Origin of the sequence: Streptomyces rubellus (assembly GCF_036323805.1) — a bacterium.
Taxonomy (GTDB): Bacteria; Actinomycetota; Actinomycetes; order Streptomycetales; family Streptomycetaceae; genus Streptomyces.
Genome location: NZ_JAZDCX010000006.1, coordinates 170,093 through 282,531, shown reverse-complemented (window position 1 = coordinate 282,531; position 112,439 = coordinate 170,093). Strand labels below are relative to the sequence as shown.

Below are 112,439 nucleotides of genomic sequence, written 5' to 3'. Positions count from 1 at the left end.
ATGGCGGGGAACGCGAACTGTCCCAGAAACTCCCGCTCGCGGCCGGCCAGGAGCATCTCGGGGATGCCGGGTGCGGCGAGGAGACCGATGTGCCAGGTGCCACCGCGGGTGACGTCGGCCAGCGCTTCGAGGCCGAATCCGGGCAGGCCCATCTCGATCGCGGTGAGACTGCGTACGTCCTGCGGGTGGGTGGCCGCCAGGCGGAAGACGGTCGCTCCGCTGATGTCCTGCCCGGTCAGGTGGACCGGGCCGACGTCGAGCTGCTCGATGAGAAAGTGCAGGTCCTCGGCCGAGGTCCTGCTGTCGTACTCGCCCGGCCCGTTGCCGGAGTCCCCGAAGCCGCGCAGGTCGACGGCGAAGACTCGGTGGCTCTCCGCGAGGAGCGGGATGATCTTGTGAAAAGTCCACCAGCTCTCGGGAAACCCGTGGACCAGGAGGACTGGCGATCCACTGGTTCCCGCCGCTGCGTAGTGCAATTGAGTCCCGTTGACCTCCGCGAGGTGGCGGGAGGTGCCCGCAAGCGTGGGACCCGGAAGTGCGGCGTCCATCATTCTCCTCAATCAGACAACCTAGTTGTCCAATAAGATAGACAACAAGGTTGTCGATGTCCAGTCCGAGGCCGCCGTAGTCTTCTTCCATGTCACGATCCGGCGCTGATCTCGCACTGCTCCTGCTCGGAGGCTTTCGCTCGCTGGTGGACGCCGTGACCGCCGAGCTGGCCCGCCGCGGCTACGAGGACGTGCGTCCTGTCCATGACTTCGCCATGCGAGCCATCGCCGCCGGCGCGGACAACGCTTCAGAACTCGGGCGGCGCCTGTCGGTCTCCAAGCAGGCGGCGGCGAAGACCATCACGGTGCTGCAGGAGCGCGGATACGTGGCACGGGACACCGACCCCCTCGACGCCCGTCGCAAGCGCCTGCACGTCACCCCACTCGGCCACGAAGTGCTGCGACAAGGCGAGTCGGTCTTTGACGAGTTGCGCGACCAGTGGAAACAGCGGATCGGTGCCGACGAGCTCGCGAGCCTCGAGAAGCACCTGGCGGACCTGGTCGGCGCTCAGCCGGTGCGCCTCGACGCGCCGGGCTGGATCGCGCGGGACCTCGGCGAGCCGGTCTGACACTCGTCCCGCCCGTGCGGCGCCTGGCCTGGAGTGCCAGTGCCGTCGGGGATTCCGTCCCTCCGACCGGAGAACCGCTGTCACGGTCGGTCCGCCGCGGGACCCGCCGACGGCCGCGCCCACGACCCGCCGCCGGCCGTCCCCGGTGCCCGCCGCCGTCTTGCAGATGACGTGACGGCATGTGCTGTCGTGGGGGCAGCGAACGAAAGGCAGTGTCCCGATGACCTTCGATCCCCCCGTGCCCCGCCGCACCGTCAAGATCGGGGAGGCCGCCGGCCTGGTCGGCACCACACCCCGCGCCATCAGGCACTACCACCAGATCGGCCTGCTGCCGGAGCCCGGGCGCGGCACCGACGACCGGCGCCGGTACGGCTACGAGGACATCGTGCGCCTGCTGTGGATCCGGCGCATGACGGAGGCCGGGCTGAGTCTGGACGACATCCGGACCGTGCTCACGGCGGACGGCCACCGGCCCCGGCAGGCGGTACTCGAAGCCCTCGACCACGGTCTCGCGGAGAAGGAGGCGGCCGTCCGCGCACAGCGCGAGGTGCTCCGCCGCCTGCGCAGCGCCGACAGTGACGTCGGGCTGCTCTCCCCCGCCGTGGGGGAGGTGCTCGAACGGCTCGGCGCGGGTCCGCTGCGGCCGGACCAGCTCGACGACCTGCTGGTCACGGAGCGGATCTTCGGCCCCGAACGGGCCGCTCTCCAGGCCGCCGACTTCGGCCTCCTCGCCACCGACGAGAAGCTGCGCGCCGAGCAGGACCGCCTGGACCGGGCCGCAGAGGCGCTCACGGGCCCGGAGGACCCGGAGGTCGGGGAACTCGCCGCCCGGTACTTCGCCCACTACCAGGCCATGGAGGAGGCCAGGCGCGCGGCCGGCATCGAGCACGACGGCTACGACCCCCCGGTCGAGGTCGACCCGGAGACGGGCCGGGCGCGCTGGCCGGGCCTGGAGGAGGCCAGGCGCCTCCCGTCGGACGTGACACCGGCGCAGCTGCGGATCGCGGAACTGGTCGGCACCATGCTCGGCGCGTGGCTCGCCGGGGAGGACGGCGGTCCCGGCGGTGAGCACCGGCTCCCGGAGCGTTCCGCCGGGTCCTCCGGGTGAACGCGCGCCCGGTCCCGGTTCCGGTGGCTCCGGGCTCCTTCGCACCCGCGCCCGTGCCCGTGCCCGCACACCGTGGTCCGGCGAGTCCGCGGCCGCCGTATCCGCCACCGGCCGGGCGTCCGTGAGTCCGTGACCGCCTCCGGACCCCGGCCGCCACATCCCCCGCCGTACGGGGTGTCCGCGGGCACCGCCGGCGAGTGCCGCGGAAGCCTCTCCCGGCTCCGGCACTCCTCGTCCGCCGCGCGCGGGAGGACCCGTGGAAGGACCGCGCGTGCGGATCCGGCAGGCCCTCCCGCGGGGGTTCGGCCTGTCGGCGGCTCAGCCCCCGCACAGGCGTACCCCGTTCGCACGGAGCGGTGTGTTTCCCGCGCCCGGTGGCGGCTGTTCCCGCCGGGGCGGGACCGTCACGGCGCACCGCCCGCGGCGGCGGGGGCCTGAAGCGACGGTTCCCGGACGACATGAACCGGGTGGAACAGGAAGCCGGAGCCGGTGATCCCGATGATCCGGGCGATGGCCGGTGGCGGATAGTGCAGTCGCAGGATCACTCCGGCATCGGTGGCGAGCTGGGACGCCGCGAGGAAGGCGTTGAGTCCGCTGCCGTCGCAGAAGGTGACCGCCGTGAGATCGACGTCGACGGTACGGACGCCGTCGCGCAGGCACTCGGCCAGTGCGGTACGCACCAGCGGGGCCGTGACCAGGTCTATCTCTCCTGCCAGGGTGATCAGTGCACGGGTGCCGTGGTCGTGCCGGTAGACGCTCAGCTGGGGAAGGGACATGGCTCCTCGGTTCGGACGGCCCGCCGCGGAGCGCCGCGCGGCAGGACCGGGCAGGCCCTCGTGGCGTACCGCCGATACGGGGTGTGCGTGATGACGGAGTAACCGGCCGGTCCGGCAGCCCGGGTCCCCGGGCGCGGTGGCCGGCTCGGTCGTACGGGATGGGGGACGCGCCCGGGCCCGGACGAGAGGTCCGATCCCCGCGGGCCCCGTGTCCATGTGCCGGTGTGCCGCCGGGGACCGGGACCTCCTGCCGGGACACGGTCTGTGGCCCGGGGCGGCGGGACGGCCGGAAGCCCGGCGGGGAGCACGAGGCTCACCCCACTGCCTTCCGGGTGCGGGGCCGGTGCCGGAGCCGTTCCCCCTCGTGACGGTCACGACGGTCACGGGTGCCGCTCGCTCCGGCCCTGCCGCGCGCCTTCCGCGGAACCGGCGGCACCGGTCCCGGACCGGCCGAGGTGGAGGGCGGCGACGCGTTCACTGTGCCGCGAGTCGGGCGGGTGGGCGGGGGACACGCTCGGAGCGGACATCGCCGGGACCACGGCCACGGTCGCGTGAGGTCCCCGCGGTCCTCACACCGCCTCCGGCTGATCCGGCGTCACGGCGGTGACCGCCGGGATCCGCGGACGTGAGGCCGGACCGCGGGCCTCGTACCCCCCTTCGGAGTCCCAGACCGCTTCCACGGCCCGGTCCGCCTCGGCCGCCGTCCGCAGACACGCCGCCTTCTCCATCAACTCGCTCGCGGTCGACGTGCCCAGTGGGTCGCTCGCGGCGTGCATCAGCCAGGCGGCCGGAGCGGGGGCCGTCCGCGGCGGGACCACCAGCAGGTTCCAGCGGCCCACGCGGTACGAGAGCAGCACCAGCTCGTGCGGGTCCTGCTCGGCCAGGAACCAGCCCGCCTTCACCACGTGCCCGGCGACGGGCACCCTGCGCGGGACGGCCGGCCAGTGGGTGGGGTTCACCGTGACCCGGGTGATCCGCCCCCACAGCGGATCGAGCACGGCTGTCAGTGCGGGAAGTTCCGCACCGAGATCACGGGAGCGCGGCCACCAGGCGCCGTCCAGCGGAGCCGGTACGGAACCGGCCGGAGCCAGCGACAGGCGCGGAGAAGGGGGCCGGTCTTCGAGTGTCGGCGGGTGATGAACGGTCGCAGTCATGACGCGAACCCTGCCCCGGACCGGTCGGGACCGGCCCGGCGTATTCGATCGCCGAAAACGACATGGGCTTGGAGGCCGATGCGCGAAGTATCCTCGGTTTCTCCAGGGTACTCCCCGGACGGGCCGAACGGACCGTGCGGGCGGCGGGCGAACCGGTTCCCGTGCCCCTTTCCGGGACCCGTCGCCGCCCAAGTCCAGGTCAGGGCACGCGGGTCCGGGGACACGCGTGCTCCGGTACCGCCCGGGCCCGGCCCGCCGGGGCGGACGGGTCCAGTTCCGCGGCCAGTTCCGCCAGTGCGGCCTCGTGCCGGTGGTCCAGGGCGAGCGCGGCACCGCCGTCCGTCAGCCTCCGGCACGCCCGCTCCCGGGCCGAGGCGGGGTCCAGATAGCAGAACGCCATCCGGTCCCCGTGGGCCGTGATCCGGTGCCGCACCCGGGCCGCCACCAGCGCGGTGCGGACGGTACGGGGAGCGCCGTCGGCCGGCCGGACCGTGAACGGCCCGTCGACGCCCACCGCCAGACAGCTCACCGAACCGGAGTGGACGTCCAGTGCCAGGGACGGGCCGACGTACAGCGCCTGACCGGGCCACAGCCACAGCACGGCCCGGTCACGGCACGTTTCTGAAAGCGGCACCGGCCGCGCGGCGGACATGCTGACCGGCATCCGAACCATCCTCATCCGCTCTCCGGAAGGACCGACATGTGGCTGGACCGTGCCGCGACCGCCCTCCTCCTCGCCGTCGGGGCCGTGAATCTCCTCCCCGGTCTCGTCGCGTTCGCGCCGTCCCGGATCGCCACCGCGTACGGGGTGCCGGTGGACGGTCCCGGCTCCGCCGATCTGACGGTACTCCTGCGGCACCGGGCCGTCCTGCTGGGACCGGTCGGACTGGCCCTGGTCGGCGCGGCGTTCCTCCCGCCGCTGACCGTCCCCGCCGTGGTGGCGGGGACGGCCAGCATGGGGTCCTTCCTGCTGTTCGCGTACCTCACCCCGGGGCTGGGCGGCGCGACGGCGCGGGTGACGCGGATCGACGCGGCGGCGCTGACGCTGCTGGCCGTCGCCGCCGTGCTGCTCTGGCGGCGGGACGGCGGCTGAGCGGCGGCCGGACGGCCCGGCCCGCGCTCACAGCAGGAGCAGGACGGCGGCCGCCCACAGCGCGGACAGGGCGACGACGACCGGGCCGAGCGGCATGCCCTGCTCGGCCGGGGCGGCGTCCCCGGCCGGACGCAGCCCGGGCCGGTGCAGCAGGACGCGTATCTCCTCCGCCGCCCGGGCGGCGGACGTACGGCCTCCGGTCCGCCGTCCGAGCAGGCCCGCGCCCACGGGCGAGAGGTCCAGCGTCTCGTCACCGGACAGCCGGAAGCGGAGCCGGTCCGCGGTGTGCTGGACGGCGCCGAGCCGCTCCCACGGGACGCGGCGCACCCGCCAGGCGCCGGTCACCCACAGGCCCCCGCGGTCCGCCGTGACCCGCCAGCCGAACGCGGTGGAGACCGAGCCGATCAGCCAGCGCAGGCCCAGCACCAGCATCAGCGTCTGCCAGGAGATCCACGAGGGGCCGTCACCGAGAACGGCCCAGGTGAAGCCGCCCTCCAGCACCAGCAGGAACAGCCCGAGGGCCCGGGAGCCGGAGTCCGCCGACCAGGTCCGCGGACCGTCCGCCGGTGCCATGGCGGCGGCGACCTCCTCCACCGGGCGGCGGACGTTCGCGCGTTTGCGGGGCCCGGTCCGGGACCGGGAGCCGGTGCCCAGGAGGTCGCGGAGGCCGGAACCGGCCGGTTTCGCGGGGGTGACGCTGCACTCCACGGTCGGCTCACCGCCGTCCGCGGAGAGGAAGGCGAGCTCGGCGCCCGGGTACGGGGCACCGAACAGCAGCGCCTCGCGCAGCGGCGGCGCGGGGCCGGTGCCCCGGCACGCGTCGGCGATCTCCCGCAGTTCCCGGCCGAGTTCCCGCTTCGCCTCCGCCAGGTCCTCGGCCGCGAGGTTCAGCCCGTCCGCGCCGTCCGCGCCGGTCTCGTCGTCGCCGTCCCCGTGTTCCCCGTCGTCCTCCCCGTCGTCGTCCTCGAAGGAGTGCAGGGAGTGGAAGTGCAGCACGGGCGCGGAGGCGGTGAGGTCGTCCGCCGCGTACACCCAGGTCCTCGCGTCCTCCTGCCCCTCGCGGACGAGCACCCGCAGCACCGGCACCCGCCCCCGGCGCAGCCGGACCGAACGCCGCCGCCCCACCGCCCCGTTGACCGCGAACGCCACCCCCGGCACACCGGCCGCCAGCACCAGCAGCTCCCAGCCGAAGACGTCGTACGGCTCCGAGGCCAGGAGCAGCCGTCCGCCGCCGGACAGGAGCTCCACGGCGGTGCCGGGCGGATAGTCCCCGGGGTAGCCGGTCTCCACGCGGTAGGTGCGGCTCCCGGCGTCGGCCGTCAGGACGGAGGCGCCCCCGTCGTCCTCGTCCACCCCGGTGACCGTGGCGGTGATCCGCTCCGCGCCGGCCGCCCACCTCTCGTACGCGCCGATCTCCCCATCCGCCTGCCAGAGGCCGAACCCGGCCGCCGCCAGCAGCGGCGCGGCGATCCCGAAGGAGAACCGGCCGCGCCGGAAGGTGCGGGCCGCGGCCGGCAGCGGGTGGCCGGCGGGACCCGCGGCCCCCTCGGCGTACCGCCGCCGCCGTTCCGCGGCGGACAGCCGGTGGAGCAGCGCCGCCGCCGTCCAGGCGGCGGCGGCCGACAGCGCGAGCCCCGGCGGATCCAGCAGGCCGGCGAGGCCCTCCTCCACCGCGGTGCCCGCGAGGATCGCGCCGAGCCCGGCGAGGGCCCACCGCGGCTGCCGCCAGATCCAGTACAGGGTCAGCGGGACAACGGCCGTGAACGCCAGGCCCCACCAGTCGGCGCCGCAGGGCTCGGCCGCGGTGCACCGCGGCAGGGGCGCCGCCGCCGTGCACCACACGGCGGCGGCGAACAGCGCGAGGAAGGACCACAGGGGATGCGCCCAGCGCGCCGGGGCGGCGGCCAGCCAGCGCCCGGTGTCCGCCGACCGCCAGGGACGGGCGCCGGACGGTGTCCACTCGGACGGCAGGGGAACGACGGGTGTGCTCACCCGCGCATTATCGGCGGCCCGGCGAAGGAGCCGGTGCGAAGGGTGAGGAGCGAGCGAAAACCGGCCGTCCGGACGGGAGTTGGCGCCGACGGGCCGGCGGTGGAGCCGGGGAACCGCCGGAGACGCGGAGCGCGCCGCGGCCGGCCGTACGGGACGGCCGGCCGCGGCGGTGCGGTGCGGTGCGGATGAGGCTCAGGCGGCCACCGCCGCCGCCCGCACCGCCGGGACGCCCAGCGTCCGGCGGGCCGTGCTCAGGCCGGTGACCAGCGTGGCCACCGCGGCTACCGCCACGATGACCAGCCAGATTCCCGGGCCCTGCGCGGTGGGCAGGGTCGAGTCGGTGAGGACAGAGTTGAAGGCCGTGACCCCGGCGAGCCCCGCGGCCGTGCCGAGGAAAACCCCGGTCACCGTCAGCACCAGCGTCTCCACACCGACCATTCCCATCACCTGTCCGGGGGTGGCCCCCGCCAGCCGCTGCCGGCCGAACTCGGAACGGCGGTGGGTGGTGGCCGCGTACAGGCTGTTGATCAGCATGAGGCAGGCGAAGACCACGATGATGCCGACCAACATCGTGTTCAGCGTCTCCATGTTCTCGTCCTCGGCCGTCACGGTGACGCCGGACGGCGTCAGCACGTCGTTCTGGATGGCCCGCATGTAGAGCGTCGCCGTCGCCAGCCCGACGAAGATGGTCATCGGCATCAGCACTCCGGACAGCCGCTCGGCGCCCTTGCGCATGTTGTGCACGGCCAGTTGTCCGCTCGCGCCGGTGAGCGCCGCGACCGGCCTGCCCGCCATGGCCAGCAGACCGCGCAGCAGCACCGGGGAGAGCAGCGCGAAGCCGACGGACAGCACGATCGCGCCGTATCCCGGGGCCGCCATCAGCGCGGGCTCCTCGGCGTCCATCCCGAAGGTGGCGAGCACTCCCGCCGTACCGGCCGCGACAATGAGGCAGCCCACGACGGTCCGAACCCGGCCGGAGCGCCCGCGCTTCCCGGCGGCCTCCCTGGTCGCCCGGCGCACCGCGAGGAACGCGGCGCCCACCGAGGCCAGCAGGGTGACACCGATGCCCGAGAGCAGCGCCACGGGCCCCAAGGCGTGGTCCACGCCCTGGGCGACCTGCCCGCTGTCCTTGAACATCTCCAGCAGCAGCCGGCCTCCGAACACCGCGGGCACCACGGCCGCCAGCACCCCCGCGAGGGCAAGCACGGCCGCCTCGCCGACGACCATCCGCCGGATCTGCCCCGGGGTGGCACCGATGCTGCGCAGCAGTGCGAGCTCGGCGGCGCGCTGCCGGACGTTCACGGTCAGGGTGGAGGCGACGGAGAAGAACACCAGCAGCGCTCCGTAGCCGCCGACCATGGTCCCGACGGTGCCGAGCGTCTCCGCGCCGGCGCCGACGGCGGCGGCGTCCGCCGTATCCCGCAGCGAACCGAAGGTCATGATGAGCGTGGCACCCAGGGAGGTGGCCAGCAGGGTGGCGAAGAAGCGTCCGGGACGTTTCCGGACGGAGCGTACGGCCAGTGCGAACATCGCTCACACCCCCAGCGGCGCGTCGTAGGCGGAGGCGACGGTACCGGCAGCATGGCCGTCGTCGCCCAGGTGGGCCAGCCGCTCGGCGACGGCGTCCACGGTGGGCCGCACCAGCTCACCGGCCAGCCGGCCGTCGGCGAGGAACCGCACCGAGTCGGCGTACGAGGCGGCCACGGGGTCGTGCGTCACCATCACCACCGTCCGGCCGTGGATGTGGGCGGTGTCCCGCAGCAGCGCCAGGACGTCCCGCGCGCTGCGGGAGTCCAGCGCGCCGGTCGGCTCGTCCGCGAAGATCACGGCGGGCTCGGTGACCAGCGCCCGGGCGATGGCGACCCGCTGACGCTGGCCGCCCGAGAGCTCGTCGGGCAGATGGGCCAGGCGGTCCCCGAGGCCGACCCGGCCGAGGATCTCCCGCGCCCGCCCCCGGTCCACGCGCCGTCCGGCGAGCTTCAGCGGCAGGACGGTGTTCTGCTCGACGGTGAGGGTGGGCAGCAGGTTGTACTGCTGGAAGACGAAGCCGATCCGGGTGCGGCGGAAGCGCGTCAGCTCGGCCTCGCCGCGGCCCGTCATCTCCGCGCCGTCCACCACGACCAGCCCGCGGTCCGGGCGGTCGAGCCCGGCCGCGCACTGCAGCAGGGTGGACTTCCCCGATCCGGAGGGGCCCATGACGGCGGTGAAGCTCCCGGCCCGCAGGCTCAGCGACACATCGTCCAGCGCCCGCACCCCGCCGCCGGCGCCGACGGCCCCGTAGGTCCGGGTGATCCCCACCAGCCGCAGTGCCTCGCCCGCCCCGGCACCCGTCCCGGCGGCGGACGCCCGCCCTCTGCCCTTGCGACTCCGGTTCCACATGGTCGTTCCTCCCGCTCACCGGCGCTCCCTGCGCCACACCGAAGACGCTACGGCCGGCGGCGGGCGGCCACACTGGGCGTACGCACCGGAGCGGGGGTGTCGCCAGGTACACCATTCCTCATCGGTGAGTGGGGACGAGTCCCGGACCCGTACCCGGTCACCGCGGGCGCCCCGGACGGTTGTGGACGTCCTGGCCGCCCGTGTACCCGCCGCGTCCGGCGGCACGGACCGTGTCCGTGGTCCGGCGACGCCACCCGCCCGTGCACACATGGTCACGGACCGACAGGTGGAGACCTCCGTTCCCGCCTCCGCCCCGGTGTGCGAGTCTTTGCCCGCTTGGACGCCGAACGGTCGGGGGGGGGTGGGCGCCATGGGACCGAGCTTCAGGGTCCACGCGGGGGCGACCCTCCTGCTGGGCGTCGTGCTGTTGGCGGCCTCGGCACTCACCCTGCTGCCGGGCCCCTCGGTGCTCGGGGACGGGAAGGCCGCCCTCGCCGCCCTCGCCGTGCCGCTGCTCCCGCTCCTCGCCGCCGCCGTCCTCCGCGGCGTGTACGCCGGGGTGGGCGCCGGGTACGACCGGCGGCTGCAGTGGCTCGCCCTGCGCTCCCTCCCGCACGCGGTGTGGGCGTTCCTGGCCGTGCTGGTGGCCGCGGGAGCCGCCCTGGCCTTCAGCAGCACGCTCGGCGGAGGCGGCCTGTCCCCCCGGGAGCCCGAGGGCGGGCGCTACTTCGCCACGGACCACGGCGACCGGCGGAAGCGGGTGGAGATCTCCCGGGAGGAGTACGAGGCGCTGCGGAAGTACGACCAGCGCACCATGTTCGCGATCCCGGCGCTGCTGTGCACCGGCGCCACGGTCGTGGTCCTGGTCGCCGGCCGGCTCCGGCAGCCCGCCCCGCCCGGCGGGGACACCGGAGGACCGGCGTGAACGACGACAGCCGCATGACCCTGCGCGTCTCCCGGGACGGCGGCCGTACCCGGGGCCGCCGGTGACCGTGGTACGCGGCGGCGACCGCGTACCGGCGCTGGACACCGTGGCGTACCCGCCGTCCCCTCACCTCCGCAGCAGTTCCTCCACCGACTCCGCCACCTCCGACGCCGCCGCGTCGAAGGGCTCGATGACCAGGTCCGCGCCCGCCGTGCGCAGCTGCTCGGCGGTGCGCGGGGTGTGGGCGGTGAGGGCGACGTACCCCCGGTAGCCGTGGTGCCGCAGCCCGTGCAGCAGGGCCCGGCTGGTGTCCGTCAGGGGGATGGTGCTGATCACGCAGCGGGCCCGGGCCAGCGGCAGGTTCTCCAGGAAGTGCACGTCCTCGGCGCTGCCGAAGACCGCCGTCACGCCCTCCCGCTGGTTCCGCTTCACCCGGTGCGGGTCGAAGTCCACCGCCAGGACCCGGTGCCCGGAGCCGCTGAGCCGGTCGGCCAGGGGGCCGCCGAAACGACCCAGCCCGTAGAGGATGACGTCGACCTCCGGTTCCTCCCGGCCGGCCCGCACCTGGTGGCCCGCGGTTCGGTCGAGCCGCGTCAGCCAGCGCTCCAGGCGCCGGTAGAGCTGGTGGGAGTAGAGGATCAGATAGGTGGAGCCGCCGATGGTGACCAGTCCGACGACGGTGATCAGGCTGACGGCCCCGGCGTCGATGTGCCCGAGGCCGTAGCCGAGGGCGGCGAGGATCAGGGAGAACTCCGAGATCTGGGCGACCGTGAGCCCGGCCAGGAAGCCCACCCGTACCGGATACCGCATGGCGGCCATGATCAGCACGACGATCAGCGGGTTCCCGACCAGCACGAACACCGAGAAGACCAGCGCGTCGACGAGCTGTGAGCCGGCCTCGTCGAACTCCAGCCGGGCGCCCAGTTCGAGGAAGAAGAACAGCAGCAGGAAGTCGCGCAGGCTGACCAGCCGGGCGCCCAGCGCGTCCCGGTAGGGGGTGCTCGCCAGGGAGACCCCGGCCAGGAAGGCCCCGACCTCCGAGCTGAAGCCCAGCCACTCGCTCAGCGCGGCGACCGCCACGGCGTAGGCCACGCCGAAGAGCACCAGCAGCTCCTGGGAACGGGCGATGTGGTGCAGCAGCGGCGGCAGGACGTAGCGCATCAGCAGGGCGATCCCGGCCAGCAGCCCCAGCCCCTTGCCGAGGACCAGCGCCACCTCCAGGGCCATGCCGCCGCCGGTGCCCCCGGCGCGCTGCCCGAACGCGGTCAGCGCGATCATCACCAGCACCACGACGATGTCCTGGACGATCAGGAAGCCCACCGCGATACGGCCGTGGAGCTGCTCCAGCTCGCGCTTGTCGGACAGCAGCTTCACGATGATGATCGTGGAGGAGAAGGTGAGCGCGACCGCGACGTAGAGCGCCGTCACGGCGTCCATGCCCAGCGCCAGCGCGATCAGGAAGCCGAACACCGAGGTGAACAGCACCTGGCCGAGTCCGGTGGCCAGTGCCACGGGGCCGGTGGTGCGCACCAGGTGCAGGTCGAGCCGGAGTCCCACCAGGAACAGCAGCACCGCGATGCCCAGCCGGGCGAGCAGTTCGACGGTGCCGTCGGCCGCCACCCAGCCGGTGCCCGTGGGGCCGGCCAGGATGCCCACCCCGATGAAGGCGACGATCAGCGGCTGCCGCAGCTGGACCGCGACCATCCCCAGCAGGGCGGAGACGCCGAGCACGGCGGCGACGAGGGTGAAGTCGTGCGGGTCCATGGCCTCGGCCTCCGTTCACTCCCGGCCGGTCCCGGCCCTCCTCCTGCCGGTGCCGCGGCGCTGCGGCACCGGCAGGAGGAGGGCCGGAGCCACGGCGGTCACCTCCCGGTTCCGGCCCCGGGGACGACCAGCACGTCACACGGCGCCCAGGCCATCACATGCCGGGCGACGCTGCCGAGGAGGGCGTGTCCCAGACCGGACTGCGTCCCGGTGCCGACCACCACCAGTTGGGCCTCTTCCGTCCCGGCCAGTTCCGCGACGGTGTCCTGCGGACGCCCCGGCACCACCAGGACCCGCACCGGCCGCGGGTCCAGCCCGTCCGCCAGCCGCTCGACCTCGGGGCGGACCTGTTCGGTGACGGCGTTCCGCAGCTGCCGCAGCCCCTCCTCGTCCACTCCCTGGTGGGCGAGGAGGCTCTCACCGGGTACGGGACAGGAGCGCGCCAGGAGGTGACCGGCGCCGGGGAACAGCACGGTGCCGAGCCGGGCCGCGGCACGGGAGGGCTCCGTCCCGTCCACGGCGAGCAGGACCGTGCGGTACGCGGTGGCGGGCGGTTCCCTGACGAGCAGCATCGGGATCCCGCTCGCCCGCACCAGGTTCCACGGGGTGCCGCCGACCGGGACGCCGGCCCGTCCGTCCGCTCCGCGGGCCCCCACGACCAGCAGGTCCGCGTCCGCCTCCGCCACCTCGTCCAGGATCACCGGGGCCGTGTGGCCGGAGCGCACCTCGGTGACGGCCGTCCCGCCGGGTGCCGCCCGGGTGTACCGCTGGAGGTGGGAGCGCAGCTCGGAGCCGGCGAACTCCAGCAGCTCCGGGGCCGTCTGCGGCGGCACGGCGTACACCACGTGCAGATCCGCGCCGCAGTCGGCGGCGAGGGAGGCCGCGCGTTCCACCGCCTTCCCCGCCTCCGCCGAGAGGTCGGTCGCCACCAGCACGCGTCGGGGCGGCACCGAGTACACGGGCATCACTCCCGATCGCGAGGCGGCACACACCAGATTAGCGGTTATGTCCTGGTTTTCCAGTGGCCGCACGCCCCCGGTGCGCTCCGGAGCGGAACCTCCCGCACCGCCCCGCCCGGAAGGTTTCACCCGACCGCCGTACGGACACCCGGGAACATCCTGGGGCTTACAGGTGGATTTCCTGCCGAAAATCCGCGTAACGGGCCCCGCGCCGAGGCAGCCGGCTGCCGAACAGCAGAAGCAAGGCAGAAGCAAGGCAGAACAAGGAGGCACCCGTGAAGGCCGTCGTCTACAAGGAGCCGTACACCGTGGCCGTGGAGGAGGTCTCCGACCCCCGGATCGAGGACCCCACCGATGTGGTCATCAAGGTCACCACGTCCGCGATCTGCGGTTCCGACCTGCACATGTACGAGGGGCGCACCGGCGCGGAGTCGGGCATCGTGTTCGGCCACGAGAACATGGGGGTCGTGGTGGAGACCGGCCCCGGTGTCGCCTCGATACGCGAGGGCGACCGGGTCGTCCTGCCGTTCAACGTGGCCTGCGGCTTCTGCAGGAACTGCCTGGCCGGCAACACCGGTTTCTGCCTGACCGTCAACGAGGGCTTCGCGGGCGGCGCCTACGGCTATGTGTCGATGGGCCCCTACCGCGGCGGGCAGGCGGAGTACCTGCGGGTGCCGTTCGCCGACTTCAACTGCCTGAAGCTGCCCCCGGGCGACGAGCACGAGGACGACTTCGCCCTGCTCGCCGACATCTTCCCCACCGGCTACCACGCCACCGAGCTGGCCCAGGTCTCCCCCGGTGAGACGGTGTGCGTGTACGGTGCCGGGCCGGTGGGCCTCATGGCCGCCTACTCCGCGGTCCTGCGCGGCGCCTCCCGCGTCTTCGTCGTCGACCGCCAGCCGGACCGGCTGCGGCTGGCCGGACGGATCGGCGCCACCCCGATCGACTACAGCGAGGCCGACGCCGTCGAGCAGATCAAGGAGCAGACCGGCGGCGAGGGCACCGACAAGGGCATCGACGCCGTCGGCTACCAGGCCACGGTGGCCGAGGGCGAGGAGCAGCCCGCGATCGTGCTCAACAACCTGGTCGAGTCCGTGCGCCCCACCGGCATGCTCGGTGTGGTCGGGCTGTACGTCCCGGAGGACCCGGGCGGTCCCAGCGAGAGCGCGCAGAAGGGCGAGCTGCTGTTCCGGATCGGCAGGTTCTTCGAGAAGGGCCTGCGCATGGGCACCGGCCAGGCGAACGTCAAGGCGTACAACCGCCAGCTGCGCGACATGATCGTCTCCGGCCGGGCCAATCCCTCCTTCGTGGTCTCCCACCGTGTCCCGCTGGACGAGGCCCCGGACGCCTACCAGCGCTTCGACCGGCGGGAGGACGGCTGGACCAAGGTGCTGCTCAAGCCCTGGGAGAGCGACGGGCAGCGGAAGAAGGAGAAGGCGGCGGCGTAACGGGCCGGGCCCGACCGGGCCCCGCTCAGCCCTCCTGCCACACCTCGGCCACGGCCCGCGCGCACGCGGCGGCCTGGGCGCGTCCCGCCCGCGCGCAGGCCGCCCGGCGGGCCGGGTCGAGGGGGTTGCGGGCCAGCGCGCGGCGGACGGCGGCCCCCGGGGTGACCAGCGCGACCCGCGCCCCGGACACCCGCAGCCGGTCGGCCTGCCGGCCGGCGGTGGCGCCCGGCCCGAACGCCCGGGTCAGCGGGGCGAGCACCACGACCCGGTCGTACCCCCGGGCCAGATGGGCGTTGGCGGTGGACCACACACCGCCGTCGATCCACCGCCGCCCGCCCAGGGCGACCGGCGGCCACAGCCCCGCCAGGGCGCAGCTCGCGGTGACCGCCCGCGGCAGGTCGGCCCCGCCGCCGGAGCGGAAGACGCCCGGCTCGCCGGTTTCCGCGTCCACGGCGGTGACGTGCAGCCGCCCGTCGGGCCAGTCCCGTACCGGCAGCAGCGCGGCGACGGCCGCCACCGTCTCGGCCTCCGGCACGGTACGGGCGGCCAGCGCCATCCGCCCCAGCCGCCGTGCCACCGCCCGCGGGGTGCGCGGGCCGCCGAACTGGGCCCGCAGGAACCGCAGGGCCAGTCCGGGGGTGACGCGCGGCGCGAAGGCGGGCCCGTCCGGCCCGGGCTCCCCATCGACCAGCTCCTCCGGAAGCCGCCCGGCCACCAGCCCGGCACCGACCACCGCCCCCGCCGACGTGCCGATCACCACATCGGCACCGGCGAGGTCCACCCCGGCCTCCACCAGCCCGGCCAGCACCCCGACCTGCCACGCCCCGCCGGCGAACCCGCCGCTGCCCAGCACCAGTGCCCTGTCCGCCACTCCGGCCGACCTCCCTTCCCACCGGCCCTCTCACCGGTCCTTCCCACCGGTCCCGTCTGCCCCCGGCCGCGGCCGGCACGCACCGCGGACCGGCCCGTACGCATGTCGTACGCTCGCACGGCCGGGCGCCGCAGTGCCCGGAGCACGGGGTACGGGGTACGGGGTACGGGAGCACAGGGAGAGCACGATGGCCGCGACGCTGACGAACTGGGCGGGGAACGTCGAGTTCACCACCCGGACCCTGCACCGCCCGGCGTCGCCCGGCCGGCTCCGGGACCTGGTGGCGGACGCGGCCGCGGCGGGCGGCCGACTGAAGGTGCTGGGCTCGGGGCACTCCTTCAACCGGATCGCCGACACCACCGGCGCCCTGCTCGCCCTGGACGCGCTGCCCGGCGCCCGCACCGCCGAGGTGGACACCGCGAGCCGCACCGTCCGGGTCGGCGGCGCGACACGGTTCGGCGAGCTGTGCCCGGTGCTGCGGCGGCACGGGCTGGCCCTGCCGAACCTGCCGTCCACCCCGCACTTCACCCTGGCCGGGGCGTACGCCACCGGCACGCACGGCTCGGGTCACACCGGGGGCACGCTGGCGGCGGCCGTACGGTCCGTGGAGCTGCTCACGGCGGACGGGGAGACGGTCACCGTCACGCGCGGCACCGGCGGTCCGGGCGGCGCCGCCCCCGAGCCCTCCGACGAGTTCTTCGGGAGCGTGGTCTCGCTCGGCGCCCTGGGGGTGGTCACCGCCCTCACCGTGGAGGCGGTCGAGGCGTACGAGATCGAGCAGTACGTGTACGAGGGGCTGCCCTGGCCGGTGCTCACCGAGCACGCCGGACGGATACTGGGCGCCGCGTACAGTGTCAGCGTCTTCACCGACTGGTCGGGCCCGCCGCGCGTGTGGGTCAAGCACCGGGCCGGCGACCCGCGCCCCGACCTGGCCTGGACCGGCGCCCGGCCCGCGGACGGCCCCCGTCACCCGATCGAGGGGATGCCGGTGGAGAACGCCACCGAGCAGGGGGGCGTGCCCGGACCGTGGGACGAGCGGCTGCCGCACTTCCGCGCCGGTTTCGTGCCCAGTGTCGGTGACGAGCTGCAGTCGGAGTACTTCGTGCCCGCCGCCCGGGCCGCCGAGTCCGTCGCCGCGCTGCGGGAGCTCGGGGACCTGCTGGCACCCGTGCTGCAGGTGTCCGAGATACGCACCGTCGCCGCCGACCCCCACTGGCTCAGCCCCGCCCACGGCCGCGACAGCGTCGCCTTCCACTTCACCTGGATCCCCGACACCACCGCCGTCGGGCCCGTGCTGCTCCGGATCGAGGAGGCGCTGGCCCCGTTCGGCGTCCGTCCTCACTGGGGGAAGCTGTCCGGCACGGCACCACAGGCGCTGGCCGCCGCCTACGAGCACTGGACGGACTTCCGCACGCTGCTGGGCCGCCGGGACCCGGCGGGCGTCTTCCGCAACGCGCTGCTCGACCGGTGGTTCCCGCCGGAGCCGGACGGCACCGGCCGGGGCGGGGCGGAGCGGGCCGGAAACCCCTGACGCCCCGGGGACCTCCGGAAGCCCGGAAACCCAGAAACCCGGAAACCCGGAAGGCGGATCGGGAGGCGGGCCCGGAGAACAGTCCGGAGAACACCTCCGGGGGCATCCGGGTGTCCCGGCTCACAAGAACGGGCGGTTTGAACTCCCGGCACCAACAGGGCACTTCGGCCAAAGCGGTCGACTTGCGCGCCACGCATTCCCACGGCGCCGTTCGGTCGCTACCTTCCCTTGCACCGTGTCCGTAACCCGGACACGCAATCCCCCACGCCGAACAACTCTGTCCCCCCTGTACCGCACCGGAAGGATCCTCCCGTGCACGCACCTCCTCACAGAGGCAGAAAGCGCAGGGTCGTCGCGGCCGTCTCGGCCGCGGCCCTCACCGCCCCCCTGCTGATCGCCGCGTCCGCCGGCCCCGCGGCGGCCCGGCCCGCCCCGGCGGAACAGGGCGAGAAGCTGGCGCGGAAGCTGGTCAGGATGGCCGATGGCGACGGCGCCATGCGGCACCTGAAGGCGTTCCAGGCGATAGCGGACCACAACGACGGCAACCGCGCCGCCGGCACCGACGGTCACCTGTGGTCCGCGCGGTACGCGGGCACCCTGCTCAAGGCGGCCGGCTACAAGGTCACGTACCAGAACTTCGACTTCGTCTACCGCGAGACGCTCGCGGAGCGGCTGACCGTCCTCGGGCCCGACGAGCGCGAGGTGCCGGTCAAGCTGATGACGTACACCCCGAGCACCCCCGAGGGCGGCATCGAGGCGGCCCTGGCGGTGGTGCCGGTGGAGGCCGACGGCACCACCGGCTGCGAGCCGGAGGACTACGCGTCCGGCGACTACACCGGGAAGGTCGCGCTGATCCAGCGCGGCGGGTGCACCTTCGCCCAGAAGCAGGCCACCGCCGCCGACGCGGGCGCGGTCGGCGCGGTGATCTACAACAACGCCGAGGGCGAGCTCAACGGCACCCTCGGCGACGCCTCGGCCGGCCGCGTCCCCACCGGCGGCACCACCCAGGAGGAGGGCGAGGCGCTGGCCGCCGCGGCCGCCGCGGGCGAGGTGCGGGTCAACCTGGAGGTCCGTGAGTTCCAGGAGACCCGCAGCACGCCCAACGTCATCGCCGAGACCCGCGGCGGCGACCCGGACAACGTGGTGATGCTCGGCGCCCATCTGGACTCAGTCGCCGACGGCCCCGGCATCAACGACAACGCCTCCGGCTCGGCGGGCATCCTGGAGGTCGCCCTCCAGCTGGCCAAGGCCGAGAAGGGCAAGGGCAAGCACGGCAAGCACCGGGGCCACCCCAACAAGGTGCGCTTCGCGCTGTGGTCCGCCGAGGAGGTCGGCCTGCAGGGCGCCGAGCACTACGTGGCCAACCTGTCCGAGGCCGAGCGCGGGAAGATCGCCCTCTACCTCAACTTCGACATGATCGCCTCGCCGAACTACGGCCTGTTCGTCTACGACGGCGACGACTCCGACGGCGTCGGCGCCGGCCCCGGCCCCGAGGGCTCGGCCCAGCTGGAGCACGCGATCAACGACTTCCTGCGGTCGCGGGGCCACGAGCCGCGCGGCACCGACTTCAGCGGCCGGTCCGACTACGGCCCGTTCATCGAGGTCGGCATCCCCTCCGGCGGCACCTTCACCGGCGCCGAGGGCATCAAGAGCGAGGAGGAGGCCGCCCTGTGGGGCGGCGAGCCCGGGGTCGCGTACGACAAGTGCTACCACCAGGAGTGCGACGACCTGGGCAATGTGAACAGGAAGGCGCTGGACATCAACGTCGACGTGATCGCCGACGCGGTCGGCACCTACGCCTGGGACACGGACTCGCTGCGCGCCGAGGTGCCGTCGGAGCCCACCACGGGCACGGCGGGCAGCGGCGGCGGTCTGCACGACCACAGCCACGAGCTCACCAGCTGACCGGCTGACCGGCTGACCGGTACGGCCGTGCCGCCGGGTGCCCCCCGCGGGGCGGCCCGGCGGCACACCCGTACCGGCGGGTCGTATTCCGGTACGGCGGCGCCGGGCGCGGCGGAAGGCTGCGCCCGGCGCCGCCCTACCGGTAGGCTTTCCGTGTGATCTTCAAGCGAATCGGAAACGGGCGGCCGTACCCCGACCACGGCCGGGAGAGCACCCGTCAGTGGGCGGACGTCGCCCCACGCCCGGTGCGCCTGGACCAGCTCGTCACCACCAAGGGCCAGCTCGACCTGGAGACCCTGCTCGCCGAGGACTCCACGTTCTACGGCGATCTGTTCGCGCACGTCGTGAAGTGGAACGGCGACCTCTATCTGGAGGACGGTCTGCACCGGGCCGTACGGGCGGCCCTCCAGCAACGGCAGGTGCTCCACGCCCGCGTGCTCGAGCTCGACTGACGGCCACCGGCACGCCTCACCCGCACGCACCCGCCGGAACAGGCTTCCGGAACGTGCCCGGGTGCCCGCCGTTGCCCCTTTCGGGGCCGACCGCGCCGATAGCATTGATCATCTGGTAGGCATTGTGGCGTACCCGCACTACGCTGCGCCCATGAGCATGCTCACTCCCCCCGGCATGGGCGGCAGGTACCGCGTCACGGGTAACCGCTACCCGCGCATGCGCCGTCCGCGCAGGCGCGGCAGGATCGTCGTCGCCACCACCGCGGCCGTCACCGCCGTCGGGGTGCTCTCCTGGGGGACGGTCCAGCTCGTCGACGTCTTCACGGACGGCCGCCGCACGGTCCGCACCGCGGCGGCCGGGCAGGGCTGCGTGCCGGGCGGTACGGCGTCCCCGACCGCCGGAAGCACCGGAACGGCGGGGGCAGCCGGGACAGCCGGGACAGCCGGGACAGCCGGGAAGACACAGAACGCCAAGGGTGCCGAGGGGACCGCGCGGCCCGCGCCGACGCCCACCCGCACCGGCGCGCCGCCGAGGCCGGCGGCCGTCACCGTCAACGTCTACAACGCCACCACCCGTGCCGGCCTGGCCAAGAAGACCGCCGACGAGCTGCGCAAACGCGGCTTCAAGATCGGCGAGGTGGCCAACGCGCCCGCTTCCCTCGACAAGAAGGTCAAGGAGACCGGGCTGCTCATGGGCCCGCCGGAGGCGTACCGGAGCGGCGCGTTCGACGTCCTGCTCACCCAGCTCCCCGACGCCGTGGTCAGGCCGGTCGGCCGCGAGGGCGGCGAGGTCGACCTGGTCCTGGGCGACGCCTTCCGCGCCCTGGCGGCGGAGGCGGCCGCCCGGAAGGCCCTGACGGCCCTCGCCAGTCCGTCCCCCTCGCCCTCACCGTCCTGCTGACCGTACCGCCGGACCCCGGACCTCCCTGGAAAACCCTGGAACCCCGAGGCCCGGGGCCCCGCCGGTCCGGCCGCCGGCCTAACCCGCCGTCCCGTACATGCGGTCGCCCGCGTCCCCCAGGCCCGGGACGATGTAGCCGTGCTCGTTGAGCCGCTCGTCCACCGCGGCGGTCACCACCGTCACCGGCGTGCCCGCCAGCTCGCGCTCCATCAGCGCCACGCCCTCGGGAGCCGCCAGCAGGCAGATCGCCGTGACGTCGTCGGCACCGCGCCCGATCAGCTCCCGGATCGCCGCCACCAGCGTGCCGCCGGTGGCCAGCATCGGGTCCAGGACGTACGTCTGGCGCCCGGAGAGGTCCTCGGGCATCCGGGTGGCGTACGTGGACGCCTGGAGGGTCTCCTCGTCGCGGATCATGCCGAGGAAGCCGACCTCGGCGGTCGGCAGCAGCCGGGTCATACCGTCCAGCATGCCCAGTCCGGCCCGCAGGATCGGCACCACCAGCGGACGCGGGTGGGACAGCCGTACGCCCGTCGTCGCCGTCACCGGGGTGGTGAGGTCCACCGGCTCGGTGCGCACGTCCCGGGTCGCCTCGTAGGCGAGCAGGGTCACCAGCTCGTCGGCGAGCCGCCGGAAGGTCGGGGAGTCGGTGCGCCGGTCGCGCAGCGTGGTGAGTTTGTGCGCCACCAGCGGGTGGTCGACGACGTGAATCCGCATACCCACGACAGTAGCCCGGCCGCCGCCGGGCACCGATCCCGGCCCGTACTGGCGTACCCGCGTCTTTTCGGGGGACAGTGAACAGGTACGACCGGAGGTGTGGCCGTATGCACGAGCCGAAGGAACGACGCGAGGACATGCCCGGGGAACGCCGGGCCCTCATACGTCAGGAGCAGCACCAGGGACAGCGCCAGGAGCAGTTCCGGGGCGAGCGCCGCAGGCGCCCGGAGCCCCGGGAACGGCGCGGCGGCCCGGGAGAGGCCGCCGCACCCGACATTCCCGCGGACCTCGCGGGCACGGCGGCGTCCCGGGAGGCCCGGAGCGCCCGGGGCGCCGAGAGCGACGCGGAACGCCGCCGCCGCCGGGCCGTCTTCCTGCGCGAGCTGAACGAGGCGAAGGCACTGCGCGAGCGGGTCCAGCCACGGCGCGCCCGCGCCGCGCGGATGCGACAGGCGATGCGGATGCGGACATTTCGCTGGTAGTCCGCCGCAACACCCACCCGACCCACGGTCGAAGACCTCTCGCCGGGCGCCGGTTTCTGCCACGATTCCGAGTGGGCGGGGCGCGGTCCCGTCAGCACTCGGGCACCTGAAACCAGTGGGAGAGTCACGGTGTATTTCGCCGCACTGCTCGCGCGCACCGAAGACGGGTGGGAAGCGAGCGACACGGAACTCGACGAGGTCGAGACGCTTGCCGACCTCGCCGACCTGGCCCGGGAGGCCTCGGAGGACGACGAGCCGGTTCTGGTCTGCATCGAACAGGAGGGCGCCTGGTTCGGCGTCGTCCGGGTGGAGGGCGAGGAGGATCCCCGCGTCTTCGTCTCGGACGCCGCCGCGGCCACCCGCAGCTCCTACGGGGAGATCCTGCTCACCGACGAGCTTCTCGGCCGGGAGCCGGACGAGGAGGAGGACCTCGACCGCCTCGTGGACCTCGACGGCACGGAGGACGGCGAGCCGGAACCGGACGAGGACGGCCTGGCGGACGACGAGGACGGCACGCCCGCGACCGGGGCCGTTCCGGCGGGACCGGTGGGCGATGTCGACCTGCTGGCCGACTTCGGCGTGGACGCGAAGGCGCTGCTCTCGCTGACCTCGCAGGACGCGCTGAGCGAGATCGCCGACGCGCTCGGCTGCACGGAGACCCTGGAGGCCGTGCGGTAGCGACGGCCCGCCCGTCGGCCCCGCGGGCGGGTCCCGGGCGGGACACTGTCCCGCATGAGCGATCCGAGCCTTCCGCGTGATCCGAACGGTCCGAACGGCTCCCGCGACCCGGCCGATCCGGTGCGGGATCCGTGGCGGCCGGCGATGCGGCATGCCCTCGAGGAGGCCGCCCTGGCCCCCCGGACCGGCGACGTCCCCGTCGGCGCGGTCGTCCTGGCCCCGGACGGCACGGTCCTGGGCCGCGGCCGCAACGAGCGCGAGGCCACCGGCGACCCGACGGCGCACGCGGAGGTCGTCGCGATCCGGGCCGCGGCCCGCGCGGTCGGCGAGTGGCGGCTGTCGGGCTGCACGCTGGCGGTGACCCTGGAGCCGTGCACGATGTGCGCGGGCGCGATCGTGCTGGCCCGGCTGGAGCGGGTGGTCTACGGGGCGGTGGACGACAAGGCGGGCGCCGCCGGCTCCCTGTGGGACGTCGTGCGGGACCGCCGGCTCAACCACCGGCCCGAGGTGGTCTCCGGGGTGCTGGCCGCGGAGTGCGGAAGGCTGCTGACGGACTTCTTCCGCGGGCCGGGCCGGGAGTCCCCGTCCCGGCCCGGCACCCGCCCGGATACCGATTTCGGCACACGCCCGCCCGTGGGCTAAGCTCTCTCCCGGTAGCGTGTCCGAGCGGCCGAAGGAGCTCGCCTCGAAAGCGAGTGTGGGGGCAACTCCACCGTGGGTTCAAATCCCACCGCTACCGCTTGTGAAGTGCAGTGACGCCGAGGGCCGCACCCGAACGGGTGCGGCCCTCGGCGTTGCTCCGTCTCAGTTCCCGTCCCGGTTTCCGGCCCGGTCCCGTCCCGGCTCCCCTCTGGCCAGGTGCCGCCGGCACCGCGTCCTCCGGCGGCGCGGGCCGCCACCCCGGCCCCGCGGTGTCCCCGTGCTCCTGCCGCCGGAGGCGGCTCCGGCGGCAGGCGGCGGCCTCCCCGCGGATTCCTGCTCGGCCAGGACCGGCCCGGGGAGCGGTGCCGGGCCCCTCCGCGCACGCGGCCGCTCCGCCCCCGCGCAGCGCCGTCCACCCGCCGCGGACGTCCTCCGCGACTCCCTGGGACCGCCGCGCCCGCGCCGGATAGACTCTCGCGACCGCACGGGCGGGTCCCGTGCGGCCTTGTGCGAAGTGCTCGGTGACATACGGGGAGAGGCGGGGCTACGTGGACGTCAAGAAGGTCGCGCTGTACCTCCTCCTCGTCTTCGTCCTCTACTCGATCATCACCTCGCCCGAGCGTTCCGCCGAGCTCGTCGGGATCGGCTTCGAGGGCATATCCGGTGCCGCGAAGGGTGTCGGCTCCTTCATGACCGAACTGGTGAACTGAGCCGGATCGTCCGTGCGGAGCGCCCGCCCCGCTCCCGCCGCTCGACGTGGCCCGCCGCGGCGCCCGCCCCCCGTCCGGGCGCTCCCGCCGGGATCCGCCGTGCGCCTGCCCGTAACAACACGTGGCCATACGATGCTTGCGCATGGCGCATATAACTTGTGATGCTATGACCGCTTTGCCGGACCTGTCGCGACCATGAAGGGGTTGGACGAACGGTGGCGGCCACGCGGACCCTTCCCCAGCCCTCTACCGGGGACGAGACCCCCGCCGGGGGGACCCCCAACCGCCGCAGCGCGGAGACCCGGGCCCTGACCCATGCCCTCTTCCAGCGGCTCTCCGGCCTGGAGCGCGGCACCGCCGAGCACGAACGGGTGCGCGGCGCCCTGATCGAGGCCAACATCCCGCTCGTCCGCTATGTCGCCGCCCGCTTCCGCAGCCGCAACGAGCCGATGGAGGACGTCGTCCAGGTCGGCACCATCGGCCTGATCAACGCGATCGACCGCTTCGACCCCGGCCGCGGCGTGCAGTTCCCCACCTTCGCGATGCCCACGATCATCGGCGAGATCCGGCGCTACTTCCGCGACAACGTCCGCACCGTGCACGTACCGCGGCGGCTGCACGAGCTGTGGGTGCAGGTCAGCGGCGCCACCGAGGACCTGACCGTGCTGCACGGCCGCTCGCCCACCACCGCCGAGATCGCCGAGCGGCTGCGGATCGGCGAGGAGGAGGTCCTGGCCTGTCTGGAGGCCGGCCGCGCCTACCGGGCCACCTCCCTGGAGGCCGCCCAGGAGCGGGACGACGGCATGCCCGGGCTCATCGACCGGCTCGGCTACGAGGACCCGGCGCTGGACGGCGTCGAGCACCGCGACCTGGTGCGGCACCTGCTGGTCCAGCTCCCCGAGCGCGAGCAGCACATCCTGCTGCTGCGCTACTACCGCAATCTGACGCAGTCCCAGATCAGCGCGGAGCTGGGAGTCTCCCAGATGCACGTGTCCCGGCTGCTGTCGCGGAGCTTCGCCCGGCTGCGGGCCGCGAACCCCGTCGACGCGTGACCCCCGCCCCGCGGATGACACTCGTTCAGGCGGAATCACCGTCAACTGTGCAGTTTTATCGACATGAACCTACGTCGTGTTGCTGACTTGTGACATTCTGCTGGAACTGCGTTTGCCGCGGCGGCGCCGCCGGTATTGACCGGTAGGTGCTTCCCTCACGCCGAGGGTGCCGCCGCGATCCGTCCGCGACCCAAGGGGGTGGCATGTCCGTAGAACTGGGCAGCGCGAAGGTGCTCGCCGAGCAGCCGACCGACACAGCCGACGACGCTCCGTACGTTCCCGCAGACTGCGACGCCATCGACACCCGGACTCTGTCCCGCTCCCTGTTCCAGCGGCTCGCCACGCTCGACGCGGACAGCCCGGAGCGGGCCTACGTCCGCGACACCCTCATCGAACTGAACCTCCCGCTGGTGCGCTACGCGGCGGCCCGCTTCCGCAGCCGCAACGAGCCCATGGAGGACATCGTCCAGGTCGGCACCATCGGCCTGATCAAGGCCATCGACCGCTTCGACTGCGAGCGCGGCGTGGAGTTCCCCACGTTCGCGATGCCCACGGTCGTCGGCGAGATCAAGCGCTTCTTCCGCGACACCTCCTGGTCGGTGCGCGTCCCGAGACGTCTGCAGGAGCTGCGGCTGGCGCTCACCAAGACCAGCGACGAGCTGTCGCAGAAGCTCGACCGCTCCCCGACGGTCGCCGAGCTGGCGGGCGCGCTGGGCGTGTCCGAGGAGGACGTGGTGGACGGGCTGGCCGTGGGCAACGCCTACACCGCCAGTTCCCTGGACTCCCCCGCCCCGGAGGAGGAGGGCGGCGAGGGCTCCCTCGCGGACCGGCTCGGCTACGAGGACAGCGCGCTGGAGGGAGTGGAGTACCGCGAGTCGCTCAAGCCGCTGCTCGCCAAGCTCCCGCCGCGCGAGCGGCAGATCATCATGCTCCGGTTCTTCGGGAACATGACCCAGTCGCAGATCGGCGAGCAGGTCGGCATCTCACAGATGCACGTCTCCCGGCTGCTGACCCGTACGCTCGCGCAGCTGCGGGAGGGCCTGATCGCGGAGGAGTGAGCACGGCGCGGCGCCCGCCGGGCACCGCGGGAGGACGGTTCCGGAGACAGCCGCCGGGCGGTACACCGCCGCGGCGGCTGTCCCGTGTCCGGATGCCGTGATCGCGGACGTCGTGGTCGTGGGTGTCGTGGCCGACTTGGGTGCTGTGGCCTGTGTGGGCGCCCGTACGCGCCGGCCGGATCAGGAGAGGGCGAACCAGACGACCCCGGCGATCACCAGGACGGCCACCACGATCCCGGCGATCAGACCGACCCGGGGACCGGAGGAAGGAGTCGCCGCGGGCGGACGCGGCCCGCCCTCGTCGACGAAGGCGCGGAACATCTGGGTGCTGCCGGCGGGGTCGTGGCCGCCCTGCGGTGCTTGGGGGTTGTGAGCCATGACCAGGACCCTAGCGAACACCCGGGGAACAGGTCATCCCCCTCTCCCAGCCGGGCACTCCCGTTCGCACCCGCTCCGTCCCCGGCGGGTCGCCCGCCGGGGCTTGGGGAACTTTTTGCCCTCGGCCGTCCGATTTCTTTTGCTTGGGGCAAGCAACGAACATAAGCTTGCTCAAAGCAACAATCTTTCGGGCCCGAGGGAGACACCGGATGACCGCACCCGATCCGCACGCCGCTCCGTACGAGGAACTGGCCCGGCAGATCGGCCTCACCGGAGCCGTCCGGCGCGAGCTGGCCCGCTCCCTGCCGGACGAGTGCCCGCCCGCGTCCGCCGCCGTACTGACACTGCTGAGCAGGCACGGCGAGATGCGGATGAGCAGGCTCACCGATCTGCTCGGCATCGACATGTCCGTCACCAGCCGCCAGGTCGCGTACGCCGTCGACCGGGGCTGGATCGACCGGCGGCCCGACCCCCTCGACGGCCGGGTCCGGCTGCTGCGGCTGACCGAGGACGGCCTGCTGCTGCTGCGCGAGACGCACCGGCGGGCCACCGACGTGCTCGCCGAGGTGCTCGCCGACTGGCCCGAGGAGGATGTCGGCCGCCTCACCGAACTACTGGCCCGGCTGCACGAGAGCTTCGGCGACTGCGGCAGGCGCGGCGCCCGGGGAGCGCACCGCACCGCGTCCCTCCCCGAGGTCCACTCCGAGGCCCGCGTCCCCGGGTCCCGCCCCTGAGACCCGCCCCGCCGGGCCCGCCCCCACACGTACGGCCCGGGGACGCCACGACGTTCCCGGGCCGGGAAGAGAACAGGAACCAAGGAGCGCATGGCCACGTCCACACCCCCGAAGGAGGAGCCGGGAAGCCCCGGCCCCACCGAGCGTGACACCGAAGCGGTGCCCATGACGCACCGCCAGATCATGGAGGCGCTGTCCGGGCTGCTGCTCGGCATGTTCGTCTCGATCCTGTCCTCGACGGTCGTCTCCAACGCCCTGCCCCGGATCATCGCCGACCTGGGCGGCGGGCAGAGCGCGTACACCTGGGTGGTGACGGCGACCCTGCTGACCATGACCGCCTCCACCCCTCTGTGGGGCAAGCTCGCCGACCTCTTCAGCAAGAAGCTGCTGGTGCAGCTCGCCCTGGTCATCTTCGTCCTGGCCTCCGCGGGCGCGGGCCTGGCCCAGGACGCCGGCACCCTGATCGCCTTCCGGGCGGTGCAGGGACTGGGCGCGGGCGGACTGGCGGCGCTGTCCCAGATCATCATCGCCGCGATGATCCCCCCGCGGGAGCGCGGCCGGTACAGCGGCTACCTCGGCGCGACCTTCGCCGTCGGCACGGTCGGCGGTCCGCTCCTGGGCGGCGTGATCACCGACACGTCCTGGCTCGGCTGGCGCTGGTGCTTCTACGTGGGCGTGCCCTTCGCCGTCCTCGCGCTGCTCGTGCTGCAGCGGACGCTGCACCTGCCGGTGATCCGCCGCCAGGGCGTGAAGGTCGACTGGCTCGGCGCCTTCCTCATCACCGCCGCGGTCTCGCTGCTGCTGATCTGGGTGACGCTCGCGGGCGACACCTACGACTGGCTGTCCTGGCAGACGTACACGATGGTCGGCACCTCCGTCGCCCTCGGCTTCGCCTTCGTCGCCACCGAGACGCGCGCCGCCGAGCCGATCGTCCCGCTGCGGCTGTTCCGCAACCGCACGATCACGCTCACCGCGCTGGCCTCGCTCTTCGTCGGCATCGCGATGTTCGGCGCGACCGTCTTCCTCAGCCAGTACTTCCAGCTCGCCCGCGGCGAGTCGCCGACCATGTCCGGCGTGCTGACGATCCCGATGATCGCCGGCCTGTTCCTCTCCACCACCGTCTCCGGGCAGATCATCACCCGCACCGGCCGCTGGAAGGTCTGGCTGGTCACCGGCGGTGTCCTGCTGACGGCCGGGCTGGGACTGCTGGGCACGATGCGGTACGACACCCCGTACTGGCAGCTGGCCGTCCACATGGCGCTGCTGGGCATCGGCGTCGGCATGATGATGCAGAACCTCGTGCTGGCCACCCAGAACCAGGTCGCCCTGAGCGATCTGGGCGCGGCCAGCTCCGTGCTCGCCTTCTTCCGCTCGCTGGGCGGCGCGGTCGGCGTCTCGGTGCTGGGCGCGGTGCTCGCCCACCGCATCACCGACTATGTGAACGAGGGCATGGCCAGGCTGGGCGGCTCCCCCTCCGGTGAGGCGACCGGCGGCAACGGCAGCGCCATCCCGGACCTGGCCACCCTTCCGGGACCGGTCCGCTCGGTCGTCGAGAGCGCGTACGGCCACGGTGTCGCCGACATCTACCTCTACGCCGCGCCGATCGCCCTGGTCGCCCTGGTGCTGGTGGCCCTGGTCAAGGAGGTCCCACTGCGGACCCAGCTCGACACCCCGCAGGATCCCGCGGAGAACGCCGCGGAGGGCACGGCGGGGAACTCCACGGCGAGCGCCCGGATCTGACCCGGCCCCTTCCCCTCCTGCCCCTCCTCTTCTGCCCTTTCCCTCCCCGAAGGCCTCCGGTCGCATCTCCGCACCGGGGGCCTTCGGGGCTGTCAGGCCCGGGGACACCGCGGGAGGACCCGCCCGGTGACCGCCGCCACGCGATGTTTCACGGGAAACATCGCGGTACGACAAAACACTTGTCCAGAGCACCGTTTTCCGTCCGGCGGACCACTTCCGTCTCCCCGGACGGTCCCCGCCGCACCCGCCCTCAGGAGCTTCACGCCCGGCCGCGGCCCCCGGCCCGGGCGCCCGGGCGGCCGCGTGTCCGATCGGCGGTGTGCATGCCGACCGGACCGGGTACCCGCTCAACCCGGGTGCATGTCGGCGCCTTTCCGCCACCGGCCGGCCGCGTACGGCACCACCCGCGAACGTTCCGCTTCATCACGGTCAGTACAGGTTGATAGGGTTTCACGACTCTTCCGCCGATTCCACCCGACTACCGCCGGGGGGCCAATCAGCGCCAACCTCCTCCACGGCCCCTTGCCCCACCGGTCCGCGCCGCCCCTATGGTGCTCGGGTGGCCAGTGGCTCCGGCCGCCCGCCGGAGCGCGATCGGTCACCCGACCGGAAGACACCGTCGTCACGGGGGAAGAGAAGTGAGAATTCCACCAGACGGAAGGCCCGAGCACGGCAGAACAGGGCAGCACTGCTGCGGACTGCTCGACGTACCGCACTGGGTGCGCGAGGCGGACCTCTCCCTTCTGACCACGCGCGAACGCGAAGTCCTCGTCGCGCTGGGCGACTGCCTGCCCAGCACCGCCATAGCCGACAGCTGCTGCATAACGGAACGAACGGTCAAGAAGCACATCGCCGGCATCTTCCTCAAGCTGGAGATCTCCTCGCGAGCGGAAGCGGCCGTCATAGCGACCTGCCGGAAGCATGAACTGTGGACAAAAGGTGGTCTCGCGGACACTGGTTACCTTGGCAGGGACATGACACCTTCGGGTGAGTGAAACCACCCCGAAAGGAGAAGAACATGTCCGTATCCACCCTGGCGCCGGAGACCGCCGCGCACACGCACCGGATCACCTCACGCGCCGTCGAGGCGGCCAGGACGAGGATCGACCGGGGACTGGTCCGCTACGACGGCTGGTTCCTGGTGCTCATCGCGGTCATCCTCGCCCTGGGCGCCACCCTGCTCGCGGGCATGGCCGTCTGGTGCGTGGTCAACCAGGGCAAGACCTTCACCGGCAGCTGGGAGTACCGGGACTTCGGTCTGCGGGTCTACTTCGAGTGCAGGTAGCGCACGCCACCGGATGACCGGCTGACGTTCCGGTACGGTGCCCGGCCGGCCCGGTCCCGACGGACATCCCGGGCCGGCCGGGCACCCCCCGCACGACGGACTCGGCGAAGGAACAAGGTGACCGTGACCCTTCTGGACATCAGGAACGTCAGCTACTCCTACGACGGCGTCGTCAACGTCCTCGCGGACGTGTCCCTCTCGGTCGAGGAGGGGACGATCGTCGGTCTCGTCGGCCCCAACGGCTCCGGCAAGTCCACACTGATCAAGAACATCTTCGACCTGGTGCGCCTCCAGTCCGGTTCCCTCCGCGTCGGCGGCCACGAGCACGCCTCCCCCGAGGCGAAGGCCCAGGGCATGTACCTGTCCAGCAACGACTACCTGCCGGAGTTCCTCACCGCCCGCGAGTACCTCTCCCTGCTGGGGGACCTGTTCCGGACCGAAACGGACCACTCCGCGGCCCTCGAGCTGTTCCGCAGGTTCTCGATGGAGGGGCGGTACGACCACCTCATCGAGGACTACTCGCACGGCATGCGCAAGAAGACCCAGCTCGTCTCCGCACTCGTCATGCGCCGCCCCCTGACCGTGATCGACGAGACCCTCAACGGCATCGACCTCGAAGCGCTCCACCTCAGCGAGCGGGAGTTCCGGCGCCTCCGCGACGAAGGCAGGTCCATCCTGCTGTGCACGCACGACTTCACCGTCCTGGAACGGCTGGCCGACCGCGTCGTCTTCCTCGACCTGGGCCATGTGGTGTCCGACGAGCCCACGCACGAGCTGATCGCCGAGCACGGCTCGGTGGCCACCATGGTGTTCGACCACCTCGGATCGGACGAGCGATGACCCTACGGCTGCGCCACTCCGCCGTCCTGGCCCGGATGCTCCTCGTCTTCTTCCGACGCCGGGTGCTGCGGGTGGGAGTCCTGCGCTCCGCCCCGGTACGGGTGTTCGTGGTGTCTGCTGCCGTCCTGCTGCTGGGCGCCATGTGCGCCTCCGCCTACTTCTTCCTCAGGCCGCTGGCCGGCGACACGGCCGTCTGGCGTCTGCTGTTCGACACCTCGACGGTCTCCCTCGTCCTGTGGGTGCAGATCGCGTTCCTGATGGTGAAGGTGCTCTTCATCAACGCGGAGGGAATGCTCCTGCTGAGCCACCAGCTGCCGGTCACCAACCGGGAACGCTCGACGGCCTTCCTGCTGTACGAGGCGGTGATGACGGGCATCGTGGCCTGCGCGGGCCTGATCGCCCTCGTGGTCAGCGCGGTGCTCCTGCTCGGACCGGGCGCCGTCCCGTACGTCACGGCCTCCGTCGTCCTGCCCGCCGTCCTGACCTACCTCGCCCTGAGCGTCCTCTACCAGTCGCTGACCCGGCTGTGGAACCTGGCAGGGCTCGGGCGGATCTCCGGCATCCTGTCCGTCCTGGTCCTGTTCGCGCTGCTGGCGCTCTACTCCACCCGGATGAAACCGATGATCCAGGACATCAGCCAGGCGTACCTGGACGAGCGGACCCACCACGTGTGGGTCACCTCGGTGTCCTGGGCGTGGCAGCGGTACGGGGCCGTCGCGGCCCTCGCCGCCGCGCTGCTCGCCGCGGCGGCACTCACGGCCCTCACGCTCGCCCTCGCCCCGAACCAGCACATCCGGCAGTCCCGCTACCTGAACATCCGGGCGGGCGGACGGCTGCGCGGTGTGCTGGGCCCGTACGACTGGTGCCTGCTGCGCGGTTCACAGACCGTGGCGGGTGCGGTGATGGCCGTCGCCCTGTTCGGCTGGCTGCTGCTGCGCCCCACGCCGAACCCGATGTGGAGCCTCACCCTCCTGTCCGTGGGCGGCCTGTACCAGTTCACCGCCACCCAGCCGCTGCGGACGCTGCCCGGGGCCTCGGTCTCCGCCTGGCGGGTCTACGGGCGCCTGCTCCGGGCGCAGCTCGTCCTGCTCGCCGTGTTCGCCGTACCCGGGCTCGGAATCGTCTTCTCCGTCGACCCGCGGCTCTTCTTCCAGAGCGGGCCGGCCCTCCTGGGCTGCCTCGGCGGGGCCGTCATGACCACGTGCATCGGCATCGTGTTCCCGGCGGAGAAGGACAACCCGTTCTCCGTGTTCCTGGGGCTCTCCGTGGTCGCCGTCGTGCTCGCCCTGTCGGCGATCGGGCTGGGAATGCTCAGGCTTCCGCCCTGGGTGATGGCGGTGTGCCTGGCCGGAGCGTCCGCCCTGTTCGTCCTGTACGCGGTGCAGGGAATCCAGACAAGCGAGTCGAGGAGAAGGAATGAGAAAGGCACTACCGGTCGTGAGGTCCGTCGTCGGGGCCGCCGTGCTGACCCTGGCGGTCGCCGTGGTGACACTGCTGTACCTCATGTTCTCAACGGACGATGACAAGGCCGTCCGCCGGGAGGCCCTGTTCGGCTCGCTGTTCTTCGAGACGGAGGAGAAGGGCGACGGGGCGCTCGGCGTCACCATGGGCGTGGCGAACCCGACGGCGCTGATCATCCTGTTCCTCGTGTTCGCCGCCGTCCTGACCATGGTCCAGTTCACCTACCGGGGGTTGAGGCAGCGCCGTGAGCAGCTCATCGAGGAGATGTCCCGCAACTGACCCGGGGAGCCGCGGCCGGGACGGCCTCCGGATCCGCACGGTCGTCGCGGCGGTGGCCGCCCAGGTCTGGCCCCTGCTGGTGTTCCTGGGCCTGCTCCTGGCGGCGGCCCTGGCCTGGTTCGCACGGTCGGGCGACCGGGTGCCGGCCGAGATGGCGTGGGGGGTCTTCGAAGCGGCGGTCCTGGGGCTGGTGGCCTCGTTCGCCCTGCACGAGTCGGCACACGTGGTCGCCCTCAGACGCGTCCGCACGGTGACCCGTATCGCGCTCGAGCGCACGGCGTGGCGTACGTCGGTGGTCCCCGAGGGCACCATGACGGCACGCCAGACGGCAGGGGTGGCCCTCGCCGGGCCCCTCTCCTGCGTCGCGGTCGGCGCCCTCCTCTGGCTCCCGGACCTGGACCGGTCCCTGGCCTGGTGGTACCTCGCGCATGCCGCGTTCCTGCTGCCCTTCTTCGGCGACGGCCGGGCCCTCCGCCACGGCCTCCGCACGGCACGGGGCCGGCGGCCGGCCGGTGAGGCCCGGGGGTGAGCGCCTCCCCGGAGCGGCCTCGGCCGAGCCCGGCCCCGCCCCGCCGGCGATGAGTTCCGGCACCGGCCGGAGTCCTCCCGTCAGAGGTTCGTCCGAGGAGACGGTGCCGCGCGACGGTGCGGTGCCGCCGAGACAGCAGGGAGCCGAACCATGTCCGATGACGAAGCACAGATCCGCGCCTTGGTCGAGCGATGGGCCGCGGCGGTACACCGGGGCGACATGGCGGCGGTACTGGCGGACCACGCCGACGACATCGTGATGTTCGACGTACCGCCGCCGTACCGGGGCGTCCGCGGAATCGACGCCTACCGCGAGAGCTGGCCGCCCTTCTTCGCCTGGCAGGCCCAGGGTGCCCTCTTCGAGATCGACTCCCTCGACGTCACCGCCGGCGGTGACGTCGCCTTCGCCCACGCCCTGCTGCGCTGCGGAACCCCGCAGGACCTGGCCGGACGGCCGGAGAACCGCCTGCGGCTCACCCTCGGGCTGCGCAAGGAGGGGGGCCGCTGGACCGTGGCGCACGAACACCACTCGTTCCCGGACACCTCCGCCGAGGAGGCCGCCGCCTCCGACGTTCGGCCGGCATGAGCAGGCTGCTGAAGCACATGGACGAGAGGCCCGGCCGATCTCCCGGCCGGGCCTCTCGTCTGCTGCGCGCTCGGCAGGATTCGAACCTGCAACCTTCTGATCCGTAGCTCTGGGCGCCGCCCTGCGGCGGGGCCTCGCCCCTTACGGGACCTGGTGTCCGTGGTCGTCCCCGGCTGCCGTCGTGTGCGGTCGTTGCCGTCACGGTTGCCGTCAGGCTGCGGGCCTCACGCGGCCCGGCCGAGCAGATCCCGAACCTCGGGAACGTCCCGGTACTCCGACAGCCGTGCCAGCACCACCCGCGACCGCTCGGCGGTCCGCTCGCTGGCCACGTCCGCCGAGAGGGTCAAGACGCGCTCGGCCGTCGCGGCGGCCTCCTCCGGCTCGTTGGCATCGGCGAGCGCGACGGCGAGCCACGAGAGGTAGAGGGCAAGCTCCCGAGCATGGGTAGCGTCGTACCGCGTCAGGACCTCCCGCAGCAACGGAACGGCCCTGAGCGGGCGGTGCAGCTCGGTATAGACGCGGGCCTCCATGACCTCCAGCTCACCCCGGTCGACCCAGTACAGGTAGCCGGGTTCGTCCTCCCCGCCGTGCTCGGTCAGGGTCTCCCCGGCCTCGCCGAGTGCCCGCACGGCCTCCTGCGGCTCGCCTGCCTTGGTGTGCGCCCACGCCACACGATCGAGGTACAGCGCCCGTGCCCGCGGCGGGGCGTCCTCCCCGGCCTCCTCCAGCGCCGTACGGGCCATGACCAGCCCGCCACGCACGTCCCCGGTGTTGGTCCGCTGGTAGGCGAGCGAACCGAGCAGGTTCCCCACCAGCGTCCGGTCCCCGGCCTGGTGGGCAGCGCTGATCCCCAGCCGGTAGATCTTCTCGGCCTGCTCATGCTCCCCGGCGTCGCTGGCGATCCAGCCGGCGATCTGCGCCAGTTCCCCTATGGCGACCAGCAGCGTCCGGCCGGTCTCCTCACTGTGACTGCTCTCCCGGTAGAGCCGCACGGCGGACCGCAGCTCGCGCAACGCGGGCTTGAGCAGGTCGCCCCCGGCGATCACGTCGTCGGCCAGCCTGAGCCCGTGCACGCGCCGCTGCACGTCCTCGACCGTCCCGGCGCCGATCCGTCGGCCGTGGCGGACCTGGAGGGGCGCGAGCGGGTCCCCCTCGGGCAGGAAGTCGGCGACGCTGGCGGGCGCGGCCTCGTCGGCCTTGGTGGCCGCAGCGCGCTCCAATTCGGTCACGGGCACCTCCAGTGCAGCAGCGAGGAACGGCAGCCAGACACACGGCGTCCGGAGCCCCTTCTCGTACCGGTAGATCTCCTGGCGTCCCAACCCGCCGGAACCGACCCCGGCGGCCCGGCACACCTCACGGGCGAGCCTGGCCTGGCTCCACCCCTTGCCCTCGCGCAACCGCCGGATCATCTGAGCCGTTGTCTCCCCGCGCATGCCTCCATGCTGGCCTACAAGTTGGCCTACGCGGGGCCTCTGTGCCGATATCCGCCCGAACGAGACGCTGCCAGCATGGCTACCGACAGCAACAACAGCAGCGCTACCCGCGACCTTCCCGAGATCGGCACGCTGGTGGTCGACACCGGGAGGGACCGCATCGGCGTGGTCATGGACCACATGGACGACCTCGTCCAGCTCCGCCCGCCGGGCGGCGGCCGTGAGTGGGACTGCCGCCCCTCCCGTATCCGCCCCGCCACCCGCGCCGAGACCCTGAGCGCCCGCGTCTCAGCCGCGAACGCAGACAGCAGACTCCCGCACTGACCACTGCGCTCCTGACGGGTCAATCATGTGACAACGCCTGGAGCATCACAAGCATCTCTGGCAGAACCTAAGCACCACAGAGCCCTCACGTCACTCATCATGAAAATCTGTCGCACCTATGCAAAGGATTGCGCCACACTTCATGCATGACTATTGACTCAGCCTTGGACGATCTCCTCCGGCCCTGCCGGGCTGCCCTACGCGACTTCTCTACACACCTGGATGACCAGCGGGGCCTGGCCCGTTCAGACGTAAATGCCACCCGTTTCCCCGTCGAGCGGAAATCTCTCCCTGTTCCGGGGTCCGTGCAACTGGTGATGAGCCTGGCCCTTGGAGCCCACAATCTGGGAATGGCCGAAAAGCTGGCGTGGGAGTATCCTTTCAAATTCCGCAACCGCCCATGCTCAATCACCCTACAAAAGTTCGGAATCCGCCTATATCTTGCCCCCCAAGAGGGAGATGAGGAAGATTCCCTGAAAGAGATCGCCAGGGAGATAATCGGAAAAATCTCATCCGCAAGCCGCTGCATCGAGAAAAAAATCCTCTCCGAAGTGGCTAAATCTGAAGTACACCTGGGGCGCGTCACCATTTACAATCAAGTCGGCCAGCTTAGGGCGATGTATGGATTCTTTCGCCGCCTAGCCGAACGGGCATACGCTGGCAAGGGGCTGCTTATTGATGATCTCAAGAAGTCTGACGTATCGGGCGCAACACCTGAAGCGGAGAAAATCGCACACAGCCTGAAAATGGCGTTCGGGGAACCCATAGCCCGGGATCGCGAGGGTTTCTACGCAACCATCGCTATGATCAATGCCTACTTCAGCCTGTTTGAACACCTGCTTGTCCTATCACTGCCAGCCACAGACTTCGACCCTTCACAAGAGCCCATCACAGAATTCATAGCAAGCAAGATATTCGAAAAGTACGATCGAGTATTCGATGCAAAAGGCGACGCTCAAGCCAAGGAATTCCGGGTTCGCCTCCGCGAAATGGCCGAAGTGTGGAGAAATCCATATGGCCATGGAGCATTCGATAAGCGTCACGGGACGCTGCATTTTCAAATTCCCGGGCTTGGCCCGTTTCCGGCTATCTTGTCAGACATTCGTTCGCATCCGACGTTTGAGTTCTCGCCGGATCGCGAAAGTGCCTTCGACCTAGCTTGCTCTCTATTTGATGAGCTGGATGCATGGCTACGCGACGGCCCCATACGGCACGGAGTTAGGTGGGCAGAAGCAGGTCTGAACGTCTCCTACGATTCTGAAACTCTTAATCTTTTCCGCTCTGCCTCTAATGCGGGAGACGAGGAGTTCGAGCGCTTCTTGACTTCGGCATCCTACCTCGAAGAGAAAGCAGCTAACATGGAATGGTAGGAAATCGTGAGGTTGCAGCTCCGAGGTCGGCGGAGCGACTTTGGGCGGGAGCTGCCTTGGGGCGAGAGATCGGAGGCCCTTACGCTGGCCCGCGAATCGGGCTGGCTCCTCGCCTGCCCGCAAGTGCCCGATCTGGGCCCCCGATCTTCGAGACTCGCCCCAAGGTGGCTGCCTAAAGTCGTCGGAGCCGACCGGGCCCAGCCACCGACCAGCTCTGACAGCAACCCCGGTGCTCGCTGCTGGCGCGGGGCCGGCGGACCGGGCCGGAGCGGGGCGGAGACAGGAGCGGCGGCCCGGGGGAGCCGGGCCGCGCGCGGCGAGCGGCAGCGAGCCGCCTTGATTCTGTAGAGAAAATTTGCGGAACCTACAGGCGCAGGACTGCGGCGGCGTCTCCGCCCGTGTGGTGTGTCGCTGCCAGCCATTCGGGAGCGCTGGCGACTTCGAAGCGGTCCGCGGGGGCCGTGATCGTCGTGACCTCCAGTGGGCGGCCCTGGTCGTCGGCCATGGTCCTGCGGACTTCGAGTACGGCCGTGCCGGTCGCCACTGCCAGATCCGTCGCCTCGTCGCCCACGGGCATGCGCGCCGTGACGCTGCTGACGAACCGGACCGGGCCGTGCCGCTCGGTCAGCCGGTCGTACATCTTCCATTCCGGGCTGGTCGAACCTTCCGGCTCGTCCTGCGGGTCGTAGTCGTCGGGGAGGTCGTCCGGCTCTTCCTGGTTGCTGCTGGAGGAGTTGTACGGGTACTCCGGGTCGTCCGGGTCCCAGTCGTACAGGTCGGCGGGCTCCTCGGGCTTCGGTTCCGGCAGCAGGCCGACCAGGTGCGCGGGCGTGATCGACGTGACGGCGATCGTCTGGTGCAGGGTGCGGTGCCGCCAGTACTCGTAGCGGTAGACGACCCTCGTCCCCGTGCGGACTCCCAGCGCTTCGGCCTCGTGGCGTCCGGCGGACGTGATCACCGCGTCCCGTGCGTCGACTCCCGCTCGGCGCAGCTCGACGGCCTTGGCGTGCTCTCCTCTCAGCCATCCCTGCGCCGAAGGGTCGTAGTCCTCGGCGAGCAGGTCGGCGGTCTTCGGGGCGTTGATCAGGATGACGCGTCGTTCGGGTCGTGACCGGACGAACGTGCCCCGTCCGTGGGCAACGGTGAGCAATCCTTCGCCCACCAGGACGTTGATCGCGCGCCGGACGGTCGGCCGGGAGACGTCATAGCGCTCGGCGAGCGGCGCTTCTCCTGGCAGCGGGCTTCCGGGCGGGTACACCTCGTCGGCGATGTCGGAACGCAGTGCGTCGGCGATCACTCGCCACGCCGGTCCGCCGGACTCGGCAGCAGGCATCGATTCTCCTCACTCAGAAAGTTGGCCTACAACACGTAGCACGTCTGATGCTAACCTGAACACGTGGCACAAGACGTACTACGTGTGAATCTGGGACCTCGTCCACCCGACATGACCGAGAGGGAGTGGGCTGACCTCGGCCGATGGTTCGAGCGGATGACCGCGCCGGACTACCCGGAGTGGGAAGCGGGAGTACGGCGGATCGGCGGCTGTGCGCATCCGATCCACCTCGCCGGTACGGTCCGGCTGGTCGACTCCGGTACCGGCAGCGTCGTTCACGAGCTGGGCGACGGCGGACGGACGCGGCTGATGGTGCCGTGCGGCAACCGCCGCCGTCAGTGGTGCGCACCCTGCTCGCGCGTCTACCAGTGGGACACCTGGCACCTGGTGAAAGCCGGGCTCGCCGGCGGCAAGGGCGTACCCGAGTCGGTCACCGACCGGCCGCGGGCCTTCGTCACGCTGACGGCTCCTTCCTTCGGACCGGTCCACGCGGCCTCGACGGATCGGGTCTGCCATCCCCGGCGCGGTGGCCACGAGTGCGAGCACGGACGGCCGTCGGCCTGCTGGGAGCGGCATCCGGACGGTGACGACCTGATCGGGCAACCGCTGTGCGGGGGCTGCTTCGACTACGCCGGGGCCGTCCTGTGGAACGCGCACGCCGGTCGCTTATGGCACCGGTTCACCGACCTCATGCGGCGCCAGGAACTACCGCGTGCGGCCGGTGTCTCCCGCCGTGAGTTCGCCGGGTCGGTGCGCGTCTCGTTCGTCAAGGTCGCCGAGTACCAGCGGCGCGGCCTGGTCCATTTCCACGCGGTCGTGCGTCTCGACCCCACAGAGGAAGGGGAGACGTTTCCGGCCTGGGCCGGTCATGGGCTGATCGACCCGGCGGTACGGCGGACAGTGCCGCTGGTCCGGGTCGTCACCCCGGACGGTCCGGCCGGACAGTGGGAGCTGGGCTGGGGTTCTCAGGTGGACGTGCAGCCCATACCGGTGAACGTGGCGGCGGACGGCGAGACGGACGGTGCCGGGAGGGTGGCCGCGTACATCGCCAAGTACGTGACGAAGGCGGCCGAGTGCACGGGGACCGTCGACCGTCCCCTGTACTGCCCGGACTGCCGGGGCTCGGGCCTGGCCGGTGCCTGCCCGCGCTGCGACGGCTCGGGCCTGCGGGCGCCGCTGTCGGACCTGCGGGTGCCGCCCCATGCCCGCACGCTGATCGGTACGGCCTGGCGGCTCGGCGGAGTGCCGGAGCTCCGACCGCTGCGGCTGCGGCGCTGGGCCCACCAGTTCGGCTACGGCGGCCACTTCTCCAGCAAGAGCCGCAGCTACAGCACCACCATGACCGCGCTCCGGGCGGCCCGTGCCGCGTTCCGGTCCGAGCAGACGCGCAAGCGCCTCGGGATCACCGGCGACCTGGTGGTGAGCGCCGATCTGTCGTTCGCCGGTTCCGGCTACGCCGACAACACCGAACGGCGGATCGCCGAGAACATCCGCCGGGACATCGCCGAGAACCGCGAGATCGCCCGGGAGGAGATCGCGCACCTGGAAGCCCTGTACGCCGACGACCGGGGGTGCGGATGAGAGATCCGGGCCGCGGGGCGCCCGTGGTTCTCCTCACCGTCGACCAGGTGGCCGCCCGGCTCCAGGTCAGCCGGTGGACGGTCTACAACCTCATCCGCTCGCGGGAGCTGGCCTCTCTCACCATCGGCCGGTGCCGCCGCGTCAGTGAGGCCGCACTGCACGACTACATCGCACGCCAATCGGAACGGGAGATCGACTGATGGGCAAGGCCAGGAAGAACGGCAACGGAGAGGGCACCATCTACCTCCGCAAGGACGGCCGCTGGGAGGGGACGGCGTACGTCCTCACCACCGACGGCACGTACAAGCGGCGCAGCGTCTACGGCCGGACGTGGGACGAGGCGCACGAGAAGCTGACACGCCTCAAGGCCGACTCGCAGACCGGGCTGCCGGTGGCCACGAGCCGGATGACGGTGGCCGAGTACCTGGCCTACTGGCTGGCGCACGTGGCACGCGTCAAGGTCCGGAAGACGACGTACGTCAACTACGAGTCGCTGGTGCGGAACTACATCGTGCCGGGCCTGGGCCGGAAGAGGGTCGCCCGGCTGACCGCCCGGGACATACGCGCCTTCCTCCTCACCACCGCCCGCACCTGCCAGTGCTGCGCCCAGGGGAAGGACGAGGCGCGGCCGGAGCGGAAGCGGCGCTGCTGCGCGCTGGGCCGGTGCTGCGAGAAGTACCCCTCGGACCGCACGGTGCGCTTCCTGCTGGTGATCCTGCGGGCCGCCCTCCAGCACGCGGTGCGGGAGGACGAGTTACCGCGCAACGTCGCCCGGAACGTGGAGCTGGGCATGGGCACGAAGCGCGAGATCGAGCCGCTGACGGCGCAGGAGGGGAAGCAGCTCCTCGCGGCGGCCCGGGGCAACCGGCTGTGGGCGGCGTACGAGCTGGCCGTACGGACCGGGCTGCGGCGCGGTGAGCTGCTGGGGCTGCGCTGGCAGGACGTCGACCTGCACGAGGGAGTGCTGACCGTGCGGCAGGCGCTCCAGCGGGTCGGCGGTGAGCTGATCATCGTCCCGCCCAAGACGCAGCGGTCGGCCCGGCGGGTGGCGCTGCCCGCCGAGTGCGTACGGGCACTGCGCGCCCAGCGTGCCCAGCAGCTCGCCGACCGGCGGGCCGCCGGAGAGAAGTGGAAGGGGACGGGTCAGGGCCTGGTGTTCACCACGAAGAACGGGACGCCGATCGAGCCGCGCAACCTGAACCGCTCCTTCGAGGCGCTGTGCGCCCGTGCCAAGGTCCGGCGGGTCCGCTTCCACGATCTCCGGCACACCTGCGCGTCGCTCCTCCACGAGCAGGGCGCAGACGCCCGGATGATCATGGAGGTGCTCGGGCACAGCTCGATCCGCGTGACGATGGACGTCTACACCTTCGTACGGCTCGACGCCCAGCGGTCGGCCTTCGCGCGGATGGGGAACGCCCTGGGCGACGGCGGCGCTGACGGTGCTGACGGCAGCGACGGCGGCGGCCCGTAGCCGGTCACCAAACCTTGTGATCTCCCGCCCGGCGGTTGCCGTCAACCACCGCCGTCACCGCACACGCAAGAGCCCCTGCCGGTCTCCCGGCAGGGGCTCTGAGCTGCTGCGCGCTCGGCAGGATTCGAACCTGCAACCTTCTGATCCGTAGTCAGATGCTCTATCCGTTAAGCTACGAGCGCTTGACCTTCCGGCCGTCTTGCGGGCCGGTCGTCGTTGCGGGAACAACATTACATGACCCGCGCCCGGAGGCGAAATCCATTGCGTCCATGCGGTCTGAGCTGCGCGGACGACCGGCGGAGGCCCAGAAACGACCCGAACGGCCCGGACGACGGCGGAAGCCCCGGCCACGCGGGCCGGGGCTTCGGTGATCGAGCGGAGGCTGAGGGATTTGAACCCTCGATGGGCGGTAAAGCCCAAACCGCATTAGCAGTGCGGCGCCATAGACCAGACTAGGCGAAGCCTCCCCACAGGCCGCGTGACCGCGGCGCGTGTGTGCAGATGATGGCACAGCCCGCGGACTGTCTCCAATCGGCGTCTACGTTACCCGGACGACACACCCCCGGGCAAAGCCCTTTCCCACCGGTGGCGGCGTTCCCGTGGGACGAGCGGGTGGATGTGCGCAACGGCGCCCGGCCCGGCGCGTTAGCAGGGGGACCGCAGCACAGACAGACAGGAGCCGCCATGCCGCGCCACCGCACCACCGCCGTCCTCGCCGGGACCGTCCTCGCCGGGACCGCCGTCCTGTCCGCCGTCGCCGTGCCGGCGGCGGCGGACACCGTACGCCCCCGGCCCGGGCACGACACGCACCGGCCCGTCGCCTCGCCCGCCCGGCAGGACCAGCTCACCTTCACCGTCACCGAGAGCAAGCCGGTCATCGGCGGGACGACGCGGACCCAGCGCAGGTACACCCTCCACTGCCACCCCGCCGGCGGCAGCCACCCCGACCCGCTCGCCGCCTGCGAGGCCCTCGACCGGGCGGACGACGGCCCGGCGAGCCCCTGGGAGCCCGTCCCGCCGGGCACCCCGTGCGCCCAGATCTACGGCGGACCGGCCACCGCCCGGGTCACCGGGACCTGGCGCGGCCGCCCGGTGAACGCCGCCTTCGACCGCACCGACGGCTGCGAGATCGCCCGCTGGGACGCGCTCGTGCCCGCCCTCCCCGACCAGCGGAAGTGACGAACGCCATACCCACGGGCGGAACCCGGTCTCCTGTTCTCCGCATGCTCCGCACGCATCCGCCGTCGCTTCCGCTACGGCTGGCCGTAGACTCCCCCCAGTGGCACGCACAGGAGAACGGCACACCCACCGCGCTCCCGGTGCCGCCACCGGGCACTGGCTGGTCAGCAGGGAGGATGCGTCGTGAGCAGCAGGCCATCCCGAGGCGCTGCTCGCCTCGCCGCCATACTGGACGCCCTGCCGGACGCGTTGCTGCTGGTGAACTGCAACGGCACGGTCGTCAACGCCAACAGCATCGCGCTGGAGGTCTTCGAGTCACCGGGTACCGCCCTGGTCGGGCGCGGGCTGCTGGATCTGCTGCCCGACTTCGACTCCAAGCTCATCCCGGGCTCGATGCGCCGCCCCGACGACGTCCCGCAGCCGCGTACGAAGCCGAAGCGGATGGTGGCGCGGCGCACCGACGGGAGCCAGTTCGTGGTCGAGGTGACCAGCGCCAACCTGGACGGCCGCACCCCCTACGAGTCGTCCTTCGAGGCCGCCTTCGCCGACCACGGCGGCAACGGCTACACCGGTGACGAGCTGCTGATGCTGGTCGTCCGCGACCTGACCGGCACCGTCGACACCGAGGCCGAGCTGGCCCGGCAGCAGCGCCAGACCGAGATGATCCTGCGCGCCGCCGCCGAGGGCGTGATCGGGGTGGACACCGAGGGCCGGATCGTCCTGGTCAATCCGGCAGCCGCCCAGATCCTCGGCCACCGGGCGAGCGATCTGGGCGGGCAGAAGCTGCATCCGCTGGTGCACCACTCCCGGCCCGACGGCAGCCCGCTGCCGTACGAGGAGACACCGCTGGCGGACACCCTGCGCTCGGGGCGCAAGCACCGGGTGCGCGGGCGGCAGGTGCTGTGGACCAAGAACGGCCGCGCGGTGCCGGTGAACATGACGACCGCGCCCGTGCGGGACGGCGACCAGCTCGTCGGCGCGGTGCTGGCCTTCACCGACCGCACCGCCTACGACGAGCTCGCGGCGCGCCACCGGCAGCTGCTGTCCCTGCTGGAGAGCGGGCTGCGCGGGCCGCTGGAGCAGCTGCGCGGCGAGCTGGGCGGGCTGGCGGCCGACCCGGCCGGGCAGCTGTGGCCGGAGGCGAACCAGATCCTGCACTACCTGGCGGCCGGCTACACCCGGATGACCACGCTGCTGGACAACGTGCTCAGCTACCAGCGGCTGGACTCCGGCGGCGAGAGGCTGCGGCGCGAGACGGTGCCGCTGGAGGAGGTCGTCTCGGCCGGTGTGGAGGGCGCGGTCGAGCTGATCGGGCCGGGGCGCGCGCAGTTCGCGGTGCACGCCCCGCCCGTCGACGTGGAGGTCGACCCGGTGCGGCTGGCGCAGGCGCTGGCGCACCTGGTGGCCGATGTCGCCGGGGTCGACGCGACCGGCAACGCCGTCCAGGGCGCCGCCACCGGCGACTCGACGATCGTGGTGGCGGCGGCACAGCGCGGCGACGTCGTACGGATCGAGGTGCGCGGGCCGTACGGCGGCGGCAGCCCGGTCCACGAGCCGCTCGTGCGCGGGATCGTGCGGCAGCACGGCGGTGTGCTGCAGACCCACCGGGTGCCGGGGGCGGGCGGCGAGAGCTACGTCCTGGAGGTGCCGGTGGGCTCCCCGGACCCGGAGGTCGCGGAGCGGCGCCGGGCGGCGCAGCGGCCCGAGGCGCCGCCACCGGCGGCGGATCCGGCACAGCAGTCCGCCCGGGACGTGCCGTACGCGCAGCAGACCGGGGAGACGGAGACCGGTGTGGGCGGCGGCCGGACGGGCGGCGGGGCGATCGCGCTGCCCGCGGGCAGCGGCGGTACGGCTCCCGCGTCCGTGCCCGTGCCCGCGCGGCCCCAGCAGTCCCCGGCGCCCTTTCCCGTCTCCGCCGGGACGGACGGGGGCGGCGGTGCCCCGCCCGTCCCGGCCGGTACGGGGCGCCGCCGGGCACGGCGCGCCCTGGCCCCGGTCGAGGAACGCACGGACACCGCGGGCGCGGAGGGCGGTGCGGAGAGCGACGCGCACAGCGGTGCGCACGCGATGCCGCAGCCGTCCTCCTCTTCCACCCCGGGCCCCGCTCCGGTCCCAGCCCCGTCCCCGAACGGGACGGGCGTGCCCGCCTTCCCGCAGCAGGCGGGACCGGGCGGCGGCCGGCGCGCCCGGCGGGCCGCCGAACCCGAGGTCGCGCCGGAGCGCACGGCGTTCGCGCTGCCGCCCGCGGCCCCGGCTCCGGCTCCGGAACCCGCACAGCAGCAGGCCCAGCAGCCACAGCAGCCCCAGGCACGGACCGGTCTCCAGACCCGGACACCACCGCCTTTCCCCGTTCCCGGAGGTTCCGGGGGGTCCGGGGTTCCCGAGGCCCCGGCACCCGAGAGCGACCGGCCCACCGGCCGGCGCCGCCGCGTACCGCCGGCCCAGGAGACGCCTGCGGAGGCGGCGCCCCGGCCGCCGGCCCCGCAGGCTCCACAGGCCGCTCCGCCGGTGCCCGAACCACAGCCGCAGGCACAGTCGCAGCCGCAGCCGTCCCCGGGCGAGGCGGGTACGCCCGCGCAGGCCCCCGGACCCGGTCCCGAGCCCGGGCAGACCGCCGAGCACGGCCAGGCCGAGGACCCCGAGCAGTCCTCCCGGCCCGATCTCACCGTGGTCGCGGCCAGCCCCATCCTGGGCGGCGCGGTGCCGCCCACGGCCGCGCCCCGGCACCGGGCGCTGCCGATGCCGGGCAGCGAGACCTCCTCGGAGCACACCTCCGGTGTCAGCGTGCGCACTCTCGGCCAGGGGGTGCCCTTCGGCCGCCAGGGGAACGAGCAGCACTCGGGGCAGTACCCGGTACCGCAGTCGGGGCAGCAGTCGGGCCAGTACCCCGTTCCCCAGGAGCCCCAGGCGCCCCAGCAACAGCCGGCCGCGGGACAGCAGCCCGCGGCCCCCGCCGCGGGCACCGCCCCGGGCCGCCGCCGCAAGCTGGCGGCCCCGCCCGAGGAGGGCGAGCGCGCCGCGGCGGCCGCCGCCGCGGCCGCCGGTGCCGTACCGGGCACCCAGCCGCAGGCTCCGTCCCGGCAGCCGTCCGTGTCCCAGTCACCTCAATCACCGCAGCCGCCCCAGCCTCCCCACCCCCCGGCCGCACCCCACGCGCCCGCACCCGGGTCGGCGGACGGCGGCGGACGGGAGTTCGCGATCGGCGCGCCCGAGGCCGGGGCCGCCGAGGGACCGGAGCCGCTGGACGGTCCGGGGGGCGCCGTCGAGGTGACCCCGGCCGCCGGACCGCCGGTGCCGATGCCCGCCGACGACGAACTGCCGCCCGAGCCGCTGGACAACCCCCGGCGGCTGCTGGTGTGGCCCGAGCCGGACGTCTCCACCCAGCAGGCCCTGACCGACCGCGGCTACCGCCCCGTGATCGTCCACTCCCGCGAGGAGGTGGACGCCCAGATCGCGGCGTATCCGGCGGCTCTGTTCGTGGACCCGCTGACCGGCCCGATCACCCGTACCGCCCTGCAGTCGCTGCGCCAGGCCGCCGTCGCCGCCGAGGTGCCGGTGCTGGTGACGGCCGGGCTGGGGCAGGCCTCCCGGGAGGCGGCGTACGGCGCGGACCCGGCCGTCCTCCTCAAGGCGCTGGCGCCGCGCGACAGCGAGCAGCACCCGCCGCGGGTGCTGCTGGTGGAGGAGCACGCGGAGATCGCGGAGGCCTTCGCGGCGACGCTGGAGCGGCGCGGCATGCACACCGCGCACGCCCCCACGGACGCGGACGCGGTGCAGGTCGCCGAGCAGATCCGGCCGAACCTGGTGGTGATGGACCTGATGCAGGTGCGCCGCCGCCGGGCCGGGATCATCGACTGGCTGCGGGTGAACGGCCTGCTCAACCGCACGCCGTTCGTCGTCTACACCTCCACGGGCATCGATCCGGACGAACTGTTCCGGCTGGCCTCCGGCGAGACGGTGCTCTTCCTCGCCGAGCGCTCCACCACCCCGGAGGTGCAGTCGCGCATCGTGGACCTGCTGGCGAAGATCGGGGCCGGGGCCGGCTGACCGCCGGCCGCGACCCCGGCCCCGGCCTCCGGGGCAGTACGCCTGACGGCGGTTCAGGCCGGCGGTTCAGGTCAGCGGCTCGCTCAGCTCGACGCAGCGCAGCGCCGCCGCCAGCGCCTGCTCGCCGCCGACGTCGAGGGCCGTGTCGGTCAGCTTGACGACGTGTTCGTCGCCGTGCGCCAGGGCCTGTTCGAGGACCTCCTCGGGGGTGAACGTGCCCGGCGGGGCGTACGCGACCGGCGCGCGGGGCGCGTACATCGCGGTCACCGCCGCGGACGCCGTCCAGGCGGCCCGCAGGCTCGGTACCCACAGCTCGCGCGGCAGCGCGGGCAGGGTGCGCAGTACGGCGTTGGGCGCGGTGGCCGCGTGGACCAGCATCGTCGGCTCGCCGTGGCCGTGGGTGGCGTACCGGTGGGTGGCCGCCCGCACCAGTTCGGTGAGGCGGCGGTGCGCCTCGGCCGGGTCCGTGACCGCGTCCGCGGCCGTCCACACCGGCAGGCCCGTGACGCGGCCGAGCCGGTCGTCGAAGCCGCCGTCCTGTTCCGCGAGGGGTTCCACCGCGTCGAGGGCGGCGGCAGCGCCGTCGGCGCCGGGCAGCGCGGCGAGGTGCGGCACGGGGTGGTGCCGGGCGGCCCAGTAGCCGAGGCCGTGGGCGAGTTCGGCCAGCCGCGGCCCGGTGGCCTCCCCGGCCAGCAGGGTGCGCACCGCGTGGCCCACCCGGATCACCGGGTGCGTCGCGCCGCCGTGCACACCGGGCAGGAGGCGGGGCCACCACTCGGCCAGCACCTCGCGCCAGGGGCGTTCGGCGAGCGCGCGGCCGAAGTGGTCGATCCAGTCGGCGGCGCGGCGCGGATCGCCGAGTGCCGGGCGCCAGTTCGCCGCGGTGACCGGTTCGACGCCGGACGGGAAGTCCTCGAGTCTGTGCGTGTACAGGTCCAGCCACCGGTGCACCGAGTCGGCCCGGCCGCGCGCGGCGAGGGCCTCGACGACCATCGGCGCGTGGTTGGTGAGCCGTCCCCACCGCTCCGGTCCCGAGCCGTGCAGTCGCTGGAGTGCCTCGTCGAGTACGCCCGTCGTGTCCATGGTGAGGACGGTAGGTGAGACGCCACGGCGGCGTAACGGGCGGAAGGCCTACGACCGGGGTCGGGTCCGCGGCTGGGTCCTACGGCCGGGTCCGGCGCAGGACCGGCGCGCCGGACGCGGCGGCGGAACCGCCTAGAGCCGGGTGACGTCCAGCTCGCCCCCGGCGTACCGCGCCCGCAGCACCTTCTTGTCGAACTTGCCGACGCTCGTCTTCGGCACCGCCGGGATCACCGCCCAGCGCTCGGGGAGCTGCCAGTGTGCGACCTTGTCGGCGAGGAAGTCGCGCAGTTCCTCGTACGAGACCTCCCCGGCGTCCTCCTTCAGGACGACCGTGGCCAGCGGGCGTTCGCCCCACTTCTCGTCGGGCACGGCCACCACCGCCGCCTCGGCGACGGCCGGATGGCCCATGAGCTGGTTCTCCAGCTCCACCGACGAGATCCACTCGCCGCCGGACTTGATGACGTCCTTGGCGCGGTCGGTCAGCGTCAGATAGCCGTCGGGGGTGATGGTGCCGACGTCGCCGGTGCGCAGCCAGCCGTCCGGGCTGAACCTGTCCTCGGGGCGGATCGGCTCGGCGCCCGCGCCCCCGTAGTACGCCCCCGCGATCCAGGGCCCGCGCACCTCCAGCTCACCGGCGGACTCCCCGTCCCACGGCATCTCGGAGCCGTCCGGCCCGATCAGCCGCGCCTCGACGGAGGCGGGGAAGCGGCCCTGGCTGACGCGGTACGGCCAGGCATCCTCCTCGCTCAGCCCGCCCGGCGGGTGGCCGACGGTGCCCAGCGGGGAGGTCTCCGTCATGCCCCAGGCGTGGACGACCCGCACCCCGTGCCGCTCCTCGAAGACGCGCATCAGGGACGGCGGGCAGGCCGAGCCGCCGATGGTGACGTGCCGCAGGGAGGAGATGTCGCGCGGCCGCTCGGCCAGTTCGGCCAGCAGCCCCTGCCAGATGGTGGGGACGGCCGCGGAGTGGGTGGGGCGCTCGGCCTCGATCATCTCGGCGAGCGGGGCGGGCTGGAGGAAGCGGTCCGGCATCAGCATGTTGACGCCGGTCATGAAGGCCGCGTGCGGCAGCCCCCAGGCGTTGACGTGGAACATCGGCACCACGGGGAGGGTGGTGTCGGCGTCCGTCAGCCCCATGGACTCACTCATGTTGACCTGCATCGAGTGCAGGTAGACGGAGCGGTGCGAGTAGACGACGCCCTTGGGGTCGCCGGTGGTGCCGGAGGTGTAGCACATGGCCGCGGCGGTGCGCTCGTCCAGCTCCGGCCAGTCGTACGCGGTGGGCCGGCCGGCGAGCAGCGTCTCGTAGTCGTGGACGGCGGGGCGGCAGCCGTCCAGCAGGGAGGTGTCGCCGGGGCCGACGACCACGACGTGCTCGACGGTGTCCAGGCGCGGCAGCAGGGGCGCGAGCAGCGGCAGCAGCGAGCCGTCGACCAGGATCACCCGGTCGGCGGCGTGGCCCACGATCCAGACCAGCTGCTCGGCCGGGAGACGGAGGTTGAGGGTGTGCAGGACCGATCCCATGGCCGGGATCGCGAAGTACGCCTCGACGTGCTCGGCGTTGTTCCACATCAGGGTGGCCACCCGGTCGTCCCGGGCGATGCCGAGCCCGTCCCGCAGGGCGTGCGCGAGCTGGGCCGTACGCTCCCCGGTCTCGGCGAACGTCCGCCGCCGCGGCTCGCCGTCCCCGGTCCAGGTGGTGATCCGCGACCGTCCGTGCACCGTGGTGCCGTGACGCAGGATGCGCGAGACGGTCAGCGGTACGTCCTGCATCGTGCTCAGCACCGGGCCTCCCGAAGAGAGATACGGGCGCCGCCCGCGGGCGGCGCGGTCGTTCCTCCGGCAGCCTGCCACCGACCGATCGGTATGTCACCAGGGCGGACCGGAGGTGTCACCGCCCTCCGCCGCGCTCCGCCGCCCCACGTCCCTTCCGGTACGCGGTGCCGCGTGCCTACCGCGGCTACGCGGCGGCGGCCGTCACCGGTCCCGTCCCGAGGCCCTCGGCGCGGCGGCCCGCCCGTACGCCGTCCCGTACATCCCGCACCTCCGCGGCACCGGCCGCGCCGTCCGTCCCCGCCGTCGCGCCTGCCGCCGTCCTCGTCCCGTCCCCCTCGTCCGGCGCGGTGCCGCGCGCCTCGGCCAGCAGATGCACGTCCTCCCGGAGCTTGGCCAGCGCCCGCGACACCGCGCTCTTGACGGTGCCGACGGATACCCCGAGCACCGCGGCGGTCTGCGCCTCGCTGAGGTCCTCGTAGTACCGCAGGACGACCATGGCCCGCTGCCGGGCCGGGAGCCTCAGCACCGCCCGCCACACCGCGTCGCGCAGCGCCTGCAGCTCGGCGGGGTCGTCCGCCGGCACCGCCGTCTCGGGCTCGGGCAGCTCGTCGCAGGCGTACTCGTCCACCCGGCGCTTGCGCCACTGCGAGGTGCGGGTGTTGAGCAGCGCGCGGCGCACGTAGCCGTCGAGGGCGCGCTGGTCCTCGATGCGCTCCCAGGCCAGATAGGTCTTGGCCAGGGCGGTCTGGAGCAGGTCCTCGGCGTCGGCCGGGTTGCCGGTGAGCGAGCGGGCCGTGCGCAGCAGCACCGGGCCGCGCGCCCGTACGTACGAGGTGAACGTCAGGCGCGCCCCGGCCGCGGTGGTTCCCCCTTGAGTGGTCATGGCCCAACGCTAGGTTCCGCGCCCTGCGCCGGAATCGGCCGCAGGTCCCGATGCCGGGTCCCCCTCAAGTCGGAGGGGAGGCGCCGGATACACCTCCCGGGGGTGTAGGGGGGCACCGGCCCCCTCTCAGGGTCCCCGCGGAGTCCCCCGTGTCCCCCTCCCGCACACGACGGCGCGGCCGCACTCCCGGTGCGGCCGCGCCGTGCATCCCTTCTCCCATCGGGCACCCGCCGGTTCCCCGCCCGGCCGGCACCCCGTCGGCTCAGCGGAGCCGGTGAAGCACGTGCACCGCCGCGACGGGGCGGACGGTGCGGATACCTGCCATGTCCTCCTCCAGGAGCGTCCGTTGGGCTTCTTCCGGTTCAGCGACGTCGCGCCACCAGACTGCCCACCGGAAACCCGGCAAACCGCCGCCAACGACTCATTCCCCCGCACGAATGACGACGTGTCGATAAACCACCGCACAACCGCACCACCCGTTCGGCCCCGTCCCCTCGGCCCGTACCCGGCTGATCCTCCGCGGCCGTCGTCCGAGGGTTTCCTGTGAGCGGTCCGTCCCGGCGGCGCACGGGCGGGCGCCGGGGCGCGGCCCGGGGCGCCGGACTCACAGGGTTCTCCCAGAAGCTCTCAGGGAACGGCCGGACCGGCCCGCCAGGATCCGTCCCATGACAGCGATCGACGTACGGGGACTGACCAAGCGGTACGGCCCCGACACCGTGGTGGACGACCTGTCGTTCACCGTCGAGCCCGGGCAGGTGACCGGTTTCCTCGGCCCCAACGGCGCCGGCAAGTCCACCACCATGAAGATGATCCTGGGGCTGGCCGCCCCCACCCGGGGTTCCGCCACCATCGGCGGCCGCCGCTACCGCGATCTTCCCGTGCCCCTGACCGAGGTGGGCGCGCTGCTCGACGCCGGTGCCGTCCACGACAGCCGGACGGCGTACAGCCATCTGCTGGCGCTCGCCGCGAGCAACGGCCTCCCCCGGCACCAGGTCGGCGAGGTGCTCGCCCGGACCGGGCTGGAGGGCGTGGCCCGCAGACGGGTCGGCGGGTTCTCGCTCGGCATGCGGCAGCGGCTCGGCATCGCGGCGGCGCTGCTCGGCGACCCGCGGGTGCTGATCTTCGACGAGCCGGTGAACGGGCTCGACCCCGAGGGCATCCGCTGGATCCGGGCCTTCATGCGCTCCCTCGCCCGCGAGGGCCGGGCGGTGCTGGTCTCCAGCCACCTCATGAACGAGATGGCGCAGACCGCCGACCACCTGGTCGTCATCGGCCGGGGCCGGCTCATCGCCGACACCGGCATGAGCGAGTTCCTGCGTACGCGCGGCGAGGGCGCCGTACTCGTCCGCACGCCCGAGCCGGACTCCCTCGCCTCCCGGCTGACCGCCGCCGGGGCCACCGTGCGGGAGGGCCCCGAATCCTCGCTCCTCGTCTCCGGCCTGACGGGGGAGGAGATCGGCCGGCTCGCCGTCCACCACGGCGTCCCGCTCAGCGAACTCACCCCGCAGCGACCCTCGCTGGAGGACGCCTTCATGGAACTGACCAGGGACAGCGTCGAGTACCGGGGACACCGGGAGGCCGTCGCATGACCCCTCACACCACCGAGCCCGCCGCCACCGCGGCCGCCGCCGGGTCCGACACCGGACCCGCCGCCGCGCCCCGGGTGACCTTCGCCCACACCCTCCGCGCGGAGTGGATCAAATTCCGCAGCCTGCGCTCCAGCTGGTACACGCTGGCCTGTCTCCTCGGGGTGGGACTCGGCATCACGTTCCTGTCCATGAGCTCCGCCGGGACGCAGTACACGGACGCGACGGCCGAGGAACGGCAGGACTGGGATCCGACCAGCCTCAGCCTGACGACGTACATCGTCGCCCAGCTGATCATCGGTGTGCTGGGCACCCTGGTCGTCACCTCCGAGTACGCGACCGGCCTGATGCGGACCTCGCTGGCCGCCACACCCCGCAGGCACCGGCTGCTGGCGGCCAAGCTGGTGGTGGCCACCGCCGTCGCCGTGGTGGCGGGCCAGGCGCTGATGTTCGCCGCCTTCCTCATCGGCCAGGCCCTCCTGCGCGGGCAGGACGTGCCCAGCGCGGGGCTCGGCGATCCCGGGGTGCTCTCCGCCGTGGCGGGCGGTGGGCTCTACCTCGCGGCGATCGCGCTGCTCGCCGCCGGTCTCGGCACGCTCATGCGGGCCACGGCGGGCGCGCTCACCACCCTGGTGGGAATCATCTTCCTGGTGCCCGGCCTCGCGGGCCTCTTCCCCGCCTGGCTCGAGGGCCTCCTCGACTTCTGGCCGACGGCGGGCGCGGCCGCGGTCCTCGCGACGGTCCCGGATCCCGACTACCCGCACCCCTGGCTGAACCTGGGCGGGATGTGCCTCGGCGTCGCCGCCGTGCTGGCCGTCGCGTTCGTCGTCTTCCGGCGCCGTGACGTGTGATGTGCGGGCCCGTGGTACCCGGCGGACCGCTCGCGGGCGGGCCCCGGAGCCGGTCCTCCGTATCCTGGCCGACGTGGAGCGACCGGACCAGAAGGCGCGGGAGACCCGGGAGGCCCGGGAGGCCCGGGTGCCCGGGGTCATGACGCCCCGGGAAGGCGGCGCCGAACGGCTGCTGGTGGTGGACGACGAGCCCACCGTCCGCGAGCTGCTCTCCGCGACGCTGCGCTTCGCCGGCTTCCGGGTGACCTCCGCGGCGACCGGTGCCGAGGCGGTCGCCGCGGCCACCGAGGAGCCCCCCGACCTGGTGCTGCTCGACGTCATGCTGCCGGACATGGACGGCTTCGAGGTGGTGCGGCGGCTGCGCGAGCGGCGCGCGGCGGGCCCCGGCGGGCCGGTGCCCGTCCTCTTCCTCACCGCCCGGGACCGCCAGGCCGACAAGGTCACCGGCCTCTCCCTCGGCGCCGACGACTACGTGACGAAGCCCTTCGACCTGGAGGAGCTGATCGCCCGGATCCGCGCGATCCTCCGCCGCACCACGGGCAACCGGACCGGCGTGCTGACGGCGGGCACGCTCGCGCTCGATCCCGAAGGGCACCAGGTGACGCGGGCGGGGCGGCCCGTCCGCGTCTCCCCCACCGAGTTCCGGCTGCTGCGCTACCTGATGGAGAACGCCGGGCGCGTGGTGTCCAAGGCGCAGATCCTCGACCGGGTGTGGGCCTACGACTTCGGCGGCGACGCCGGCATCGTCGACACCTACATCTCCTATCTGCGGCGCAAGGTCGACACCGAGGAGCCCAGGCTCATCCACACCGTGCACGGCGTGGGCTACGTGCTGCGGGAGCCCCGGCGGTGAGGCGGGTGAGGCGGCCACCGGGACACCCGCCGCACCGACTCTCGCCGTACCGACTCTCGTTGCACCGGCTCTCGCTGCGGGCCCGGCTGCTGCTGCTCACCACGGGCCTGCTGCTGGCCGGGCTGGGCCTCGTCGGCGCGGTCGTCTCCGACCATCTGGAGCGCTACCAGATCGACCGCATGGACGACCGGCTGCGCTCGCTCACCGAGCTCCTCTCCCGGGTCCCGGCCACCGGGCCGCCCGAGGTGGGCGGTGCCCGCGCCCGTCCCGAACTCCTCGGCCCCGGGCTCGACCTGTTCGGCGCCCCGTACCTGGTGTACCTGGACGCGGACGGCGCGATGGCGGGGGACGTCCACTCCCCCCGGCTGGACGGCGCGGCCCTGCCGCCGCGCGACGCACTGCGCACCGTCCCCGCCGACGGGACGGCCGTCGGCCTGCCCGCCGCGGACGGCTCGGGACGCTGGCGGGCCGTCGCCCGGCCGGCCACCGGATGGGACGGGACGGTGATCGCCGCCGCGCCGCTCACCGAGGCCGACGCCACCGTCGCCCGGCTGCGGACGAGCAGCCTGGCCGGCGGCGCCGTCCTGCTCGTCCTGCTCACCGCGGTCGGCTGGTTCGCCCTCGGCCGGGGCCTGCGGCCGCTGCGCCGGATCGAGCACACGGCGGCCGCGATCGCCGGCGGCGACCTCACCCGGCGCGTACCCGTCCTCGCCCCGCCCGGCACGGAGATCGGGCATCTCGCGGCCTCGCTCAACACCATGCTCGGCCAGCTCGAACGGGCCTTCGCCGACCGGGCGGCGTCCGAGGCCCGGATGCGTACCTTCGTCTCGGACGTCAGCCACGAGCTGCGCACCCCGCTCTTCGTCATCAAGGGCTCGGCCGAGCTGCACCGGATGGGCGGGCTGCCCGGGCCGGCCGACGTCGACCGGGCGATGCGCCGCATCGAGCGCGAGGCCACCCGGCTCACCGCCCTCACCGAGGACCTGCTGCTGCTCGCCCGGCTCGACGAGGCCCCCGAGGGGCAGCTCGACCGGGCCCCGATGGATCTGCGCACCCTGGCGGGCGACGCCCGGCACGATCTGCGCGCCCTCGACGCGTCCCGCCCGGTCGAGCTCACCGGGCCGGGCGGCACCGGCCCGCCCGGCCCGGCCCCGGTCCACGCCGACGAGGGCCGGCTGCGGCAGGTCGTCGCCAACCTCGTGGGGAACGCCGCCGCCCACACCCCGCCGGGCACCCCCGTCCGCATCGGCGTCGGCACGGCGGGCGGCCGCGCCGTACTCGAAGTGGCCGACGAGGGACCGGGGATGACGGCCGGGCAGGCGGACCGCGTCTTCGACCGCTTCTACCGGACCGACCGCTCCCGGAACCGCTCGGACGGCGCCGACGCGGGGCTCGGACTCGCCATCGCCCGCTCCCTCGCCCGGGCCCACGGCGGCGACGTCGAGCTGGAGACCGCCCTCGGCGAGGGCGCCCGCTTCCGGCTGGCACTGCCCCTGGCCCCGCCGCCGCTCCCGCCGTCACCGTCGCCTTCGTCAGCACCGCCACCGCTGCCGCCGCCGGACCGGGGCTGAGGTTCCGGCGACGCCCGAGGACGACTGGCAGACCGTCCTCGACCGGCGCCTCAGGGAGTGGCGAGTAGTGCAGCTCAAGGCCGCCGTCCGCGACGCCCACGAGTCCGCCGCGGAGACGTGGCGGGAAATGGGCTACACGGTTGATCCGCCGAGGAAGCTGAAGCCTCAAAGGGGGAATCCCGACTCGACTGGCCATGACCCCGCCCCGGCCCGCCGGGCCGCCCGCGATCAGTCGACGGCGATGTCCCGGGCCGCGAGTGTCTCGTGCTTGCCCGGGACGTCGATCCCGCAGGAGTCCGCGCCGATGATGCGCCCGAGGTTCGGCAGGAGGGGGAGATCGTCGAGCGAGCGGACGTCGGACAGGTCGTCCTCACCGTCCCAGACCGGGGCGCACTCCATGTACACCTGATGGCCGCCGTCGAGGACCAGCGTGTCCACGGTCGCCAGCAACTCGTCACCGATGTGCAGCCGTTCGAAGAAGTCGCGGGCCTCGTCGAGCACCGTGTACGCCAGGCCGTTGTCCTCCACGTAGTCGTAGAGGCTGGTGACGCCCTTCTTCTTCCGCATGTACGCACTCATGCTGAACGGCGGGGTGAGCGTCCGGTCCCAGTACATGAGCTTCTCGACGACCAGCAGCTTGAAGTCGAAGTCGCGGAAGGCGGTCACGGGCACAAGGGTTATCACCCGCCTGTGACAGCGAGTCGACGGGCGCGGCACGCCACCGGGGCGCGGAACCCCCGGTGCGGGCCGGCGGATCAACGGACCAGCGGGTCAGCCGGCGGGTTTGCGCATGACGACGAGCCTGCCCAGAGGGCTGGCGACGATCCGGGTGTCCCGGAATCCGGCCGCGTGCCCCTCGGCGGCCAGGTCCTCGGCGGACATCCCCCAGGCGATGTGCTGCTGCCGGTAGAAGAGCCGGTCGAGCCGGGTGCGTGTCGAGGGCTCCTCCGGTCCGCTCTCCGGCGGAAACAGCTCCTGCACCAGCAGCAGGCCGTCCGGGCGCAGCGCGCGGAAGATCGCAGCGAGGGTGTCCGCACGGGCTTCCGCGGGGAAGAACACCTGTGCCCAGTAGGAAACCGTGAAGATCGACTCGTCGCGCAGGACACGGGCGTCGGCGGTCCGGACGTCCACCCGATCGGCGACACCGGCGTCCCGGGCACGGCGGCCGAGTTCGGCCGCGACCTCCGGGACGGTCTCGACGCCGACGGCGCGAAGCCCGTCGAACAGGGTGAGCGTGGTCAGCAGCGCGCCGCCGACGCCGCTGCCCACGTCCAGCAGGGGACCGCCCTGTTCGAGCCGGTCCCGGTAGTCGCCCAGCGTCTCGTAGAGCATCCCGTACAGCTGCCGGGCCCCGGGCGTCGCCCGCACTCCCCAGTCGCGGGCAAGCCGCAGCGCCTGCTCACCGTCGGGGCGACGCTGCTGGCCGGTCGGCCGGACAGCCTGCGCGACCTGGGCACGTGCCAGTTCCACGCCGCCGAGCACGGTCGACACGTCGACGCCGGAGGCCCCGGCGACGAGCGCGTCGAAGGCGGGGCTCAGCCGGAACGACTTCTCGCCGTCCTGCACCACACCGGCCGAGACGAGAACGGCCAGGACGTTCGAGACCTGCTCGGCGGAAACCCCGGTGACGGACGCCAGCTCGGCGGCGCTCATGTCGTCGCGCAGCCGTTCGAGCCAGCCCGCACGGTGCGCGGCCCGGACGAGTTCGATGAGTTCCAGGCCCTCGGCCCAGCCCTTCATCACGGACCGTGCCGTCAGCGCGGCCTGCAGTCCGTCGATCCCTGGTCGTGTTCGTTCTCGCCGCGCACTGCCGTCCCGCTTCCCTGACTTCGATTTCCCGGCTCGCGGGCCACGGGCCGTCCCCTCCGGCCGGTGGCCGAGTCGTGTCCCCGAGAGGACTCGGCCATCTCGGTGGACGACGACGCGGTGCACCTGGTTCACTCCGGCGCCCCGGCATCCCGGCGTCCCCGCGCGGTTCCGTCCGGACCGCCCGGCGGAACCGGGGAGACGCCCGCCCCGCGTGTCTCGCCGGGAGCCCTCGGAGCAGGTCCTCAGTCGAGCACCAGCATGATGTGCTCGTGATCGCCGTACCGGACCGTCCCGGTACGCCGGAAGCCGTGTTTCTCCAGTAGCCGCACCGAGCCGGTGTTCCCGGCGAAGGGATCGGCGTGCAGGGGGCGGGCCTCCTCCCGTTCCAGGAACAGCGCCAGCGCCCGCGTACCGACGCCCCGGCCCCAGTACCGCCTGCCGAGCCAGTACCCGATGAAGCGCCGCCCCTCGTCCCACCACGCCACCACGTTGCCCGCCAGTTCTCCGCCGACGGTGACGGCCTGCACGAAGACGGTGGGATCACCGAGCACCCTCGTCGTCCAGTGGGCCATGAAGGCCCCCCGCTCCCGGGGCGGGAAGTTCGACCGCCGCACGGCCTCGGGATCGTGCTCCTGCGCGAAGAACTCCTCCAGGTCAGCCGGTCCGACGTCTCTCAAACGCACCTGAGCACTCATACCGGCGAGCCTGCCACCGGCCACTGACGCCCCGGGAGGCCGACGGTTTCCCATCCCACCGTACGGGCGGCGCCGGGCCCCGGCCGGTCCCGGAGGAACCGGAGACCACAGGGGGAACGGCGGTCGCCGACGGGCAGCAGGGACAGCGACGGCCCCCGACCGTTTGCGCTGGTCAGGGGCCGTTGAAGTGCGGAGGCTGTGGGATTTGAACCCACGGTGACGTTGCCGCCACGACGGTTTTCAAGACCGTTCCCTTAGGCCGCTCGGGCAAGCCTCCCCACGCCGCGCGCCGGGTGGCGTGCGGCGTGGGGACAGCCTAGCCGGTACGGCCGGTGGGATGGCTCAGTCGCCCGTGCGGGAGCCCAGGGTCAGTTCGGTCTGGGCTTCCCTGCCGTCGCGCTCGTAGGTGAGCGTGACCTTCTCGCCCGGCTCGTGGGCCCAGATCTCGCTGATCAGGGTGGGGCCGCTGTCGATGACCACGCCGTCGAACTTGGTAATCACGTCGCCCGCCCGCAGGCCCGCCTTGTCGGCCGGGCCGCCCGGGGTGACCGGCTCGTCGCCGCCCTCGGCGTCCTCGATGATGCGGGCGCCGTCGTCGCTCTGCTGCTGGGTGACCACCTGGACGCCGATGACCGGGTAGACCGGCTCGCCGGTCTTGATCAGGTTGTCGCCCACCCGCTTGGCCTGGTTGATCGGGATGGCGAAGCCCAGGCCGATGCTGCCCGGGGCACCGCCCAGGCCGCCGCCGGGCGCCGACTGGATGGCGGAGTTGATGCCGACGACCGCGCCCTCGGCGTTGAGGAGCGGGCCGCCGGAGTTGCCCGGGTTGATGGAGGCGTCGGTCTGGATGGCACTCATGTAGGAGGCCTGGGCGCCCTGGCCGTCGCTGGAGGCGACCGGGCGGTTCTTGGCGCTGACGATGCCGGTGGTGACCGTGCCGGACAGGCCGTACGGGGCGCCGATCGCGATGGTGGCGTCGCCGACCTGGACCTTGTCGGAGTCGCCGAGCGGCAGCGGGGTCAGCTTGGCTCCGCCGGCGTCCTTGAGCTTGACGACCGCCACGTCGTAGCCCTGGGCGCGGCCGACGACCTCGGCGTCGTACTTCCGGCCGTCGGAGAACGTGGCGGTCAGGTCGCCCCCGTCGGCGGCGCTGGCCACCACGTGGTTGTTGGTCATGATGTGGCCCTGCTGGTCGTACACGAAGCCGGTGCCGGTGCCGCTCTCGCCGCCGCCCGCGGCCTCGATCGTCACGACGCTGGGCAGGGCCTTGGCCGCGATCCCGGCGACGGAGTCCGGGGGACGGTTGACCTGCTCCAGGGTGCCGTCGGAGGAGATGGTCGTCGAGGTGCCGCTGTTCGCGCGGTCGGCGGCCCAGAAGCCGACGCCCGCGCCGACGCCGCCCGCCAGCAGGGCGGCCGCGACGACGGCGGCGATGAGGCCGCCGAAGCGCCCCCGCTTGCGCTCCGGACCCGGGGGCGCCGGCGGGACGAGCGGGGCGCCCCAGGAGGCGGCGGTGGTGCCGGGGGTGTGGGGCGGGGGCGTGCCGCCGCCGTAGCCGTCACCGTAGCCGCCGTCCGGTGCGCCCCACGGGTTGTGGGGCTCTCCCGGGTGCGGGGCGTGGGCTCCGTGCGCCCCGGGTGCTCCGTGCGTCCCGTGGGACTGGGGGGTGTGGGGCCGGGCCGGGGCGGGGGGCGGCGGAGTCGTCGCGAACTGGGTGGTCGGCGGGTCCTGCCGCTCCTGCGGCCGGGGCTGGGACTGGTGCTGCTGGGACCGGGGGTCCGGGGAGTGCGGGGGCGGCGCGTCCGGGTCGATCTTCCGCAGGACGGCCGTCGACGGGTCATCGGCCGCCGGTGCCGGTGCGTGGGTGGGGGCCTGGAGGTCGTAGTCCTCCGGCGGGACGTCGTTCGGTGTCCTGGGCGCGGCGGCGCCGTCGGCGCCGGACCGCTCGGCCGGCGGGGGCGGCACGGGGGCGTCCGACGCGGGCCTGTCGGCTGCGCCCTCGTTCTCGGTGCTCACAGCTCTCTCCTCAGGTACACGACAGTCACACACCGCCCGGAGCGCGGTGTGATTGTTCAGGTGTATGACGCCAGCTTCCCCCATGAGGCGTCAGACCGGCGTAAGCGCACCCGTCCGGACGCCCCCGTCGGCCGCCCCGCGCGGGGCGGGGTGGCACCATAACGCGGTGAGCAATGAGACCGACCGGGTGCCGTCCGGTTCCCGGCGCCGCATCTCCGTCGTCGCCCACCGCGGGGCCTCCGAGGACGCCCCGGAGCACACCCTGGCCGCGTACCGCAGAGCCATCGAGGACGGTGCCGACGCCCTGGAGTGCGACGTGCGGCTCACCGCCGACGGCCATCTGGTCTGCGTGCACGACCGCCGCGTCAACCGTACCTCCAACGGCCGGGGCGCCGTCTCCGCGCTGGAGCTGGCCGATCTGGCCGCCCTGGACTTCGGCTCCTGGAAGGGCTGGGGCGACACCCGGGAGTCGCCGGACACCGAGAGCCGCGAGCACACCTCGGTCCTCACCCTGGAACGGCTGCTGCGGCTGGTGGAGGAGCAGGCGTCGGCGGGCCGCCGGGTGGAGCTGGCGGTGGAGACCAAGCACCCGACCCGCTGGGCGGGGCAGGTCGAGGAGGAACTGCTGCGGGTGCTCGCCCGTCACGATCCGGCCATTCCGGTACGGGTCATGAGTTTCTCGGCGCGCTCCCTGCACCGGGTGCGGGCCGCGGCGCCGTGGCTGCCCACCGTCTACCTGATGCAGTTCCTGCTGCCCCGCCACCGCGACGGGCGGCTGCCGCCGGGCGTGCCGGTCGCCGGGCCGAGCATCCGGATCCTGCGCGCCCACCCCGAGTACGTGGCGCTCGCGCACAGCATGGGCCACCAGGTGCACGTGTGGACGGTGGACGATCCGGCCGACGTGGAGCTGTGCGCGCTGCTCGGTGTGGACGCCATCATCACCAACCGGCCCCGGCGGGTGCTGGCCCAGCTCGAGGAGCTGAAGGAGCACTGAAGGAGCACTGAAGGAGCGCTGAGGAGAGCTGACGGGGGCCGGGGGAGGCGGGCGGAGCGGGGGAACGGCGGGGGGGTGGTGCCCCGGCGCACTCGGCCCGTACGGCGGCCGGAGTCGGCCGGCTTCGGCCGAGAGCCTCGTCACGGGACCGCTCCGGACGGTTTCCACGCACGGACAAAGGGGCATTCATCCCGTGGCGTGGGGTGACGAAGGAGGTCTCGGGGGTGGCGTTGGTGGTTGCACAGGAAGCGCCGACGTCGTCGACGATGGCCGTGCCCCACGGTCCGGCGGGCGTGGGCACGGCGCGGCGGCGGATGCGCGAGGAACTGCTCGGCTCCGGTATGCCGGAAGCGGTCGTCGACGACGCGGTTCTCGTTCTCTCGGAGCTGCTCAGCAACTCGTACCGGCACGCCAGGCCCATCGGCCCGGGCGAGTGCGTACGGGCGGCCTGGGGGCGTACGGGCGACGGCGGGGTGAGCGTCTCGGTCACGGACGGCGGGGGCCCGACCCGGCCGCGGCTGTCCAATCCGTCGGTGACGGCGCGGGGCGGCCGGGGTCTGTCGATCATCACCTCCCTGGCCCGCGACTGGGGTGTGCGGTACGGCGTGGTGCCCGGCTGCGTGACGGTCTGGGCGGTGGTGCCGCCGTCCGAGTCCGACGACCTCGGCTCGTCGATGAGGTTCGACGACCTGATGGACCTGGAGGACTTCGGCTGACCGCCCCGCGGGCACCCGGGGCGGTGTCTCCGGTGTTCCCGGTGTCTCAGGCGTCTTCCGCGTACGCGTGACCCTCCGGTGGTACGGGCTAGGCTCGCGCCGACAGCGTCCGTACGACCGGGAGATCCGTACGCCATGGCCAAGAAGCGCCGCCCCCAGACCAAGGCCGCCGCACCGCAGCTCACCGGCGGGGAGATCCCCGCCGTCGGGGCCCGCGAGCCCTGCCCCTGCGGATCGGGCCGCCGCTACAAGGCCTGCCACGGGCGTGCCGCGGCGCAGGCGGTGACGGAGCTCGTCCGTCGCCCGTTCGAGGGACTGCCCGGGGAGTGCGACTGGGTGGCGCTGCGCGAGCTGGTGCCCGCCGCGACCGCGCCGCTCACCCTGGGGGACGGGCTGCCCGCCGACGTCCCCTCGCTGACGCTGGCCACCGTCCTGCCCATGGCCTGGCCCGCCCTGCGCCGCGACAACGGCGCCGTCCTGCTCGGGCTGCAGAACGACACCCCCTCCGGGGACGTCAGCCGGGACCTCGCCGACGTACTGCTGCGGGCGCTCAAGGCCCGGCCGGGCAGCCCGGTGGCCGCCGAGCGCACCGCGGCCGACGCCCCCCGGCTGCAGGACCTGCTGGACCTGGACGCGCCCTTCGTGCCGGAGGTGCACGACGGATTCGAGTTCTGGGTGGAGGACGCCGGGAACCAGAGCCCGGAAGTGGCCGCCTCACTGGAACGCGCCAACTCGGCGGCCTTGCCAACCGCCCGGCTGACCGGTGTGGAGGCGGCGTACTGGTGCGAGACTCCGGAGAAGAACCATCTGCGGTGGGTCATGCCGCATTCCGAGGAGCGGCTGCTCGACGCGCTCGCCCGGCTGCACGCCGCGGGTGCCTCGTCGCTGGGCGAGGACACCAGGCTGGTCGGCTCCTTCCGGGCCCACGGGCTGGTCGTGCCGGTGTGGGACCTGCCGGGCGCGATGCGCGCGGAGGAGTGCGAGAAGCCCGCGGCGGCCTTCGCCGAACGGCTCGGCGAGGCGCTGGAGTCCACCGCCCCGCTGACCGCCGACGAGCGGCGCGCGCGCAGCGGATTCACCAATCGCCAGGTAACTCTCAACTGACAGACGAGTTTCCGGCGTCCGTTGCTACATTCCCGCCGTGACTCCTGTCACAACTCCCGTTGCGGGCGGGTGAACAGACGGCTTGAAGGGATCGGTGGAATTTGCGAACGGGCCGTTACTTGTTACCGTTCTAACTGCCCGGTCGCTGGTGCATCCCCCGTCGCCAGCGATCGGGTCTTCTCATGTCCGGGCCCGGTGCGGTGTCCCCGGCGGCCGGCCCCCGGGCGGGCGCCCCGGATCACCGCACGGTGTCGCCGCCGGTGTCGCTGCCGGACCGCAGCAGCAGCCGCTCCCCGTCCGGCGCCCCGATCTCCGCCACCGCCGCGTACGGCGGCTCCCCGTCCGCACGGGTCCCGGCCGTCCGCCGCCGTGCCGGGGTGTCGCACGCGCCCGGCCGGTCCGTCGCGGGCAGGGAGCAGGGCATGTGCACCGTCCGGCCGTCGGGACCGGTCAGGCTGAGGGCGCCGGGCAGGGGCTCGCCCGTCGTGTTGCGGTAGTACATCCGTCCCCAGGTGGCGCTGCCCCGGGTCAGGACGCAGGTCTGCGCCCGTACCCCCTCCGGTGCTGCGGCCTGGGCCCCGCAGACGGCGGTGACCTCCGACAGGCCGACGTCCGACAGCAGCTCCGGGGGGATGGCGAGGTCGGCGGAGCCGGGGGCCGCGGGTGCCCCGGGGGGCGGGGACGCCGGGGCCGCCGGGGTCGGGGAGGGGGCGGCGGTGTGCCGGAGGCCGGACGCGTACGGCGAGTCCGGGCCGGCGGTCGCGACGGCGAGTGGCAGGGCCGCGGCGAGCGCCACCGTACTGGCGAGCGCGGCCAGGCGGAGGTTGCGGAGGTTCGAGGCACGGTGCTGCGGCTCATGCATGGGCTACCCACCTGCGACTCGCCGGGGAGCGAGAGCCCTCGGCGGGCCCTCCGGGTGGGCCGAAACATACCGGGAACGGACCGGCGCCCCGGGGGACAGAGCGCCTGTTTCCCTCCAACTCCGGCGCACCGCTACCCGTACGAGTGAACGCGAGTGGGCGGGGCGGGCCCCGTCCGGCCACCGGCACCGCGGGGTGCGGTCCCGGCCGGGACGCCGGCCGGGACCGCACCCCGCGGTGCGCCGCGCTCAGTACGCCAGCCGGCTGCCGGTGTCCGGGACCTGGGCGCTCGCCCGGACCAGCACGTCCGCCAGGGACTCCATCCGCGGCAGCCACGGAGTTCCGCCGTCCCCCACAGACGGCGGCCGCTCCCAGTCCACCTGCCCGGTGCCGGTGCGCGACGGCGGCAGCGGCACATAACCGCCCTCGCCGTGGAAGCGCAGCGAACTGGGCACCCAGTCCTGGGCGTAGAGCAGCTCGCCCAGCTCCTCCAGGTCGTACGGCGCCACCAGCAGGACGAAGCGGGTCGGGGTGGCGATCACCGGGCCGGTGCGAACCCCGAGCCGGTCGAACTCCGCCAGGGCCCGCTCGCCCGCGGCCGCCGGCAGGCTGAGCGCGCAGGGCGCGCGGCCCCCGGTGGCCAGCAGGATGGGCGCGTCGGGGCGGCCGGTCCACCACCAGCGCACCATGCGGGCGTCGGTGGTGGCCGCCAGCAGCCCGGGGTCGAAGGGGTGCGCGCCGGGCACGGCGCAGTCGGGCCGCGGACAGGAGCAGCGCCCCCGTGACTGCCCGGACTGGCGTGCGGTCAGGCGCCTGGACTCCCGCGGTGCCACCCCGGGCAGTACCGGCCACCCCCAGCGTGTGGCGCAGACGAGCGCCGCGTCGCGCAGCGCCCAGCGGGTCATGCGTCGCCTTCCGAGGATCTCGCGCATCAGCGCTCGTTCCTTTCCGTAACGCCAAAGATCAACAAGGACCTATCCGGACCGGTCAGCCGATGGCGGCTGACCGACCCCCCTCACACCTGTACATCTGTGGATCCCACGTGATCGCACACACGCTGCCGGGCGCTGCGGCACCGCGATGTCCCCCCGCGGCCCCGGGCCTTCCATGGACCGGGCGTGGAACACGGAGAGCGGCGCGCCCCGCGGCTGCGCCCGTGCTGTCCGTACTGCCTCGTGCCCGCGCGGCGTCCCGCTGCCGATCCTGCTCTGATCTCGGTCGCCGCGTACGAGGACACGCCCCGGTTCCGTCCCGTGAGACGTGCGGGCCCGCCGCCAGGTTCCGACGCGGCCCGACCACCCGATCCCTCTTGCCGTACGTACTCACGTACCCACAACAGTCGTGATGACGCGCTGCCGTGTCAGACGCCAGTCGACCGCGCACCACCGAGCACAGCGTATGTTTTCGGCCAAGTTCCCGACACCCCCCGGAAACGTCTCATTCCCTCCTCGCCGCGGGCGGCGGAACCGTTCTCCGGGACACCTGCGGCCCGCTGGGACAATGCTGGACATCTCACCATCAGGGCGTGTACACCTGGAGACATTGATGGCGGAGCAGCACGACATGGGGGTTCGCGATGCTGTCGAGCATGCCGGACCGCGCCGGGAACCACCGCCCGTGAACGCCCGACGCCCGCCGAAACTGGCCGGAATCAACTCCCCGACACCGCCTCCCCAGCACACTGGTCCGCCCTCCGCCGCGTCCCGCGGGCAGTCCGCACCGGCCCGCCCGCGTCCCGCCGGGGACCTCCCGGACGGCCCCGGGCCGGATCCGCTGCGGGGCCCGGGCCCGGCCCGGCCCGTCGAGCACCTCGCCGCCGTCCAGGACCGGCTCGCCGGCTGGCTCTCCGACCTCACCACCCTCCACGGGCTCACCGAACGCCTGCTGCGCACGGCCACCCTGGAGAGCGCGGTGCACGAGGTGCTCCGCACCGGGGCCGCCCTCGCCGGCGCCCGGCGCGGGCTGCTCTCGCTGGCCCCGGCGGATCCGGCGGAGCACCCCGGTCCGCCCGCCGGACGGCCCCGCGGAGTCGGTCCCGGCACCACCGTCGGGCTCGGTCTGGGCGTGGCGGACCTCGGTCAGATCGAGACCGTGCCGCGCGGTCCCGGCCCCTTCGCGCTGCTGTCGCCCGAACCGTTGGAGCCCGCCGCCGGGGACGGCCCCGCCGGCCCCCGGGAGGTCGTCCTCCCCCACATCGGCCGGGACACCCGCCTCGGCCCGCGCCACCGCGAGGTCGCCGCCCGGCTCGGCTGTGCCGCGAGTTACGCGGTGGCCCTGGAGACCGGCACCGCCGGACAGGTGGGCGCGGCCGTCTGGTTCTACGACGAGCCCGCCCGGCCGACCGAGCGCCGCCGCCATCTGCTGCGGCTGTACGCGCGGCAGGCCGCCGAGCACCTCGCCCGCCAACTCGACCTGGCCCGCGCCCGGGACGCCCTGGACACCGTGCGCGAGGGGCTGCTGCCCGGCCGGCTGCCCCGGGTGCCGGGGGCGCGGCTGGCGGCCCGGCACCGCACCGGACCGTGCGGCGGCGGTGACTGGTACGACGCGCTGCCGCTGCCCGACGGAGGACTCGCCCTGTCCGTGGGCACGGTCACCGGCTCCGGTCCGGACGCGACGGCCGTGACGGGACGGCTGCGCGCGGCGCTGCGGGCGTACGCGGTGCTGGAGGGCGAGGACCCGGTCGCCGTCCTGTCCGACCTGGAGGTGCTGCTGCGGCTGACCGAGCCCGCCCGCGCGGCGACCGTGCTGTTCGGGTACGCCGAGCCGGCCGCTTCCGGGTCCGCCGCCGCGGCCGGGGGCGCCCGGATCGTGCTGGCCGGGGCGGGGCACTGCCCGCCGCTGGTCGTCGGGCCGCGGCGCACCGAGTTCGCCGAGACCGCGCTGTCCGCGCCGCTGGGGATGCTCACCTGCTGGGAGGCGCCCAGCGTCGAGCTGGAGCTGGCCGCCGGGGAGACGCTCCTCCTCTACAGCGACGGGTTGCTGCGCCGCACCGGTGAACCCCTCGACCGGGCCGTCGACCTGCTCCGGTCGGCCGCCGAGCACGCCGCGCCCGCCGTCCGCGACGACCCCGGCGCGCTGGCCGACCATCTGCTGCGCGCCCTCGCTCCCGGCGGCACCGGGGAAACCGGGGCCGCCGAGGACGCCGTGCTGCTCGTGGCGCGGTTCTGAGTCCGCCCGGCCCGTTCGCGGCCCCGGCCGGCGGCCCGCGCGGACCTACGATGGAGGAGGCCCGCACCAGGCCCACACCACCAGCAGGAGGAGGCAGCGACGTGGCTGACCAGCAGACGCCGGAGACCCCGGACGAGCACACGGACGAGCACGCGGACGAGCAGCCGATCAAGCAGCGCAAGAACGGCCTGTACCCGGGCGTCTCCGACGAGCTCGCCGAGAACATGCGGACCGGCTGGGCCGACACCGAACTGCGCGACCTGACCCCGGTCCCCCAGGCCGCCCGTACCGCCGAGCGGCGCGCGCGGCTCTCCGCCCGCTTCCCCGGCGAGCGGCTGGTGATCCCGGCGGGCAACCTCAAGACCCGCTCGAACGACACCGAGTACCCGTTCCGCGCCTCCGTGGAGTACGCCTACCTCACCGGCAACCAGACCGAGGACGGCGTCCTGGTCATGGAGCCGCGCGACGGCGGCGGCCACGACGCGGTGCTGTACCTGCTGCCCCGCTCCGACCGCGAGAACGGCGAGTTCTGGCTCGACGGCCAGGGCGAGCTGTGGGTGGGCCGCCGGCACAGCCTGGCCGAGGCCGAGCGGCTCTACGGCCTGCCCTGCGCGGACGTGCGCACCGTCGCCGACACGCTGCGCGAGGCCCGCGGCGACGTCCGGACGGTCCGCGGGTACGACGCGGGCGTCGAGGCGGCCCTGCGCGACAAGACCACCGCCGAGCGCGACGAGGCGCTGCGCGTCTTCCTCTCCGAGATGCGCCTGGTCAAGGACGACTTCGAGATCGGCGAGCTGCAGAAGGCCGTCGACTCCACGGTGCGCGGCTTCGAGGACGTCGTACGCGAGCTGGACCGGGCCGAGGCCACCTCCGAGCGGTACATAGAGGGCACCTTCTTCCGGCGCGCCCGGGTGGAGGGCAACGACATCGGCTACGGCTCCATCTGCGCGGCCGGGCCGCACGCCACCACCCTGCACTGGGTGCGCAACGACGGCCCGGTCCGCTCCGGCGAGCTGCTCCTGCTGGACGCGGGCGTGGAGACCCACACCCTCTACACCGCCGACGTCACCCGCACCCTGCCCGTCGGCGGCCGCTTCACCGACCTCCAGCGGAAGATCTACGACGCCGTCTACGAGGCGCAGGAGGCGGGCATCGCGGCGGTGAAGCCGGGCGCGAAGTACCTGGACTTCCACCACGCCGCCCAGCGGGTCCTCACCGAGCGGCTGGTGGCGTGGGGCCTGGTCGAGGGCCCGGTGGAGCGGGTGCTGGAGCTGGGTCTCCAGCGCCGCTGGACGCTGCACGGCACCGGCCACATGCTCGGCATGGACGTCCACGACTGCGCCGTCGCGCGCCGCGAGACGTACGCCGAGGGGACGCTGGAGCCGGGCATGTGCCTGACCGTCGAGCCGGGCCTGTACTTCCAGCCCGACGACCTGACGGTGCCCGAGGAGTACCGGGGCATCGGGGTGCGCATCGAGGACGACATCCTCGTCACCGAGGACGGCAACCGGAACCTCTCCGCCGCGCTGCCGCGCCGCTCGGACGAGGTCGAGGAGTGGATGGCCCGGCTGCGCGGCTGACCCGCGCACCGGGTGTCGCGTACCGCGTACCGCGGGGAGGGCGGTCCCGGACGGGACCGCCCTCCCCCCGTCCGCCCGGCCGGAGCCGGGGACGGGTACGGACACACGGACACGGACACGGACACGGGTCAGGACGCCTTCAGCAGCGCGTCCTCCCGCCACTTGAGGAGCTTGTCGAAGCAGACCACGGCGCCGTCGCCCGGCCCGTTGCGGAAGTCGACGTGGTCCGCGAGCGCCTCGATCAGGAACAGCCCCCGGCCGTGCTCGCCGGCGTGGGGCACCTCCTGGAGGCCGGCGTCGGCGAGCAGCGGGCCGAACGCCATGGCCGGTACGGCGTCCTCCGCCGTACCGAGCGGGTCCGTCGTGCGGGACACGCCGCCGTGTCCGTCCTCGTGCGCCGTACCGTCCCCGAAGCCCGGCCCGTGATCGACCACCTCGATGCGGCACATGTCGTCATCGATGTACGCCGTCACGTGGTACTCCCCGGCGCCCGACCGCCCGGACTCCCCGGGACCGCCGTGCTCCACCGCGTTCGCACAGGCTTCCGAGAGCGCTACCGAAAGGTCGTAGGAGACGTCGGGGTCGACGCCCGCCGCCTCCATCGCGCCGAGCAGTAGCCGCCGGGCGAGCGGAACGCTCGCGGCCTCACGCCGCAAGTGGAGAGACCACCAGATGCTCATGCTCAGCCTCCTGGCTGCGGCTCGACATACGCATACGTATTGCCAGGGTCGGCGCCGGTAAGCCGTCCCGGGCTTCCTACCCCTCATTCGGCGGAGAGGAGGAGTGCCGCGAGGTACGGAAAACGCGTGAGAAGGAATGATCAGCGCATACCGCCCGGAGTCGACGGATGTGGACACCGGTCGGCGGGAGCCGTGGGAGCACGGAGCGGGTGCGGGAACAGGCACGGGAACGGCCCGCCGTGGCCGGGATTATCGGTTTTCCACAACGCCCTGCCGCCCGCGGCGGCGCGGGTGAGATGATGGCCGGGCCATGAGAGCCCCCGTCGCGCGTGCCGCCGCCGACCTGCGACTGCTGCGGGCCGCGGTGTTCACCGCGGTCTGCGTCACCCTGTCCGCGGCCGGGCACGTGTTCGCCGCCGGGCAGGGCCTGCCGCTGTGGACGGTCGGCGCGGGCTGTGTGGCCGTCCTCGCCGTGGCCGTGCCGCTGGCCGGGCGCGAGCGCTCCCTGCCGGGCATCGCCGCCCTGCTGGCGGCCGGGCAGTTCGCGCTGCACTTCCTCTTCTCCTGCGGGCAGAGCGGACCGGCCGCCCGGAGCGTCCCGGCGGCCGGCGACCGGCCGGCTCTGCTGGAGCTGGCCGGCCGGCTGCTGTGCGACGACCGGGCCACGGCCACCCTGAGCGAGGCCGAGGCCCGCCGGGTCGTCGGCGAGGCCGGACTCTCCCTGTCCGCCCTCCCGGGAGCGGCCCACCCCGGCGCCCCCGGGCACGCGGACCACGCCGTCCCGGCCGGTACGCTCGCCGCCGACACCCCGGCCGAGTGTCTCCAGGCCGCCGTGCGCACCGCGCTGTCCCTGCTCTCCGTGCCCATGCTGCTCGGCCATCTGCTCGCCGCGCTCGTCATGGGCTGGCTGCTGCGCCGCGGCGACGAAGCGCTGTGGCGGCTGGTCCGGCTGTACGCGCGGCAGGCCGCAGCGGGCGGCGCGCTGGCCGGCGCGCTGCTCGTCCGGGCGCTGCGCACCGCACTGCGCTGGGTGCGCGCGCTGAGCCGCGGGCTGCTGCCCGCCGGGCCCCTGCCGCGGTCCGCGCCCCGCACCGACCGCGGCGCCGATCCCGTACCGCCCCGCTCCCTGCCGCCGGGGCACCCGGTGGTCCGGCGCGGGCCGCCGCGCGCCGCGGACGGCCTCGCCCTCGCGGCCTGACGCGCACGCCCCCCACTTCCGTACCCCACGGGTGAGGTGCGCGCCGGTGCCGCGCGCACACCGAATCCGCGCCCGCCCGGCCCGGGGCCCGGCCTGTCCGGCCGGCACCGACCGGTCGTCCCGTCGTCGGGTCGTTCCCGCCCGGCCGCCGCCGTCCGGCCGCCGTGCCGGGTTCCGCCCCGCCGTGCCGGGAGGCGCCCCCCACCCGTGTCAGAGGAGTGTCACCACCATGCAGCCCACCCCCCGCACCGCCGCCCGCGAAGCCGTCGGCACCACGGTCCGCCGCCCGCTGCCGTCCGGCCGACGGCTGGCCGCCGCCGGCGCCGCCGGCGTCTGCGCCCTCGTCCTCGCCGGACCCGCCGCCGCCCACGTCACCGTCCCGGGCACCGCGGAGCAGGGCGGCTACGCCACCATCGACGTCAAGGTCCCCAACGAGCGCGACAACGCCTCCACCGTGAAGGTGGAGGTCACCCTCCCGGCCGAGCACCCGATCGCCTCGGTGATGCCCCAGCCGGTGCCCGGCTGGGACGTGGAGGTCACCAGGACCAAGCTGGACAAGCCGCTGGAGCTCCACGGCCGGCAGCTCGACGAGGTGCCCTCCAAGATCACCTGGACGGAGACCGGCGGCGGCATCAAGCCGGGCACCTTCCAGCAGTTCCCCCTCTCCGTCGGGCAGCTGCCCGAGGACGTGGACCGGCTCGTCCTCAAGGCCGTCCAGACGTACAGCAACAAGGAGGTCGTGCGCTGGATCGAGGAGCCGCCCGCCGAGGGCGGCGAGGAGCCGGACAGCCCGGCGCCCGTGCTGAAGCTGGTCCCGCCCGCCGACGAGGCGGACGGCGAGGACGCCGACAACGCGGCCGCACCCGCCGCCGACGAGGGCGGCGACGGCGCGGACGGCGACGCGGACGCCACGGAGAACACCGCCGCGGAGAGCGGCGGCACCGACACCACCGCCCGTGTCCTCGGCGTCCTCGGCATCCTCGCCGGCGCCGGCGGCATCGCCTTCGGCGTGCTGGCCGGACGCCGCCGCGGCACCACCGCCTGACGGCCGCGGGGCCCGGGAGGGGCCCGCGTCCCCGCGCACCGCGGGGCCGGGCCCCTCCCGGGGCCGCGCGCCGACAACCACCGACAGCAGGAAAGAACCAGAAATGCACCACATCCCGCGCCACCATCCCCGGCGCGCCCGTCGTACCGCCGCGCTGGCCCTCGCCACCGCGCTGCTCGCCGTGACCACCGCCGCCTGCGGCTCCTCCGGCGGCGGTACCGGCGACTCCGGCGGTACCGCCGCCGTGTCGGAGCCCACCGACTCCGTCAAGCGCGGCACCGTCCTGAGCAACCCCTTCGACAAGCCCGATCTGGTCCTCACCGACACCGAGGGCGAGACCTACGAGCTGATCGAGGAGACCAGGGGCCGGCCGACCCTGGTCTACTTCGGCTACACCCACTGCCCCGACGTCTGCCCGCTGACGATGAGCAACATCGCCGTCGCCAAGTCCAAACTGCCGGAGGCCGACCAGGACAGGCTGCGCGTCGTCTTCGTCACCTCCGACCCCGAACGCGACACCCCCGCCTCGCTCGGGAAGTGGCTGCGCGCCCAGGACCCCGACTTCGTCGGTCTCACCGGCGACTTCGACACCATCCAGGCCGGCGCCCGCAGCCTGGGCATCAGCCTGGAGCCGCCGGTGGTGGAGGAGGACGGCGACGTCGTCTCCTCCCACGGCACCCAGGTCCTCGCCTTCCTGCCGGAGGACGACAAGGCGCATGTGCTGTACACCTCGGACGTGCCCGTCGAGGTGTACGAGCAGGACCTGCCCAGGCTGGTGAAGGGGAAGCTGCCGTGACCCGGCCGCGCACCCCCGCCGTCCGCCGCGCCCGCCGGGGCGCCGCGCTGCTGACCGCCGCGCTGCTCGCCGCGGGCGCGACCGCCTGCGGCTCCGGGACGGAGACGCGGGATACGGAGACAACGGAGACAGGGACGGCGGGGCCGGAGCTGACCGTCGAGGGCGCGTACATGCCCGAGCCGGTGACCACCGACACCGCGGGCGGCTTCCTGGTCGTCCACAACAGCGGCGGCAGCGACGACGCGCTCACCTCGGCGACCAGCGACATCGCCGACGAGGTGCAGATCCACCGCACCGACGGCGGGCGGATGGAGCGGGTCGCCTCGCTGCCCGTGCCCGCGGACGGCGCCCTGGAGCTCAGCCGCGGCGGCAGCCACCTGATGTTCATGGACCTCGACCGCAGACCCGAGGAGGGCGAGAAGGTCACGGTGGAGCTGCGGTTCGAGAAGTCCGACCCGATCGAGATCGAGATCCCCGTCGAGGCGACCAACCACGTCCCGACCCACTCCCCCCACACCCACGAGCAGTGAGGTCACCGCCATGACCACCGCCGTCCCCCGCACCGCGCACCGCTCCCCCGCCCGGTCACGCGCCCGGGCCCGGGACAGGGGCCGGGCGCGTACCGCCCTGCTGGCCGTCCTGCTCGCCGCGTTCGGCCTGCTCGGTCAGTTCGGCGGCGCCGCCCCGGCCGGCGCGCACGCCCTGCTGACCGACAGCGACCCGGCGGAGGGCGAGGTGGTCACCCACGCACCGGAGGAGGTGACGCTGACCTTCACCGAGAACGTCGCGCTGTCGGGCGACTCCATCCGCGTCCTGGCACCGGACGGCAAGCGGGTGGATGACGGCGAGCCGGGGGAGCGGTCCGGGTCCGACGGAGCGGGCGCCGGGGAGGGCTTCCACTACGCGGTGGGCCTGCGCGACGGCCTCGCCGACGGCACGTACACCGTGGCCTGGCGGGTGGTCTCGGCCGACAGCCACCCCATCGCGGGCGGCTTCACCTTCTCCGTCGGGGCGCCCTCCGAGACCTCCGTCTCCCTCTCCGCCGAGCAGCCGGGCGGCGGCCTGGTCGGCGCGCTGTACGACATCGCCCGCTACGCCGCCTACACCGGCTATGTGCTGCTCGTCGGCGGGGCGGTCTTCGTACTGGCCTGCTGGCCCGGTGCCGCCCGGCTCCGGGCGGTGCAGCGCCTGGTGGTGGGCGGCTGGCTCGCCCTGACCGCCGCCACCATCGCGGCCCTGCTGCTGCGCGGCCCGTACACCGGCTCGGGCCGGCTGGGCGACGCCCTCGACGCGGACGGGCTCCGGGCGGTGCTGGAGACCCGGCCGGGCACGGCGCTGGTGTCCAGACTGCTGCTGCTCGCGGTGGCGGCGCTGTTCGTCTCGGTGCTCTTCGGGATGTACGCCCGGCTGGTCGCCGACGGGGCCGGGGACACCGGGGAAGCCCCCGGGGAGGAGGACACCGGGGAGGGGCGGGGGCCGCGTGACCGGCGCGAGCTGCTCCTCGGGCTGGCCGTCGGCGGTGCGGTCGGCGCCGTCGGGCTGGCCGCCACCTGGGCCCTGGCCGAGCACGCCTCGACCGGCATCCAGACCGGGGTGGCGATCCCGGCGGACATCCTCCACCTGCTCGCCGTGGCCGTCTGGCTGGGCGGGCTGGCCGCCCTGCTGACCGCCCTGTGGCGGGGGCCCGCCGTGCCCGCCGGGGCGGTGCGCCGCTTCTCGGGGCTCGCCCTGGGCAGTGTGGCCGTCCTCGCGGCCACCGGCCTGTACCAGTCGTGGCGGCAGGTCGGCAGCTGGTCGGCGCTCACCTCCACCGACTACGGGCGGTTGCTGCTGGTCAAGGTCGGCCTGGTGGCGCTGCTGGTCGCGCTCGCCCGCTACTCCCGCCGCTGGACCGCGCGGCTGGCGGACACGGCCCCCGCGGCCGCCGCCGACACCACAGACACCGCGGACACCGCGGACACCGAGCCCGGGGCGGCGGCGGAGACGGAGACGGGAACGGAAGGGAAGAAGGAGACAGCGTCGGCGTCGGCCCCGGCGGAGGCGCGGAGCGAACGGCGGGAGACCGCCCCCGCGGTGGCCGGCGCGACCACCACGGCCGCCGCGTCCGCCCCCGAGCGGGCGAACGGGGACGGCCCGGGTGGCCCGGAGGACGCCCCGACCGCCGAGCGCGCCGCCCAGCTCGCGCGCCAGCGGGCCGCCGCCGACGCCGCGCGCCGCCGCCGGGAGCGCGACGCGGACCTCCCGCGCACCGGGCTGCGGCGGTCGGTGCTCGCCGAGGCGGCCGTCGCGGTGGCCGTCCTCGCCGTGACGACCCTGCTCACCGGCACCGAGCCGGCCCGTACGACGCAGGCGGCCGCCAGTGCCCGGGAGGCGGCGGAGCATTCGGCCGTGGGTTCGGGCACACTGACACTGCTCACCCCCTTCGACACCGGCGGCCAGGACGGCAAGGGCTCGGCCGAGCTCGAGATCGATCCCGGCCGCAAGGGCGACAACACCGTCCGGCTGCTCATCACCGGCCCCGACGGCCGGCAGCCCATGGACGTACCGGAGGTGCGGCTGGCCTTCACCCTGGAGGCCCAGGACATCGGCCCGCTGACCGCCGAGCTGACGGAGGACGGCACGGGACGCTGGACGGCCACCGGGCTCCAGCTGCCCATGTCCGGGGTCTGGGAGGCCGCCGTCACCGTACGGACCTCGGACATCGACCAGGTGACCGAGCGGATGACCTTCTTCCTCCCCTGACCGACGCGAACCCCCGTGATCACGCACCGCCACGAGAACCACCACGAGAACCACGAGAACCGAGACACCGCAGGCCCATGAAGCGCCACCGCACCACCCAGCCCACCGAGCCCGCCGAGACCCCCGAGCCCGACGGCCCGTCCCGCCGCCGGGTGCTCGGCGCCGCGGGCGCGGCCGGCGCCGCCGGGCTGGCGCTCGGCGCGGCCGGCGGCGCCCTGGCCGCGTCCGCCGCGGCCGAACCGCCCACCGCCCTGGCCACGGTCGGGCGGCGCCGGATCGCCTTCCACGGCACGCACCAGCCGGGCATCACCGGGGCGGCGCAGGCGCACGGCCATCTGCTCGCCTTCGACCTGGTGGCGGACGCGGGCCGGAAGGAGGCCGCGGCGCTGCTGCGCCGCTGGTCGCGGGTGGCCGAGGCGCTGATGGCGGGCGAGGTGCCGACCGGCCGGCTGCCCGACACCGGGATCGCCCTGGACGCCGGGCCGTCCGCCCTCACCGTCACCTTCGGCTTCGGCCGGACCTTCTTCGACCGCACCGGCCTGACCGCGCACCGCCCGGCCGCGCTGGAGCCGCTGCCCCCGTTCTCCGCCGACGCGCTCGACCCGAAGCGCTCCGACGGCGACCTGTGGGTGCAGATCGGTGCCGACGACGCCCCGGTGGCCTTCCACGCGCTGCGCGCCCTCCAGCGCGAGGCGGCCGGTACGGCCCGGGTGCGCTGGCAGATGAGCGGCTTCAACCGCTCCCCCGGCGCCACCGCCGATCCCCGCACCGCCCGCAACCTGATGGGCCAGATCGACGGCACCAACAACCCCAGGGAGACCGACGAGGACTTCGAGCGGCGGGTCTTCGTGCCCGCCGGCGGCGAGCCGGGCTGGATGGCGGGCGGCTCGTACGCGGTGCTGCGCCGCATCCGGATGCTGCTGGACGACTGGGAGCGCGTCCCGCTCGCCGGGCAGGAGAAGGTGATCGGCCGCCGCAAGTCGGACGGCGCCCCGCTCTCGGCCGGTCCCGACGGCACCGAGACCACCCCGGTGGACCTGGAGCGGCGGACCGCCGACGGCGAGCTCGCCGTCGCCGCCGACGCCCACGTACGGGTGACGGCGCCGGAGACCAACGGCGGCGCGGCGATGCTGCGGCGCTCCTTCTCGTACCACGACGGCTTCCGCGACGACGGCGCCCCCGACGCCGGGCTGCTGTTCGTCGCCTGGCAGGCGGATCCGCTGCGGGGCTTCGTGCCCGTGCAGCGCAAGCTGGACCGGGGCGACGCGCTGTCCCGCTTCATCCGGCACGAGGCGAGCGCGCTGTTCGCGGTGCCGGGCGGGGCGGAGAAGGGCGGGTACGTGGGGCAGCGGCTGTTCGAGGGCTGAGACCCGGGCCGGGGCCGCCGCCCGCACGGCTACTGTGGCCGTATGTCTCCCGCGAGCCGCTACACCTATCTGGGCCCCGAGGGCACCTTCACCGAGGCCGCGCTCCGTACGCTTCCGGAGGCGGCCACCCGCGAGCTGGTGCCGATGGTGTCGGTGCCCGCCGCGCTGGACGCCGTGCGCAACGGGGAGGCGGGCGGTTCCCTGGTGCCGATCGAGAACTCGGTGGAGGGCGGGGTCACCGCGACCCTGGACGAGCTGGCCGCCGGCCGGCAGCTGATGATCTACCGCGAGGTGCTGCTGCCGATCGCGTTCGCGCTGCTGGTGCGGCCGGGCACCGCGCTGGAGTCGGTCAAGACGGTGACCGGGCACCCGGTGGCCCAGGCGCAGGTGCGCCGCTGGCTGGCGAAGCACCTGCCGGACGCCCAGTGGGAGTCGGCGGCCTCCAACGCGGACGGCGCCCGGCTGGTGCAGGAGGGGCGGTACGACGCGGCATTCGCGGGGGAGTTCGCGGCGGCGCGGTACGGGCTGGCGCCGCTGGTGACCGGCATCCACGACGCGCAGAACGCCCAGACGCGGTTCGTGCTGGTCGGCCGGCCCGGGCGGCCCGCGGCGCGGACGGGCGCGGACAAGACCTCGGTGGTGCTGTGGCTCGGTGACGACCACCCGGGCGCGCTGCTGGAGCTGCTCCAGGAGTTCGCGGTGCGGGGCGTCAACCTGGTGCGGATCGAGTCCCGGCCGACGGGCGAGGGCATCGGCCGGTACTGCTTCTCGGTGGACGCCGAGGGGCACATCACCGACCGGCGGGTGGGCGAGGCGCTGATGGGGCTGCGGCGGATCTGCCCGAAGGTGCGCTTCCTGGGGTCGTATCCGCGGGCGGGCGTCGAGCCGTCGCAGGCCGCTCCGCTGCGGCCGGGGACGACGGACGCGGAGTTCGCCGAGGCGTCGGACTGGCTGACGCGCTGCATCGACGGCCGCGCCTGAGCGCCCCGGGCAGAAGCCCGGAAGGCCCCGGGGACAACCGGAGAGAGCCGGGGGGAGCGGTGCCGGAGCCCTTCTCAGGAGTTATCCACAGGGGAGTGGGCGGCCTGTGCACAATCTGATTCGAGAAACGGGCATTTCACCCAAATCACCAAATCAGCAACACATCGCCCAGAACCGAGCAGATCTCCGCTCCATACGGCAATTCACTTGATCGGCACTTGCCCTACAACCGGAAGGGCGTCCTTTTCGCCCGCAAGGGCGTGTAGCGCTCGCGGCAAAGGGGAATCCATGGCCGAGCGCATCCCCGGACAGGCCGTATCGCCGTTTCTTCCACAGGATTTTCCCGCTTCCTGTGGACAACTTCGGGGCCCTCTCCTGCAACCTGTGGATAACTCGCGCCGACCACCCTCGTCGGCCGCGTCCGCCGCCCGCCGTCCGGCGACGTCACCGAAACGGAATTCCGTCCCCCCGGCGCCCGCCGCACACTCGGCACGGTGACAACTGCGAATTCACTTGACGGCGGTCATTCCGTAATCCAAGCAATGGACAAAAAGGGCAAATACCCACGTACTGCCATATCGAGTCGAGCGCGACGCCCGCCCCCGGTACCCTGGCCGCGTGATTGACCTTCGCCTGCTCCGTGAGGACCCCGACCGTGTGCGCGCCTCGCAGCGCGCCCGTGGAGAGGACGTCGGCCTCGTCGACGCCCTGCTCTCCGCCGACGAGCGGCGCAGGTCGTCCGGCGCCCGCTTCGACCAGCTCCGCGCCGAGCAGAAGCAGCTCGGCAAGCTGATCCCGAAGGCCGCCGGCGAGGAGAAGGCCGAGCTGCTGAAGAAGACGGGCGAGCTGGCCGCCGCCGTCAAGGCCGCCGACGCCGAGCGGGACGAGGCCGACGCCGAGACCCAGCGGCTGCTCCTCCGGCTCGGCAACCTCGTCCACCCCGAGGTCCCCGTCGGCGGCGAGGACGACTTCACCGTCCGCGAGACGCACGGCACCCCGCGCGACTTCGCCGCCGAGGGCTTCGAGCCGAAGGACCACCTGGAGCTCGGCCAGACGCTCGGCGCCATCGACGTCGAGCGCGGCGCCAAGGTCTCCGGCTCGCGCTTCTACTACCTCACCGGCGTCGGCGCCCTGCTGGAGCTGGCCCTGGTCAACGCCGCGATCGCGCAGGCCACCGAGGCGGGCTTCACCGCCATGCTGACCCCGGCGCTGGTCAAGCCGCGCGCCATGGAGGGCACCGGCTTCCTCGGCCAGGCCGCCGAGAACGTCTACCACCTGGAGAAGGACGACTACTACCTCGTCGGCACCTCCGAGGTCCCGCTCGCCGGCTACCACATGGACGAGATCCTCGACGGGGAGAAGCTGCCCCTGCGGTACGCGGGCTTCTCGCCCTGCTTCCGCCGCGAGGCCGGCTCGTACGGCAAGGACACCCGGGGCATCTTCCGCGTCCACCAGTTCGACAAGGTGGAGATGTTCTCCTACGTCGCCCCCGAGGACTCCGAGGCCGAGCACGCACGGCTGCTGGAGTGGGAGAAGCAGTGGCTCAACGCCCTGGAACTGCCGTTCCGGGTGATCGACGTCGCCACCGGCGACCTGGGCGCCTCCGCCTCGCGGAAGTTCGACTGCGAGGCGTGGATCCCCACCCAGGGCAGGTACCGCGAGCTGACCTCCGCCTCGAACTGCGACGAGTTCCAGGCCCGGCGGCTGTCCATCCGGATGCGCGAGGACGGCGGAGGCGGCGGAGGCGGCGGAGAAGGCAAAAAGAAGGTGCGTCCGCTGGCCACCCTCAACGGCACGCTGTGCGCGGTGCCCCGCACCATCGTCGCCCTGCTGGAGAACCACCAGCGGGCCGACGGCTCGGTCCGGGTCCCGGAGATCCTCCGGCCGTACCTGGGCGGCCGCGAGGTGCTGGAACCCGTCGGCCGGTGAGCGCCGCCCCCGCCCCCTCCGCCACCCGCCTCCCGTACCGGCTGGTCGCCACCGACCTCGACGGCACCCTGCTGCGCAGCGACGGCACCGTCTCGCCCCGCACCCGCGACGCGCTCGCCGCCGCCACGGCGGCGGGCGCCGCGCACATCGTGGTCACCGGCCGCGCCGTGCCCTGGACGAAGTACATCCTGGACGAGCTGGGCTACGACGGCCTGGCCGTCTGCGGCCAGGGCTCGCAGGTCTACCACGCGGGCGAGCACCGGCTGCTGACCTCCGTCACCCTCGACCGGCGGCAGGCCCTGCTGGCGCTGGAGCGCATCGAGGCGGAGACCGGCCCGCTGGCCCTGGCCGTCTCCCGGGACGGGCTGGACGGCCGGGTGCTGTTCGGGCCGGGCTACCGGGTGGGGGACGGGGAGCTGCCCGCGTCGTCCACCACCGACCCGGCCGAGCTGTGGGCCGAGCCGCTGAACAAGATCTACCTCCAGCACCCCGGCGGGCTCGGCGACGACGCCCTGGCGGCGGCCGCCCGGCGGGCCGCGGGCGACCTGGTGGGCGTGGTGGTCTCCGGCGAGGGCATCGTCGAGCTGCTGCCGCTGGGGCTGTCCAAGGCCAAGGGCCTGTCGATCGCCGCCCGCCGCCTGGGGGTGTCGCCGACGGCGGCGATCGCCTTCGGCGACATGCCCAACGACATCCCCATGTTCGCCTGGGCCGCCCACGGCGTCGCCATGGGCGGCGCCCACCCCGAGGTGCTGTCGGTGGCCGACGAGGTGACGGCCACCAACGACGAGGACGGCATCGCCCTCGTCCTGGAGCGGCTGCTCGCCGAGATGTGACCGCGCCCCCGGGCCCGTATCCTCCGCCCCATGACACGCACGGTGGTGATCAGCGGCGGCGGTACGGGCATCGGACTGGCGGCGGCGCGGCGGTTCGCCGCGGACGGGGACCGGGTGGTGCTCGTCGGGCGCCGCGCGGAGGTGCTGCGGCGGGCGGCCGGGGAGCTGCCGGACGCGCTGTGCTGCCCCGCCGACCTGACGACGGCGGCAGGCGCGCGTACGGTCGCGGAGCTCACCGCACAGCGGTGCGGCGGGCGCGTGGACGTCCTGATCCACAGCGCGGGCGGCAACGGCCGCCTGGAGCCGGATCCGGACGCCCCGCCGCCCGGCGGTGATCCCCTGGAGCCGGTCGCCCGCGACTGGACGCTGAACTTCCGGCTCAACACCCTCACCGCCGTCCTGCTCACCGAGGCACTGGGCCAGCAGCTCGCCTCCCCCGGCGGCCGGGTCCTCCTCCTCAGCTCGATCGCCGCCTACCGGGGCTCCGGCTCCACCGCGTACGCGGCGGCCAAGGCGGCGCTGCACCCGTACGCGTACGACCTGGCGCGGCGGCTCGGCGGGCGCGGGATCACGGTGAACCTGGTGGCGCCGGGCTACATCGAGGACACCGGGTTCTTCGGCTCCGGCGGGCTGCCCGAGGAACGGCGGCGGCTGCGGATCGGCGAGACGCTGAACGGCCGCGCGGGCACCCCCGACGACGTCGCCGCCACCCTGCACTGGCTGGCCTCCCCGGAGGCGGGCCACATCACCGCGCAGACCGTGCAGGTCAACGGCGGCGCGGAACGCGGCCACTAGCGTCCCCCGGCACCCCGGTGTTCCGGGGTCAGGGCCGGCCGGCGGTGTCCTGCCGGGGGCCGCCCCCGTACTGGACGGGCGGGGCCGTCCCGGCGTTGCCGTGCCACTCGCACAGCAGGACGGTGGCGTCGTCGTTGAGCCGCCCGTCGTGGTGGTCGAGCACGGCGTGGACCAGGCGGCGCAGGGTCTCGGGGGCGGCGAGGCCACCGGCCTGGTGGCGGATGATGAAGTCGACGAAGCGGTCGCGGCCGAACTCGCGTCCCTTGCTGTCGTGGGCCTCTGTGATGCCGTCGGTGTAGAGCAGCAGCCGGTCCCCGGGTTCGAGCTGTTCGCGGCACAGGGTCGCCGGGAGACCGAGGTCGGTGCCCAGGGGGTGGGTGGGCCGGCAGTGCAGATGAGTGGTCCAGCGTCCGCCGCGTATCAGGATCGGCAGCGGGTGCCCGCAGTTGATCCAGGTGAGCAGGCCGGTCGCCAGGTCCAGGTCGGCCAGCACGGCGGTGGTGTAGCGGGTGTGGGTGAACTGCTCGATCAGGGTGGCCTCGATGGCGTCGCGGATATCCGTGAGGCTTCCGCCCTGGCGTCTCCGGTTGCGGCAGGTGGCCATGGCGAGGTTGGCGGTCAGCCCGGCGGCGGTGTTGTGCCCCATGGCGTCGAAGACGGCCAGGTGGGCGGTGTCACCGGCCAGGGCGTAGTCGAAGGCGTCACCGGCGGCGGCGTAGGCGGGTTCCATCGCGGCGGTGATGGTCACCCTGCTGCTGGCGAAGGTGCGCGGCGGCATGAGGGTCCACTGCATCTCGGCGGAGACCGACATGGGGTTGATGCGGACGAGTCGGGCGTAGGAGTCGCTGTGGTGCCGCCGGGCGACCAGCAGCAGGGCTGTGAGGGAGGCGAGGTCCTCCATCGTCTGCCGCGTCGGGTCGTCCGGCTCGCCGGCGGTGTCGAGGCGGAGCACACCGAGGCGTTCGGTGCCGTCCAGGACGGGAAGCCAGTGCTGCACCCATCCGTCGACGGACGCGGACAGCGGCTGACCGCTGCGGAAGACCCTGCCTGGCAGCGTGGTGTCGATGCGCGTCTCCTGCCCGCCCTGCCCGGCGTCCAGGCCCTGCCCGGTGACCTCCCGCAGCACCTTCTCCTGGAGGTCGGCCACATGGACCGTCGCATGGTGCAGCCCGGCCTCAGCGGCATGACGGGCCAACAACCCCGGCAGTTCCTCGAAGGCGGCCAGATGGAACGCCCGCAGCAGAACACGGAGCACGCGGGCGGAGGGTTCGAAAGGAGTCATGGAGGACGACCTGTCAGGCGGGTGTGGCCCGCGTCCGGCCGTCGCCCTCACCATGCGTGGAGCCGTGGCCTGCCGTCCGGCAGACGAAAACGAGAAGCCCGAAACGGAATGTCACGGCCAGCCTACGTCCCGGCCCACCGGGCGTGAGAAGCCTCCGGGCGACCGCGCGGAACCACCGTCCGCACCGGACACGGCCCGGGCTGCGGCGGCGGCAACGGGAGGGCTCAGGACTCCGCGTTCTCCCGGGCGCCCTCCCGGGTGTCCGCCAGGACGGCCAGGCAGATGTCGAGGAGCTGCTCGGTCTGCTCGGGGTCGAGGTGGTCGAACAGGGAGTTGCGCACCTGCTCCACATGCCCCGGGGCGACGGCCTCCAGCTCGGCGAACCCCTCGTCGGTCAGGGTGGCCAGGGTGGTGCGGTGGTCGGCGGGGTGCTGGCAGCGGCTGATCCAGCCCTTGCCCTCCAGCCGGGCGACGGCGTGCGAGAGCCTGCTGGCCGAGGAGCCGGTGATCCGCGCCAGCCGGCTCATGGTGAGCGTGCGCTCGGGTGCCTCGGAGAGCATGGCCAGGATCTGGTAGTACGCCAGCGGCATCCCGGCGTCGCGCTGCATCTGGCGGTCCAGTTCCTCACGTACCCGCTGGGTGGCGCCGAGGAAGGCCCGCCAGGTTCGCTGCTCGCGCTCGTCCAGCCACCGTGTCGTGCTCATGCTTCCAGCGTACGGGGCCGTCCGGAACGCCGCGGGACCGCGCACCCGGCCCGGGGCGCCGGTCCGCCGGTGGTTCACCGGCCGCCGTGTCCGGGGGCGGCGGGCCGGAGCCGGACCGTCCAGTCCAGCTCGGCCAGGCACCCGCCGCACGCGTACAGCCGGGCGGCACCGTTCGGCGTCACCGCCGTCCCGACGCACAGCACCCGGACCCCGGACCGGCGGCAGTACAGCCAGCAGGTGCCGGTGGTCCACCCGTTGCCGTCGTCCGTGCACGCGGGCGGCACCGGCGCCGATGCCGTGGCGGGGTACGTCACCGGCCCCACCGCCGCCCGGCGTTGGCGGCGCCGAGCACGGCGCGGAGCCGCTCGCACGGGGTGGCGGGGCGGAGCCCCGCCAGGTCGGCCACCCACTCCTGCCCGCCCCCGACCGGCCGGATCCGGGCGCACGGCCCCGCCCGGTCCACCTCCCGGGCCACGTACTCGCCCACCTCGCCCCGCTCCGGGTCGTAGACGTACGTCCCCGGCTCGGGGGCGATCACCAGCTCGTCCATGCCTGGCACCTTTCACCGTTCCGTGTGTTGCGTAACCGTTCGTATCCACAGAGCGACAACTCCCGCCTACGGTCGGAAGGCGTTGATGTCCCACGTTCCGGCTGGGGAGACGGGAGTTGCCCGAAGTGCCCGCACGACCTCGCGATCTGACACCCGACCGCAGCGCCCGGCATCTGTTCGGGGCGAAGATGCGCGCCCACCGCGAGCGGACGAGCATGAGCCTGGAAGGACTGGCGGACGTGGTGAACGCCAGCCGCAGCCACCTGTCCCGCATCGGGACGGCCGAGGTCATGCCGCCCCCGTCGCTGCCGACCGCGCTGGACATGGCCTTCGAAACGGACGGGATCTTCGCGGAGCTGTACCGGCTCGCGTGCCGGGAGATCCACCCCGACCAGTTCCGGCGCCGGATGGCGCTGGAGGCCCAGTCCCGGCTCATCGAGGAGTACGCCGGTCAGATCGTGCCGGGACTCGTGCAGACGGAGGAGTACGCCCGCGCCCAGTTCACCGTGGCCAACCCCAAGGCGACGCGGGAGGAGATCGAGGAGCTGGTCACGGCCCGGATGAGCCGCCAGGCCCTGCTGCGGGGCGCCTCCCCGCCGGACCTCTCCCTGATCCTCGACGAGGCGGTACTGCGCCGCGGCTTCGGCGGACCGGCCGTCATGCGGGCCCAACTGGTCCGCCTCGCCGAGCTGACCCTCACACCGACAACCGTGCTCCAGGTTCTCCCGTTCGAACACGGGGGACATGCCCTGGTGGGAGGCACGCTGACGCTGATGTCCCTGGACGGCGGCACACAGGTCGCCTGGGAGGAGAGCATCACCACCGGGACGCTGCTGGAGGACATGGAGAGCGTCGCGGACCGTCAGCGGGCCTACGATCTGCTCAGAGCATGTGCCCTGTCGCCGCGTGACTCGGCGGCTTTCATCCGGTCCGTCATGGAAGCGCTACCGACATGAGCAACCTCGCGGACCTCTCCCCTGAGGAGTGGGTCAAGTCCAGCCACAGCGGCAACGGAGGCGGAAGCTGCCTTGAGTGGGCACCGGCCCGCGCACACTCCGGCACCGTCCCCGTACGCGACAGCAAGCACCCCGACCGCCCGGCGCTGACGTTCCCCCCGCAGTGCTGGAGCTCCTTCGTCACCGGCCTCAAGGACGGCGAACTGCCCACCACCTGAGCCGCACCGTCCGTCCGGAGCCCCGTCGCGTCGCGCGGCGGGGCTCCGTCGTCCTGCCCGGTCCACCGCCCCACGGGAATTCGAGCACCCGCACAATGGTTTAGTGTTCAATCAGTGCCGTCGGAGGGCACCCGCCGCGAGGCGCGAGGCGGCTCCGCCATGCCCGCCGACAGGTACGTCCCGCAACCGCACACCGACCGTCAACGGAACGGAGACCCCGCTGTGAGCACCCCCGTCAAGCTCGCCATCGTCTACTACTCCTCCACCGGCACGATCTCCACGATCGCCCAGGAGATCCGCGAGGCGGCCGAGAAGGCCGGTGCCGAGGTCCGGCTGCGGAAGGTCGCCGAGCTCGCCCCGCAGGCCGCGATCGACTCCAACCCCGCCTGGGCCGCCCACGCCGCCGCCACCGCCGGCACGGCCGAGGCCACGCCGGAGGACATGGAGTGGGCCGACGCGGTGATCTTCGGCTCCCCCACCCGCTACGGCAACATATCCGCACAGCTCAAGCAGTTCATCGACACCCTCGGCGGCCTGTGGGCCGAGGGCAAGCTGGCCGACAAGGTCTACAGCGGCTTCGCCTCCTCCGCCACCGCCCACGGCGGCCAGGAGTCCACCCTGCTGGCCCTGTACAACACCATCCACCACTTCGGCGGCATCCTCGTCGCGCCCGGCTACACCGACCCGTCCAAGTTCGCCGACGGCAACCCGTACGGCACCTCCCACGTGGACGCCCAGGGCAACAACCCGGTCGACGACACCACCCGCACCGCCGCCCGCGTCCAGGCCGAGCGCGTCGTGAAGATCGCCGCCGCCCTCAAGGCGGGCCTCGCCGGCGCCTGACCCGGCCCTCGTCCGGCTCCTGATTCCCCGACGTGACGCGGGCCCGGAGCTCGGCGCCGCCGTGCGGCGCCGAGCTCCGGGCCCGCAGTGTCAGCGGTACCGCTGCACCCGCTTCCGCCGGGCGGGGAGCGAGGGGTCGACGATGACCCCGGCTCCCGCGCCTGGCGTGGCGTTCCACTCCCGGATCTTCCACGCGACGCGGGGCAGGGCCTCGCTGTCCGGGCCGACGGCGACGTAGTAGAGCGACTCGTCCACGTCCTCGTCGTCACCACCCCAGCGCACCGTGCCCTCGCAGTCGGCGAGGATGTCCCGGATGGTCAGCACCTGCTGGGGGAAGTAGCTGTCCTCGGCCCCGGCACCCGGGCGGATGCGCACCGCCGTCCCGGAGGACAGGTTGGACTCCGGCCGCTTCCGGGACGTCCCGCCCAGCTTGCGCCAGCCGGCCAGGTCGATGGTGTTGATCCGCTCGACCTCGTAGTGGAAACGGCGGATCACGTGGACGAGGACGGCTTCGACGTCTCCGATACGGAGGGCCGTCTCGAGGCCGGTGCCGGACACCGGTCTGGTCCACACGGTGGAGATGTGGTCGGCCCGGTCCTCGATCTCCCAGCCGTTCGCCGACACAGGCCGCTTCTCCGGCTGCTTCTCCGGCCGGCCCGCCGAGGGGGCGGCCGTTGCCACACCCGTCGGTACGGCGGCCGCGACCGCCGTACCGACGCCGACGGCGGCCGTGTTCATCAGGATGGTGCGCCGGGTGATGTCCGATCCCATGCTTCCGTACCTTTCAGAGGAGAGTCGTCACGACCACACACACAAGAGTGGGAACCAGCGCCGTCGCCGCACTGACCGACCAGTAGGCCCTGCCCCGCACACCAGTCCTGCGCGCGATGGCACTGTTGGCGAGCCACCACAGGAAGAACAGGGCGGCGGACGGGAGCAGTACCACGAGCCACGGCAGCAGCCCGTCGTTGTCCGTGGGCTCCGCCCGCGTCCAGCCCAGCGCGGCCAGCGGGACGCTGGCCGCGAAGTACGACACGATCCACACCGGGACGATCAGGGGAACCCCCATCAGGAGGTTCGCGCCGGCGCAGACCAGCCACTTCCGGGCCGTTGCCGGTTCCTTGCTCACACGCACGGCAGGCGTCACTTGCTGCGGAGGAGCTTGTTGTAGTTCTCCAGCACGCGGTACAGGCCGATCAGCTCGCGGCCGTACTGCTGCGCGTCCTCGTTGGTCCCGTTGTAGCGGGCGAGGAGGGCCTGGGTGTCCGCCTCCCCGGTGTTCAGGTTCGGTCGCGCGATCCCCAGTTGGTGGGCGTTGTAGATGGTCAGGTAGGCCGCTGTCCGGACGTTGTACAGCGGATCCTCGTGGAGGTTCCTCCACACTGCGGGCTTGTCGTCGTCTGTCAGGGGCACGCCGTTGATGACGCCCTGCCGTATGCAGTAGTTGCGGGCCTCGATGGCCACCCAGGCGAAGATCTGGCCCCAGCCGGTGCTGGAGTCGTCCTTCAGCCCCGCTTTCACGGCCTCGTCGGCGGCGACGTCCAGCGGGTTGAACTTGCGCAGCTCCCACATCACCGGGGCCTGGATCAGTGCCTTGCGGAGTTTGAGGCTGCGGGCGAGGGAGGTGAACAGCCAGTCGGCGGACAGCACCGTGTCGAACGCCTTGGTTGTGGAGATGCCGCCCAGCGTCGCCCAGTCCTTGTCGGTCCAGCCGTCTCCGCCGGTCTCCGGGACGCCGATGGACTCCAGGTACTCCTGGACCTCCCTGAGCACGGTGTCGCGGTAGGAGTCGTCGAAGTCGACGTCGACGCCGTCGGGGTAGGAGCCCTCGTCGAAGCTGCCCTGCCCGGTGTCGCGGCCGGAGGCGATGTTGTTGTCGATCTCGATCGCACCGCTGCCGGAGCCGATCGTGATGGTGGAGATCTGGTCGAACGCCCAGTTGGTCGGCAGCGGGTAGCCGAGGTTTCCGGAGAAGCCGCTGGACATGTCGGAGACGAAACTCGTGGCGGCGTAGCCGGCGTCGGCGACCCGCTGGCACACGTTCCGCGGTCCGTAGACGCCGACGTCGTAGCCGGAGTTCTCCCTGATCGTCCGCATGACGCCACGGAAGTGCGGAATGACGAACTGCGTGACCTCGCCGTCCATCGCGTCGTAGTCGACGGCGAAGTAGATGATGGTGCCGGGCTTGAAGCCGTGGTACTTCGCCCACTCGATGGCCTTGAAGGCGTCGAAGGTGCCCTGTGAGTAGCTGAAGTAGTCCGCCGACCGGCTCCAGGTCTGGAAGATGGGGAAGCAGCGCAGCCCGTAGTCGGCGATGACCTCCAGCTCGCCCGGCTGGATCTGCTTCTCCGGCAACGAGGTCGTGCTCGGGTTGTACAGGTAGCGGCCGATGTACCTGTATCCGGCGTCCTTGAGGGTCTGGGCACGCGCCGGCGTGATCATCGTGACCCCGTCGCAGGCGGTGCCCTTGCGGCTCTGGTCGCCGTAGGAGACGAGCAGGGAGGCCCAGGTCTGGAAGTCGCCGCGGCCGGTGACCGGGAGTTTCACGAAGGACTGGAACTCCTCGACCCCGGTCTTGACCGCTGCCGTGAAGTTCCCGAAGGGAACGCCGCGCTTGTTGAGGACCATGGCGGCGGTGAACAGCAGCGCCCAGGTGCCGGTGCTGCCCACGCCCACGGTGTGGGACTTCAGCCCGGCCTGGGTCCCGGGTCCGAAGACGCCGTTGGCGACCCCGTCGGCCATACCGAGTTCGTACTGGATCGCCAGCAGCATGGACTTCGCGACATCACGGGAGTGGTGCCCGTCGCAGGGGATGACGAAGAAGTCCTGACGGTTGACGTACCGCCCGTTCAGCCACTGCTGGATCGAGCGTATGGTCTCGGAGCCCCCGTTGACGGTGACGTAGGGGTCCATGTTGAGCAGGCCCTTGAAGACCTTCGGCGTCAGGTCGGAGCCGGGGTAGACGCTGTCGACGCCCATGTTCTGCTTGAGCCTGGTGACGGCGGCCTGGACGCGGGAGTTGTAGATGCCGTCGATCTCGCCGCCGTCGTAGCCCTTGCAGTACAGACCGGACTGGATGATCCGGCAGAAGTTCGCGGAGGGGACGGTGTCCCTGTTGAGCTTGGGGTACTTGGTGGTGAGGGCCGAGAGGGTGCCGGGGCCGAAGTTGTTGGACAGGGCGGTTATGCCCAGCTCGTACTGGAGACAGCGGGTGAGGGCGTACATGACCTCCCAGCTCGTCCTCCCGTTCTCCTCCACCTGGGGTATGCCGCTCACGCCGGCATACGTCCGGTTGATGAATCTCTGCGCGCGCAGGACAAGCTCGTCCATGAGGTTCCCTTCCGCTGGGCCGTTCCGGCACCACGGGGCTCCGGAGAGCCGAACAGGCGTGGGTGGAACGGTGGGCCGTCTTCTTCCGGCTTCCGGTGGCGACCGCCGTGCCCGCACGGGCGGGTGCGGGCACGGCGGAGCTGCCCGGTCTCCCGTCAGTTGCAGGGAGTCGCGTAGGTCACGCGGTCGATGAGCGCCACATTGGAGCTGGCCGAGTCCTTCATGATCGCCGTGACCCTCATGCAGTGGTTGAAGTCGGTCGTGAGACGGACGGGGCCGGCGTACTGGATGAAGTCGCCCTCGTCCGTGCGGCAGGTCGCGTTGACCCGGTTGTCGCACAGCTTGAGCTTCATGTACTTCCGGACACCCAGGTTGTTGTCGAAGACGGCGCAGGTCTGGGTGGTCCCCTTCGTGTAGGTGAAGAGGGTTCCGAACCTCCGCTCGTCGGGAAGGCGCTCGGCGTAGACGAGCGAGTAGCCCGAGCCGCACAGGTTGGCCGTGGCCCGGGCGGCCTGCGGGTCCGCCGCCGCGATGGCGCGGGTGGCGGCGTTCGCCTTCGCCGACATTTCGACGCCCGTGACTCCGGCGCTGCCGGCGGCGAAAGCCTGGGGACTCGTCAGGCCGAGGGAAACGACCGCCGTGGCCACTGCCGCGGCACGCAGAGAAGACCTGTAAATTGACATGGATACCCCCTGGTGAATCGCGCGAGGCGCCCAAGGGCACAGAAAGTCCCCCGACCCCCCGTTATCCGTGCGAGCCGGTCAGACCCGCGAAGCACCAGCACTATAAGCACAGGACGCGTGGCGGTGGAAACTAATTTCGGCCCCGCATGCGTCATGGCCGAATCCGATCCCTGCGGCCACGGGCCATGTCGCGCGGCATCCCATATATGGGGACATTGCGCCGACGGAATGTCCGGAAGACGGCGCGAGCGCGAATGCTCCCCGTGCCCCGGGGGACCTGCCGCCACCGCCCCGGAGGCCCCGCCGGTCACCGAACGCCTGCGGACACGGTGGCGGGAGCGTGCGGGTGCCACGCCCGCGAACGGTCAGGAGGCCTTCTCCTCGTAGCAGTACCCCACGGGGATCGCGGCGGTGCCCGGGACGCGTCGCGCTCCGTCGCCGCTCACCCGGTACCTGTAGACGTCGTAGAGGGAGCGCACCACGAGACGGCCGAACTTCCCGCTCGGCACCTGGTGGGACGCGCTCACGGGGATCGACCTGCGCCGGCTCCCGGGATCCCCCTCGAAGGCACCGGGGGTCACCGGCCCCTCCGCCGAGTAGGAGGCCCCGGCCGACACCTCGCCCCCCACCGTGAGAGTGACAGGGCCCGTTCCGGTCGCCTCCCGGATCACCCTCGCCCCGCACCGCTCGCCGGTGTACGAGACGTCGCTCACGAAGGACGCGCGGATCCCTTCGACCCGGTGGGGAGGCTCGGGAACCGGAAGAGCACGCTCCAGTCGGGCATCGCCGGGAGGCTCGGTCAACTCGACCGGATTCCCGGCGAAATCATCCGGGTCCCCGGGTGATGAATCCCCGTGGAGAACGGCGGACAAGGCCAGCACCGCTGCCGTCGCACCGGCCACACCGATCAGCACCGTGTTTCTTTTCATCGACTGCCTGCCGCCTCGCATTCACTCGCGTCTTCCCTCGGCCACCATGCACCGCCTCCACCGCATTCGCAGAAAGGCCGCGTCGTTCTCGTCTGGTGTCCGGAATTCCTGGCGGACAAATGAATTCCCTTTCCCGGCGTTTCCGCCGTTGCCCCGCGCGGCGCCGGCCGGCCGGGTTCTCCGGTCATGCGCGGGCCCCGCCGCTCCGAGGAGGAGCGGCGGGGCCCACGGGCGTTCGGCGGCGGAAGGTGCCGGACGGCTCACTCCTCGCCGGCGAGGGTGAGGGTGCGCAGCTTCTGCCCGGCGTACCAGGTGCCCGCCACCGTCACCACGGCCAGCAGGATCGCGGCGGTGACCAGGCCGACGTCCGAGGTGATGCCCACGTCGGGCGCCGCCGTCTTCTCGGCCAGCGCCAGGGCCCACTGCTGGATGCTGAGGGTGCGGGCGCCGGGGACCAGGTTGCCGAAGAGGGACTCCCAGATCAGGGCGTAGATCAGGCCGAAGACGACCGCGTTCCGGCTGACGGTGCCCAGCAGCAGGAAGACCGCGCTGTAGGCGATGGACGCGACGACCGCGGCGACGGTGAAGGCGACGGCGATCTGCTGGCTGTTGCCGTTCAGGACGAATCCCGCGATCAGCATGGGGATGCCGGAGAACGCCATGGTGACGGCGACGGCCACGACCAGTTTGGTGAGGATGATCGTGGGCCGCTTCACCGGCTTGGCCAGCAGGTAGACGATCGAGCCGTCGTCGATCTCCGGGCCGATCGCGCCGGTCCCGGCGACCACGCCGATCAGCGGGACCATGGTGGCCAGCGCGAAGCCGCCCAGCACGTTGACGGTGGTCTCGTCGTCGGCGCCGACCAGCAGCCGGACCGCGACGGCGATCACCAGCAGCAGGGCGGGCAGGATGAACAGGATCAGTGCCCGGCGGCGGCCGAGCAGGGCCCGGTAGGTGAGCCGGGCGACCGTGGGGTCGTACATCGCGAAGAGGCTCCTTGGGTGGTTGCCGGGCCGGGTCAGGCCGTGACGAGGTAGGAGAAGACGCTCTCCAGGGACTCGTCCGAGGGCGAGACCGTGAGGAGCCGGATGCCGTGCTCGCGGGCGACGCGCGGCAGGTGCTCGGTGAAGCGCGTGAAGTCGACGGCCTGGATGCGCAGGGCGTTCTCGGAGCTGTCCAGCTCGACGCCCGCGGTGCTGGGGTCGGCGATCAGCGCGGCGGCCAGGGCCCGGTCGTCGCTGGACCGCACGAGGTAGCGGTGCGGCCGGTCGGTCATCAGCCGGCGGATGCGGCGGAAGTCCCCGGAGGCGGCGTGCCGGCCGGCGACGATCACCTCGATGTGCGAGGCGAGCTGCTCGACCTCCTCCAGGATGTGGGAGGAGAACAGCACGGTGCGGCCCTCGCCGCCCATCCGCCGCAGCAGCTCCATGAGCTGCATGCGCTGGCGCGGGTCCATGCCGTTGAACGGCTCGTCCAGCAGCAGCACGGCCGGGTCGTGGACCAGCGCGGAGGCCATCTTCACGCGCTGCCGCATGCCCTTGCTGTACGTCTCGATCTTCCGGTCCTGGGCGTACTCCATCTCGACGGTGGCCAGCGCCCGCCGGGCCGCCGCGTCCGGCTCGGGCAGGCCGTGCAGCTCGGCGTTGGCGACGACGAACTCGCGGCCGGTGAGGAAGTCGTACATCGCCTCCCGCTCGGGGACGATGCCGATCTGCCTGTACACCTGCTCGTTGCGCCAGATGGTCGTGCCGTCGAGGGTGACGGTGCCGGTGGAGGGGGCCAGGAAGCCGCCCATCATGTTGATCAGGGTGGACTTGCCCGCGCCGTTCGGGCCGAGCAGACCGGTGACGCCGGGCCCGATGTCCATCGTCACGTCGTTGACGGCGACGACGTTGCCGAACCAGCGGGACACGTGGTCGATGTGGATCGTGGTCATGGGTTACGCCGCCTTCTCGTTCCGCGGGGAGATGTACTGGCTCATCACAGCGCCTTGCGGTACCGGCGCATCAGCGCCGCCCAGCAGCCCGCCACCAGGGCGACGAGGACCAGGACGTAGACGGCCGCGGCGGCGGCGGACGGCTCGTGTCCGCCGGGGAAGCCGGAGACGGCGCCGAGGAAGAACGACTGGAAGCCGTCGAGCAGCGAGGTCGGGGAGGCCAGCCCCAGCCAGGGGACGGCGCCCTGGGCGTCCTGGAACTCGGCGATGGCCTGGACGGTGCTGACGGCGAAGTACGGGATGGTCAGCACGGCGATGATCGCGGCGACGCCGAAGCCCCGGCGCGGGGTGAGGGCGGCCACCAGCAGACCGACCCCGGCGTAGACCACCGACATCAGGGCGTTGGCCGCCAGTCCCTGCAGGAAGCCGGTGGTCTGGTCGGTGAAGTCCAGCTTGGCGAGCAGCGCGCCCGCGTACATGATCACCAGGGGCGCGGTGGTGAACAGGAAGAGCGCCGCGGCCATCGCGGCGTACTTGGCCGCCACGTAGTCGGCGCGCTCGATGGGGCGCGAGAAGTACAGCGGGACGGTGTGGAAGCGCAGGTCCAGGGAGACCGACTGGGGTGCCTGGGCGGCGAGGTAGAGGCCGATGACCGGCTGGAGGGCCAGCCAGTACTGGGTGTAGTCCATCTCCAGTTCGTCGGCGCCGGTGGCCACCGCGACCGCCACCAGGATGCCCGCGGGCAGGACCATCACGGCCAGCAGGATGAACGGCAGCACCTTGGACTTCGCCGAGCGGCCCAGGCCGTACGCGCCGCGCAGGGACTGGATCAGCAGCGAGCGGCGGGCGTAGGACCGGCCCAGCCGGGGGCCGTCGTAGTGGCGGTAGCCGATGTTGTGGATGCTGGCGTCCGCGCCGGGCGGGACGGTGGCGGCGCCGCTCGCGGTCGCCTCGGGCGTCGTGTCAGGCCGCATCGGTGCTGCCCCCCTTCTGGACGGTCTCGGTGGTGCCGGAGGCGCCGGACTGCGGCGAGTTCTGGAAGACCTCGGCGATGCGGTGCCTGCGCTGTTCCATGCGGACCAGCCCGAGCCCCAGCCCGGCGACCGTGTCGCGGACGGTGTCGTACACGGCGTCCCCGGTGTCCCCGGCGTCCCCGCCGCCGGCCGCCTCGACCAGCAGGACGTGCCCGGCGCCGGGCAGTCCCTCGCCGGCCGCCCCGGCCGGCGCCACGGTCAGTCCGGCGGCGGTGAGGGCCTCGCGCAGGGCGGTGGTGCCGTCGGGGTGCTCGTCGGTGTCGGTGACCTCGACCGCGAGGGTGGCGGTGCGCTGGGTGTAGTCGGCGGTGGCGGACGAGCGCAGCAGCTTCCCGCCGTCGATGACGACGACGTGGTCGCAGGTGCGCTCCAGCTCGCCCAGCAGGTGGGAGGTGACCAGGACCGAGATGCCGAAGTCGGTGTGGACGCGGCGGATCAGGTCCAGCATGTCGTCGCGGCCGACCGGGTCGAGGCCGTTGGTGGGCTCGTCCAGGAAGACCAGCTTCGGGTCGTGGACCAGTGCCTGGGCCAGCTTGACCCGCTGTTTCATACCGGTCGAGTAGCCCCCGATGGGCCGGTAGCGCTCCTCGTACAGGCCGACGTGGCGCAGGGTGTCGGCGGTGCGCTCCCGGGCGGCGTCGGCGGGCAGCCCGGACATCCGCGCCATGTGGACGACGAACTCGGTCGCCGACACGTCGGGCGGCAGGCAGTCGTGCTCGGGCATGTACCCGACGCTCTCCCGGATCTCGGCGCCCCGGGTGGAGACGTCGAGGCCGAGTACGGACGCGGTTCCCTCACTGGCCGGGGAGAGCCCCAGCAGGATCTTGATCAGGGTCGACTTACCCGCGCCGTTCGCACCCACCAGGCCGGTCACGCCCGGCGTGATCCTCATGGTGAGCCGGTCCAGCGCGGTAACCCTCGGGAACCTCTTGCTGAGGTTTTCGGTCGCGATGACAGTCACAGGTCGACCGTAGTGGTGTCCTGAAGGGGTCACGTCACCCCGGGGGCGTGGATGTGCCTCGTACCGGAGAGGGAGACGCCCCTAAGGGAGGGCCACCCGGGGGATGGTCGCGGCGGCCCGCCGTCCGCCGGTGTCACCGCACGGAGAGCGGATACCCGGACAACCAGGACGTTCCGATGCCCCGCGGCACCGGCGGGAGGAGACGGCGATGACGGCGGACACGGCGGCCCCGGCGGGCGTACGGGAGCGGTGGGTCGACGGGGACGGCGTACGGCTGCGGGTGGCCGAGCTGGGCACCCCGTCGGCACCGGGCGGCGGCCGCCGCCCGACGGTGCTCCTGCTGCACGGCTACCCGGACACCAAGGAGCTCTGGCTGCCGGTCGCCGAGCGGCTCGCGGACCGCTGCCACGTGGTGCTGTACGACATGCGCGGCTGCGGCCGGTCCACCGCCCCCGAGCCACTGCGCGGCGGCTTCACCCTGGAGAGGCTGACCGGCGACTTCCTGGCGGTGGCGGACGCGGTCAGCCCGGACGCCCCGGTGCACCTGGTGGGGCACGACTGGGGGTCGATCCAGGGCTGGGAGTTCGCCACGGTGGAGCGGACCCGGGGCCGGATCGCCTCCTTCACCTCGATCTCCGGGCCGTCCCTGGACCACCTGGGGCACTGGTTCGCCCGGCGGCTGACCCGGCCGACCCCGCGCCGGGCCCGCCAGGCGCTCGGGCAGGGCGCCCGGCTCTCGCACGTGTGGGCGATGCAGGTGCCCGTCCTGCCGGAGGTGGCCTCGGGCCTGCTCTGGCCCGCCCTGGCCCGGCGCCGGGCCGGACGCGCCGCCGACGGGTACGGGGCGCGGCGCGCGTACGGCGACGGGTACCCCACCGGCTCGCTGCCCGCCGACGCCGCGCACGGCGTCTGGCTCTACCGCGACAACCTGCCGGACCGGCTGCGCCGGCCGCGCGACGACGCGTACGCCCGGGTGCCCGTCCAGGTGATCACCCTCACCGAGGACCCCTTCCTCTCCCCCGCCGTCCACGACGGCCTGGAGCGCTGGGCGCCGCACCTGGTGCACCGGGCGCTGCGCGCCGGGCACTGGGCGCCGCGCACCCGGCCCGACCAGCTGGCCGCCTGGATCGGCGCGTTCGCCGGGAGCGGCGCGGAGCGGGAACTCGGCGGTGACCAGGCCGACGCCCGGGCCGGCGTCCCGGTCCTGGCGCCCGTACGGCACCGGGCGCGCGATCCGTACGCCGAGCACTTCGGCGGCCGGCTGGTGCTGGTCACCGGCGCGGCCCAGGGCATCGGCCGGTCGACGGCACTGGCCTTCGCCCGGGCCGGGGCCCGCGTCGTCGCGGTGGACGTCGACGCCCAAGGCGTGGCGCGCACCGCCGAACACGCCCGGCTCACCGGCGCGCCGCAGGCGTGGGCCGAGGTCGCCGACGTCTCCGACGGGCAGGCGATGGAGGAGCTCGCCGAACGGGTGGCCCGGAGCTGCGGCGTGGTGGACGTCCTGGTCAACAACGCCGGGATCGCCGCCGCCGGACCGTTCCTGGAGCACAGCCCGGACGACTGGGCTGCGGTGCTCGGCACCAACCTGTGGGGCGCGATCCACGGCTGCCGGCTCTTCGGACGGCAGATGGCCGAGCGCGGGCAGGGCGGCCACATCGTCAACGTCGTCTCCTGCGCCGCCTACGAGCCCACCCGCGCCCTGCCCGCGTACTGCACCTCCAAGGCGGGGGCGCTGATGCTCAGCGAGGTGCTGCGCGCCGAGCTGGCCGGGGAGGGCATCGGGGTGTCGGCGGTCTGCCCCGGCGTCGTCAGCACCTCGATCCTGGACAACGCCCGCTTCCGGGGCCTGGACGCCGGGGAGCGCGAGCGCCGCCGCAAACGGGCCTACCAGATGTACCGGGTCCGCCGGTACTCGCCGGAGAAGGTCGCCGACGCGGTGCTGCGGTCGGTGGTGCGCAACCGCGCGGTGGTGCCGGTGAGCCTGGAGGCCCGGGGCGGCCTGTGGCTGTCCCGGCTGGCGCCGCCCCTGCTGCGGGCGTTCGCACGGATCAACGTACGGGCGTCGTGAACAAAGGGGATGCGCGGCGCCGGGGCGCCGGGCACCCTGTCGGCACATGGACGAACAGCGCATGAAGCGCGTCTCGAAGTACCTGGCGCGGCATCTGCGGCACGACCCCGGACGGATCGGCCTGACCCTGGACGCCCGGGGCTGGGCCGCCGTCCCCCTGCTGCTGGAGGCCGCCGGCCGCCACGGCTTCCGCCTCACCCGCGAGGAGCTGGCCGAGGTGGTCGCCGGCAACGGCAAACGGCGCTTCACGCTCGACGCCGACCGGGACCGCATCCGGGCCGACCAGGGCCACACCGTGGCGGTTGACCTGGGCCTGCCGCCCGCCGAGCCGCCCGCGTACCTCTACCACGGGACGGTCGGGCGGAACCTGGCGGCCATCCGCCGGGACGGCCTGCGGGCCATGGCGCGCCACGACGTCCACCTCTCCCCCGACCGGGAGACCGCCGCCGCCGTGGGCGCGCGGCGCGGCAGGCCGGTGGTGCTGGCGGTGGACACCGGGGCGATGCACCGGGACGGGCACGAGTTCCGGGTGAGCGCCAACGGGGTGTGGCTGGTGGCGCGCGTACCGCCGGAGTACCTGCGCCTGCCCGGCTGAACGTCTCCGGTCCCCCGTAGGCTCATGGGCATGAGCAGCCTGCGCCTGAGCACCGTGATCCTTCCCGTCCGCCGCTGGCACGAAGGCGCCCGCGACCAGTGGACACGTGCCGAGGAGCTGGGCTTCCGCACCGCCTACACCTATGACCACCTCTCCTGGCGCGAGCCCTTCCGGGACGGTCCCTGGTTCGGCGCGGTGCCCACCCTCACCGCCGCCGCGACGGCCACCTCCCGCATACGGCTGGGCACCCTCGTCACCTCGCCGAACTTCCGGCACCCGGTGACGCTCGCCAAGGAGCTGATCTCCCTGGACGACATCTCCGGCGGCCGGGTCACCCTGGGCATCGGCGCCGGCGGCAGCGGCTTCGACGCCACCGTCCTCGGCCGGGAGGCCTGGGCGCCGCGCGAACGCGCCGACCGCTTCGCCGAGTTCGTACCGCTGCTCGACCGGCTGCTGACCGAGGACGCGGTCACCCACCGGGGCACCCACTACTCCGCCGACGGGGCCCGCGGCATCCCCGGCTGCGTCCAGCGCCCCCGGCTCCCCTTCGCGGTCGCCGCCACCGGCCCGCGCGGCATGCGGCTCGCCGCCCGGTACGGCCAGGCATGGGTGACCACCGGCGACCCGAAACTGACCGAGGGGGGCACCCCGGAGCAGTCGGCGGCGGCCCTCCGCGGCCAGCTGGAGCGACTCGGCGCGGCCTGCGCGGACGCCGGCCGGGACGCCGCCGAACTGGACAGGATCCTGCTCACCGGATTCACCCCCGAACGCGGCCGCCCGCTGGAATCCCTCGACGCCTTCGTGGACTTCGCCGGTCGCCACCGGGAGCTGGGCTTCACCGAACTCGCCGTCCACTGGCCGATCCCCGACTCGAACTTCGCCGCCGACCAGCGGGTCTTCGAACGGATCGCGGCAGAGGCCCCGCGTCAGCTCCTCTGAGCCGGACCTCGCACCCTCCCGCAGGAAGGCATCGCCACCCATGCCACACGACCGACACGACGCCGCGACCGGGCCGGTGGAGTCCGCCCGCCGGACGAGACACCTGCTCCTCGGTGCCGACCTGCGCGCCTACCAGCAGGAACACGGCGCCTTCAGCGAGGAGGAACTGGCGGAGGCCCACGCCAGGATCTTCGGCGGCGGGCCCGGCGAGCACGAACCGGCCTGACGCCCCGGACCCGATGTCGTGCGGCCATCAGGGTCTGACTGTCCGTGTCCATCCGGTTTCGGATGCGTTCGTCTCCTGTCTCATTCGGGCACCTTCATGCACGGCTGTGCGCGCATATGCAGGAGTATGGTGACTGTGACTCCTGCCCTCACCCTGCCGGCCACCCGCCCGCGCCTGATCGCCACCGACCTGGACGGCACCCTGCTGCGTGACGACAAGTCCGTCTCCGACCGCACGGTCGCGGCGCTCGCCGCCGCCGAGGAGGCCGGAATCGAGGTCTTCTTCGTCACCGGGCGCCCCGCCCGCTGGATGGGTGTGGTCAGCGACCACGTCCACGGGCACGGTCTGGCCATCTGCGCCAACGGCGCAGCCGTGGTCGACCTGCACCGCGGACGGGAGGTGGTGCACGTACGGGAGCTGCTGCCCGCCACCGCCCTGTCGGTGGTGAAGGAGCTGCGGACGGCGGCCCCGGAGACGAGCTTCGCCGTCGAGCGGACCACCGGCATCCACTACGAGCCCCTCTACCCCCAGTTCCACATGGACCCCGGCGCGGTGGTGGCCCCGGCCGAGGAACTGCTGTCACCGGACCGCGAGGGAACCGACGGACCGGTCCTGAAACTGCTGGCCCACCACGCCGAACTGGTGCCGGACGACTTCCTGGACACCGCCCGCGCCGCAGCGGGTCACCACGCCGAGTTCACCCGCTCCAGCCCCAGCGCGCTGCTGGAGATCAGCGGCCCCGGCGTCAGCAAGGCGTCCACCCTGGCACTGTGCTGCGAGCGGCGCGGCGTCGCGCCCGAGGAGGTCGTCGCCTTCGGCGACATGCCCAACGACCTGGAGATGCTGACCTGGGCGGGCACCTCGTACGCCATGGCCAACGCCCACCCCGCGGTGCTCGCCGCGACCACCCACCACACCGTCGGCAACGAGGACGACGGGGTGGCCGCCGTCATCGAGCGCCTGCTGAGCCTGCCGCCGGCCGCCTGAGCGGGCGCCCCCTCACCGGACCTGCCGACGGCAACGCACCCCGGCAGCGCGCCGGACCGTGCGACGCCCATCGGACCCGCAGACGGCAGCGTGCCGGAGGGGACGGGGAGGGGCGGGTGCTCCGGACACCTGGGGTCCCCCACGCCGGAGGCAAGGGGAGTGGTTTGCGGCCAATGGGCGGCTCACCCGACGTGTCACGGTCACGGCCGTAAATCATGCCGTCCGGAGTGCCCGCCCCGGACTGGCCCCGCCCCCCGCACGCACCCGGGCGCAGCCCGGACACGCCCCCCGTGCGACCACCACTTGCCCTGGAGCGCGCTCCAAGTCCCACCATGAGGTCCGCCAAGCGCACCGCACGACGAGAGGACCTCCGGTGACCGCACCGTACTTCGCCCTGGGCACCATCGACTTCGGCACCAGACTGGACCCGAAGACCTCCATGGAACTGCTCGACCACTTCGTCGAGCGCGGCGGCCAGTGGCTCGACACGGCCAACTGCTACAGCTTCTGGCTGGACCCCTCCGGCACCGGCGGCCAGAGCGAGACCGTGATCGGCGACTGGCTCGCCGCCCGGCCCGGCGCCCGCGACCGGGTGCTGATCAGCACCAAGGTCCGCCAGCAGCCCACCGTGCCCGGCAGCTGGCCGGACTCCGCCGAAGGGCTGTCCGCCCCCGCCGTCCGCCGGGGGGTACAGGAGAGCCTCCGGCGGCTGCGCACCGAGTGGATCGACCTGTACTGGGCGCACGCCGAGGACCGGAGCGTGCCCCTGGAGGAGACCGTCGGCGCCTTCGGCGAAACCGTCTCGGCCGGCCTCGTCCGCCGGCTCGGCGCCTCCAACCACCCCGCCTGGCGCGTCGAGCGCGGCCGGACCGTCGCCCGCGAGCTGGGCGTGACGGGCTGGACGGCCATGCAGCAGCGCTACTCCTACCTCCAGCCCCGGCCGGGCGTCGTCCTCCCCGAGGACGGGCACATGCACGCGACCGAGGAGTCGCTCGACTACGTGCGCAGCGAGCCCGGGATGGACCTGTGGGTCTACTCCGCGCTGCTGTGGGGCTCCTACACCCGCGCCGACACCGACAAGCCGCTGCCCGAGCACTACGAGCACCCCGGCACGGAGCGACGGCTGACCGTGCTGCGGGAGATCGCCGCCGAGGCCGGCGCCACCGCCGGCCAGGTCGTCCTGGCGTGGCTGGCCGGGGGCGACCCGGCGATCGTCCCGATCGTCGGAGTGAGCCGGACCGGGCAGCTCGACGAGGCGTTCGAGGCTATGGAGCTGCGGCTGAGCGAGGAGCAGCGGGGCCGCCTGTCGGCGGCGGCGTAGTGGTGGGGGCGCCCGTGGCACGGCCCCCACGGGACAGCCCCGCCCCGTGGGGTCCCCGCGCCCCGTGGGCTCACCCGCCCGCCGTGACCAGCACCCCCTCCGTGGCGCGCTCCCGCTCCAGCATCTCCCGGAACGGTCCGTCCAGCGCGGCCAGTTCCGCGTACGGCCCGCGCTGGACCGTACGGCCGCCGTCGAGGACGAGCACCTCGTCCACCGCCTCCAGCCCGGCCAGCCGGTGGGTGATCAGCACGGTGGTGCGGCCCTCGGTGGCGGTCAGCAGGTCGGCGGTCAGGGCGTCGGCGGTGGCCGTGTCCAGGTGCTCCGCGGGCTCGTCCAGCACCAGGACCGGGAAGTCGGCCAGCAGTGCGCGGGCCAGGGCCAGGCGCTGGCGCTGACCGCCGGAGAGCCGGGCGCCGAACTCGCCGACCAGGGTGTCCAGGCCCTCGGGGAGGGTGGCGGCCCAGGTGTCGAGGCGGGCCGCGGCCAGGGCCGCGTGGAGTTCGGCGTCGGTGGCGCCGGGGCGCGCGAGGCGGAGGTTCTCGCGCAGGGAGCTGTCAAAGATGTGCGCGTCCTGGGCGCACAGGCCGACGAGGCGGCGGACGTCGTCGGAGGCCAGGGCGGTGGCGTCGGCGGCGGCGGTGGCGGAGTCCGGGCCGGCGCCGAGGGTGTAGCGGCCGGCGACGGGGTCGAGGAAGCGCAGCAGGACGTGGGCGAGCGTCGTCTTGCCCGAGCCGGAGAGGCCGACGACCGCGACCCGCCGGCCGGGGGTCAGCCGCAGGTGCATGTCGTGGAGGGCGGGACGGCCGTCAGGGTCCTGGCCCGGGTGGCGGGCCGTGACACCGTCGAGCACCACGGGGAACGCGACGGCGGGCGCGGGCGCGGGCGCCGGGTGCTCCGGCTCGCGTACGGGCGCGGGGGCGTCGGTCACCTCGTGGACGCGTTCGGCCGAGCGGCGGGCCCGCTGCCGGTGCTGGGCGGCGAGCGGCATCCCGGTGACCGCCTCGAACGCGGCGAGCGGGGTGAGGACCACCACGGCCATGAGGAGGCCGTCCAGCCGCCCGGTGTGCACGGCCGCGGCGCCGAACCAGGCGGCGGCGGTGACGGTGAGGCCGGTGGTCAGCGCCGTCAGGCCGCCGCCGAGGGCGGTGACGGCGCTGCTGCGGGCGGCGATGCGGGTGAGGGCCGTGTCGGCGGCGCGTACGGCGGCGAGACGGCGGGGCAGCGCACCGGCGACGGTCAGTTCGGCGGTGCCGGTGAGCAGGTCGACGGTGCGGGTGGTGAGGGTGCCGCGGGCAGGGGCGAGCTGCCGCTCGGTGCGCCGGGCCACGGCGGCGGCGAGCGCGGGGACGGCGGCTCCGGCGATGAGCAGGCCCGCGGCGAGGGCCAGTCCGGCCTCGGGGAGCAACCAGGTGGTGAAGCCGGCGGCGGCGAGGGAGACGGTGGCGGCGACGGTGGCGGGGAGCAGCCAGCGCAGGAAGTAGTCCTGGAGGGCGTCGACGTCGGCGACGAGGCGGGTGAGCAGGTCACCGCGCCGGGTGCGGCGCAGTCCGGCGGGAGCGAGGCGCTCGAGGCGCGCGTACACGGCGACGCGCAGGTCGGCCAGGACGCGGAACACGGCGTCGTGCGAGACGAGGCGCTCGGCGTAGCGGAAGACGGCGCGGCCGATGCCGAAGGCGCGGGTCGCGGTGACGGCGATCATCAGGTACAGGACCGGGGGCTGCTGGGAGGCGCGGGAGATCAGCCAGGCGGAGACGGCCATGAGGCCGACCGCGCTGGCCAGCGCGAGGGCGCCGAGTACGAGCGCCAGGGCGAACCGTCCCCGGAGGGGGCGGGCGACTTCGCGGACCCGGGTCAGGGGGTGCGCCTTGGGGGCGGGTGCGTCCGCAGGGGTGAGTGCGGGTGCGGGAGTGCCCGTGGGGGCGGGGGCGGTGCGTGCGGGGGTCGGGGCCAGTCCGGGGCGACCGTTCCGGACGGCATGATTTACGGCCGTGGACGTGACACGCTCCTGACCCGTCCATTGGCCGCAAATCACGCTTGAGTGTCCGGAACGGTCGCCCCTCCCCGCCCCCTCCGGCACGCTGCCGGGGGCGGGGCGTCCGAGGGCGACGGGCGTCGCGTGGTGCGGTGGGGGGCCGATGCGGATCACGCGGTCGGCGAGGGGGAGCAGGGCGGGGCGGTGGACGACCAGCAGGGTGGTGCGGTCGTGGGCGAGGCGGGCGATCGCGTCGACGACCTGGGCCTCGGTGGCGCCGTCGAGGGCGGCGGTGGGCTCGTCGAGGAGAACGATCGGGCGGTCGGCGAGGAAGGCGCGGGCCAGGGCGACGCGCTGGCGCTGGCCTGCGGAGAGGCCGGTGCCGTTCTCGCCGAGGAGGGTGGCGGGGTGCAGGTCGGGGGCTCCGGCGTCGTGGAGGGCGCGGAGCACTTCGGCGTCGGTGGCGTCGGGGCGGGGGAGACGGACGTTGTCGGCGATCGTCCCGGCGAACAGGTGGGGGTGCTGGGGGACCCAGGCGATCTGGGAGTGCCAGGTGGGCGGGGCGAGGGTGGTCAGGTCCGTGCCGTTGACGAGGATGCGGCCGGCGGTGGGGGGAGTGAGGCCGAGGAGGGCGGTGAGGAGGGTGGTCTTGCCGGAGCCGGAGGGGCCGGTGAGGGCGACCGTCTCGCCGGGGCTGATCGTGAGGGTGGTGGGCGGGAGGGAGTCGGTGGCGCGGCCCTCGTGGCGGACGGTGAGGCCGTCGAGGTCGAGGGTGGCGGTACGGGCGTCGGGGGCGGGGGCCGTGCCGGAGGTGGGGGGTTGTGTTTCGAGGAGGGTGAAGACCTCGTCGGCCGCGGCCAGGCCTTCGGCGGCGGCGTGGTAGTGGGTGCCGACCTGGCGCAGCGGGAGGTACGCCTCGGGGGCGAGGATCAGGATGACCAGGCCGGTGTGGAGGTCGAGTTCGCCGTGCACCAGGCGCATGCCGATGCCGACGGCGACGAGGGCGACGGAGATGGTGGCGAGGAGTTCGAGGACGAAGGAGGAGAGGAAGGCGATCCGCAGGGTGCGCAGGGTGGCGCGGCGGTAGTCGGCGGTGATGGCGCGGATGTTCTCGGCCTGGGCCTTGGCGCGGCCGAAGACCTTGAGGGTGGGCAGGCCCGCGACGACGTCGAGGAAGTGGCCGGACAGGCGGGTGAGCAGGCGCCACTGGCGGTCCATGCGGCTCTGGGTGGCCCAGCCGATCAGGACCATGAAGACCGGGATCAGGGGGAGGGTGGCGGTGATGGTCGCCGCCGAGATCCAGTCGTCGGTGAGGATGCGGGCGATGACGGCGACGGGGACGACGACGGCGAGTGCCAGCTGGGGGAGGTAGCGGGCGAAGTAGTCGTCGAGGGCGTCGATGCCGCGGGTGGCGAGGGTGGCCAGTTCGCCGGTGGACCGGGTCGGGCCGAGGGCGGTGGCGTGGGTGAGCAGGCGCAGGCGGAGCTCGGACTTGACCGCGGCGGAGGAGCGGTGGGCGGCCAGTTCGGTGAGCCAGGAGACCAGGGCCCGGCCGAGGGCGATGGCCGCGAGGAGGGCGAGCGGGGTGGTGAGGTCGGTGGGGGGTGTGCGGTGCTGGAAGGCCGCGGTGACGACTTCGGCGATGAGCAGGGCCTGGGCGATGACCAGGCCCGCTCCGGCCAGCCCGAGGGTCACCGCCGCGGCGAGGAAGCCGCGGGTGGTGCGGGCGTACCGGAGCAGGCGGGGGTCGACGGGCTTCATGAGTGGGTCGCCTGCTGCTGGGGGTGGGTGTCGGGGGCGATGTGCTGGGTGCCGATGCGCTTGCGGAAGACCCAGTAGGTCCAGCCCTGGTAGAGCAGGACGAGGGGGGTGGCCAGGACGGCCAGCCAGGTCATGATCGTCAGGGTGTAGGGGGTGGAGGAGGCGTTGGTGACCGTCAGGCTCCAGTCGGGGTTGGTGGTGGAGGGCATGACGTTCGGATAGAGGGACAGGAAGAGCGTCGTGACGGCGGCCACGATCGTCACGCCGGAGAGGGTGAAGGACCAGCCCTCGCGGCCGGCGGTGATCGCGCGGATGGCGAGGAGGAGGGCCGCCGCGGCGGCGGCCGTGGTGAGGAGGGTGGTCAGGTCGCCGCGGTCGAGCTGGGTCCAGCCGAGGAAGCCGACCGCGAGGACGGCGGTGGCCAGGCCGAGGCGGACGGCGAGGGCGCGGGAGCGGGCGCGGATGTCGCCGACGGTCTTGAGGGCGGTGAAGACCGCGCCGTGGAAGGTGAACAGGGTGAGCGTCGTCGCCCCGCCGAGGAGGGCGTAGGGGTTGAGGAGGTCGAGGACGCCGCCGGTGTACTCCTTGTCGGCGTCGATGGCGACACCGTGGACGATGTTGGCGAAGGCCACGCCCCACAGGAAGGCAGGGAGGAGGGAGCTCCAGAAGATGGCGTGCTCCCAGTTGCGCTGCCAGTTCTCCTCGGGGCGCTTGGCGCGGTACTCGAAGGCGACGCCGCGCACGATCAGGCAGACGAGGATGAGGAGCAGGGGGACGTAGAAGCCGGAGAAGAGGGTGGCGTACCAGTCGGGGAAGGCGGCGAAGGTGGCGCCGCCGGCGGTCAGCAGCCAGACCTCGTTGCCGTCCCAGACGGGGCCGATGGTGTTGATCAGTACGCGGCGCTCGGCGCGGTCGCGGGCCAGCAGCCGGGTGAGGACGCCGACGCCGAAGTCGAAGCCCTCCAGGAAGAAGTAGCCGGTCCACAGGACGGCGATGAGGACGAACCAGATGTCGTGGAGTTCCATGGGAAACCTCAGTAGGAGAAGGCCATGGGGCGGTCGGCGTCGTCCTTGTCGCCGCCGATCCGGGTGGGCGGGTTGAGGTCGGCCTCGGTGAGCTCGGGGGGCCCGGCCTTGACGTACTTGGCCAGGAGCTTGACCTCGATGACCGCGAGGACGGCGTAGAGGGAGGTGAAGACGGTCATCGAGAGGATCACCTCGAACTGGGAGACGCCCGGGGAGACGGCCGCCGAGGTGCGCATCAGTCCGTAGACGACCCAGGGCTGGCGGCCCATCTCGGTGAAGATCCAGCCCCAGGCGTTCGCGAGGAGCGGGAAGCCGAGGGTGAGGAAGGCGAGCTGCCAGTAGCGGCGGGTGAGGGTGGGGCCGAGGGTCCGCTCGCGGGTGAGGGCCAGTTTCGGGACCTCGTCGGGGGTGGTGCGGTGGCGTTCGGCGAGCCAGAGGCGGTTGCGGGTGAGCCACAGGCCGGCCGCGCCGAGGGCGAGGGAGGCCATGCCGAAGCCGATCATCCAGCGGAAGCTCCAGTAGGCGACGGGGATGTTGGGCCGGTAGTCGCCGGGGCCGTACTGCTCCTGGAGGGCGGCGTTGGTGTCGTTGATGCCGGGGACGGGCGAGTCGAAGTCGCTGTGGGCGAGGAAGGAGAGCAGGCCGGGGATCTCGACGGCCACCTTGTTGTGGCCCTCGTCGACGTCGCCGTAGGCGAAGACGGAGAACGGGGCGGGACCCTCGGTCTCCCACAGGGCCTCGGCGGCGGCCATCTTCATCGGCTGCTGCTCGTACATGATCTTGCCGAGGTGGTCGCCGCTGGCGGCGGTGAGCGCGCCGGCCGTGACCAGGGTGACCAGGCCGAGGCGGAGTGAGGTCCGCATCACGGGGACGTGGCGGCGGCGGATCAGGTGGTAGGCGGCGATGCCGACCATGAAGGCGCCGCCGGTGAGGAAGGCGGCGGTCATGGTGTGGAGGAACTGCGCCACGGCGGTGTTCTGGGTGAGCACGGCGAGGAAGTCGGTCAGCTCGGCGCGGCCGGACTCGGCGTCGATGCGGTAGCCGACGGGGTGCTGCATCCAGGAGTTGGCCGCCAGGATGAAGTAGGCGGAGAGCACCGTGCCGATCGAGACCATCCAGATGGTGGCGAGGTGGACCTTCTGGGGGAGCCGGTCCCAGCCGAAGATCCACAGGCCGATGAAGGTGGACTCGAAGAAGAACGCGATCAGCGCCTCGAAGGCGAGGGGGGCGCCGAAGACGTCGCCGACGAAGCGGGAGTAGTCGGACCAGTTCATGCCGAACTGGAACTCCTGCACGATGCCGGTGACGACGCCCATCGCGATGTTGATCAGGAAGAGCTTGCCCCAGAACTTCGTGGCCCGCAGGTAGACGTCCTTGCCGGTGCGGACCCAGGCCGTCTGGAGACCGGCGGTGAGGGCGGCGAGGGAGATCGTCAAGGGGACGAAGAGGAAGTGGTAGACGGTGGTGATGCCGAACTGCCACCGCGCCAGGGTCTCGGGCGCCAGAGCCAGGTCCACGGCACTCTCCAAGGATGCAGACGGGGGTGTGATGTGGCACACAACTTTGTGAATGCGTTCACATTCACAAGAAGTATGACTCACCCATGTTCGTGCTCGCCAGCCGGGGGGCGGAGAGCACGAACGTCCCCGGTGGGTGGGCCGATGGTCCCGGGCGGCGGGGCTTACGGATTCTGGCGGAAGCTCTCCGCCGTCTGCAGGAAGAGGTCGTTGGCCGCGGCCTCGCCGATCGTGACCCGGGCCCCCTCACCGGAGAAGGGACGCACCACCACGCCCGCCTTCTCGCAGGCCGCCGCGAAGTCGGCGGTACGGTCGCCCAGCCGCAGCCAGACGAAGTTCGCCTGCGTGCCGGGCACCGTCCACCCCTGGGCGCGCAGCTCGCGCAGCACCCGCTCGCGCTCGGCGACGAGGGCGTCCACCCGCTTGAGCAGCTCGTTCTCGCTGCGCAGCGAGGCGACCGCCGCGTCCTGTGCGATCTGGCTCACCCCGAAGGGCACGGCCGTCTTGCGCAGCGCCGCGGCCACCGGCTCGTGGGCGACCGCGAAACCGACCCGGAGGCCGGCCAGGCCGTACGCCTTGGAGAAGGTGCGCAGCACGCACACGTTGGGACGGTCCCGGTAGAGCTCGATGCCGTCGGGGACCTCGGGATCGCGGACGAACTCGCGGTACGCCTCGTCCAGGACGACCAGGACGTCGCCGGGGACGCGGTCCAGGAAGCGCTCCAGCTCGGCGCGGCGGACGGCGTTGCCGGTGGGGTTGTTGGGGGTGCAGACGAAGACCAGCCGGGTGCGGTCGGTGACGGCGTCCGCCATCGCGTCCAGGTCGTGGTCCTCGCCCTCGGTCAGCGGCACCCGGACGGAGGCCGCGCCGGAGATCTGGGTGATGATCGGGTACGCCTCGAACGAGCGCCAGGCGTAGACCACCTCGTCACCGGGACCGGCGGTGGCCTGCAGCAGCTGCTGGGCGACGCCGACGGAGCCGGTGCCGGTCGCCAGGTGCGTCACGGGCACCTCGAAGCGGTCCGCCAGCTCCGCCAGGAGGGCGGTGCAGGCCATGTCCGGGTAGCGGTTGAAGGCCCCGGCCGCGGCGGTGGCGGTCTCCAGGACGCCGGGCAGCGGCGGGTAGGGGTTCTCGTTGGAGGACAGCTTGTAGGCCCGCGGGCCGCCGGGGGCCGGGGGACGGCCGGGCTTGTAGGTGGGGATCCCGTCCAGCGCCGCGCGCAGCTTGGGGGCCTTCTCCGTCATGGCAGGTCCTCCGTGAGTTGTTGGGCGGCCCTGGAGGGCCGGGTCGTGGAGCGGCCGTGCCGCCGCTCGTACCGCTATTGCTGCACACCATAGGAGGATTCCCGGGCTCCGCGTACCTCTCCTTCAGGAGCGCGTTCTGGTGGGCTTGCGCGGGTGGCGCGCGCCGTGGCGCGCGTCACTCGTGGAGGTGAGTTGAGACAGCTTTGAGACATCCGGGGTTCTGCCGGAACAAACGCCAGAACGGCTGCAGAAACGATGGGTTAATCCTTCAACTACCGCCTCTTCCAAGGTCGTTACCGCAGTTCCGGCTTGCAGAATCGTCTCTTCACCCCCTCTCCTGTGAAGTCCCGCAGACGGTGTGTCACGGCCCTACTATCGGCACGCCATGACAGCAGCAGGGAAGCACCAGGTGAGCCGGGCGCACAGCCGCCGACTGGGACGCGCGGGCATCCGTGACGTAGCCGCCGCGGCCGGGGTGTCGATCACGACCGTCTCGGACGCGCTCAACGGCAAGGGGCGGCTGCCCGACGCCACCCGGCGCCATGTCCGCGAGGTCGCCGACCGGCTCGGCTACCGGCCCTCCGCCGCGGCCCGCACCCTCCGCACCGGCAAGTCGGGGCTGATCGGGCTCACGGTCACCACCTACGGCGAGGAGCCCTTCACCTTCACCGAGTTCGCCTACTTCGCCGAGATGGCCCGCGCCGCCTCCTCCGCCGCCCTGGCCCGCGGCTACGCCCTGGTGATCCTGCCCGGCAGCACCCGGCAGAGCCCCTACGACGTCTGGTCGAACGTCGCCCTCGACGGCACCGTCGTCATCGACCCGTCCGACCGGGACCCGGTCGTCACCGAGCTGGTCCGCCAGGGCATCCCCGTCGTCTCCGACGGCCGCCCCTGCGGCGACCTGCCCGTCACCGCCTGGGTCGACAACGACCACGAGGCCGCCGTGACGGGCCTGCTGGACCATCTGGCCGCCGCCGGCGCCCGCCGCATCGGCCTGCTCACCGGCACCAGCACCGACACCTACACCCGGCTGTCCACCACCGCCTACCTGCGCTGGTGCGAACGCCGGGGCCAGGACCCGGTGTACGAGGCGTACCCGGCCCACGACCCCTGCGCGGGCGCCGTCGCCGCCGACCGGCTGCTCGCCCGGCCCGACCGGCCCGACGCCGTGTACGGCCTGTTCGACCCCAACGGCACCGACCTGCTCGCCGCCGCCCGCCGCTACGGGCTGCGCGTCCCCGACGACCTGCTGCTGGTGTGCTGCAGCGAGTCGGCCGTCTACGCCGGCACCGAGCCGCCCATCACCACCCTGTCGCTGAAACCCGGACGCATCGGCACCACCGTCGTACAGCTGCTGATCGACGCCATCGAGGGCACCGGCGGCGGCCGCCCCGTCCAGCAGATCATGCCCACCGACCTGATCGTCCGCACCTCCTCGCAGCGCCGCCGGCGGCGGGCGACGGTGAGCGCGCCCCGCTCCCCCGAACAGCACGGCTGACCGCCGAACCGGATGATTCCGGGAGAAAGCCCCGCACCGCCCGCACCGCGGCCGGACGCGGGCCGAATTGCCGCCCCCGGGTGCGTCACAAGGCGCGACCTGCGTTCCTATGATGGGCGCACGACACCAGGACCGGCTTTCGGCTGGGGCAACCCGCGGGAGGCGAAGAGAGGGTCCGGCAGGTGCAGGCGCGCGCGATGGTGGAGGGGTCGATGACTCAGGGGGCCGGTCAGGGAGCCGACGTCTGGCACGGCGCGGGCGCGGCGGGCGGCACCGTGGCGGGCGCGGCGGGTGCTCCGGCCGCCGGGCCGCACCCGGAGGGCTACACCCCGACCCAGCGCGATCTGCCCGTCATCGGCGCCGGGGCGCCCGCCCCCACCCCCACCCTGGTCGACACGCCCGCCCCCGCGGAGGGGCCGGGACCGCTGTACGTCGTCGGCGACGTCCACGGCTATCTGGACGAGCTGCGGACGGCCCTGCTCAACCAGGGCCTGATCGACACCGAGGACCACTGGATCGCGGGCAACGCCCGGCTGTGGTTCCTGGGCGACTTCACCGACCGCGGCCCGGACGGCGTCGGCGTCATCGACCTGGTGATGCAGCTCTCCGCCGAGGCCGCCGCCGCGGGCGGTTACTGCAAGGCGCTGATGGGCAACCACGAGCTGCTGCTGATCGGCGCCAAGCGGTTCGGCGACACGCCCGTCGGCTCCGGCGCGGGCACCGCCTCCTTCCAGGCCGCCTGGCTGCTCAACGGCGGCCAGCGCTCGGACATGGAGCGCCTCCAGGAGCACCACGTCCAGTGGATGTCCCGGCTGGACGCCATGGCCCTGGCCGACGACCATCTGCTGGTCCACTCCGACACCATGGCCTACCTGGAGTACGGCGACTCCATCGCGGACGTCAACGACACCATCACCGAGGCGCTCACCCACCACGACGCCGACGAGACCTGGGAGCTGTTCCGCAAGTTCACCAAGCGCTTCGCCTTCCGCGACGAGGCCGGGCCCATGGCCGCGCGCGAGCTGCTGGACGCCTACGGCGGACGGCGCGTCGTCCACGGCCACAGCCCGATCCCGTACCTGCTGGGCGAGGTCGGCTCCGAGGACGGCGGCGAGGGCACGCCCCAGGTGAACGGTCCGCACGTGTACGCCGACTCCCTCGCCGTGGCGATGGACGGCGGGGTGACCATGTCCGGAAAGCTGCTGGTGGCGCAGCTTCCGCTGCCGTTCTGAACGGCGGGCGGCGGCGGCCGCGTGCGGTCGTGCGGCGTCCACCGGGTGTGTGCGGTGTCGGCGACCGGAGTGAACGGCGCGCCCCGGTAGTGCGTATTTTCCGGAAACACCCTGTCACGTTCCGCCGGAACCGCCTTACCATGCGGGTCCCTGCCGTAGCGAGCTCTCCTCCGTTTCCGCCCTCACGGCCTTACGGAGCACCGGGGGACGCACATGAACACCGCTCCGCACCTGAGCCCCGAGGACCGCGCCGAGTTCGGCAGAGTCCTCGAGGAGGCTCTCCGCACCACCGCGCACCGGCGCACCGTGCCGGGTACCGGCGCGGAACCGCCGACCACCGAGCAGCTGCGCGCCATGGCGCTCGGTGCCGCCGCGGCGATCGCCGCCTGCGCCGCCGCGGAGTACGGCCACTTCGTCCAGCTCCGCGACGAGCTGCGCCGCCCCGGCCACGCCCCGGACTCCGCCGGTTCCGCCGCCGGGGCCGGTGCCGGGCTGGTGGCGATGCTCTCGGTGCTGGCGCCCGTGCTCGCCGGGACGGCCGCGGTGATCTTCCTCGTCGTCGGCCATGTGCTGCGGATGCTGGACCCCGAGCCCGCCATCGCCGCACCGCTGCGCGACACGGGCTGGGCCTTCGCCGCCCTGACCGCCGCCGCGCTGCTGGCCGCGTGCGTCGGGCTGCTGGTCACCGCGCTGCGCCACGGCTCCGGCGCGATCCGGGCGGACGGTGGCGGACGGGGCGGCGGACGGCGGGACGGCGGGCGGCGGGCCCTGGCCGAGGAGGTCGAGCTGGCCCGCGTGGCCTGGCGTACGGCACTGCTGGAACGCGGGATGCTGCCGTTCCTGCGCAACGCGCTGGAGGGGCACGAAGCGCTGGACGGCCCCGGGAGCGCACCGGGGACGGCCCGGGTGCCCGAGCGCGGGGGCCACGGGGAGCACGGGGAGCAGCGCGACGACCGGCGCGGGAAGCCGCACGGGGAGAGCCGCCACCCCCGGCTGGGCTACACCCATCCCGGCTTCTCCAGCCCGGCCTCGGACCGCAGCCGGGAGACGGGTACCCGGACCGGCTTCACCAGCCCGGACTTCACCGGTCCCGGCTTCGCGAGCCCCGACTTCGGCGGACCCGAGCACACCCCGGACTGAGCGCCGGCCCGGCCTCCGGGCGGGCCGTGCGGCGGGGGACGGGAAAAGCGGTGGGGCGGCGGGGAACGGGCTGGCACCCTGGGGAGGGTGACCGAGCGTCCTCAGCCCGAGCTGTTCCTGAAGGTCTCCCCCGCGCTGCGGATCTTCCTGCCCGCTCGCCGCCGCGGCGGCGAGCTCCTCCCCGTCCCCCATGACGGCACCTCCCCCCTCGTCCAGATCGTGCAGTCCGCGGGGGTGCCGCTGACCGAGGTGGGCGCGCTGGTGGTGGAGGACGGCGGCGGCGACGGTGCCGGGCGGCGGGTGGCGCCGTCGTACCGTCCCGGCGCGGGCGAGACGGTCCGGGTCGAGCCCGTGCCCCGGCCGCAGCCGGTGCCCGGCGGCCCGCCGCGCTTCCTGCTGGACGTCCATCTGGGCACCCTGGCCAGGCGGTTGCGGCTGGTGGCGGGCCTGGACACCGCCTACCACAACGACAGGGACGACGCCGCCCTGGTCGAGCAGGCCAACGCCGAGCGGCGGGTCCTGCTCTCCCAGGACCGCGGGCTGCTGATGCGCCGCCGGCTGTGGCTGGGCGCCTATGTGCACGGCTCGGACCCGGACGACCAGCTCGCCGACGTACTGGACCGCTTCGCACCGCCCCTGTCGCCGTGGACGCGGTGCACCGCGTGCAACGGGGTGCTCGCCGCGGTCGGCAAGGCCGAGGTCGCGCATCTGCTGCGGCCGGGCACCCGCCGCACGTACGACACCTTCGCCCGCTGCCGCGACTGCGGGCGCGTCTACTGGCGCGGGGCGCACGGGGACCGGCTGGAGTCGCTGGTGGCCGGAGCGGCCGAGGCGGCCGGGACACCCCGCTCCGCCGGGGAGGACTGAGGCCGGGAGCCCGGCCGTCCGGCCGCCGGGTGCGGGGCGGACCGCGCACCGGTACGGCACTCGTCGGCACTCGTCGGCCGCCTCGTCTTTCTGCCCGCCCACCTAGATTGCATTCCTATCTAGCTCATGGTGTCATCTAGGTATGGCAACAGACCGACGGGCCAGCTGGCTCAAGGGCGTCCTCGACCTGCTGGTGCTCTCCTGTCTGACCGACGGCGAGAGCTACGGCTACGAGATCGCCAGACGTCTGGACGAGGCGGGGCTCGGCACGATCCGGGGCGGCACCCTCTACCCGGTGCTCAACCGGCTGGAGGAGGCCGGGCTGGTGGCGGCCGAGTTCCGCGCCGCCGAGCGCGGCCCCGGCCGCCGCTACTACCGGCTCACCGCCGAGGGGCGCCGGAGCCTGGCCGAGCAGAGCGAGGCGTGGCTG

General features: G+C 73.3%; 103 protein-coding genes, 4 tRNA genes and 2 pseudogenes (2 of these 109 running past the window's edge). 65 read left to right on the top strand and 44 right to left on the bottom strand.

Annotation, left to right across the window (positions count from 1 at the left end):
- On the bottom strand, window positions 1-548 hold the 5' portion of the coding sequence (locus V1L54_RS09775) for an alpha/beta fold hydrolase (protein ID WP_330117510.1). Its footprint begins 340 nt before the window's first position; 548 of the gene's 888 nt are visible here — the first part of the coding sequence; it begins with the start codon at window positions 546-548; its stop codon lies off the left edge, out of view.
- A gap of 89 nt (window positions 549-637) precedes the next feature.
- Between V1L54_RS09775 and V1L54_RS09770 the strand changes: the two genes are divergently transcribed.
- Both V1L54_RS09770 and V1L54_RS09765 read left to right on the top strand, forming a co-directional pair.
- The gene (locus V1L54_RS09770) at window positions 638-1,117 is read left to right on the top strand and encodes a MarR family winged helix-turn-helix transcriptional regulator (protein WP_330117509.1); all 480 of its coding nucleotides are present in this window, start codon (window positions 638-640) and stop codon (window positions 1,115-1,117) included.
- A 220-nt stretch (window positions 1,118-1,337) separates the two neighbouring features.
- A complete protein-coding gene (locus V1L54_RS09765; RefSeq protein WP_330117508.1) occupies window positions 1,338-2,225 on the top strand; it encodes a MerR family transcriptional regulator in 888 nt (295 codons plus the stop codon).
- A gap of 404 nt (window positions 2,226-2,629) precedes the next feature.
- On the opposite strand, the gene V1L54_RS09760 is transcribed toward V1L54_RS09765, so the two are convergent.
- From V1L54_RS09760 to V1L54_RS09750, 3 genes are all read right to left on the bottom strand, one after another.
- Window positions 2,630-3,001, bottom strand: coding sequence for an STAS domain-containing protein (locus V1L54_RS09760; protein WP_330117507.1), 372 nt, complete (start codon window positions 2,999-3,001; stop codon window positions 2,630-2,632).
- Window positions 3,002-3,570: 569 nt separating this feature from the next.
- Window positions 3,571-4,155, bottom strand: a complete 585-nt coding sequence (locus tag V1L54_RS09755) for a DUF5994 family protein (protein ID WP_330117506.1) — start codon at window positions 4,153-4,155, stop codon at window positions 3,571-3,573.
- A 199-nt stretch (window positions 4,156-4,354) separates the two neighbouring features.
- A complete protein-coding gene (locus V1L54_RS09750; protein WP_330117505.1) occupies window positions 4,355-4,819 on the bottom strand; it encodes a hypothetical protein in 465 nt (154 codons plus the stop codon).
- Window positions 4,820-4,855: 36 nt separating this feature from the next.
- Between V1L54_RS09750 and V1L54_RS09745 the strand changes: the two genes are divergently transcribed.
- Window positions 4,856-5,248, top strand: coding sequence for a hypothetical protein (locus V1L54_RS09745; protein WP_330117504.1), 393 nt, complete (start codon window positions 4,856-4,858; stop codon window positions 5,246-5,248).
- A 27-nt stretch (window positions 5,249-5,275) separates the two neighbouring features.
- Here V1L54_RS09745 and V1L54_RS09740 read toward each other — a convergent pair whose 3' ends face one another.
- The 3 genes from V1L54_RS09740 to V1L54_RS09730 all read right to left on the bottom strand — a co-directional run bounded on the left by V1L54_RS09740 (window position 5,276) and on the right by V1L54_RS09730 (window position 9,619).
- Window positions 5,276-7,240: a hypothetical protein gene (locus V1L54_RS09740; RefSeq protein ID WP_330117503.1), complete on the bottom strand. Its 1,965-nt coding sequence runs from the start codon at window positions 7,238-7,240 to the stop codon at window positions 5,276-5,278.
- 192 nt (window positions 7,241-7,432) lie between these two features.
- Entirely contained in the window at window positions 7,433-8,770 is a 1,338-nt protein-coding gene (locus V1L54_RS09735) for an ABC transporter permease (protein ID WP_330117502.1), read from the bottom strand.
- A 3-nt stretch (window positions 8,771-8,773) separates the two neighbouring features.
- Complete coding sequence (locus V1L54_RS09730; protein WP_330117501.1) at window positions 8,774-9,619, bottom strand: ABC transporter ATP-binding protein; 846 nt, start codon at window positions 9,617-9,619, stop codon at window positions 8,774-8,776.
- A 370-nt stretch (window positions 9,620-9,989) separates the two neighbouring features.
- Between V1L54_RS09730 and V1L54_RS09725 the strand changes: the two genes are divergently transcribed.
- Entirely contained in the window at window positions 9,990-10,544 is a 555-nt protein-coding gene (locus V1L54_RS09725; protein ID WP_330117500.1) for a hypothetical protein, read from the top strand.
- A gap of 126 nt (window positions 10,545-10,670) precedes the next feature.
- Here the strand turns inward: V1L54_RS09725 and V1L54_RS09720 are convergent, their stop codons facing one another.
- Window positions 10,671-12,308 carry a cation:proton antiporter gene (locus V1L54_RS09720; RefSeq protein WP_330117499.1) on the bottom strand — a complete coding sequence of 546 codons (1,638 nt, stop codon included), beginning with the start codon at window positions 12,306-12,308 and terminating at the stop codon, window positions 10,671-10,673.
- Window positions 12,309-12,406: 98 nt separating this feature from the next.
- Window positions 12,407-13,273, bottom strand: coding sequence for a universal stress protein (locus V1L54_RS09715; protein ID WP_330117498.1), 867 nt, complete (start codon window positions 13,271-13,273; stop codon window positions 12,407-12,409).
- A gap of 269 nt (window positions 13,274-13,542) precedes the next feature.
- Here V1L54_RS09715 and V1L54_RS09710 point away from each other — a divergent pair, with 269 nt between their 5' ends.
- Complete coding sequence (locus V1L54_RS09710; protein WP_330117497.1) at window positions 13,543-14,715, top strand: glutathione-independent formaldehyde dehydrogenase; 1,173 nt, start codon at window positions 13,543-13,545, stop codon at window positions 14,713-14,715.
- A 25-nt stretch (window positions 14,716-14,740) separates the two neighbouring features.
- On the opposite strand, the gene V1L54_RS09705 is transcribed toward V1L54_RS09710, so the two are convergent.
- Window positions 14,741-15,586: a patatin-like phospholipase family protein gene (locus V1L54_RS09705; protein WP_330117496.1), complete on the bottom strand. Its 846-nt coding sequence runs from the start codon at window positions 15,584-15,586 to the stop codon at window positions 14,741-14,743.
- Window positions 15,587-15,773: 187 nt separating this feature from the next.
- Here V1L54_RS09705 and V1L54_RS09700 point away from each other — a divergent pair, with 187 nt between their 5' ends.
- The 4 genes from V1L54_RS09700 (at window position 15,774) to V1L54_RS09685 (ending at window position 20,375) form a co-directional block, all read left to right on the top strand.
- Entirely contained in the window at window positions 15,774-17,117 is a 1,344-nt protein-coding gene (locus V1L54_RS09700; RefSeq protein ID WP_330117495.1) for an FAD-binding protein, read from the top strand.
- 312 nt (window positions 17,118-17,429) lie between these two features.
- Window positions 17,430-19,022, top strand: coding sequence for a M28 family metallopeptidase (locus V1L54_RS09695; protein WP_330117494.1), 1,593 nt, complete (start codon window positions 17,430-17,432; stop codon window positions 19,020-19,022).
- 155 nt (window positions 19,023-19,177) lie between these two features.
- Window positions 19,178-19,474: a type II toxin-antitoxin system VapB family antitoxin gene (locus tag V1L54_RS09690; RefSeq protein WP_031508611.1), complete on the top strand. Its 297-nt coding sequence runs from the start codon at window positions 19,178-19,180 to the stop codon at window positions 19,472-19,474.
- A 151-nt stretch (window positions 19,475-19,625) separates the two neighbouring features.
- Window positions 19,626-20,375 (top strand): LytR C-terminal domain-containing protein, encoded by a 750-nt coding sequence (locus V1L54_RS09685; protein ID WP_330117493.1) that lies wholly within the window; start codon window positions 19,626-19,628, stop codon window positions 20,373-20,375.
- Window positions 20,376-20,453: 78 nt separating this feature from the next.
- Here the strand turns inward: V1L54_RS09685 and upp are convergent, their stop codons facing one another.
- Window positions 20,454-21,089 carry a uracil phosphoribosyltransferase gene (gene upp, locus V1L54_RS09680; protein ID WP_330117492.1) on the bottom strand — a complete coding sequence of 212 codons (636 nt, stop codon included), beginning with the start codon at window positions 21,087-21,089 and terminating at the stop codon, window positions 20,454-20,456.
- A 275-nt stretch (window positions 21,090-21,364) separates the two neighbouring features.
- Here upp and V1L54_RS09675 point away from each other — a divergent pair, with 275 nt between their 5' ends.
- The 7 genes from V1L54_RS09675 to V1L54_RS09645 all read left to right on the top strand — a co-directional run bounded on the left by V1L54_RS09675 (window position 21,365) and on the right by V1L54_RS09645 (window position 25,711).
- Window positions 21,365-21,571 carry a hypothetical protein gene (locus V1L54_RS09675; RefSeq protein ID WP_330117537.1) on the top strand — a complete coding sequence of 69 codons (207 nt, stop codon included), beginning with the start codon at window positions 21,365-21,367 and terminating at the stop codon, window positions 21,569-21,571.
- Between the two features lie 129 nt (window positions 21,572-21,700).
- Window positions 21,701-22,249, top strand: coding sequence for a tRNA adenosine deaminase-associated protein (locus V1L54_RS09670; protein ID WP_330117491.1), 549 nt, complete (start codon window positions 21,701-21,703; stop codon window positions 22,247-22,249).
- A 54-nt stretch (window positions 22,250-22,303) separates the two neighbouring features.
- A complete protein-coding gene (tadA, locus tag V1L54_RS09665) occupies window positions 22,304-22,891 on the top strand; it encodes a tRNA adenosine(34) deaminase TadA (protein ID WP_330117490.1) in 588 nt (195 codons plus the stop codon).
- A 10-nt stretch (window positions 22,892-22,901) separates the two neighbouring features.
- Window positions 22,902-22,988 (top strand) — tRNA-Ser (locus V1L54_RS09660).
- 424 nt (window positions 22,989-23,412) lie between these two features.
- Window positions 23,413-23,601: a hypothetical protein gene (locus V1L54_RS09655; RefSeq protein ID WP_330117489.1), complete on the top strand. Its 189-nt coding sequence runs from the start codon at window positions 23,413-23,415 to the stop codon at window positions 23,599-23,601.
- Window positions 23,602-23,816: 215 nt separating this feature from the next.
- Window positions 23,817-24,653 carry an RNA polymerase sigma factor SigF gene (locus V1L54_RS09650; protein ID WP_330117488.1) on the top strand — a complete coding sequence of 279 codons (837 nt, stop codon included), beginning with the start codon at window positions 23,817-23,819 and terminating at the stop codon, window positions 24,651-24,653.
- Between the two features lie 203 nt (window positions 24,654-24,856).
- Window positions 24,857-25,711: an RNA polymerase sigma factor SigF gene (locus tag V1L54_RS09645; protein WP_330117487.1), complete on the top strand. Its 855-nt coding sequence runs from the start codon at window positions 24,857-24,859 to the stop codon at window positions 25,709-25,711.
- A 180-nt stretch (window positions 25,712-25,891) separates the two neighbouring features.
- Here the strand turns inward: V1L54_RS09645 and V1L54_RS09640 are convergent, their stop codons facing one another.
- A complete protein-coding gene (locus V1L54_RS09640) occupies window positions 25,892-26,089 on the bottom strand; it encodes a hypothetical protein (RefSeq protein ID WP_330117486.1) in 198 nt (65 codons plus the stop codon).
- A gap of 209 nt (window positions 26,090-26,298) precedes the next feature.
- Between V1L54_RS09640 and V1L54_RS09635 the strand changes: the two genes are divergently transcribed.
- The 9 genes and pseudogenes from V1L54_RS09635 to V1L54_RS09595 all read left to right on the top strand — a co-directional run bounded on the left by V1L54_RS09635 (window position 26,299) and on the right by V1L54_RS09595 (window position 33,542).
- Window positions 26,299-26,823 (top strand): MarR family winged helix-turn-helix transcriptional regulator, encoded by a 525-nt coding sequence (locus V1L54_RS09635; protein WP_330117485.1) that lies wholly within the window; start codon window positions 26,299-26,301, stop codon window positions 26,821-26,823.
- 165 nt (window positions 26,824-26,988) lie between these two features.
- Window positions 26,989-28,492, top strand: a pseudogene (locus V1L54_RS09630) (MDR family MFS transporter); the annotation flags it as partial.
- Between the two features lie 709 nt (window positions 28,493-29,201).
- Window positions 29,202-29,558: a helix-turn-helix domain-containing protein gene (locus V1L54_RS09625; RefSeq protein WP_330117484.1), complete on the top strand. Its 357-nt coding sequence runs from the start codon at window positions 29,202-29,204 to the stop codon at window positions 29,556-29,558.
- A gap of 23 nt (window positions 29,559-29,581) precedes the next feature.
- On the top strand, window positions 29,582-29,848 hold the full coding sequence (locus tag V1L54_RS09620) for a hypothetical protein (protein WP_330117483.1): 267 nt from the start codon (window positions 29,582-29,584) through the stop codon (window positions 29,846-29,848).
- Between the two features lie 117 nt (window positions 29,849-29,965).
- A complete protein-coding gene (locus tag V1L54_RS09615; protein ID WP_330117482.1) occupies window positions 29,966-30,688 on the top strand; it encodes an ATP-binding cassette domain-containing protein in 723 nt (240 codons plus the stop codon).
- Window positions 30,685-32,211 carry a hypothetical protein gene (locus V1L54_RS09610; protein WP_330117481.1) on the top strand — a complete coding sequence of 509 codons (1,527 nt, stop codon included), beginning with the start codon at window positions 30,685-30,687 and terminating at the stop codon, window positions 32,209-32,211. Before V1L54_RS09615 ends, V1L54_RS09610 begins: the two co-directional genes overlap by 4 nt.
- The gene (locus V1L54_RS09605) at window positions 32,192-32,428 is read left to right on the top strand and encodes a hypothetical protein (RefSeq protein ID WP_330117480.1); all 237 of its coding nucleotides are present in this window, start codon (window positions 32,192-32,194) and stop codon (window positions 32,426-32,428) included. Before V1L54_RS09610 ends, V1L54_RS09605 begins: the two co-directional genes overlap by 20 nt.
- A 52-nt stretch (window positions 32,429-32,480) precedes the next feature.
- Window positions 32,481-32,957 (top strand): hypothetical protein, encoded by a 477-nt coding sequence (locus V1L54_RS09600; RefSeq protein ID WP_330117479.1) that lies wholly within the window; start codon window positions 32,481-32,483, stop codon window positions 32,955-32,957.
- Between the two features lie 150 nt (window positions 32,958-33,107).
- The gene (locus tag V1L54_RS09595) at window positions 33,108-33,542 is read left to right on the top strand and encodes a YybH family protein (protein WP_330117478.1); all 435 of its coding nucleotides are present in this window, start codon (window positions 33,108-33,110) and stop codon (window positions 33,540-33,542) included.
- Between the two features lie 224 nt (window positions 33,543-33,766).
- On the opposite strand, the gene V1L54_RS09590 is transcribed toward V1L54_RS09595, so the two are convergent.
- Complete coding sequence (locus V1L54_RS09590; protein WP_330117477.1) at window positions 33,767-34,975, bottom strand: helix-turn-helix transcriptional regulator; 1,209 nt, start codon at window positions 34,973-34,975, stop codon at window positions 33,767-33,769.
- A 75-nt stretch (window positions 34,976-35,050) separates the two neighbouring features.
- On the opposite strand from V1L54_RS09590, the gene V1L54_RS09585 reads away from it, so the two are divergent.
- Together V1L54_RS09585 and V1L54_RS09580 are read left to right on the top strand one after the other, a co-directional pair.
- The gene (locus V1L54_RS09585) at window positions 35,051-35,299 is read left to right on the top strand and encodes a hypothetical protein (protein ID WP_330117476.1); all 249 of its coding nucleotides are present in this window, start codon (window positions 35,051-35,053) and stop codon (window positions 35,297-35,299) included.
- A 350-nt stretch (window positions 35,300-35,649) separates the two neighbouring features.
- Window positions 35,650-36,669 carry a hypothetical protein gene (locus tag V1L54_RS09580; RefSeq protein WP_330117475.1) on the top strand — a complete coding sequence of 340 codons (1,020 nt, stop codon included), beginning with the start codon at window positions 35,650-35,652 and terminating at the stop codon, window positions 36,667-36,669.
- 364 nt (window positions 36,670-37,033) lie between these two features.
- Here the strand turns inward: V1L54_RS09580 and V1L54_RS09575 are convergent, their stop codons facing one another.
- The gene (locus V1L54_RS09575; RefSeq protein ID WP_330117474.1) at window positions 37,034-38,002 is read right to left on the bottom strand and encodes a GntR family transcriptional regulator; all 969 of its coding nucleotides are present in this window, start codon (window positions 38,000-38,002) and stop codon (window positions 37,034-37,036) included.
- Window positions 38,003-38,113: 111 nt separating this feature from the next.
- Between V1L54_RS09575 and V1L54_RS09570 the strand changes: the two genes are divergently transcribed.
- Genes V1L54_RS09570 through V1L54_RS09560 form a run of 3 tightly spaced genes read left to right on the top strand, consistent with a single transcriptional unit; the run spans window position 38,114 to window position 41,054 of the window.
- Window positions 38,114-39,583: a replication initiator gene (locus tag V1L54_RS09570; protein WP_330117473.1), complete on the top strand. Its 1,470-nt coding sequence runs from the start codon at window positions 38,114-38,116 to the stop codon at window positions 39,581-39,583.
- Between the two features lie 23 nt (window positions 39,584-39,606).
- The gene (locus V1L54_RS09565; protein ID WP_443076558.1) at window positions 39,607-39,783 is read left to right on the top strand and encodes a helix-turn-helix domain-containing protein; all 177 of its coding nucleotides are present in this window, start codon (window positions 39,607-39,609) and stop codon (window positions 39,781-39,783) included.
- A complete protein-coding gene (locus V1L54_RS09560; protein ID WP_330117471.1) occupies window positions 39,783-41,054 on the top strand; it encodes a site-specific integrase in 1,272 nt (423 codons plus the stop codon). Before V1L54_RS09565 ends, V1L54_RS09560 begins: the two co-directional genes overlap by 1 nt.
- Window positions 41,055-41,163: 109 nt before the next feature.
- Here V1L54_RS09560 and V1L54_RS09555 read toward each other — a convergent pair.
- Together V1L54_RS09555 and V1L54_RS09550 are read right to left on the bottom strand one after the other, a co-directional pair.
- Window positions 41,164-41,236 (bottom strand) — tRNA-Arg (locus V1L54_RS09555).
- Window positions 41,237-41,430: 194 nt separating this feature from the next.
- Window positions 41,431-41,521 (bottom strand) — tRNA-Ser (locus V1L54_RS09550).
- Between the two features lie 217 nt (window positions 41,522-41,738).
- On the opposite strand from V1L54_RS09550, the gene V1L54_RS09545 reads away from it, so the two are divergent.
- Window positions 41,739-42,233: an SSI family serine proteinase inhibitor gene (locus V1L54_RS09545; protein WP_330117470.1), complete on the top strand. Its 495-nt coding sequence runs from the start codon at window positions 41,739-41,741 to the stop codon at window positions 42,231-42,233.
- 183 nt (window positions 42,234-42,416) lie between these two features.
- Window positions 42,417-46,280, top strand: coding sequence for a PAS domain-containing protein (locus tag V1L54_RS09540; RefSeq protein ID WP_330117469.1), 3,864 nt, complete (start codon window positions 42,417-42,419; stop codon window positions 46,278-46,280).
- A gap of 66 nt (window positions 46,281-46,346) precedes the next feature.
- Here the strand turns inward: V1L54_RS09540 and V1L54_RS09535 are convergent, their stop codons facing one another.
- The 3 genes and pseudogenes from V1L54_RS09535 to V1L54_RS09525 all read right to left on the bottom strand — a co-directional run.
- A complete protein-coding gene (locus V1L54_RS09535) occupies window positions 46,347-47,363 on the bottom strand; it encodes a questin oxidase family protein (RefSeq protein ID WP_330117468.1) in 1,017 nt (338 codons plus the stop codon).
- Window positions 47,364-47,495: 132 nt separating this feature from the next.
- Window positions 47,496-49,148: a long-chain fatty acid--CoA ligase gene (locus tag V1L54_RS09530; RefSeq protein WP_330117467.1), complete on the bottom strand. Its 1,653-nt coding sequence runs from the start codon at window positions 49,146-49,148 to the stop codon at window positions 47,496-47,498.
- Window positions 49,149-49,506: 358 nt separating this feature from the next.
- Window positions 49,507-50,022, bottom strand: a pseudogene (locus V1L54_RS09525) (SigE family RNA polymerase sigma factor); the annotation flags it as partial.
- Between the two features lie 665 nt (window positions 50,023-50,687).
- Between V1L54_RS09525 and V1L54_RS09520 the strand changes: the two are divergent.
- The 4 genes from V1L54_RS09520 to V1L54_RS09505 all read left to right on the top strand — a co-directional run bounded on the left by V1L54_RS09520 (window position 50,688) and on the right by V1L54_RS09505 (window position 54,883).
- On the top strand, window positions 50,688-51,611 hold the full coding sequence (locus V1L54_RS09520) for an ABC transporter ATP-binding protein (RefSeq protein WP_330117466.1): 924 nt from the start codon (window positions 50,688-50,690) through the stop codon (window positions 51,609-51,611).
- A complete protein-coding gene (locus V1L54_RS09515; RefSeq protein ID WP_330117465.1) occupies window positions 51,608-52,459 on the top strand; it encodes an ABC transporter permease in 852 nt (283 codons plus the stop codon). The genes V1L54_RS09520 and V1L54_RS09515 overlap by 4 nt, the downstream gene beginning before the upstream one ends.
- A gap of 139 nt (window positions 52,460-52,598) precedes the next feature.
- On the top strand, window positions 52,599-53,312 hold the full coding sequence (locus V1L54_RS09510) for a response regulator transcription factor (RefSeq protein WP_330117535.1): 714 nt from the start codon (window positions 52,599-52,601) through the stop codon (window positions 53,310-53,312).
- Between the two features lie 59 nt (window positions 53,313-53,371).
- Window positions 53,372-54,883, top strand: coding sequence for a sensor histidine kinase (locus V1L54_RS09505; protein ID WP_330117464.1), 1,512 nt, complete (start codon window positions 53,372-53,374; stop codon window positions 54,881-54,883).
- A gap of 228 nt (window positions 54,884-55,111) precedes the next feature.
- Here V1L54_RS09505 and V1L54_RS09500 read toward each other — a convergent pair whose 3' ends face one another.
- The 5 genes from V1L54_RS09500 to V1L54_RS09480 all read right to left on the bottom strand — a co-directional run bounded on the left by V1L54_RS09500 (window position 55,112) and on the right by V1L54_RS09480 (window position 59,403).
- Window positions 55,112-55,549, bottom strand: coding sequence for a DUF6892 domain-containing protein (locus V1L54_RS09500; protein WP_330117463.1), 438 nt, complete (start codon window positions 55,547-55,549; stop codon window positions 55,112-55,114).
- A 105-nt stretch (window positions 55,550-55,654) separates the two neighbouring features.
- Window positions 55,655-56,623: an SAM-dependent methyltransferase gene (locus V1L54_RS09495; protein WP_330117462.1), complete on the bottom strand. Its 969-nt coding sequence runs from the start codon at window positions 56,621-56,623 to the stop codon at window positions 55,655-55,657.
- A 311-nt stretch (window positions 56,624-56,934) separates the two neighbouring features.
- Window positions 56,935-57,387, bottom strand: coding sequence for a GNAT family N-acetyltransferase (locus tag V1L54_RS09490; protein WP_330117461.1), 453 nt, complete (start codon window positions 57,385-57,387; stop codon window positions 56,935-56,937).
- A gap of 190 nt (window positions 57,388-57,577) precedes the next feature.
- Window positions 57,578-57,664: transfer RNA gene (locus tag V1L54_RS09485), tRNA-Ser, on the bottom strand.
- Window positions 57,665-57,729: 65 nt separating this feature from the next.
- Entirely contained in the window at window positions 57,730-59,403 is a 1,674-nt protein-coding gene (locus tag V1L54_RS09480) for a trypsin-like peptidase domain-containing protein (RefSeq protein ID WP_330117460.1), read from the bottom strand.
- An 82-nt stretch (window positions 59,404-59,485) separates the two neighbouring features.
- Between V1L54_RS09480 and V1L54_RS09475 the strand changes: the two genes are divergently transcribed.
- From V1L54_RS09475 to V1L54_RS09465, 3 genes are all read left to right on the top strand, one after another.
- On the top strand, window positions 59,486-60,397 hold the full coding sequence (locus V1L54_RS09475) for a glycerophosphodiester phosphodiesterase family protein (protein ID WP_443076557.1): 912 nt from the start codon (window positions 59,486-59,488) through the stop codon (window positions 60,395-60,397).
- A gap of 188 nt (window positions 60,398-60,585) precedes the next feature.
- Complete coding sequence (locus tag V1L54_RS09470) at window positions 60,586-61,113, top strand: ATP-binding protein (RefSeq protein WP_443076568.1); 528 nt, start codon at window positions 60,586-60,588, stop codon at window positions 61,111-61,113.
- Between the two features lie 135 nt (window positions 61,114-61,248).
- Window positions 61,249-62,217, top strand: a complete 969-nt coding sequence (locus tag V1L54_RS09465; RefSeq protein ID WP_330117458.1) for a DUF5926 family protein — start codon at window positions 61,249-61,251, stop codon at window positions 62,215-62,217.
- Window positions 62,218-62,455: 238 nt separating this feature from the next.
- Here the strand turns inward: V1L54_RS09465 and V1L54_RS09460 are convergent, their stop codons facing one another.
- Together V1L54_RS09460 and V1L54_RS09455 are read right to left on the bottom strand one after the other, a co-directional pair.
- Window positions 62,456-63,079 (bottom strand): hypothetical protein, encoded by a 624-nt coding sequence (locus V1L54_RS09460; RefSeq protein ID WP_330117457.1) that lies wholly within the window; start codon window positions 63,077-63,079, stop codon window positions 62,456-62,458.
- A 246-nt stretch (window positions 63,080-63,325) separates the two neighbouring features.
- A complete protein-coding gene (locus tag V1L54_RS09455; RefSeq protein WP_330117456.1) occupies window positions 63,326-64,009 on the bottom strand; it encodes a bifunctional DNA primase/polymerase in 684 nt (227 codons plus the stop codon).
- A gap of 568 nt (window positions 64,010-64,577) precedes the next feature.
- Between V1L54_RS09455 and V1L54_RS09450 the strand changes: the two genes are divergently transcribed.
- Window positions 64,578-66,245 (top strand): PP2C family protein-serine/threonine phosphatase, encoded by a 1,668-nt coding sequence (locus V1L54_RS09450; RefSeq protein WP_330117455.1) that lies wholly within the window; start codon window positions 64,578-64,580, stop codon window positions 66,243-66,245.
- A gap of 101 nt (window positions 66,246-66,346) precedes the next feature.
- A complete protein-coding gene (locus V1L54_RS09445; protein ID WP_330117454.1) occupies window positions 66,347-67,825 on the top strand; it encodes an aminopeptidase P family protein in 1,479 nt (492 codons plus the stop codon).
- 128 nt (window positions 67,826-67,953) lie between these two features.
- Here V1L54_RS09445 and V1L54_RS09440 read toward each other — a convergent pair whose 3' ends face one another.
- Window positions 67,954-68,505, bottom strand: a complete 552-nt coding sequence (locus V1L54_RS09440; RefSeq protein ID WP_330117453.1) for an ATP-binding protein — start codon at window positions 68,503-68,505, stop codon at window positions 67,954-67,956.
- Between the two features lie 310 nt (window positions 68,506-68,815).
- On the opposite strand from V1L54_RS09440, the gene V1L54_RS09435 reads away from it, so the two are divergent.
- The 10 genes from V1L54_RS09435 (at window position 68,816) to V1L54_RS09390 (ending at window position 80,191) form a co-directional block, all read left to right on the top strand.
- Window positions 68,816-69,703: a hypothetical protein gene (locus V1L54_RS09435; RefSeq protein ID WP_330117452.1), complete on the top strand. Its 888-nt coding sequence runs from the start codon at window positions 68,816-68,818 to the stop codon at window positions 69,701-69,703.
- A gap of 289 nt (window positions 69,704-69,992) precedes the next feature.
- Window positions 69,993-70,748 carry a YcnI family copper-binding membrane protein gene (locus V1L54_RS09430; protein ID WP_443076567.1) on the top strand — a complete coding sequence of 252 codons (756 nt, stop codon included), beginning with the start codon at window positions 69,993-69,995 and terminating at the stop codon, window positions 70,746-70,748.
- A 103-nt stretch (window positions 70,749-70,851) separates the two neighbouring features.
- A complete protein-coding gene (locus V1L54_RS09425; RefSeq protein WP_330117450.1) occupies window positions 70,852-71,544 on the top strand; it encodes an SCO family protein in 693 nt (230 codons plus the stop codon).
- Window positions 71,541-72,074, top strand: coding sequence for a copper chaperone PCu(A)C (locus tag V1L54_RS09420; protein WP_330117449.1), 534 nt, complete (start codon window positions 71,541-71,543; stop codon window positions 72,072-72,074). The genes V1L54_RS09425 and V1L54_RS09420 overlap by 4 nt, the downstream gene beginning before the upstream one ends.
- 10 nt (window positions 72,075-72,084) lie before the next feature.
- Window positions 72,085-74,286 carry a copper resistance CopC/CopD family protein gene (locus tag V1L54_RS09415; RefSeq protein WP_330117448.1) on the top strand — a complete coding sequence of 734 codons (2,202 nt, stop codon included), beginning with the start codon at window positions 72,085-72,087 and terminating at the stop codon, window positions 74,284-74,286.
- A 77-nt stretch (window positions 74,287-74,363) separates the two neighbouring features.
- Window positions 74,364-75,653, top strand: coding sequence for an iron uptake transporter deferrochelatase/peroxidase subunit (gene efeB, locus V1L54_RS09410; protein ID WP_330117447.1), 1,290 nt, complete (start codon window positions 74,364-74,366; stop codon window positions 75,651-75,653).
- Between the two features lie 42 nt (window positions 75,654-75,695).
- Window positions 75,696-76,634: a prephenate dehydratase gene (pheA, locus tag V1L54_RS09405; protein WP_330117446.1), complete on the top strand. Its 939-nt coding sequence runs from the start codon at window positions 75,696-75,698 to the stop codon at window positions 76,632-76,634.
- 618 nt (window positions 76,635-77,252) lie between these two features.
- Complete coding sequence (serS, locus tag V1L54_RS09400; protein WP_330117445.1) at window positions 77,253-78,563, top strand: serine--tRNA ligase; 1,311 nt, start codon at window positions 77,253-77,255, stop codon at window positions 78,561-78,563.
- Complete coding sequence (locus V1L54_RS09395; RefSeq protein WP_330117444.1) at window positions 78,560-79,396, top strand: HAD family hydrolase; 837 nt, start codon at window positions 78,560-78,562, stop codon at window positions 79,394-79,396. Before serS ends, V1L54_RS09395 begins: the two co-directional genes overlap by 4 nt.
- Window positions 79,397-79,426: 30 nt before the next feature.
- Complete coding sequence (locus V1L54_RS09390) at window positions 79,427-80,191, top strand: SDR family NAD(P)-dependent oxidoreductase (RefSeq protein WP_330117443.1); 765 nt, start codon at window positions 79,427-79,429, stop codon at window positions 80,189-80,191.
- Between the two features lie 28 nt (window positions 80,192-80,219).
- Here V1L54_RS09390 and V1L54_RS09385 read toward each other — a convergent pair whose 3' ends face one another.
- The 4 genes from V1L54_RS09385 to V1L54_RS09370 all read right to left on the bottom strand — a co-directional run bounded on the left by V1L54_RS09385 (window position 80,220) and on the right by V1L54_RS09370 (window position 82,727).
- A complete protein-coding gene (locus tag V1L54_RS09385; protein WP_330117442.1) occupies window positions 80,220-81,473 on the bottom strand; it encodes a PP2C family protein-serine/threonine phosphatase in 1,254 nt (417 codons plus the stop codon).
- A 224-nt stretch (window positions 81,474-81,697) separates the two neighbouring features.
- Entirely contained in the window at window positions 81,698-82,177 is a 480-nt protein-coding gene (locus V1L54_RS09380) for a MarR family winged helix-turn-helix transcriptional regulator (RefSeq protein ID WP_330117441.1), read from the bottom strand.
- Between the two features lie 74 nt (window positions 82,178-82,251).
- The gene (locus tag V1L54_RS09375) at window positions 82,252-82,491 is read right to left on the bottom strand and encodes a hypothetical protein (protein WP_330117440.1); all 240 of its coding nucleotides are present in this window, start codon (window positions 82,489-82,491) and stop codon (window positions 82,252-82,254) included.
- On the bottom strand, window positions 82,488-82,727 hold the full coding sequence (locus tag V1L54_RS09370) for a hypothetical protein (RefSeq protein ID WP_330117439.1): 240 nt from the start codon (window positions 82,725-82,727) through the stop codon (window positions 82,488-82,490). The genes V1L54_RS09375 and V1L54_RS09370 overlap by 4 nt, the downstream gene beginning before the upstream one ends.
- Window positions 82,728-82,852: 125 nt before the next feature.
- Between V1L54_RS09370 and V1L54_RS09365 the strand changes: the two genes are divergently transcribed.
- The 3 genes from V1L54_RS09365 to wrbA all read left to right on the top strand — a co-directional run bounded on the left by V1L54_RS09365 (window position 82,853) and on the right by wrbA (window position 84,744).
- Window positions 82,853-83,683 (top strand): helix-turn-helix domain-containing protein, encoded by an 831-nt coding sequence (locus V1L54_RS09365; RefSeq protein WP_330117438.1) that lies wholly within the window; start codon window positions 82,853-82,855, stop codon window positions 83,681-83,683.
- The gene (locus tag V1L54_RS09360; RefSeq protein WP_330117437.1) at window positions 83,680-83,901 is read left to right on the top strand and encodes a DUF397 domain-containing protein; all 222 of its coding nucleotides are present in this window, start codon (window positions 83,680-83,682) and stop codon (window positions 83,899-83,901) included. The genes V1L54_RS09365 and V1L54_RS09360 overlap by 4 nt, the downstream gene beginning before the upstream one ends.
- Before the next feature lie 222 nt (window positions 83,902-84,123).
- Complete coding sequence (wrbA, locus tag V1L54_RS09355) at window positions 84,124-84,744, top strand: NAD(P)H:quinone oxidoreductase (RefSeq protein WP_330117436.1); 621 nt, start codon at window positions 84,124-84,126, stop codon at window positions 84,742-84,744.
- A 90-nt stretch (window positions 84,745-84,834) separates the two neighbouring features.
- Here wrbA and V1L54_RS09350 read toward each other — a convergent pair whose 3' ends face one another.
- The 9 genes from V1L54_RS09350 to V1L54_RS09310 all read right to left on the bottom strand — a co-directional run bounded on the left by V1L54_RS09350 (window position 84,835) and on the right by V1L54_RS09310 (window position 93,617).
- Window positions 84,835-85,515: a hypothetical protein gene (locus V1L54_RS09350; RefSeq protein WP_330117435.1), complete on the bottom strand. Its 681-nt coding sequence runs from the start codon at window positions 85,513-85,515 to the stop codon at window positions 84,835-84,837.
- 13 nt (window positions 85,516-85,528) lie between these two features.
- A complete protein-coding gene (locus V1L54_RS09345) occupies window positions 85,529-85,873 on the bottom strand; it encodes a hypothetical protein (RefSeq protein ID WP_330117434.1) in 345 nt (114 codons plus the stop codon).
- 14 nt (window positions 85,874-85,887) lie between these two features.
- Window positions 85,888-88,074, bottom strand: a complete 2,187-nt coding sequence (locus V1L54_RS09340) for a glycoside hydrolase domain-containing protein (RefSeq protein ID WP_330117433.1) — start codon at window positions 88,072-88,074, stop codon at window positions 85,888-85,890.
- Window positions 88,075-88,229: 155 nt separating this feature from the next.
- The gene (locus tag V1L54_RS09335; RefSeq protein WP_330117432.1) at window positions 88,230-88,640 is read right to left on the bottom strand and encodes a hypothetical protein; all 411 of its coding nucleotides are present in this window, start codon (window positions 88,638-88,640) and stop codon (window positions 88,230-88,232) included.
- Between the two features lie 482 nt (window positions 88,641-89,122).
- Window positions 89,123-89,470 carry a hypothetical protein gene (locus V1L54_RS09330; protein ID WP_330117431.1) on the bottom strand — a complete coding sequence of 116 codons (348 nt, stop codon included), beginning with the start codon at window positions 89,468-89,470 and terminating at the stop codon, window positions 89,123-89,125.
- A 476-nt stretch (window positions 89,471-89,946) separates the two neighbouring features.
- Window positions 89,947-90,669, bottom strand: coding sequence for an ABC transporter permease (locus V1L54_RS09325; protein WP_330117430.1), 723 nt, complete (start codon window positions 90,667-90,669; stop codon window positions 89,947-89,949).
- A gap of 35 nt (window positions 90,670-90,704) precedes the next feature.
- Entirely contained in the window at window positions 90,705-91,622 is a 918-nt protein-coding gene (locus tag V1L54_RS09320; protein ID WP_330117429.1) for an ABC transporter ATP-binding protein, read from the bottom strand.
- A 44-nt stretch (window positions 91,623-91,666) separates the two neighbouring features.
- On the bottom strand, window positions 91,667-92,596 hold the full coding sequence (locus tag V1L54_RS09315; RefSeq protein WP_330117428.1) for an ABC transporter permease: 930 nt from the start codon (window positions 92,594-92,596) through the stop codon (window positions 91,667-91,669).
- A complete protein-coding gene (locus V1L54_RS09310) occupies window positions 92,586-93,617 on the bottom strand; it encodes an ABC transporter ATP-binding protein (RefSeq protein ID WP_330117427.1) in 1,032 nt (343 codons plus the stop codon). Before V1L54_RS09310 ends, V1L54_RS09315 begins: the two co-directional genes overlap by 11 nt.
- Before the next feature lie 208 nt (window positions 93,618-93,825).
- Between V1L54_RS09310 and V1L54_RS09305 the strand changes: the two genes are divergently transcribed.
- The 6 genes from V1L54_RS09305 to V1L54_RS09280 all read left to right on the top strand — a co-directional run bounded on the left by V1L54_RS09305 (window position 93,826) and on the right by V1L54_RS09280 (window position 99,753).
- The gene (locus V1L54_RS09305) at window positions 93,826-95,685 is read left to right on the top strand and encodes an SDR family oxidoreductase (RefSeq protein ID WP_330117426.1); all 1,860 of its coding nucleotides are present in this window, start codon (window positions 93,826-93,828) and stop codon (window positions 95,683-95,685) included.
- Between the two features lie 46 nt (window positions 95,686-95,731).
- Window positions 95,732-96,280: an RNA 2'-phosphotransferase gene (locus V1L54_RS09300; protein WP_330117425.1), complete on the top strand. Its 549-nt coding sequence runs from the start codon at window positions 95,732-95,734 to the stop codon at window positions 96,278-96,280.
- Between the two features lie 30 nt (window positions 96,281-96,310).
- Complete coding sequence (locus V1L54_RS09295) at window positions 96,311-97,219, top strand: LLM class flavin-dependent oxidoreductase (RefSeq protein WP_330117424.1); 909 nt, start codon at window positions 96,311-96,313, stop codon at window positions 97,217-97,219.
- A 40-nt stretch (window positions 97,220-97,259) separates the two neighbouring features.
- On the top strand, window positions 97,260-97,445 hold the full coding sequence (locus tag V1L54_RS09290) for a hypothetical protein (protein ID WP_330117423.1): 186 nt from the start codon (window positions 97,260-97,262) through the stop codon (window positions 97,443-97,445).
- 126 nt (window positions 97,446-97,571) lie between these two features.
- On the top strand, window positions 97,572-98,432 hold the full coding sequence (locus V1L54_RS09285; RefSeq protein ID WP_443076556.1) for a Cof-type HAD-IIB family hydrolase: 861 nt from the start codon (window positions 97,572-97,574) through the stop codon (window positions 98,430-98,432).
- Window positions 98,433-98,805: 373 nt separating this feature from the next.
- Entirely contained in the window at window positions 98,806-99,753 is a 948-nt protein-coding gene (locus V1L54_RS09280; protein WP_330117421.1) for an aldo/keto reductase, read from the top strand.
- Between the two features lie 70 nt (window positions 99,754-99,823).
- On the opposite strand, the gene cydD is transcribed toward V1L54_RS09280, so the two are convergent.
- The 4 genes from cydD to hisC all read right to left on the bottom strand — a co-directional run bounded on the left by cydD (window position 99,824) and on the right by hisC (window position 107,272).
- Window positions 99,824-103,486 (bottom strand): thiol reductant ABC exporter subunit CydD, encoded by a 3,663-nt coding sequence (gene cydD, locus V1L54_RS09275; RefSeq protein WP_330117420.1) that lies wholly within the window; start codon window positions 103,484-103,486, stop codon window positions 99,824-99,826.
- Complete coding sequence (gene cydB, locus V1L54_RS09270) at window positions 103,483-104,511, bottom strand: cytochrome d ubiquinol oxidase subunit II (protein WP_330117419.1); 1,029 nt, start codon at window positions 104,509-104,511, stop codon at window positions 103,483-103,485. Before cydB ends, cydD begins: the two co-directional genes overlap by 4 nt.
- Window positions 104,512-104,519: 8 nt before the next feature.
- Window positions 104,520-106,028 carry a cytochrome ubiquinol oxidase subunit I gene (locus tag V1L54_RS09265; RefSeq protein WP_330117418.1) on the bottom strand — a complete coding sequence of 503 codons (1,509 nt, stop codon included), beginning with the start codon at window positions 106,026-106,028 and terminating at the stop codon, window positions 104,520-104,522.
- Between the two features lie 164 nt (window positions 106,029-106,192).
- Window positions 106,193-107,272: a histidinol-phosphate transaminase gene (hisC, locus tag V1L54_RS09260; protein WP_330117417.1), complete on the bottom strand. Its 1,080-nt coding sequence runs from the start codon at window positions 107,270-107,272 to the stop codon at window positions 106,193-106,195.
- A gap of 385 nt (window positions 107,273-107,657) precedes the next feature.
- Here hisC and V1L54_RS09255 point away from each other — a divergent pair, with 385 nt between their 5' ends.
- From V1L54_RS09255 to V1L54_RS09235, 5 genes are all read left to right on the top strand, one after another.
- Window positions 107,658-108,770 (top strand): LacI family DNA-binding transcriptional regulator, encoded by a 1,113-nt coding sequence (locus V1L54_RS09255; protein WP_330117416.1) that lies wholly within the window; start codon window positions 107,658-107,660, stop codon window positions 108,768-108,770.
- A 212-nt stretch (window positions 108,771-108,982) separates the two neighbouring features.
- Entirely contained in the window at window positions 108,983-110,002 is a 1,020-nt protein-coding gene (locus tag V1L54_RS09250) for a metallophosphoesterase (protein WP_443076553.1), read from the top strand.
- Window positions 110,003-110,215: 213 nt separating this feature from the next.
- Window positions 110,216-111,142, top strand: a complete 927-nt coding sequence (locus V1L54_RS09245) for a hypothetical protein (RefSeq protein ID WP_330117415.1) — start codon at window positions 110,216-110,218, stop codon at window positions 111,140-111,142.
- 87 nt (window positions 111,143-111,229) lie between these two features.
- Window positions 111,230-112,009 carry a Mut7-C RNAse domain-containing protein gene (locus tag V1L54_RS09240; RefSeq protein ID WP_330117414.1) on the top strand — a complete coding sequence of 260 codons (780 nt, stop codon included), beginning with the start codon at window positions 111,230-111,232 and terminating at the stop codon, window positions 112,007-112,009.
- 142 nt (window positions 112,010-112,151) lie between these two features.
- Window positions 112,152-112,439, top strand: the 5' portion of a protein-coding gene (locus tag V1L54_RS09235; RefSeq protein WP_100203027.1) for a PadR family transcriptional regulator. Its footprint extends 66 nt past the window's final position; only the first 288 of its 354 coding nucleotides appear in the window; the start codon lies at window positions 112,152-112,154; its stop codon lies beyond the right edge, outside the window.

Excerpts from the sequence above, each read along its gene's own strand:
- V1L54_RS09770 (WP_330117509.1), top strand. The coding sequence starts at position 638 with ATGTCACGATCCGGCGCTGATCTCGCACTGCTCCTGCTCGGAGGCTTT.
- V1L54_RS09765 (WP_330117508.1), top strand. The coding sequence starts at position 1,338 with ATGACCTTCGATCCCCCCGTGCCCCGCCGCACCGTCAAGATCGGGGAG.
- V1L54_RS09760 (WP_330117507.1), bottom strand. The coding sequence starts at position 3,001 with ATGTCCCTTCCCCAGCTGAGCGTCTACCGGCACGACCACGGCACCCGT.
- V1L54_RS09755 (WP_330117506.1), bottom strand. The coding sequence starts at position 4,155 with ATGACTGCGACCGTTCATCACCCGCCGACACTCGAAGACCGGCCCCCT.
- V1L54_RS09750 (WP_330117505.1), bottom strand. The coding sequence starts at position 4,819 with ATGCCGGTCAGCATGTCCGCCGCGCGGCCGGTGCCGCTTTCAGAAACG.
- V1L54_RS09745 (WP_330117504.1), top strand. The coding sequence starts at position 4,856 with ATGTGGCTGGACCGTGCCGCGACCGCCCTCCTCCTCGCCGTCGGGGCC.
- V1L54_RS09735 (WP_330117502.1), bottom strand. The coding sequence starts at position 8,770 with ATGTTCGCACTGGCCGTACGCTCCGTCCGGAAACGTCCCGGACGCTTC.
- V1L54_RS09730 (WP_330117501.1), bottom strand. The coding sequence starts at position 9,619 with ATGTGGAACCGGAGTCGCAAGGGCAGAGGGCGGGCGTCCGCCGCCGGG.
- V1L54_RS09725 (WP_330117500.1), top strand. The coding sequence starts at position 9,990 with ATGGGACCGAGCTTCAGGGTCCACGCGGGGGCGACCCTCCTGCTGGGC.
- V1L54_RS09720 (WP_330117499.1), bottom strand. The coding sequence starts at position 12,308 with ATGGACCCGCACGACTTCACCCTCGTCGCCGCCGTGCTCGGCGTCTCC.
- V1L54_RS09715 (WP_330117498.1), bottom strand. The coding sequence starts at position 13,273 with ATGCCCGTGTACTCGGTGCCGCCCCGACGCGTGCTGGTGGCGACCGAC.
- V1L54_RS09700 (WP_330117495.1), top strand. The coding sequence starts at position 15,774 with ATGGCCGCGACGCTGACGAACTGGGCGGGGAACGTCGAGTTCACCACC.
- V1L54_RS09685 (WP_330117493.1), top strand. The coding sequence starts at position 19,626 with ATGAGCATGCTCACTCCCCCCGGCATGGGCGGCAGGTACCGCGTCACG.
- upp (WP_330117492.1), bottom strand. The coding sequence starts at position 21,089 with ATGCGGATTCACGTCGTCGACCACCCGCTGGTGGCGCACAAACTCACC.
- tadA (WP_330117490.1), top strand. The coding sequence starts at position 22,304 with ATGAGCGATCCGAGCCTTCCGCGTGATCCGAACGGTCCGAACGGCTCC.
- V1L54_RS09645 (WP_330117487.1), top strand. The coding sequence starts at position 24,857 with ATGTCCGTAGAACTGGGCAGCGCGAAGGTGCTCGCCGAGCAGCCGACC.
- V1L54_RS09640 (WP_330117486.1), bottom strand. The coding sequence starts at position 26,089 with ATGGCTCACAACCCCCAAGCACCGCAGGGCGGCCACGACCCCGCCGGC.
- V1L54_RS09635 (WP_330117485.1), top strand. The coding sequence starts at position 26,299 with ATGACCGCACCCGATCCGCACGCCGCTCCGTACGAGGAACTGGCCCGG.
- V1L54_RS09620 (WP_330117483.1), top strand. The coding sequence starts at position 29,582 with ATGTCCGTATCCACCCTGGCGCCGGAGACCGCCGCGCACACGCACCGG.
- V1L54_RS09610 (WP_330117481.1), top strand. The coding sequence starts at position 30,685 with ATGACCCTACGGCTGCGCCACTCCGCCGTCCTGGCCCGGATGCTCCTC.
- V1L54_RS09605 (WP_330117480.1), top strand. The coding sequence starts at position 32,192 with ATGTTCTCAACGGACGATGACAAGGCCGTCCGCCGGGAGGCCCTGTTC.
- V1L54_RS09595 (WP_330117478.1), top strand. The coding sequence starts at position 33,108 with ATGTCCGATGACGAAGCACAGATCCGCGCCTTGGTCGAGCGATGGGCC.
- V1L54_RS09590 (WP_330117477.1), bottom strand. The coding sequence starts at position 34,975 with ATGCGCGGGGAGACAACGGCTCAGATGATCCGGCGGTTGCGCGAGGGC.
- V1L54_RS09585 (WP_330117476.1), top strand. The coding sequence starts at position 35,051 with ATGGCTACCGACAGCAACAACAGCAGCGCTACCCGCGACCTTCCCGAG.
- V1L54_RS09580 (WP_330117475.1), top strand. The coding sequence starts at position 35,650 with ATGGCCGAAAAGCTGGCGTGGGAGTATCCTTTCAAATTCCGCAACCGC.
- V1L54_RS09575 (WP_330117474.1), bottom strand. The coding sequence starts at position 38,002 with ATGCCTGCTGCCGAGTCCGGCGGACCGGCGTGGCGAGTGATCGCCGAC.
- V1L54_RS09570 (WP_330117473.1), top strand. The coding sequence starts at position 38,114 with ATGACCGAGAGGGAGTGGGCTGACCTCGGCCGATGGTTCGAGCGGATG.
- V1L54_RS09560 (WP_330117471.1), top strand. The coding sequence starts at position 39,783 with ATGGGCAAGGCCAGGAAGAACGGCAACGGAGAGGGCACCATCTACCTC.
- V1L54_RS09545 (WP_330117470.1), top strand. The coding sequence starts at position 41,739 with ATGCCGCGCCACCGCACCACCGCCGTCCTCGCCGGGACCGTCCTCGCC.
- V1L54_RS09535 (WP_330117468.1), bottom strand. The coding sequence starts at position 47,363 with ATGGACACGACGGGCGTACTCGACGAGGCACTCCAGCGACTGCACGGC.
- V1L54_RS09520 (WP_330117466.1), top strand. The coding sequence starts at position 50,688 with ATGACAGCGATCGACGTACGGGGACTGACCAAGCGGTACGGCCCCGAC.
- V1L54_RS09515 (WP_330117465.1), top strand. The coding sequence starts at position 51,608 with ATGACCCCTCACACCACCGAGCCCGCCGCCACCGCGGCCGCCGCCGGG.
- V1L54_RS09510 (WP_330117535.1), top strand. The coding sequence starts at position 52,599 with ATGACGCCCCGGGAAGGCGGCGCCGAACGGCTGCTGGTGGTGGACGAC.
- V1L54_RS09495 (WP_330117462.1), bottom strand. The coding sequence starts at position 56,623 with ATGAAGGGCTGGGCCGAGGGCCTGGAACTCATCGAACTCGTCCGGGCC.
- V1L54_RS09490 (WP_330117461.1), bottom strand. The coding sequence starts at position 57,387 with ATGAGTGCTCAGGTGCGTTTGAGAGACGTCGGACCGGCTGACCTGGAG.
- V1L54_RS09475 (WP_443076557.1), top strand. The coding sequence starts at position 59,486 with ATGAGGCGTCAGACCGGCGTAAGCGCACCCGTCCGGACGCCCCCGTCG.
- V1L54_RS09465 (WP_330117458.1), top strand. The coding sequence starts at position 61,249 with ATGGCCAAGAAGCGCCGCCCCCAGACCAAGGCCGCCGCACCGCAGCTC.
- V1L54_RS09460 (WP_330117457.1), bottom strand. The coding sequence starts at position 63,079 with ATGCATGAGCCGCAGCACCGTGCCTCGAACCTCCGCAACCTCCGCCTG.
- V1L54_RS09455 (WP_330117456.1), bottom strand. The coding sequence starts at position 64,009 with ATGCGCGAGATCCTCGGAAGGCGACGCATGACCCGCTGGGCGCTGCGC.
- V1L54_RS09450 (WP_330117455.1), top strand. The coding sequence starts at position 64,578 with ATGCTGGACATCTCACCATCAGGGCGTGTACACCTGGAGACATTGATG.
- V1L54_RS09440 (WP_330117453.1), bottom strand. The coding sequence starts at position 68,505 with ATGAGCATCTGGTGGTCTCTCCACTTGCGGCGTGAGGCCGCGAGCGTT.
- V1L54_RS09435 (WP_330117452.1), top strand. The coding sequence starts at position 68,816 with ATGAGAGCCCCCGTCGCGCGTGCCGCCGCCGACCTGCGACTGCTGCGG.
- V1L54_RS09425 (WP_330117450.1), top strand. The coding sequence starts at position 70,852 with ATGCACCACATCCCGCGCCACCATCCCCGGCGCGCCCGTCGTACCGCC.
- V1L54_RS09415 (WP_330117448.1), top strand. The coding sequence starts at position 72,085 with ATGACCACCGCCGTCCCCCGCACCGCGCACCGCTCCCCCGCCCGGTCA.
- efeB (WP_330117447.1), top strand. The coding sequence starts at position 74,364 with ATGAAGCGCCACCGCACCACCCAGCCCACCGAGCCCGCCGAGACCCCC.
- pheA (WP_330117446.1), top strand. The coding sequence starts at position 75,696 with ATGTCTCCCGCGAGCCGCTACACCTATCTGGGCCCCGAGGGCACCTTC.
- V1L54_RS09390 (WP_330117443.1), top strand. The coding sequence starts at position 79,427 with ATGACACGCACGGTGGTGATCAGCGGCGGCGGTACGGGCATCGGACTG.
- V1L54_RS09385 (WP_330117442.1), bottom strand. The coding sequence starts at position 81,473 with ATGACTCCTTTCGAACCCTCCGCCCGCGTGCTCCGTGTTCTGCTGCGG.
- V1L54_RS09380 (WP_330117441.1), bottom strand. The coding sequence starts at position 82,177 with ATGAGCACGACACGGTGGCTGGACGAGCGCGAGCAGCGAACCTGGCGG.
- V1L54_RS09370 (WP_330117439.1), bottom strand. The coding sequence starts at position 82,727 with ATGGACGAGCTGGTGATCGCCCCCGAGCCGGGGACGTACGTCTACGAC.
- V1L54_RS09360 (WP_330117437.1), top strand. The coding sequence starts at position 83,680 with ATGAGCAACCTCGCGGACCTCTCCCCTGAGGAGTGGGTCAAGTCCAGC.
- V1L54_RS09350 (WP_330117435.1), bottom strand. The coding sequence starts at position 85,515 with ATGGGATCGGACATCACCCGGCGCACCATCCTGATGAACACGGCCGCC.
- V1L54_RS09340 (WP_330117433.1), bottom strand. The coding sequence starts at position 88,074 with ATGGACGAGCTTGTCCTGCGCGCGCAGAGATTCATCAACCGGACGTAT.
- V1L54_RS09335 (WP_330117432.1), bottom strand. The coding sequence starts at position 88,640 with ATGTCGGCGAAGGCGAACGCCGCCACCCGCGCCATCGCGGCGGCGGAC.
- V1L54_RS09325 (WP_330117430.1), bottom strand. The coding sequence starts at position 90,669 with ATGTACGACCCCACGGTCGCCCGGCTCACCTACCGGGCCCTGCTCGGC.
- V1L54_RS09320 (WP_330117429.1), bottom strand. The coding sequence starts at position 91,622 with ATGACCACGATCCACATCGACCACGTGTCCCGCTGGTTCGGCAACGTC.
- V1L54_RS09315 (WP_330117428.1), bottom strand. The coding sequence starts at position 92,596 with ATGCGGCCTGACACGACGCCCGAGGCGACCGCGAGCGGCGCCGCCACC.
- V1L54_RS09305 (WP_330117426.1), top strand. The coding sequence starts at position 93,826 with ATGACGGCGGACACGGCGGCCCCGGCGGGCGTACGGGAGCGGTGGGTC.
- V1L54_RS09300 (WP_330117425.1), top strand. The coding sequence starts at position 95,732 with ATGGACGAACAGCGCATGAAGCGCGTCTCGAAGTACCTGGCGCGGCAT.
- V1L54_RS09295 (WP_330117424.1), top strand. The coding sequence starts at position 96,311 with ATGAGCAGCCTGCGCCTGAGCACCGTGATCCTTCCCGTCCGCCGCTGG.
- V1L54_RS09290 (WP_330117423.1), top strand. The coding sequence starts at position 97,260 with ATGCCACACGACCGACACGACGCCGCGACCGGGCCGGTGGAGTCCGCC.
- V1L54_RS09285 (WP_443076556.1), top strand. The coding sequence starts at position 97,572 with ATGGTGACTGTGACTCCTGCCCTCACCCTGCCGGCCACCCGCCCGCGC.
- cydD (WP_330117420.1), bottom strand. The coding sequence starts at position 103,486 with ATGAAGCCCGTCGACCCCCGCCTGCTCCGGTACGCCCGCACCACCCGC.
- cydB (WP_330117419.1), bottom strand. The coding sequence starts at position 104,511 with ATGGAACTCCACGACATCTGGTTCGTCCTCATCGCCGTCCTGTGGACC.
- hisC (WP_330117417.1), bottom strand. The coding sequence starts at position 107,272 with ATGACGGAGAAGGCCCCCAAGCTGCGCGCGGCGCTGGACGGGATCCCC.
- V1L54_RS09255 (WP_330117416.1), top strand. The coding sequence starts at position 107,658 with ATGACAGCAGCAGGGAAGCACCAGGTGAGCCGGGCGCACAGCCGCCGA.
- V1L54_RS09250 (WP_443076553.1), top strand. The coding sequence starts at position 108,983 with ATGACTCAGGGGGCCGGTCAGGGAGCCGACGTCTGGCACGGCGCGGGC.
- V1L54_RS09245 (WP_330117415.1), top strand. The coding sequence starts at position 110,216 with ATGAACACCGCTCCGCACCTGAGCCCCGAGGACCGCGCCGAGTTCGGC.